The sequence below is a fragment of the Pseudomonas sp. Irchel s3a18 genome, from assembly GCF_900187535.1.
Lineage (GTDB): Bacteria > Pseudomonadota > Gammaproteobacteria > Pseudomonadales > Pseudomonadaceae > Aquipseudomonas.
In genome coordinates this window covers 142,391-253,120 of sequence record NZ_FYDV01000007.1, presented here as the reverse complement: position 1 = coordinate 253,120, position 110,730 = coordinate 142,391, and the positions used below count along the sequence as shown (strand labels likewise).

General features: G+C 61.1%; 105 protein-coding genes, 1 tRNA gene, 1 rRNA gene and 2 pseudogenes. 59 read left to right on the top strand and 50 right to left on the bottom strand.

Going from position 1 to position 110,730, the window contains the following annotated elements; translation table 11 throughout:
- Positions 1 to 103, top strand: a 5S ribosomal RNA gene (rrf, locus tag CKW29_RS13000); the annotation flags it as partial.
- Positions 104 to 234: 131 nt separating this feature from the next.
- Here rrf and CKW29_RS12995 read toward each other — a convergent pair.
- From CKW29_RS12995 to potE, 4 genes are all read right to left on the bottom strand, one after another.
- The gene (locus tag CKW29_RS12995; protein ID WP_095145536.1) at positions 235 to 723 is read right to left on the bottom strand and encodes a copper chaperone PCu(A)C; all 489 of its coding nucleotides are present in this window, start codon (positions 721 to 723) and stop codon (positions 235 to 237) included.
- The gene (locus CKW29_RS12990) at positions 723 to 1,328 is read right to left on the bottom strand and encodes an SCO family protein (protein WP_095145537.1); all 606 of its coding nucleotides are present in this window, start codon (positions 1,326 to 1,328) and stop codon (positions 723 to 725) included. The genes CKW29_RS12995 and CKW29_RS12990 overlap by 1 nt, the downstream gene beginning before the upstream one ends.
- Before the next feature lie 140 nt (positions 1,329 to 1,468).
- Positions 1,469 to 2,374 (bottom strand): amino acid ABC transporter substrate-binding protein, encoded by a 906-nt coding sequence (locus tag CKW29_RS12985; protein WP_095145538.1) that lies wholly within the window; start codon positions 2,372 to 2,374, stop codon positions 1,469 to 1,471.
- Between the two features lie 43 nt (positions 2,375 to 2,417).
- Positions 2,418 to 3,758 carry a putrescine-ornithine antiporter gene (potE, locus tag CKW29_RS12980; protein WP_095145539.1) on the bottom strand — a complete coding sequence of 447 codons (1,341 nt, stop codon included), beginning with the start codon at positions 3,756 to 3,758 and terminating at the stop codon, positions 2,418 to 2,420.
- A gap of 313 nt (positions 3,759 to 4,071) precedes the next feature.
- On the opposite strand from potE, the gene CKW29_RS12975 reads away from it, so the two are divergent.
- The 4 genes from CKW29_RS12975 to CKW29_RS12960 all read left to right on the top strand — a co-directional run bounded on the left by CKW29_RS12975 (position 4,072) and on the right by CKW29_RS12960 (position 9,263).
- The gene (locus CKW29_RS12975) at positions 4,072 to 5,676 is read left to right on the top strand and encodes a tetratricopeptide repeat-containing response regulator (protein ID WP_095145540.1); all 1,605 of its coding nucleotides are present in this window, start codon (positions 4,072 to 4,074) and stop codon (positions 5,674 to 5,676) included.
- Entirely contained in the window at positions 5,673 to 6,365 is a 693-nt protein-coding gene (locus tag CKW29_RS12970) for a sensor histidine kinase KdpD (RefSeq protein WP_095148625.1), read from the top strand. Before CKW29_RS12975 ends, CKW29_RS12970 begins: the two co-directional genes overlap by 4 nt.
- Before the next feature lie 199 nt (positions 6,366 to 6,564).
- Positions 6,565 to 7,806, top strand: coding sequence for a glutamine synthetase family protein (locus CKW29_RS12965; protein ID WP_176465328.1), 1,242 nt, complete (start codon positions 6,565 to 6,567; stop codon positions 7,804 to 7,806).
- Positions 7,807 to 7,877: 71 nt separating this feature from the next.
- Positions 7,878 to 9,263, top strand: coding sequence for an MFS transporter (locus tag CKW29_RS12960; protein ID WP_095145543.1), 1,386 nt, complete (start codon positions 7,878 to 7,880; stop codon positions 9,261 to 9,263).
- 57 nt (positions 9,264 to 9,320) lie between these two features.
- On the opposite strand, the gene CKW29_RS12955 is transcribed toward CKW29_RS12960, so the two are convergent.
- The 4 genes from CKW29_RS12955 to flgA all read right to left on the bottom strand — a co-directional run bounded on the left by CKW29_RS12955 (position 9,321) and on the right by flgA (position 11,918).
- Complete coding sequence (locus CKW29_RS12955; protein ID WP_095145544.1) at positions 9,321 to 10,067, bottom strand: flagellar brake protein; 747 nt, start codon at positions 10,065 to 10,067, stop codon at positions 9,321 to 9,323.
- A gap of 94 nt (positions 10,068 to 10,161) precedes the next feature.
- Positions 10,162 to 10,629 carry a flagella synthesis protein FlgN gene (locus tag CKW29_RS12950; RefSeq protein ID WP_095145545.1) on the bottom strand — a complete coding sequence of 156 codons (468 nt, stop codon included), beginning with the start codon at positions 10,627 to 10,629 and terminating at the stop codon, positions 10,162 to 10,164.
- A gap of 49 nt (positions 10,630 to 10,678) precedes the next feature.
- Positions 10,679 to 11,005, bottom strand: a complete 327-nt coding sequence (gene flgM, locus CKW29_RS12945; protein ID WP_095145546.1) for a flagellar biosynthesis anti-sigma factor FlgM — start codon at positions 11,003 to 11,005, stop codon at positions 10,679 to 10,681.
- A 151-nt stretch (positions 11,006 to 11,156) separates the two neighbouring features.
- Positions 11,157 to 11,918 (bottom strand): flagellar basal body P-ring formation chaperone FlgA, encoded by a 762-nt coding sequence (flgA, locus tag CKW29_RS12940; protein ID WP_095145547.1) that lies wholly within the window; start codon positions 11,916 to 11,918, stop codon positions 11,157 to 11,159.
- A gap of 81 nt (positions 11,919 to 11,999) precedes the next feature.
- Between flgA and CKW29_RS12935 the strand changes: the two genes are divergently transcribed.
- The 6 genes from CKW29_RS12935 to flgE all read left to right on the top strand — a co-directional run bounded on the left by CKW29_RS12935 (position 12,000) and on the right by flgE (position 17,229).
- Positions 12,000 to 12,932, top strand: coding sequence for a chemotaxis protein CheV (locus CKW29_RS12935; RefSeq protein WP_095145548.1), 933 nt, complete (start codon positions 12,000 to 12,002; stop codon positions 12,930 to 12,932).
- A gap of 45 nt (positions 12,933 to 12,977) precedes the next feature.
- Positions 12,978 to 13,805, top strand: a complete 828-nt coding sequence (gene cheR, locus CKW29_RS12930; RefSeq protein ID WP_095148624.1) for a protein-glutamate O-methyltransferase CheR — start codon at positions 12,978 to 12,980, stop codon at positions 13,803 to 13,805.
- A gap of 445 nt (positions 13,806 to 14,250) precedes the next feature.
- Positions 14,251 to 14,658: a flagellar basal body rod protein FlgB gene (flgB, locus tag CKW29_RS12925; RefSeq protein WP_095145550.1), complete on the top strand. Its 408-nt coding sequence runs from the start codon at positions 14,251 to 14,253 to the stop codon at positions 14,656 to 14,658.
- A 3-nt stretch (positions 14,659 to 14,661) separates the two neighbouring features.
- Entirely contained in the window at positions 14,662 to 15,105 is a 444-nt protein-coding gene (flgC, locus tag CKW29_RS12920) for a flagellar basal body rod protein FlgC (protein WP_095145551.1), read from the top strand.
- Between the two features lie 15 nt (positions 15,106 to 15,120).
- The gene (gene flgD / locus CKW29_RS12915) at positions 15,121 to 15,846 is read left to right on the top strand and encodes a flagellar hook assembly protein FlgD (RefSeq protein WP_095145552.1); all 726 of its coding nucleotides are present in this window, start codon (positions 15,121 to 15,123) and stop codon (positions 15,844 to 15,846) included.
- 30 nt (positions 15,847 to 15,876) lie between these two features.
- Positions 15,877 to 17,229, top strand: a complete 1,353-nt coding sequence (gene flgE, locus CKW29_RS12910; RefSeq protein ID WP_095145553.1) for a flagellar hook protein FlgE — start codon at positions 15,877 to 15,879, stop codon at positions 17,227 to 17,229.
- Between the two features lie 70 nt (positions 17,230 to 17,299).
- Here flgE and CKW29_RS12905 read toward each other — a convergent pair whose 3' ends face one another.
- A complete protein-coding gene (locus tag CKW29_RS12905; protein ID WP_095145554.1) occupies positions 17,300 to 18,733 on the bottom strand; it encodes a M48 family metalloprotease in 1,434 nt (477 codons plus the stop codon).
- A gap of 97 nt (positions 18,734 to 18,830) precedes the next feature.
- Here CKW29_RS12905 and CKW29_RS12900 point away from each other — a divergent pair, with 97 nt between their 5' ends.
- Both CKW29_RS12900 and CKW29_RS12895 read left to right on the top strand, forming a co-directional pair.
- Positions 18,831 to 19,070 (top strand): sulfurtransferase TusA family protein, encoded by a 240-nt coding sequence (locus CKW29_RS12900; RefSeq protein WP_095080359.1) that lies wholly within the window; start codon positions 18,831 to 18,833, stop codon positions 19,068 to 19,070.
- 32 nt (positions 19,071 to 19,102) lie between these two features.
- The gene (locus CKW29_RS12895) at positions 19,103 to 20,173 is read left to right on the top strand and encodes an AI-2E family transporter (protein ID WP_095145555.1); all 1,071 of its coding nucleotides are present in this window, start codon (positions 19,103 to 19,105) and stop codon (positions 20,171 to 20,173) included.
- Between the two features lie 74 nt (positions 20,174 to 20,247).
- On the opposite strand, the gene CKW29_RS12890 is transcribed toward CKW29_RS12895, so the two are convergent.
- Together CKW29_RS12890 and CKW29_RS12885 are read right to left on the bottom strand one after the other, a co-directional pair.
- Positions 20,248 to 20,721, bottom strand: a complete 474-nt coding sequence (locus tag CKW29_RS12890) for a peroxiredoxin (protein WP_095145556.1) — start codon at positions 20,719 to 20,721, stop codon at positions 20,248 to 20,250.
- 11 nt (positions 20,722 to 20,732) lie between these two features.
- Positions 20,733 to 21,293, bottom strand: a complete 561-nt coding sequence (locus tag CKW29_RS12885) for a glycine cleavage system protein R (RefSeq protein WP_095080353.1) — start codon at positions 21,291 to 21,293, stop codon at positions 20,733 to 20,735.
- 328 nt (positions 21,294 to 21,621) lie between these two features.
- Here CKW29_RS12885 and dapA point away from each other — a divergent pair, with 328 nt between their 5' ends.
- From dapA to CKW29_RS12855, 5 genes are all read left to right on the top strand, one after another.
- Positions 21,622 to 22,500 (top strand): 4-hydroxy-tetrahydrodipicolinate synthase, encoded by an 879-nt coding sequence (gene dapA / locus CKW29_RS12875; RefSeq protein WP_095080349.1) that lies wholly within the window; start codon positions 21,622 to 21,624, stop codon positions 22,498 to 22,500.
- Positions 22,501 to 22,517: 17 nt separating this feature from the next.
- A complete protein-coding gene (gene bamC / locus CKW29_RS12870; protein ID WP_095145558.1) occupies positions 22,518 to 23,630 on the top strand; it encodes an outer membrane protein assembly factor BamC in 1,113 nt (370 codons plus the stop codon).
- Positions 23,631 to 23,634: 4 nt separating this feature from the next.
- The gene (locus tag CKW29_RS12865) at positions 23,635 to 24,393 is read left to right on the top strand and encodes an MBL fold metallo-hydrolase (protein ID WP_095080341.1); all 759 of its coding nucleotides are present in this window, start codon (positions 23,635 to 23,637) and stop codon (positions 24,391 to 24,393) included.
- A 28-nt stretch (positions 24,394 to 24,421) separates the two neighbouring features.
- Entirely contained in the window at positions 24,422 to 25,135 is a 714-nt protein-coding gene (purC, locus tag CKW29_RS12860) for a phosphoribosylaminoimidazolesuccinocarboxamide synthase (protein ID WP_047526793.1), read from the top strand.
- Positions 25,136 to 25,218: 83 nt separating this feature from the next.
- A tRNA-Ser gene (locus CKW29_RS12855) sits at positions 25,219 to 25,308 on the top strand.
- Positions 25,309 to 25,491: 183 nt separating this feature from the next.
- Here the strand turns inward: CKW29_RS12855 and nadS are convergent.
- On the bottom strand, positions 25,492 to 25,779 hold the full coding sequence (gene nadS, locus CKW29_RS12850; protein ID WP_095145559.1) for a NadS family protein: 288 nt from the start codon (positions 25,777 to 25,779) through the stop codon (positions 25,492 to 25,494).
- Positions 25,780 to 26,042: 263 nt separating this feature from the next.
- Here nadS and CKW29_RS12845 point away from each other — a divergent pair.
- The 4 genes and pseudogenes from CKW29_RS12845 to CKW29_RS12830 all read left to right on the top strand — a co-directional run.
- Positions 26,043 to 26,294 (top strand): annotated as a pseudogene (locus CKW29_RS12845) (nickel permease); the annotation flags it as partial.
- 210 nt (positions 26,295 to 26,504) lie between these two features.
- Positions 26,505 to 27,686, top strand: a complete 1,182-nt coding sequence (locus CKW29_RS12840; RefSeq protein WP_095145560.1) for a pyridoxal phosphate-dependent aminotransferase — start codon at positions 26,505 to 26,507, stop codon at positions 27,684 to 27,686.
- 100 nt (positions 27,687 to 27,786) lie between these two features.
- Positions 27,787 to 28,707 carry a LysR family transcriptional regulator gene (locus CKW29_RS12835; RefSeq protein ID WP_095145561.1) on the top strand — a complete coding sequence of 307 codons (921 nt, stop codon included), beginning with the start codon at positions 27,787 to 27,789 and terminating at the stop codon, positions 28,705 to 28,707.
- A gap of 78 nt (positions 28,708 to 28,785) precedes the next feature.
- On the top strand, positions 28,786 to 29,151 hold the full coding sequence (locus CKW29_RS12830; protein ID WP_095145562.1) for a 5-carboxymethyl-2-hydroxymuconate Delta-isomerase: 366 nt from the start codon (positions 28,786 to 28,788) through the stop codon (positions 29,149 to 29,151).
- Positions 29,152 to 29,167: 16 nt separating this feature from the next.
- Here CKW29_RS12830 and CKW29_RS12825 read toward each other — a convergent pair whose 3' ends face one another.
- The 5 genes from CKW29_RS12825 to CKW29_RS12805 form a co-directional block, all read right to left on the bottom strand.
- On the bottom strand, positions 29,168 to 30,103 hold the full coding sequence (locus CKW29_RS12825; protein WP_095145563.1) for a LysR family transcriptional regulator: 936 nt from the start codon (positions 30,101 to 30,103) through the stop codon (positions 29,168 to 29,170).
- Positions 30,104 to 30,247: 144 nt separating this feature from the next.
- Positions 30,248 to 31,165: a DMT family transporter gene (locus CKW29_RS12820; RefSeq protein ID WP_095145564.1), complete on the bottom strand. Its 918-nt coding sequence runs from the start codon at positions 31,163 to 31,165 to the stop codon at positions 30,248 to 30,250.
- On the bottom strand, positions 31,162 to 32,376 hold the full coding sequence (locus CKW29_RS12815; protein WP_095145565.1) for a cyanate transporter: 1,215 nt from the start codon (positions 32,374 to 32,376) through the stop codon (positions 31,162 to 31,164). The genes CKW29_RS12820 and CKW29_RS12815 overlap by 4 nt, the downstream gene beginning before the upstream one ends.
- Before the next feature lie 593 nt (positions 32,377 to 32,969).
- Positions 32,970 to 33,440 (bottom strand): cyanase, encoded by a 471-nt coding sequence (cynS, locus tag CKW29_RS12810; protein WP_095145566.1) that lies wholly within the window; start codon positions 33,438 to 33,440, stop codon positions 32,970 to 32,972.
- Positions 33,441 to 33,477: 37 nt separating this feature from the next.
- Positions 33,478 to 34,137: a carbonic anhydrase gene (locus tag CKW29_RS12805; RefSeq protein WP_095145567.1), complete on the bottom strand. Its 660-nt coding sequence runs from the start codon at positions 34,135 to 34,137 to the stop codon at positions 33,478 to 33,480.
- Between the two features lie 108 nt (positions 34,138 to 34,245).
- On the opposite strand from CKW29_RS12805, the gene cynR reads away from it, so the two are divergent.
- From cynR to CKW29_RS12770, 7 genes are all read left to right on the top strand, one after another.
- Positions 34,246 to 35,127 carry a transcriptional regulator CynR gene (gene cynR, locus CKW29_RS12800; protein WP_095145568.1) on the top strand — a complete coding sequence of 294 codons (882 nt, stop codon included), beginning with the start codon at positions 34,246 to 34,248 and terminating at the stop codon, positions 35,125 to 35,127.
- A 365-nt stretch (positions 35,128 to 35,492) separates the two neighbouring features.
- Positions 35,493 to 36,875, top strand: coding sequence for a glutamine synthetase family protein (locus tag CKW29_RS12795; RefSeq protein ID WP_095145569.1), 1,383 nt, complete (start codon positions 35,493 to 35,495; stop codon positions 36,873 to 36,875).
- Positions 36,876 to 37,043: 168 nt separating this feature from the next.
- On the top strand, positions 37,044 to 38,693 hold the full coding sequence (locus tag CKW29_RS12790) for a phosphoethanolamine transferase (RefSeq protein ID WP_095148622.1): 1,650 nt from the start codon (positions 37,044 to 37,046) through the stop codon (positions 38,691 to 38,693).
- Between the two features lie 143 nt (positions 38,694 to 38,836).
- Complete coding sequence (locus CKW29_RS12785) at positions 38,837 to 39,142, top strand: hypothetical protein (protein WP_095145571.1); 306 nt, start codon at positions 38,837 to 38,839, stop codon at positions 39,140 to 39,142.
- A gap of 118 nt (positions 39,143 to 39,260) precedes the next feature.
- The gene (gene rnd / locus CKW29_RS12780) at positions 39,261 to 40,394 is read left to right on the top strand and encodes a ribonuclease D (RefSeq protein WP_095145572.1); all 1,134 of its coding nucleotides are present in this window, start codon (positions 39,261 to 39,263) and stop codon (positions 40,392 to 40,394) included.
- Positions 40,391 to 40,684: a YcgL domain-containing protein gene (locus tag CKW29_RS12775; protein ID WP_095145573.1), complete on the top strand. Its 294-nt coding sequence runs from the start codon at positions 40,391 to 40,393 to the stop codon at positions 40,682 to 40,684. The genes rnd and CKW29_RS12775 overlap by 4 nt, the downstream gene beginning before the upstream one ends.
- Before the next feature lie 123 nt (positions 40,685 to 40,807).
- Entirely contained in the window at positions 40,808 to 41,740 is a 933-nt protein-coding gene (locus tag CKW29_RS12770) for a D-2-hydroxyacid dehydrogenase (protein ID WP_095145574.1), read from the top strand.
- A 69-nt stretch (positions 41,741 to 41,809) separates the two neighbouring features.
- On the opposite strand, the gene CKW29_RS12765 is transcribed toward CKW29_RS12770, so the two are convergent.
- Positions 41,810 to 42,403, bottom strand: coding sequence for a nitroreductase family protein (locus CKW29_RS12765; protein ID WP_095148621.1), 594 nt, complete (start codon positions 42,401 to 42,403; stop codon positions 41,810 to 41,812).
- A 279-nt stretch (positions 42,404 to 42,682) separates the two neighbouring features.
- Here CKW29_RS12765 and CKW29_RS12760 point away from each other — a divergent pair, with 279 nt between their 5' ends.
- On the top strand, positions 42,683 to 43,132 hold the full coding sequence (locus tag CKW29_RS12760; protein ID WP_095145576.1) for a YcgN family cysteine cluster protein: 450 nt from the start codon (positions 42,683 to 42,685) through the stop codon (positions 43,130 to 43,132).
- Positions 43,133 to 43,171: 39 nt separating this feature from the next.
- A complete protein-coding gene (locus CKW29_RS12755; RefSeq protein WP_095148620.1) occupies positions 43,172 to 44,401 on the top strand; it encodes a hypothetical protein in 1,230 nt (409 codons plus the stop codon).
- A gap of 32 nt (positions 44,402 to 44,433) precedes the next feature.
- Here CKW29_RS12755 and CKW29_RS12750 read toward each other — a convergent pair whose 3' ends face one another.
- The 4 genes from CKW29_RS12750 to CKW29_RS12735 form a co-directional block, all read right to left on the bottom strand.
- A complete protein-coding gene (locus tag CKW29_RS12750; RefSeq protein WP_095145578.1) occupies positions 44,434 to 44,799 on the bottom strand; it encodes a DUF2892 domain-containing protein in 366 nt (121 codons plus the stop codon).
- Positions 44,800 to 44,877: 78 nt separating this feature from the next.
- Positions 44,878 to 45,348 carry an RNA methyltransferase gene (locus tag CKW29_RS12745; RefSeq protein ID WP_095080264.1) on the bottom strand — a complete coding sequence of 157 codons (471 nt, stop codon included), beginning with the start codon at positions 45,346 to 45,348 and terminating at the stop codon, positions 44,878 to 44,880.
- Positions 45,349 to 45,530: 182 nt separating this feature from the next.
- Entirely contained in the window at positions 45,531 to 45,908 is a 378-nt protein-coding gene (locus CKW29_RS12740; protein ID WP_095080263.1) for a YajD family HNH nuclease, read from the bottom strand.
- 48 nt (positions 45,909 to 45,956) lie between these two features.
- Complete coding sequence (locus tag CKW29_RS12735; protein WP_095148619.1) at positions 45,957 to 46,643, bottom strand: spermidine synthase; 687 nt, start codon at positions 46,641 to 46,643, stop codon at positions 45,957 to 45,959.
- A gap of 99 nt (positions 46,644 to 46,742) precedes the next feature.
- On the opposite strand from CKW29_RS12735, the gene CKW29_RS12730 reads away from it, so the two are divergent.
- Positions 46,743 to 47,033, top strand: a complete 291-nt coding sequence (locus CKW29_RS12730) for a hypothetical protein (protein ID WP_095145580.1) — start codon at positions 46,743 to 46,745, stop codon at positions 47,031 to 47,033.
- Here the strand turns inward: CKW29_RS12730 and CKW29_RS12725 are convergent.
- Positions 47,030 to 47,503 carry a cyclic nucleotide-binding domain-containing protein gene (locus CKW29_RS12725; RefSeq protein ID WP_095080260.1) on the bottom strand — a complete coding sequence of 158 codons (474 nt, stop codon included), beginning with the start codon at positions 47,501 to 47,503 and terminating at the stop codon, positions 47,030 to 47,032. The genes CKW29_RS12730 and CKW29_RS12725 overlap by 4 nt on opposite strands.
- 134 nt (positions 47,504 to 47,637) lie before the next feature.
- Positions 47,638 to 49,692: a S9 family peptidase gene (locus CKW29_RS12720; protein WP_095148618.1), complete on the bottom strand. Its 2,055-nt coding sequence runs from the start codon at positions 49,690 to 49,692 to the stop codon at positions 47,638 to 47,640.
- Positions 49,693 to 49,792: 100 nt separating this feature from the next.
- Between CKW29_RS12720 and CKW29_RS12715 the strand changes: the two genes are divergently transcribed.
- The 3 genes from CKW29_RS12715 to CKW29_RS12705 are packed head-to-tail and all read left to right on the top strand — an operon-like array spanning position 49,793 to position 51,652.
- Positions 49,793 to 50,290, top strand: a complete 498-nt coding sequence (locus CKW29_RS12715) for an MFS transporter (protein WP_095145583.1) — start codon at positions 49,793 to 49,795, stop codon at positions 50,288 to 50,290.
- Positions 50,291 to 50,320: 30 nt separating this feature from the next.
- A complete protein-coding gene (locus CKW29_RS12710) occupies positions 50,321 to 51,097 on the top strand; it encodes a class II glutamine amidotransferase (RefSeq protein WP_095148617.1) in 777 nt (258 codons plus the stop codon).
- Positions 51,098 to 51,109: 12 nt separating this feature from the next.
- A complete protein-coding gene (locus tag CKW29_RS12705) occupies positions 51,110 to 51,652 on the top strand; it encodes a DUF2937 family protein (RefSeq protein WP_095145585.1) in 543 nt (180 codons plus the stop codon).
- A gap of 55 nt (positions 51,653 to 51,707) precedes the next feature.
- On the opposite strand, the gene CKW29_RS12700 is transcribed toward CKW29_RS12705, so the two are convergent.
- The 4 genes from CKW29_RS12700 to CKW29_RS12685 form a co-directional block, all read right to left on the bottom strand.
- Positions 51,708 to 53,819 (bottom strand): TonB-dependent receptor, encoded by a 2,112-nt coding sequence (locus CKW29_RS12700; protein WP_095145586.1) that lies wholly within the window; start codon positions 53,817 to 53,819, stop codon positions 51,708 to 51,710.
- A gap of 14 nt (positions 53,820 to 53,833) precedes the next feature.
- Positions 53,834 to 55,045 (bottom strand): MFS transporter, encoded by a 1,212-nt coding sequence (locus CKW29_RS12695; protein ID WP_095145587.1) that lies wholly within the window; start codon positions 55,043 to 55,045, stop codon positions 53,834 to 53,836.
- Positions 55,035 to 56,957 carry an IucA/IucC family siderophore biosynthesis protein gene (locus CKW29_RS12690; protein WP_095148616.1) on the bottom strand — a complete coding sequence of 641 codons (1,923 nt, stop codon included), beginning with the start codon at positions 56,955 to 56,957 and terminating at the stop codon, positions 55,035 to 55,037. The genes CKW29_RS12695 and CKW29_RS12690 overlap by 11 nt, the downstream gene beginning before the upstream one ends.
- Positions 56,958 to 57,065: 108 nt before the next feature.
- Complete coding sequence (locus CKW29_RS12685; protein ID WP_095148615.1) at positions 57,066 to 57,995, bottom strand: LysR family transcriptional regulator; 930 nt, start codon at positions 57,993 to 57,995, stop codon at positions 57,066 to 57,068.
- Positions 57,996 to 58,136: 141 nt separating this feature from the next.
- Here CKW29_RS12685 and CKW29_RS12680 point away from each other — a divergent pair, with 141 nt between their 5' ends.
- From CKW29_RS12680 to CKW29_RS12665, 4 genes are all read left to right on the top strand, one after another.
- Positions 58,137 to 59,429, top strand: a complete 1,293-nt coding sequence (locus CKW29_RS12680) for an MFS transporter (protein WP_095148614.1) — start codon at positions 58,137 to 58,139, stop codon at positions 59,427 to 59,429.
- Positions 59,430 to 59,500: 71 nt separating this feature from the next.
- A complete protein-coding gene (locus tag CKW29_RS12675) occupies positions 59,501 to 60,253 on the top strand; it encodes a 5-oxoprolinase subunit PxpA (protein ID WP_095148613.1) in 753 nt (250 codons plus the stop codon).
- Positions 60,250 to 60,954 carry a 5-oxoprolinase subunit PxpB gene (gene pxpB, locus CKW29_RS12670; protein WP_095148612.1) on the top strand — a complete coding sequence of 235 codons (705 nt, stop codon included), beginning with the start codon at positions 60,250 to 60,252 and terminating at the stop codon, positions 60,952 to 60,954. The genes CKW29_RS12675 and pxpB overlap by 4 nt, the downstream gene beginning before the upstream one ends.
- Entirely contained in the window at positions 60,951 to 61,868 is a 918-nt protein-coding gene (locus CKW29_RS12665) for a biotin-dependent carboxyltransferase family protein (protein WP_095148611.1), read from the top strand. The genes pxpB and CKW29_RS12665 overlap by 4 nt, the downstream gene beginning before the upstream one ends.
- A 75-nt stretch (positions 61,869 to 61,943) precedes the next feature.
- On the opposite strand, the gene CKW29_RS12660 is transcribed toward CKW29_RS12665, so the two are convergent.
- Both CKW29_RS12660 and CKW29_RS12655 read right to left on the bottom strand, forming a co-directional pair.
- A complete protein-coding gene (locus tag CKW29_RS12660) occupies positions 61,944 to 63,122 on the bottom strand; it encodes a VWA domain-containing protein (protein WP_095080245.1) in 1,179 nt (392 codons plus the stop codon).
- Between the two features lie 33 nt (positions 63,123 to 63,155).
- On the bottom strand, positions 63,156 to 64,001 hold the full coding sequence (locus tag CKW29_RS12655; protein ID WP_093413295.1) for a MoxR family ATPase: 846 nt from the start codon (positions 63,999 to 64,001) through the stop codon (positions 63,156 to 63,158).
- 371 nt (positions 64,002 to 64,372) lie between these two features.
- On the opposite strand from CKW29_RS12655, the gene cysK reads away from it, so the two are divergent.
- The 3 genes from cysK (at position 64,373) to CKW29_RS12640 (ending at position 66,864) form a co-directional block, all read left to right on the top strand.
- A complete protein-coding gene (gene cysK / locus CKW29_RS12650) occupies positions 64,373 to 65,347 on the top strand; it encodes a cysteine synthase A (protein ID WP_095145594.1) in 975 nt (324 codons plus the stop codon).
- A gap of 377 nt (positions 65,348 to 65,724) precedes the next feature.
- Positions 65,725 to 66,588, top strand: coding sequence for a DMT family transporter (locus tag CKW29_RS12645; RefSeq protein WP_095148610.1), 864 nt, complete (start codon positions 65,725 to 65,727; stop codon positions 66,586 to 66,588).
- A gap of 42 nt (positions 66,589 to 66,630) precedes the next feature.
- Positions 66,631 to 66,864, top strand: coding sequence for a hypothetical protein (locus CKW29_RS12640; protein WP_256584908.1), 234 nt, complete (start codon positions 66,631 to 66,633; stop codon positions 66,862 to 66,864).
- A gap of 65 nt (positions 66,865 to 66,929) precedes the next feature.
- Here the strand turns inward: CKW29_RS12640 and CKW29_RS12635 are convergent, their stop codons facing one another.
- Entirely contained in the window at positions 66,930 to 67,832 is a 903-nt protein-coding gene (locus tag CKW29_RS12635; protein ID WP_095148609.1) for a DMT family transporter, read from the bottom strand.
- A gap of 129 nt (positions 67,833 to 67,961) precedes the next feature.
- On the opposite strand from CKW29_RS12635, the gene aceK reads away from it, so the two are divergent.
- The 7 genes from aceK (at position 67,962) to CKW29_RS12600 (ending at position 78,735) form a co-directional block, all read left to right on the top strand.
- Complete coding sequence (gene aceK / locus CKW29_RS12630; protein WP_095148608.1) at positions 67,962 to 69,683, top strand: bifunctional isocitrate dehydrogenase kinase/phosphatase; 1,722 nt, start codon at positions 67,962 to 67,964, stop codon at positions 69,681 to 69,683.
- Between the two features lie 96 nt (positions 69,684 to 69,779).
- Positions 69,780 to 73,691, top strand: coding sequence for an ATP-dependent RNA helicase HrpA (hrpA, locus tag CKW29_RS12625; protein ID WP_095148607.1), 3,912 nt, complete (start codon positions 69,780 to 69,782; stop codon positions 73,689 to 73,691).
- A gap of 227 nt (positions 73,692 to 73,918) precedes the next feature.
- Complete coding sequence (locus tag CKW29_RS12620; protein ID WP_095148606.1) at positions 73,919 to 75,040, top strand: beta-ketoacyl-ACP synthase III; 1,122 nt, start codon at positions 73,919 to 73,921, stop codon at positions 75,038 to 75,040.
- Positions 75,040 to 75,648, top strand: a complete 609-nt coding sequence (locus CKW29_RS12615) for an RNA polymerase sigma factor (protein ID WP_095145600.1) — start codon at positions 75,040 to 75,042, stop codon at positions 75,646 to 75,648. The genes CKW29_RS12620 and CKW29_RS12615 overlap by 1 nt, the downstream gene beginning before the upstream one ends.
- Positions 75,642 to 75,884: an anti-sigma factor gene (locus tag CKW29_RS12610; RefSeq protein ID WP_095080234.1), complete on the top strand. Its 243-nt coding sequence runs from the start codon at positions 75,642 to 75,644 to the stop codon at positions 75,882 to 75,884. The genes CKW29_RS12615 and CKW29_RS12610 overlap by 7 nt, the downstream gene beginning before the upstream one ends.
- 236 nt (positions 75,885 to 76,120) lie before the next feature.
- The gene (locus CKW29_RS12605) at positions 76,121 to 77,464 is read left to right on the top strand and encodes an OprO/OprP family phosphate-selective porin (RefSeq protein WP_095145601.1); all 1,344 of its coding nucleotides are present in this window, start codon (positions 76,121 to 76,123) and stop codon (positions 77,462 to 77,464) included.
- Between the two features lie 146 nt (positions 77,465 to 77,610).
- A complete protein-coding gene (locus CKW29_RS12600; protein ID WP_095145602.1) occupies positions 77,611 to 78,735 on the top strand; it encodes a GNAT family N-acetyltransferase in 1,125 nt (374 codons plus the stop codon).
- A gap of 20 nt (positions 78,736 to 78,755) precedes the next feature.
- Here CKW29_RS12600 and aqpZ read toward each other — a convergent pair whose 3' ends face one another.
- The 5 genes from aqpZ to CKW29_RS12575 all read right to left on the bottom strand — a co-directional run bounded on the left by aqpZ (position 78,756) and on the right by CKW29_RS12575 (position 83,933).
- On the bottom strand, positions 78,756 to 79,454 hold the full coding sequence (gene aqpZ, locus CKW29_RS12595; RefSeq protein WP_095148605.1) for an aquaporin Z: 699 nt from the start codon (positions 79,452 to 79,454) through the stop codon (positions 78,756 to 78,758).
- A gap of 249 nt (positions 79,455 to 79,703) precedes the next feature.
- The gene (locus tag CKW29_RS12590; RefSeq protein ID WP_095145604.1) at positions 79,704 to 81,536 is read right to left on the bottom strand and encodes an ABC transporter ATP-binding protein; all 1,833 of its coding nucleotides are present in this window, start codon (positions 81,534 to 81,536) and stop codon (positions 79,704 to 79,706) included.
- Positions 81,537 to 81,624: 88 nt separating this feature from the next.
- On the bottom strand, positions 81,625 to 82,188 hold the full coding sequence (locus tag CKW29_RS12585; protein WP_095148604.1) for a peptidylprolyl isomerase: 564 nt from the start codon (positions 82,186 to 82,188) through the stop codon (positions 81,625 to 81,627).
- Positions 82,189 to 82,191: 3 nt separating this feature from the next.
- The gene (locus CKW29_RS12580) at positions 82,192 to 82,995 is read right to left on the bottom strand and encodes an alpha/beta fold hydrolase (protein WP_095148603.1); all 804 of its coding nucleotides are present in this window, start codon (positions 82,993 to 82,995) and stop codon (positions 82,192 to 82,194) included.
- A gap of 14 nt (positions 82,996 to 83,009) precedes the next feature.
- Complete coding sequence (locus tag CKW29_RS12575; RefSeq protein WP_095080403.1) at positions 83,010 to 83,933, bottom strand: LysR family transcriptional regulator; 924 nt, start codon at positions 83,931 to 83,933, stop codon at positions 83,010 to 83,012.
- 49 nt (positions 83,934 to 83,982) lie between these two features.
- On the opposite strand from CKW29_RS12575, the gene CKW29_RS12570 reads away from it, so the two are divergent.
- The 3 genes from CKW29_RS12570 to CKW29_RS12560 all read left to right on the top strand — a co-directional run bounded on the left by CKW29_RS12570 (position 83,983) and on the right by CKW29_RS12560 (position 86,137).
- Positions 83,983 to 84,300, top strand: a complete 318-nt coding sequence (locus CKW29_RS12570; RefSeq protein WP_095145607.1) for a 3-phosphoglycerate kinase — start codon at positions 83,983 to 83,985, stop codon at positions 84,298 to 84,300.
- 152 nt (positions 84,301 to 84,452) lie between these two features.
- Positions 84,453 to 85,052: an FMN-dependent NADH-azoreductase gene (locus CKW29_RS12565; RefSeq protein ID WP_095148602.1), complete on the top strand. Its 600-nt coding sequence runs from the start codon at positions 84,453 to 84,455 to the stop codon at positions 85,050 to 85,052.
- A gap of 218 nt (positions 85,053 to 85,270) precedes the next feature.
- Positions 85,271 to 86,137, top strand: a complete 867-nt coding sequence (locus CKW29_RS12560) for a carboxylate/amino acid/amine transporter (protein WP_095145609.1) — start codon at positions 85,271 to 85,273, stop codon at positions 86,135 to 86,137.
- A gap of 68 nt (positions 86,138 to 86,205) precedes the next feature.
- Here CKW29_RS12560 and CKW29_RS12555 read toward each other — a convergent pair whose 3' ends face one another.
- Positions 86,206 to 87,504: a mechanosensitive ion channel family protein gene (locus tag CKW29_RS12555; RefSeq protein ID WP_095148601.1), complete on the bottom strand. Its 1,299-nt coding sequence runs from the start codon at positions 87,502 to 87,504 to the stop codon at positions 86,206 to 86,208.
- Between the two features lie 193 nt (positions 87,505 to 87,697).
- Between CKW29_RS12555 and CKW29_RS12550 the strand changes: the two genes are divergently transcribed.
- On the top strand, positions 87,698 to 89,044 hold the full coding sequence (locus CKW29_RS12550) for a DEAD/DEAH box helicase (protein ID WP_095145611.1): 1,347 nt from the start codon (positions 87,698 to 87,700) through the stop codon (positions 89,042 to 89,044).
- Positions 89,045 to 89,168: 124 nt separating this feature from the next.
- On the opposite strand, the gene CKW29_RS12545 is transcribed toward CKW29_RS12550, so the two are convergent.
- The 4 genes from CKW29_RS12545 to CKW29_RS12530 all read right to left on the bottom strand — a co-directional run bounded on the left by CKW29_RS12545 (position 89,169) and on the right by CKW29_RS12530 (position 92,192).
- On the bottom strand, positions 89,169 to 89,900 hold the full coding sequence (locus CKW29_RS12545) for a thioredoxin family protein (protein ID WP_095148600.1): 732 nt from the start codon (positions 89,898 to 89,900) through the stop codon (positions 89,169 to 89,171).
- Positions 89,901 to 90,084: 184 nt separating this feature from the next.
- Positions 90,085 to 90,954: a DUF6279 family lipoprotein gene (locus CKW29_RS12540; protein ID WP_095148599.1), complete on the bottom strand. Its 870-nt coding sequence runs from the start codon at positions 90,952 to 90,954 to the stop codon at positions 90,085 to 90,087.
- Between the two features lie 66 nt (positions 90,955 to 91,020).
- Positions 91,021 to 91,737, bottom strand: a complete 717-nt coding sequence (locus tag CKW29_RS12535) for a TorF family putative porin (RefSeq protein ID WP_095148598.1) — start codon at positions 91,735 to 91,737, stop codon at positions 91,021 to 91,023.
- A gap of 266 nt (positions 91,738 to 92,003) precedes the next feature.
- Entirely contained in the window at positions 92,004 to 92,192 is a 189-nt protein-coding gene (locus CKW29_RS12530) for a hypothetical protein (RefSeq protein WP_030131898.1), read from the bottom strand.
- 351 nt (positions 92,193 to 92,543) lie between these two features.
- Here CKW29_RS12530 and CKW29_RS12525 point away from each other — a divergent pair, with 351 nt between their 5' ends.
- From CKW29_RS12525 to CKW29_RS26055, 3 genes are all read left to right on the top strand, one after another.
- A complete protein-coding gene (locus CKW29_RS12525) occupies positions 92,544 to 93,380 on the top strand; it encodes a S1 RNA-binding domain-containing protein (protein ID WP_095145615.1) in 837 nt (278 codons plus the stop codon).
- 208 nt (positions 93,381 to 93,588) lie between these two features.
- Positions 93,589 to 94,521 (top strand): DMT family transporter, encoded by a 933-nt coding sequence (locus tag CKW29_RS12520; protein ID WP_095145616.1) that lies wholly within the window; start codon positions 93,589 to 93,591, stop codon positions 94,519 to 94,521.
- 167 nt (positions 94,522 to 94,688) lie between these two features.
- Positions 94,689 to 94,817, top strand: coding sequence for a PA1414 family protein (locus tag CKW29_RS26055; RefSeq protein WP_256577055.1), 129 nt, complete (start codon positions 94,689 to 94,691; stop codon positions 94,815 to 94,817).
- Positions 94,818 to 94,911: 94 nt separating this feature from the next.
- Here CKW29_RS26055 and CKW29_RS26050 read toward each other — a convergent pair.
- The 6 genes and pseudogenes from CKW29_RS26050 to speB all read right to left on the bottom strand — a co-directional run bounded on the left by CKW29_RS26050 (position 94,912) and on the right by speB (position 100,477).
- A pseudogene (locus CKW29_RS26050) lies at positions 94,912 to 95,163 on the bottom strand (acyl carrier protein).
- A gap of 70 nt (positions 95,164 to 95,233) precedes the next feature.
- Complete coding sequence (locus tag CKW29_RS12510) at positions 95,234 to 95,959, bottom strand: MBL fold metallo-hydrolase (protein WP_095148597.1); 726 nt, start codon at positions 95,957 to 95,959, stop codon at positions 95,234 to 95,236.
- Between the two features lie 88 nt (positions 95,960 to 96,047).
- The gene (locus tag CKW29_RS12505; protein WP_095148596.1) at positions 96,048 to 97,427 is read right to left on the bottom strand and encodes a sodium:solute symporter; all 1,380 of its coding nucleotides are present in this window, start codon (positions 97,425 to 97,427) and stop codon (positions 96,048 to 96,050) included.
- Between the two features lie 115 nt (positions 97,428 to 97,542).
- Positions 97,543 to 99,054: a cytosine permease gene (locus CKW29_RS12500; protein WP_095145619.1), complete on the bottom strand. Its 1,512-nt coding sequence runs from the start codon at positions 99,052 to 99,054 to the stop codon at positions 97,543 to 97,545.
- 55 nt (positions 99,055 to 99,109) lie between these two features.
- A complete protein-coding gene (locus tag CKW29_RS12495; RefSeq protein ID WP_095145620.1) occupies positions 99,110 to 99,517 on the bottom strand; it encodes a nuclear transport factor 2 family protein in 408 nt (135 codons plus the stop codon).
- A gap of 9 nt (positions 99,518 to 99,526) precedes the next feature.
- Positions 99,527 to 100,477, bottom strand: a complete 951-nt coding sequence (speB, locus tag CKW29_RS12490) for an agmatinase (protein WP_095148595.1) — start codon at positions 100,475 to 100,477, stop codon at positions 99,527 to 99,529.
- A 216-nt stretch (positions 100,478 to 100,693) separates the two neighbouring features.
- Here speB and CKW29_RS12485 point away from each other — a divergent pair, with 216 nt between their 5' ends.
- Entirely contained in the window at positions 100,694 to 101,587 is an 894-nt protein-coding gene (locus tag CKW29_RS12485; protein WP_095145622.1) for a LysR family transcriptional regulator, read from the top strand.
- Positions 101,588 to 101,600: 13 nt separating this feature from the next.
- On the top strand, positions 101,601 to 102,194 hold the full coding sequence (locus CKW29_RS12480; protein WP_095145623.1) for a tRNA-uridine aminocarboxypropyltransferase: 594 nt from the start codon (positions 101,601 to 101,603) through the stop codon (positions 102,192 to 102,194).
- Positions 102,195 to 102,368: 174 nt separating this feature from the next.
- Here CKW29_RS12480 and CKW29_RS12475 read toward each other — a convergent pair whose 3' ends face one another.
- Genes CKW29_RS12475 through CKW29_RS12465 form a run of 3 tightly spaced genes read right to left on the bottom strand, consistent with a single transcriptional unit; the run spans position 102,369 to position 107,300 of the window.
- Positions 102,369 to 103,748: an HlyD family type I secretion periplasmic adaptor subunit gene (locus tag CKW29_RS12475; RefSeq protein WP_095145624.1), complete on the bottom strand. Its 1,380-nt coding sequence runs from the start codon at positions 103,746 to 103,748 to the stop codon at positions 102,369 to 102,371.
- A 9-nt stretch (positions 103,749 to 103,757) separates the two neighbouring features.
- Positions 103,758 to 105,917, bottom strand: coding sequence for a type I secretion system permease/ATPase (locus tag CKW29_RS12470; RefSeq protein ID WP_095148594.1), 2,160 nt, complete (start codon positions 105,915 to 105,917; stop codon positions 103,758 to 103,760).
- 18 nt (positions 105,918 to 105,935) lie between these two features.
- Positions 105,936 to 107,300, bottom strand: a complete 1,365-nt coding sequence (locus CKW29_RS12465; protein WP_095145626.1) for a TolC family outer membrane protein — start codon at positions 107,298 to 107,300, stop codon at positions 105,936 to 105,938.
- Between the two features lie 583 nt (positions 107,301 to 107,883).
- On the opposite strand from CKW29_RS12465, the gene CKW29_RS26045 reads away from it, so the two are divergent.
- The coding region (locus CKW29_RS26045; protein WP_256584906.1) for a retention module-containing protein at positions 107,884 to 110,730 on the top strand (2,847 nt) is incomplete at its 3' end.

The following is a 110,730-nucleotide window of genomic DNA, read 5'->3' as shown; positions in this document are numbered from 1 at the left end:
GAGCATTGGAACCACCTGATCCCATCCCGAACTCAGCAGTGAAACGATGCATCGCCGATGGTAGTGTGGGGTTTCCCCATGTGAGAGTAGGTCATCGTCAAGATTAAATTCCGAAACCCCTATCTGCATCTGCAGGTAGGGGTTTTGTTTTTGTGCGCGAAAAAGTTTCAGCCAAAACAAAGGGCCCTATGAGGGCCCTTGTTTGTACCAAGGTTGTGTTCGAGCCTTGAGCAATCAATGCATCATGCTGTGATCTGCCATGTTCAGTGCCCGCGCCTGGGCCTCGACCGTGATCGACTCTTTCTCGCCTTTGGCATTCTCGACCGTCAGGGTCAGCGGCACCTTGTCGCCTTCTTTGACCTGGGCAACCAGATCGATAAGCATCACGTGATAGCCGTGCGGGTCCAGCGAGACGGCTTTGCCGGCAGGCAATGCCACGAACGCCACCGGTTGCATTCTCATCACGTCGTTCTTCATGGTCGACTGGTGGATCTGCACGGTTTTAGCCACCGGCGACGCGACACTCAGCAGCTTGCTGTCGTCGCTTGCGGTGATGGTCATAAAGGCTCCGCTCGCTTGTTGTCCCGCGACGGTTGCGCGAACCCAGGCGTCGTCAACCTGGGTCTGGGCCGAAACCTGGCAGGCCAGCCCCAGCAGGGAAAGCCCGAGCAGGGCATGTTTGACGCGCTGGGTGATGCCGGTTTTATTGGCCGTTGAGTTCATTAGCAAACCTCCATGACGGTGAGCAAATCTTCCGCGCACTCTTGCGCGGTAAGTGAGTGGGACAAGCCAAGGCGCAACGTTCCCCTGGAGTCATAGACATAACTCGTGGCGGTGTGCGAAAGGGTATAGGTGGACCCACTGGGTATTTTTTCGTAGAACACATCGAACTCTTTGGCGGTGGCGGCCGTTTCCTCCAGCGTCCCGTAAAGCGCGACAAATGAAGGGTCGAAGGTTTTGACGTAGGCATCCAGTACGTCCGGCGTATCACGCTCGGGGTCCAGGGTGATGAAGATCACCTGCAGGCGGTCGCCATCCTTGCCCATCAACTTCTTGGCCTGTACTGCGCGAGCCAGGGTCGTGGGGCAGATTGCCGGGCATTGGGTGAAGCCGAAGAACACCATCGGCATCAGGCCGCGAAAGCTGGAGAGCGTTCTTGTGTTGCCCTCGGTATCTTTCAACTTGAAGGTACGCCCAAGGATCTTGTCGCTCAGGTCCTTGCCGTACTTGTAGGACAGCTGGCCTCGACTGTCGCAACCGCTGAGGAGGCCAAGGCCCAGCAGACCCATACCTGCAATCACCTTTCGGCGAGTCAAATCAACACTCATCTAGTACCGCCCTTTGAATGGCCCGACGGTCCTGAGATCTGTCGAGGCGTGTCATCTTCAAATTGCGACATGGTATCAAAATGACGGTGATCAATAGCTTGCTAATGGACGATAGGTCACACGTTTACCGTCGACGGGTACTAAGGCAATGCATAAATTTTGAACAGCTTCTTCACCGTATCGCTGGCTCCCCCCAAGTACTTGGCATACGCCTGTTCCATCGCTCCCGAGCGGTAGGCTTCGCTGAGTGCGGTATCGACCAGCAGGCGCAGGTCCTCATTACCGCGCTCCATGACCATCGAGGCCGGTGCGTATTCGTAGATGCGGTCAAGCACCATCAGGTTGCCGTCGGGATAGTCTGCCGCCAGCTGGTTCTTGAGCAGCATACGCTCGGCGAAGAAAGCGGCAACCTTGCCATCGGCCACTTGCTTGAGCCCTTCGTGGCTGTTCTCGACCGTGACCAGGGTGGTAATGACACCCAGGGTGCGCATCTGCCCACGAATCCACTGTTCGGTGACACCGCCTGCCGGTGCGGCAAAGGTCTGGTTGGACAGGCCGCGGTTGAGGGTTGCGCGCCAGGTCGGGCCGGTATGGGCCTCTTGGCCGTTGAGCACATTGAGCAACGCAGGCGGCGCGTCCTGGCGGACCACGGCCGAGAGACCGGCGGTGTAGATCGGCACGGAAAAACTCACGCTTTTGCGTCGTTCGAGACTTTGCGGGGTGGGTGTGCAGAGGATGTCGATCTTTCCTGAGCGCACGGCACTGATTTCATCGGCCTGCCTGACCGCCTGATAGCGCACCTGCAGCGCGGGCAGCGCCAGTTCGGCCTTGAATTTGTCGACGACGGTCTGGCACAGGTCGATGGCAAAGCCTTTGGCCTTGTCACCGTCCTGGGTGCTGAAGGGCGCAAAGTCATTCAGGTAACCGAGGGTGAGGCTGTTGCTGGCCCGCACCCGCTCCAGGGTATCGGCCCGGGTCGTGATGGGCAGCAGCACGAGCATGCAGGCAAGCAGCATGGGGGTAAGGGGTGGCCTCTTCATGTTCATGTTTTTCCCGTGATCAGTTGTCGTGCCGTCCTGATGGGCGCCACTAAGCGTCCCCAACCTCGCTCAGGGGCGGCGGCGGGGTGCCGACAAAGCGCTTGGCAATGGAGGCATAGAGCAGGTAGCCGATCACCAACACCAGGGTGCCGCCGAACACGGCCTCCATGCCACAAGAGTAAAGGGCATAAAACGAGTACGTCAGCGCCACCAGCAACACCAGGCTGTTGCGTACATACACCGAGGCACTGACCTTGGCCTTGTACATGATCACCAGCAGGCCTGTCAGGGCGGTGACGTAGGGCACCAGGTTGGTCACTGCGGCCAGGCTCACCAGTTTGCTGAACTGGGCACTGGCATTGGGTGAAATGGTCGAGAGTGCCATCAGCGTCTGCAGTACGGCGCACACCGCCATGCCGATGATCGGTGCGTTCATTGCCGTGACCTTGCTGAAAAAGTTGGGGAACATGCCCTGGTCGGCGGCCATCTTTGCCGTTTGTGCCAGGGTGAACTGCCAGCCCAGCAGTGAGCCGATGCAGGCCATGACGGCCAGCACCATGATGATGTTGCCGATCATGGGGGTGAACATCCGGGCATAGACGAGGGCGAAGGGCGCGGAGGAGTTGGCCAGCTCCGCATTGGGAATGATGCCCTGGATGACGGTGGTCGACAGCACATAGATCACGGCGGCACCCAGTGTCCCGAACAGGCAGGCCAGGGGCACCGTGCGCTTGGGGTTTTCCACCGCATCGATGGCTTGAGCGGCGGATTCCATGCCCAGGAACGCCCACAGGGTCAAGGGAATGGTCCTGCTGACGGCCTCGGAGATCGGCAAGTTGTTCGGGTTCCAGGCGGCCGTCAGTACCTCGGGCTTGAACCAGAACCAACCGATGATACACAGGCCCGCCACTGGAATGATCACCCCCCAGACCGTGATCGCGCCGATCCTGCCGGTAATGCCGGGGCCGCCAAAGTTGGCCAGGGTGGTTACCCAGATCAGGCCGATCGTGCCGATGAACAATGGGATGGCACCGCTGCCCAGCCATGGCAGGAACTCCGTCATGTAGCCCACGGCGGAAATCGCCACCGCCACGTTGGCGATGGCCAGCGACAGGAAGTAGAGGTAGGAGCACAGAAAGAAGCCCGACTTGCCATGGGCCTGTTCGGTGTACGCCGACATCCCGCCCGAACGAGGGCAAAATATCCCGCATTGGGCAAAGCAATAGGCGATGGCCATTGAGCCTATTGCGGTGAATACCCAGGACAGCAACGAGACGGCCCCAAGCTGGGCCATGTTGGTGGGCAGCATGATGATGCCCGAGCCCATCATGTTCACCGCCACCAGTGTGGTCAGCCCCGTGAGGCTCATTTTCTTGCCTGACTCAGCCATTGCTGACTCCTTGCCCGGTTCAAGGCATTGACCATGAGTCCGGCGCAATACGACGGGCCATTGGCAGTCTGCGATCGAGGGGGGATCAACACCCGCAGTACTGGGTATAGATCAAATTGGCCCGTCGTCATGCCATCGGCCATGGGATTTCCCGACAAATTCGTGATTGTTTGCCGACGCCTTCAAGGGAATGCCCATTGCGGCCGATAACCCGACGGGTCGTTGTCCTGCGCTGCGCCAAACCGGGCCGCGACATTGAGCTGGCTGTTGCATGTGTCTTTGGGTTCATCTTCTTAATTGCCTGGAATCTTCGATGCTGGCGTACCACCAAAAAAGTTTTTTGATCGTCGATGATTTCTCGGATTTCCGCAGTTCCGTCAGGTCGATGTTGCGTGAGCTGGGGGTCAAGGATGTCGACACGGCCGACACCGGCGAGGCCGCGCTGCGCATGTGTTCGCAAAAGCGCTACGACTTCATCCTGCAGGACTACCACCTGGGCGATGGCAAGAAAAACGGTCAGCAGGTACTCGAAGACCTGATGGTCGATAAGCTGATCAGCCACGAAAGTGTGTTCCTCATGGTCACCGCCGAGAGTAGCCAGGCGATGGTGCTCAGCGCCCTTGAACATGAGCCGGATGCCTACCTGACCAAGCCGTTCAACCGCGCCGGGCTTGCCCAGCGGCTGGAGCGGCTGGAGCAGCGCAAGACCTTGCTCAAGCCGATCATGCAGGCGCTGGATCGGGGCAAGCCGGTCGAGGTGCTGAACGCCTGCATTGCCCTGTGCAAGCAGGACCCGCGCTATTCGCCGCTGTGCCTGCGCTATCGTGCCGATGCGCTGCGCGACATGAACCAGAACGAGGCACTGGAGCGGCTGTACAACAGCATTCTGGCGGACCGCCCGCTGCCTTGGGCCTATGCCGGTCTGGGGCGATTACTGTTCAAGCGTGGTCAGCCCGGTCAGGCCAAGGCGCTGTACGAAAAGGCGCTGAAGGTGTTCCCGATGATGCCCGGGTTGTACGACGGACTGGCCGATGTGCTGGTGGCCCAGGGCGACACCAGGACGGCACAACGCGTACTGGAGGAGGCGGTTCGCCTTTCCCCCCTGGCGGTACGTCGACAGGCCCTGCTGGGCAAGCTGGCGATGACCAATGAAGACTTCGACACCTCCGCGCGCGCCTATCGCCAGGCGGTATCCCAAGGTGCGCAGTCGCGCTTCAAGGACCCGGAGAGCAACCTCGGCCTGGCGCACGCGCTGATCAGCAAGGGCAGCGAAAGAGGCCTGGATACCCGCACGCGGCTTGAGATCAACCAGACGTTGAGCGCGGTCGCCAAGGACAATCCCAATGACCCGGGCTTGCAGATCCGGGCCCGCCTGATGAAGGCCACCAGTCTGCTGATCAATGATGCCGAAACCGCGGACAAGCTCACCGAGCAAGCGATGATCCGCCTCGATGGCATGGAGCAGTTCATGAGCGCCGAAGCGGCGTTGCTGGTGGCCAAGCAGTTGAAGATGCTGGGGCAGGCTGAAGCCGGTAATTCGATGTTGAAAAACTGCGCGGAAATCTACGGTGACGACCCGGTGGTGATGCAGGGCATTGCCAAGCAGACCGACGACCCTGCGATTCTCAATTCCGGTACCGCGGCGGCCGACCTCAACCGGCAGGGCGTTCGCAGCTACAAGGCCGGTGCGCTGACCGAGGCCCGGGAATTGTTTCGCGGTGCGCTGCTGCTGCAACCGAAGAACATCAGCATCGCCCTCAACATGGCGCAGTCGCTGCTGCACGGGAGCACGGCCAGCCTTGACGCGACGCTACTGGACGAATGCCGTCGCTGCTTGAAGATGGTCGGCCTGATGCCCGAGAGTGACCTGCGGTATCCGCGTTATCAAAAGTTGCGAGACAAGGCGTTTGGCGAATGAATGAGAGTGAACCGGGGCTCGATTTTTCCACGGTGATTGCCTCCACCGTACACGACATGAAGAACTCCCTGGCCGTGCTGATGCAGGCGCATGGTCAGTGGCTGGCTCGCTTGCCAGAAGCGCAGCAGCAAAGCTGTGAGCAGGGCGTGATCGACTTCGAGTTCGCCCATCTCAACGGCATGCTGGTGCAGTTGCTGGGGCTCTACAAACTGGGCGTCAACCAGTTGCCATTGCGCCCGGACTACCATGAACTGGACGATTTCATCGAAGCGCAATTGGCCGCGCATCAAGAGGTGTTCAAGAGTCGCGGCATTCTGGTGACGTACGAGGTCGACCCCTTGAGCCCGCTCGGGTTCTTTGATCGTGAGTTGATCGGCACGGTACTGGCCAACGGCATCAACAATGCCGTCCGCTATGCCCGCAGTTCGCTGCTGATCAGTGTGGGCGAGGAAACCGGGCAGTTGGTGCTGACGATCAATGACGATGGCGAGGGCTACCCGATCCGGATGATCGAGCGTCAGGCTGACTATGTGCAGGGCATCAATCCGGCCAGTGGCAGTACCGGGCTGGGTCTGTATTTCGCCGCACGCATTGCCCGGCTGCACCAGCGCAATGGCGTGCAGGGGCGCACCGAGATCAGCAATGGCGGACCGCTGGGCGGCGGTCTGTTCAGCCTTTACCTGCCGTAGGCGCTTTATTCGTTGGGCCTGCTTGATATTCCGAACGGCTGAAGCCTATTTTGTACATGTCGCCGTTCGCGGCCCGCATTACAACAAGGATTGAGTCATGACGACCGATGGCCAGAGCTCACTCGCGCAGCGATTGACCGGCATTGATGAGATTGAGTGTGTCACGCCGGACCTCAATGGCGTGCCGCGCGGCAAGGTAATGACCGCTGAGGGCTTCCTCGAGGGGCGACGTTTGCAGATGGCGCGGGGCGTGCTGCTGCAATGCATCATGGGCGGTTACCCGCCCGCACGCTTTTACGGCAGTGACGACGGCGACCTGGCGCTCAACGCTGACCCGCAACAGATCCATCGTTTGCCCTGGAGCCAGCCGCCTCGTGCATTGGCCATCTGTGACGCCGACGAGTTGAGCGGTACAAGCTCGCAACTGTCCACTCGCGGCCAGTTGAAAGCAGTGATCGCCCGTTATGCTGCGCTCGGCCTGGCACCGGTGGTGGCGACCGAGATGGAGTTCTTCGTGTTTGCCCCCAACACTGACCCGACCCAGGCCTTCCAGCCGCCTGTCGGCCTGGATGGGCGCCGGGAGAACGGTCAGTCGGCCTTCAGCGTCTGTTCCAACAACGGCTTGCGGCCGTTTTTCACTGAAGTCTACGAATGCATGGCGGCGCTGGGGTTGCCGCGCGACACCTTTATGCACGAGATGGGCGTCAGCCAGTTCGAGATCAACCTGTTGCACGGCGATCCCTTGCTGCTGGCCGACCAGACCTTCCTGTTCAAGCACCTGCTCAAGGAAGTGGCGCTCAAGCACGGCTTGACCGTGGTGTGCATGGCCAAGCCGCTGCCGCATACGCCGGGCAGTTCGATGCACATTCACCAGAGCGTGGTCGAGATCGGGACCGGGCGCAACGTGTTCAGCGATGAGGCCGGGCAACCGACGGCCCGGTTCCGGCACTTCATTGGTGGCCAGCAGGCGGCCATGGCGGATTTCACGGCGCTGTTCGCGCCGAACGTGAACTCTTATCAGCGGCTGTGCCATCCTTACGCATCACCGAACAACGCCTGCTGGTCTCACGACAACCGGGCGGCCGGCTTGCGGATTCCGGCCAGCGCAGCGGTTGCACGACGGGTCGAGAACCGCCTGCCGGGTGCTGACGCCAACCCGTACCTGGCCATTGCCGCCAGTCTTGCGGCGGGCCTGCACGGTATTGAGAACCAGCTGGAGCCAACAGCGCCCATCCAGGGCGAATTTGAAGTGCCAGAAAGTTTGTCGCTGCCATGTACCTTGCATGCGGCTCTTGAGCGTCTGAAACGTAGCCAGTTGGCGAAGGAACTGTTCGGCAAGGAGTTCATCGAAGGCTACATCGCTTCGAAGACCATGGAGTTGACCAGCTTCCTTGATGAAATCACTCCCTGGGAGCGGCGCGTTTTAGCAGCCCAGGCATAACCGACCCGTCGCCGTCGGGCTATCGTTGACGGTAGCCCGACACTCACTGCAAGGAGCCGCCCGGAACGCCGATGCGCCAAATCTGGAAATCCTTTCGAGCGCTTTATTTCGCCTCGCTGATGATGTTGATCGGTTCGGGCTTACTCAGTACCTACCTGGCGCTGCGCCTCGCTGCGGACCATGTCGACGGTCTGTGGGTTGGTGCATTGATGGCCGCCAACTATTTCGGCCTGGTGCTGGGCGGAAAAATCGGTCACCGGCTGATTGCCCGGGTCGGGCACATACGGGCTTATTCGGCCTGTGCGGGGATCGTCGGCGCGGCGGTACTCGGTCACGGGTTGGTCGACTGGCTCCCGGCCTGGCTGATGCTGCGGGTGGTCGTGGGGCTGGGCATGATGTGCCAGTACATGGTCATCGAGAGCTGGCTGAACGAGCAGGCCGACGCCAAGCAGCGTGGCGTGGTGTTCAGCGGCTATATGATCGCCTCTTACCTGGGCCTGGTGTTGGGCCAGCTGATTCTGGTCATGCACCCGGCCCTGGGGCCGGAGTTGCTGATGCTGGTGGCGCTGTGTTTTGCCCTGTGCCTGGTGCCGGTGACCCTGACCCGGCGCATTCACCCGGCGCCCTTGCACCCAGCCCCCATGGAGCCACGCTTCTTCATGAAGCGGGTGCCGCAGTCGCTCAGCACGGTACTGGGGGCAGGGCTGATTGTCGGCTCGTTCTATGGTCTGGCACCGCTCTATGCCTCGCAGCAGGGCTTGTCCACCGAGCAGGTGGGTCTGTTCATGGGCAGCTGCATCTTTGCCGGCCTGGTGGTGCAGTGGCCGTTGGGCTGGTTGTCGGACCGCTATGATCGGGCACTGCTGATTCGCAGCTTTGCGATTTGCCTGGCGCTGGCGGCCTTGCCTCTGGCGATCATGCCGCAGGTGCCGCTTGAGGTGCTGTTCATCGCCGGCTTCGCCTGCTCGCTCGTGCAGTTCTGCTTGTATCCGCTGGCGGTGGCGTTTTCCAACGACCACGTCGAGGGCGATCGCCGGGTGTCGCTGACGGCCATGCTGTTGATGACTTACGGCGTAGGCGCGAGTATCGGGCCGCTGGTGGCCGGTGTGCTGATGAAGTATTTCGGCAGCCAGATGCTTTATGCGTTTTTCAGTTTCTTTGCCCTGGTCCTGGTGTGGCGAATTCGCCCGAAAGCGGTGACCAACCTGCATCAGGTCGATGATGCGCCGCTGCATCACGTTGCGATGCCCGATAACATGACCAGCTCACCCTTGGTGGCGGCGCTCGACCCGCGGGTGGATGAGCAGGTGGTGCAGGATCAGATGCAAAACGGTGCCAGCCCTGAGCCGGACCCTGAGTCCGGGGTACAACCGGATAGCCAGGCCGATGAGTCCGGCACCGACCCCGAGGATCCGCCGCCGGAGTATCCGTCAGGCCTGAGCGGGGCCAGGCCCTGAGGGCAAAAAAAACGGGCAGTCACCGTCAGGGACTGCCCGTTTTTTGATGCCGTCGGATCAGAAGTCGTCTTTGTCGAAGCGACGTGCCTCGCGCTGCAACTGATAGACAAAACGCTCGACCTGGCGCTGCACCAGACCGCTCATGTTGTGAAAACGCACGCCGGCGAAGGTGGTGTCGATTTTTTCTTCGTGATGCAGGTAACGCAGTTCTACCGGGGCCGTCATGCTGCCGAAGGGCAGGGCGGCGACAAAGCGCTCGTAGACCTGGCCCAGTTGCAGGCCGTTGGTGATGTTACCGTCAAAACGCAGCTTGCAGCCGGTTGCCGAAATGTCCAGCAACTTGCCGTTCAAGGGCGTCTTGAGTTTTTCGCCAGCCAGTTCGATGTTGACCAGTTGCGCCAGTTTCAAGGCGGCACGAAAGGCATTGCGACGCTGGTGGTACACCACCTCATCGGGCAGCGTGCCACGGTAACAGCGACCACCCGTGGATTCGTCGATGGTCAACGGGCCGTTGCTTTCCCAGGCAATACGTACGCCTTCGTGAAAGCCTTCGATGCGGAAAGGTTCGCCTGCCAGCAGGAAGCGCTCGCCATCGCGGGGGATCATTTCGTCCAGCGCGAGCATGTTGTTCTCGCGATCCACTTCGACCAGATAGCTCTGGAAACGCTGGCTGCGTTCATGGAACGTAATGATCAGGGGATCGTGGCTCTCTTGCAGCATTCGCAGATGACTGGCGATTTCCAAAGGGGTCGCGAGCACCTTTGGTGGCTGCGGAGCATCTTCCGCGTTTGAGGCGTTGAACACGGCTTTTCAATCTCCAGGCAGGATACGGTCACACGCAAGGCTAGCATTCTGCCAGCATGTTTGGCGCCTTCATAGGGCGCACTGAATGATGGGGTCAGGCCTGGCTGAGTGGGCGAGGCTTCACCAGCATGGCGGTTGATCCGCGAGCGTCGTAAAGGGTTGGAGACTCGCCTCCGTTGAGGATTTTCAACTGATGGGCGGTGCTGGCTTGTTGCACCTGGATCGAGCGGCCATTGCGCTCATTGGCGGCCTGGCAGTCTTTGAGCAGTTGATTGAGCACATCGCTTTGCGCCAACAGTTCCTGGCCAATGCGGGAGTGGGCGGCGAGTTGCTCCAGGCCGCTGCGGTCAGTCGGCAGGTTGAGGCTGGCCAGCACTTCGCTGCGCCGGCGGCCATGCTGCTCCAGCAGAATGATCAGGCCTTGCTTGCTGGCCAGAATGGTCTCCAGCAGCGGCATGTCGCGACCGTGCAGGGCAAGGGATTCTTGCTGCAGCAAATCCAGCAACTGTTGCGCTGGAGCAAAATCGTCGGTGATCAGTTGCAGTAAATTAGTATCGTGCATGGCTGGCCTTGGGTTTTTAGCGTCCAAAAGCCCTGGCGCCGGCCGTCGGCTAGCGCTGGGCTTCGAAGTTGAGCAGTTTGCTGGCGACGCGGTTGCTGTCGACTTTATAACTGCCATCGGCAATGGCGGCTTTCAACTCGGCCACGCGGGCCTTGTCGACGGCAGGCTCTTCGCGCAGCGTGTCCGTGATCTTCTGCAACTGCTGAGCCTCGTTGCTGAGGTGTACCGATTCCCCGCTCTGGCTGGCCCCGACCTGTTCGGTCTGGGTCGACAGCGGCGCGGTTCTGGCGGCTTCACCGGTTTCCTGGGGGGCGCCGGTACGCGAACTGCTCGTGAGCGTGGGTGCGCTGTTTATGCGGCTGAAATCAATGACCATGGTAAAAAAACCTCTGGGAATTTGGACGCTTGCCATGTTTTCGGCCAATCCCGAAAAAACTTTAGGCTCATTTATCCATGAGCGCGGGCGCGTCGGTATTTGCCCTGCGTGAGGCACAGTTTAGGGAATGGGTCGATTACGCGCCAGTGCTCTACATGGCGACTTCAACCTGGCCGGGCGCGGTCACTTGCGCTTTGATGACCCGTTGAGAGTTCAGGTTCTTGACCCGGATCTGCTCGTTCAAACCGCCATTGGCCAGTGCTTCGCCCGGCATCCGTACGCTGAGGGTTCCGCTGCGGGCGGTGATCACGACCTGGTCGCCCTTGCGCACGACTTCTGCCTGTTCCATGTGAACCAGGGTAATGACCTGGTCATTGACCATGGAACGGACAAGTTTTTGCCCGATCGCCTGATCCACGTTCGTCAGGTACCCCTGGTTGATCAGGCTGATGTCGCGCTCGCGCAGCATCACGTCGAAAGGCTCGATGATTCCAGCGCGCTTGAGGGGCCGGGTGGTGGTCACGACCTCGCGGAACAGGCGGACCTGGGCGGGGACGAAGACTGTCCAGGGGGAGGCGCCGTCACATCGCACCCGCACCGTGACGCGTCCCAACGGCTTGGCGGGGCTTTCCAGCGTCGCTGTCAATTCCTTGTCGCACATGGGCATGCGCAAGCGCGGGTCGAGTTGATTGACCTCGATTTCATAGCGGCCTTCGGTTTGACTGGTGGCCAGATAGTCTTCTACGGTGAATTCAAGAAAGCCCTGAGTGACGCCGATAAGTAGATCAGGCAAGGTAACCGGGTCGGCAAGGGCAGTGCTGCCAGCGTTGAAAACACACGCCGCCGCAACCATGCAGCGCCATCGGCGGCAGGTTGAGGTCAGGCGTCGGAATAATGTCGTGTTCACGTTCATGGCAGTTCAAAAGCAAGCGCCGTGCCGTTTAGTGATGAATGTGCGTCGCAACACACTTAGCGTTGGTGTAGGAGTCTGGGCATGGCTGGTGTAATGGATGCAGTAAACCAGCGCACGCAACTGGTAGGGCAGAATCGCCTGGAGCTGTTGTTGTTCCGTCTCGACGGCCCACAGCTCTACGGGATTAACGTTTTCAAGGTCCGGGAGGTGCTGCAATGCCCGAAACTGACCGTGATGCCCAAATCCAACCCTGTCGTGTGCGGTGTCGCCAATATTCGGGGGGCGACCATTCCGATTCTGGATCTGGCCATGGCCACCGGGTCGGGCGGGTTGAAGGATCAAAGTAATCCCTTTGTGATCATCACGGAGTACAACACCAAGACCCAGGGCTTCCTGGTGCGCTCGGTGGAGCGCATCGTCAACATGAACTGGGAGGAGATCCATCCGCCACCCAAGGGCACGGGGCGCGATCACTACCTGACCGCTGTGACTCGAGTCGACAATCAGTTAGTCGAAATCATCGACGTGGAGAAGGTGCTGGCGGAAGTGGCGCCCACACCGGAGGCGATTTCCGTCGGCGTGGTGGATGTCGAGACTCAGCACAAGGCGTTGTCCTTGCGAGTGCTGACGGTCGATGACTCGTCGGTGGCGCGCAAGCAGGTCTCGCGTTGCCTGCAGACGGTGGGTGTCGAGGTGGTCGCGTTGAACGACGGTCGCCAGGCGCTGGATTACCTGCGCAAGCTGGTCGAGGAAGGCAAGAAGCCGGAAGAAGAGTTTCTGATGATGATTTCCGACATCGAAATGCCTGAGATGGACGGCTACACCCTCACGGCCGAGATACGCAACGACCCTCGCATGCAAAAGCTTCATATCATCCTGCATACTTCGTTGTCGGGTGTGTTCAATCAGGCGATGGTCAAGAAAGTCGGTGCCGATGACTTCCTGGCCAAGTTTCGTCCTGATGACCTGGCATCCCGGGTAGTCGACCGGATCAAAGCAGCAGACATCAGCTAGGGGGCTTTGCCCCTGGCGGTCAACACGATTTAAGAGGCAGCATCATTGTCTACGGGTAATTTGGATTTTGAACAGTTCCGGGTCTTCCTGGAAAAAGCCTGTGGCATTTTGCTCGGTGAGAACAAGCAGTACCTGGTGTCGAGCCGTCTTAACAAGCTGATGGAACAGCAAGGCATCAAGTCCCTGGGGGAGCTGGTCCAGCGTATCCAGGGCCAGCCACGCAGTGGCCTGCGCGAAATGGTCGTGGACGCGATGACCACCAACGAAACCCTCTGGTTTCGTGACACCTACCCGTTTGAAGTCTTGAAGAACAAAGTCCTGCCCGAGGCCATCAAGGCCAGTCCCGGCCAGCGTCTGCGGATCTGGTCGGCCGCTTGTTCGTCGGGGCAGGAGCCGTACTCGTTGTCGATGTCGATCGATGAGTTCGAGCGCGTCAACATGGGCCAGTTGCGGATGGGGGTGCAGATTGTTGCCACCGATCTGTCCGGCACCATGCTGAACAACTGCAAGACCGGCGAGTACGACAGCCTGGCCATTGGCCGTGGGCTGTCGCCCGAGCGCCTGCAGCGCTACTTCGATCCGAAAGGGCCGGGGCGCTGGGCGGTCAAGGCGCCGATCAAGAGCCGGGTGGAGTTTCGCTCGTTCAACCTGCTCGACAGCTACGCCAGCCTGGGCAAGTTCGACATCGTGTTCTGCCGCAACGTGTTGATCTACTTCTCCGCCGAAGTGAAGAAGGACATCCTGTTGCGCATTCACAGCACGCTCAAGCCGGGGGGCTACCTGTTCCTGGGGGCCTCCGAGGCACTGAACGGTTTGCCGGATCACTACCAGATGGTCCAGTGCAGTCCGGGAATCATCTACCAGGCCAAGTGATGGTCGGGTGACAAAAGCGGGAGTCCTCAGGGGCCAATGCCAGTCAGTTAAGCGAACGTCGACCTTTGTAGGAGCGAGCGTGCTCGCGATGGACATTAACGATAACGCGTGTTTTCTGATTAAACGCGTTGCTCTTGAGTTCATCGCGAGCCCGCTCGCTCCTACACATTCGACCTCATCTTCTTAACTGATCGGCATTAGTCAGGGACTCCCTTTTTTTGCCCGATACAGGCTTCTGGACGGTCGCGCACACCGGGTGTGCTGTTGAGGCGGTGCGCTGTTCAGGGCGGCAGAAAAGCGGCAGGTGACGGAAATCGATTGCCGCTTTTCTGGCATTGCCGCGTTGCCGCCGCTGGCAAAGCCCCTATTTACGGGGTTTTACCAGCTGGCACGGGGCTTGCTAAGTACCTGGTACGAAAAATCAGGTCACCCAAAGGTTTCCGACATGAGCATCAGCTTCGATAAAGCGCTCGGTATCCACCAGCAAGCCCTGGGCTTCCGCGCCCAGCGTGCCGAAGTGCTGGCCAACAACATTGCCAACGCCGACACCCCGAACTACAAGGCTCGGGACCTGGACTTCTCGGCCGTCCTGGCCGCCGAGAACGACAAGCACAAGAACGGCACCTTTGCCTTGAACATGACCAACAGCCGTCATATCGAAGCGCAAGGCCTGAGCAGTGGTGACGAGACGTTGCTCTATCGCACACCGATGCAACCGTCGATTGACCAGAACACCGTGGATGCGCAGCTGGAACAATCCAACTACGCCGAAAACTCGGTGAACTTCCAGGCCAGCTTCACGCTGCTCAACAGCAAATTCAAAGGGCTGATCTCGGCCCTGCGCGGAGAGTAATCCATGTCCCTATCCAGTGTTTTCAATATTGCCGGTAGTGGCATGAGTGCCCAGACCACTCGCTTGAACACCGTGGCCAGTAACATCGCCAACGCCGAGACCGTCTCCTCGAGCATCGACCAGACCTACCGTGCCCGGCATCCGGTGTTCGCCACCATGTTCCAGGGCGGCCAGTCGGGCGGCAGCGACTCGTTGTTCCAGAGCCAGGAGGCCGCGGGCCAGGGCGTTCAGGTGCTGGGTGTGGTCGAAGACCAAAGCAACCTGGAAGCCCGCTACGAGCCGAACCATCCGGCGGCTGACGCCAAGGGTTATGTGTTCTACCCCAACGTCAACGTGGTCGAAGAAATGGCCGACATGATTTCCGCCAGCCGTTCGTTCCAGACCAACGCGGAAATGATGAACACCGCCAAAACCATGATGCAGAAGGTCCTGACCCTCGGTCAGTGATAAGGGGCAACTCAGATGAGTGTTACCGATACCACAAGCGGCCTGAGCCTCAAGGACATTCTTGCCAATTCCTCGAAGAAGACGTCCACCACCAACAATGATGGCCTGGCGGCCGCCACCAACAGCAAGACCGGCAAAAACGAACTGGGCAAGGATGCGTTCCTGCAATTGCTGGTGACCCAGCTCAAGAACCAGAATCCGCTGGATCCGCAGGACAACAGCGCATTCGTGGCGCAGTTGGCCCAGTTCAGCAGCCTGGAAGGCATCACCACGTTGAACACCTCGGTGAACAACATTTCCAGTGCGTTCGGTTCCTCGCAAGCCTTGCAGGCCTCATCGCTGGTGGGGCGCTCGGTCATCGTTCAAACCGGCTCGGCCTATGTCGACACCAGCAAGAGCATGACCGGCTCGGTGGTCGTGCCGGCTTCGGTGGCCTCGTCCACGGTGACCATCACCGACAAGGACGGCAAGGCGGTGAAAACCATCGACCTGGGTAGCCAGCCGCAGGGTAATGCCAGCTTCGTCTGGGACGGTACCAATGCGGCGGGCGAAAAAGTCGAGCCGGGTACCTACAGCTTCAAGGCCAGTGCACCGATCGACGACAAGCCTGTCGACCTGATCACTTACCTGCCTGCGACAGTCAACAGCGTGACCGTGAGCCAGACCGGCGGCGAGATGATGTTGAACCTCGCCAACATGGGCACCATCGCACTGTCCAAAGTACAAACTATCGGTCTATAGCGCCGGCTAACGCGGCACAAGGAGTGGAATATGGGTTTTAACGTCGGCCTCAGCGGCCTCTCTGCAGCCAACAAGCAGCTGGACGTTACCGGCAACAACATCGCCAACGTCGGCACCACCGGTTTCAAATCCTCGCGTGCGGAATTCGAAGACGTCTACTCGGCGACCAAGTTGGGTACCGGCAGCAAGAGCATTGGCAATGGCGTGCGCCTGGGCAACGTTTCCCAGCAATTCAGCCAGGGGGACGTGAGCAACACCGGCAACGTGCTGGACATGGCCATCCAGGGTTCGGGGTTCTTCGTGCTCAACGACAGCGGCTCGCTGACCTACACCCGTGCCGGTACCTTCAGGGTCGACAAGGACGGCTTCGTCACCAACAGCGCCGGTACCGCGCGCCTGCAAGGCTATGGCGTCGATGCCAATGGCAAGATCATCAACGGTGTGCTCAGCGACCTGAAAATCGACCAGTCGAACCTGGCGCCGAAAACCACCAGCACCATTTCTTCGAGCATCAACCTGAACTCGAGCAAGCCGAACATCGATCCGGCCGTGACGCCGTTCGACCCGAACAAGCTCGAGACCTACACCGAGATGTTCAGCACGCCGATCTATGACAGCCAGGGCAACCAGCACACCATGGACCAGTATGTGGTCAAGACCGGTGCCAATACCTGGCAGACCTACACCCTGGTGGACGGTCGTAATCCTGACGGCGGCGCCTACGTACCCGCCGGTACTGGTACACCGCCCGTGACGCCGAGTAATCAGGAACCGATGACAATGAACTTCGGTTCGGACGGCAAGCTGCTGAGTATCGTGCCGCCAGCCTCTGGCAGCCCGTACACGGTGAGCGGCACCTCGGTCGTCATGGGTGCGGGTGTCTGGACCCCCGGCACCGTCACCGACGGTGTGTGGGCGGCGAACGGGGCGGTGGGTAACGCCACCGGTATCAGCAACGACCTGACCAAGACCACCCAGTTCAACTCCGAGACGGTACGCAACCTGCCAACCCAGGACGGCTACGCCACGGGCCAGATCACCAACCTGAGCATCGACGGCACCGGCACGCTGTTCGCCAACTTCAGCAACAGCAAGTCCAAGGCCATCGGTCAGATCTCCCTGGCCAGCTTCAACAACGAGCAGGGCCTGCAGCCGGTAGGCGGTTCGGGCTGGAAGGAAACCTACGCGTCTGGTTTCGCCGCCTACGATACCGCTGAAACCGGTACCTTGGGCTCGGTGGTGTCCAACTCGCTGGAAGAGTCCAACGTCAACCTGACCAATGAGCTGGTGGACCTGATCAAGGGCCAGAGCAACTACCAGGCGAACGCCAAGACCATCTCGACCCAGAGCACCATCATGCAGACCATCATTCAGATGGCCTGATGCCGCCGGGCTGACCGCGCAACAGAAAAAGCCCCTCGTCGAGGGGCTTTTTCATTGGGGTCGCGAAGGGTCAGCCCATCATGTCCTTGATCAAGCGCTCTTGCTCCATCAGCTCGCGCTGACGGGCATCGATACGTGACGACAGCGGGAAGTTGTTGCCAGCCTTGCGCTTGGCGAAGTCCAGTTGCTGGATGGCCTGGCGGTAGTCGCCCACCAGTGCGAAGTACTCGGCGCGCGCCTGGTGCAGGCCGATGATGTTGCCGGACTGGCCACGGGTTTCGGCCACCATGTACCAGATGTCCGGATCGTCCGGCCGGGTCTTGAGCAGGGCTTCCAGGGCTTTTTCGGCGTCGGCGGGGCGGTTCTGCTTGAGCAGCAGGTCGACACGTACCTGGTTCAGCGGATAGTTGCCGGGGAATTGCGCCAGCATCCGGTCGACCCGCGCCTGCGCATCTGCCAGGCGATTGTTGGTCATGTCGAGATCGATCTGGGCCAGGTTGTAGATGATTTCGTTGGGGGCCTTGGCCAGCAACGGCTTGAGACTCTCACGTGCGTCGCTCAGCTGTCCTCCCTTGATCTGGGCGATCGCCAGGCCGTAGCGCGCCACGTCGTTTTTAGGGTTGTCATCGAGCTGGGCGCGAAAGCGCTTGGCGCCAAGGCCTGGGGTTTCCTCGTAAATCAGCTGCACGCGTGCGCGAATCAGTTGGTACGTCAGGCTGTTTTCCTTGCCGCCCGGTGGCGCCTGGTCTGCGCGGTTGCGGGTGTCGGCGATCCGCGATTCGGTCACCGGGTGAGTCAGCAGGAATTCCGGCGGCCTGGCATCGAAGCGGTACTGACGCATCAAGCGCTCGAACATGGTGGGCATCGAACGTGGGTCGTAACCGGCTTTTTCCAGGTTGATGATGCCGATGCGGTCGGCCTCCTGCTCATTCTGCCGGGAGAAGCGTCGTTGTTCCTGGATGGCGGCGGCCTGGGTGCCGGCAATCGCGGCGATACCGGCGTCACCGCCACCGGCTGCGGCGACGATGATCCCGGCGAGCAGGGCGGCCATCATCGGCACTTGCATGCGCTGCTGGGCTTCAACGCCGCGGGCAAAGTGGCGTTGCGACAAGTGAGCCAATTCGTGGGCCATGACCGAGGCGTATTCGCCTTCGGTCTGGGCGTTGAGAAACAGACCGCCATTGACCCCGACAATCCCGCCGGGAGCGGCGAAGGCGTTGAGCTGCGGGCTGTTGATCAGAATGAATTCCAGCCTCCGGTCGTTGAGCTGGCTGGTTTCCACCAGGCGGTAGACACTGGTTTCAACGTAGTTTTTCAGCTGTGGATCGTTGAGTTGCGAAACCTGGCTGCGCAACATGGCCAGCCAGGCACGACCCAGATCGTGCTCTTGCTGTGGCGATACGATGGCAGAACTGGCGTCGCCAAGTGACGGCAAGTCGTCGGCGAAGCCTGGCGAGGCGAGCAGGCAAGCGAGCGTCAGCAGCGTGGGGCGCAGAAAAGTCATGCACAAAGCCTTAGTCGACAAAGACCTTACTGTAGCCGGACACTTGCGCTGCGACCAGATATTCTAGGTAACTCAATCACCTATCCGGAGTGAAGCAATGACCGACGCTGTAGAGCATGATGCCGAGCTGGACGCCAGCGGACTCAATTGCCCGTTGCCGTTGCTCAAGGCCAAGATGGCGCTCAACGGGCTGGCCAGCGGTGCGGTGCTCAAGGTGATTGCCACCGACGCCGGCTCGCAGCGGGACTTTCGCACCTTTGCCCGTTTGGCCGGTCATACGCTGCTGCATGAAGAAGACGAGGCCGGGGTTTATCGCTACTGGCTGAAAAAAGCCTGATGATTCAGGGCGCTGACTGATAGGGATCATTAATGTTCAAAGTGCTTCGCGACTGGGTCCAGCGCTACTTCTCCGATGAAGAAGCGGTGGTGCTCGCCGTTCTGCTGGTCCTGGCCTTCACCGCCGTCCTGACCCTGGGCGGCATGCTGGCCCCGGTACTGGCGGGGATGGTGCTGGCCTACCTGATGCAGGGGCTGGTGAGCACCCTTGAGCGTCTGCGCCTGCCGGGTGGCGTGGCGGTGGGGCTGGTGTTCGCGTTGTTCATGGGGCTGTTGCTGGTGTTCATGGTTGTGGCGGTGCCGCTGCTCTGGCATCAACTCATTACCTTGTTCAACGAACTGCCCGGCATGCTCGTCAAATGGCAGTCGCTGCTGCTGTTGCTGCCCGAGCGCTATCCACACCTGGTGTCGGATGAGCAGGTGTTGCGCGCTATCGAGGTGGCCCGCAGCGAGATCGGCAAGTTCGGTCAGTGGGCATTGACGTTCTCGCTGTCCAGCCTGCCACTGCTGGTCAACATCATGATCTACCTGGTGCTGGTGCCGATCCTGGTGTTCTTCTTCCTCAAGGACCGGGTGATGATCGGGCAGTGGGTGCGCGGTTATCTGCCGCGAGAGCGTGCGCTGATTACCCGGGTCGGCCAGGAAATGAACCGGCAGATCGCCAACTACATTCGCGGCAAGGTCATGGAAATGGCCATCTGCGGCGGGGTGACCTACATCGGTTTCATCGCGCTGGGCCTCAACTATTCCGCCTTGTTGGCGTTGCTGGTCGGCGTTTCGGTGGTGGTGCCCTATGTCGGCGCGGTGGTGGTGACGGTGCCGGTCATGCTGATTGCCTTGTTCCAGTGGGGCTGGAGCGATCAGTTCATCTACCTGATGGCGGTCTACGGGATCATCCAGACCCTGGATGGCAACGTGCTGGTGCCGTTGCTGTTCTCGGAGGCGGTGAACCTGCACCCGGTGGCGATCATTTGCGCGGTGCTGCTGTTTGGCGGGCTGTGGGGATTCTGGGGGGTGTTCTTCGCGATCCCGCTGGCGACCCTGTTCAAGGCCGTGCTGGATGCGTGGCCCCGCAAGGAACCGGTGGTGTCGCCGCTGTTGTAACGCGAGAACGCTGTCCCCGTGGCGAGCAAGCTCGCTCGCCACGGTGTGGGAGGGGCTGAACAGGCGTTAACGCATCAGGCCTTGTTCAGCGCCTGGGCCGCGGCCAATACCGCATCCACATGCCCCGGTACCTTCACGCCGCGCCATTCCTGGTGCAGCACCCCGTTCTTGTCGATCAGGAAGGTGCTGCGGTCTACGCCCATGTATTCCTTGCCATACAGCTTCTTGAGCTTGATCACGTCGAACAGCTGGCAGAGGGCTTCGTCCTTGTCGCTGATCAGCTCGAAGGGGAACGCCTGCTTGCACTTGAAGTTCTCGTGAGACTTCAGGCTGTCGCGGGAGACGCCGAACACTTCGGTATTGGCGGCCTGGAACTGCGCGTACTGATCGCGAAAGCCCTGGCCCTCGGTGGTGCAGCCCGGGGTGCTGTCCTTGGGGTAGAAGTAGATCACCGCCTGCTTGCCCTTGAGGGCGGCCAGGCTAATGGTCTGCCCGCTGGTGGCGGGCACTTCGAAGTCGGTGACCGGTTGGTCGAGTGTGACGGCCATGAGCTAGGTCCTTACATCGGGTTCTGTGGGCGCCAAGGTTCGATCAGCGCGTCGAGGTTCAGCGCGTCGGCGAAATCCAGGAACTGATCGCGCAGCCAGCTGATTTGCACGCCGGCCGGCAAGGTCACGGTGAACGTGGCGTTGAGCATGGTGCCGCCGGTTTGCGGGGCCTGGTAGGTGTCACAGGTCAGGTTTTCCAGCTCGACGTTATGGTCGATGAAGAACTGGCACAGCTCATTGACGATGTCCGAGCGGTAGGCGGAGCTGACATAGGCCACATACGGCAGGGCTTGCGGGCGGTTTTCCAGCGCGGCGCTGCGCACCACGTTGACGGTGAAGGCGTGTTTCTTGGCCAGGCTCGGCAAGCCGGCTTCAAGGCGCGCCAGGGCGTCCCAGGAACCGGAAATCTCCAGGATGAGCGCGCTGCACTCGCCATGGCGAGTCAGGCGGGAGGTGACCACGGCGCAGCGATTTTCATGGCTGGCGCGGCACAGGACGTTAGTCAGCTCCATGGGGTTGGCGCCGAGGGCACTGATGACAAGGAATTGTTCGCGAACTGTGGGGGTGGACATGCAGCCTTCCTAAAGCGATGAGCGGTCGGTACGTCCATGGACTGATGTGTCGGGCGTGCGTCCATATGCGAAATCAACAAAGCCCGGTCCAGACGGTTGCTTCGAGCTCAAACAGGGCGAGTTCGGGGAGTTGGCAACGCAGGAACGGGGCTTGTGGGGCCGAAAATGGAGGCTTGCACCCGGCGCTCGGGCCTGTCGGTACGGATCAAAGTCTGAAGGGTAGCGAAAACCGGCGCCAAGGGGAATGGCACGAGCGCAGTACTTCGCTTGTGCAAGCATCTTGGCGCCAGTACCATTACGGCTCTCTTTTTCCGGCAGGAGCGGTTGCATGATTGCGGGCAGTATGGTGGCACTGGTCACACCCATGGATGCACAGGGTCGTCTGGACTGGGACAGCCTGAGCAAACTGGTGGACTTTCACCTGCAAAACGGCACCCACGCCATCGTGGCGGTCGGTACTACAGGCGAGTCGGCAACCCTGGACGTCAACGAACACATCGAAGTGATTCGTCGCGTGGTCAAGCAGGTCAACGGTCGCATTCCGGTGATCGCCGGCACGGGCGCCAACTCGACGCGCGAGGCGATCGAGTTGACCACCAATGCGAAGACTGCCGGCGCCGATGCGTGCCTGCTGGTAACGCCGTACTACAACAAGCCGACGCAAGAAGGCCTGTACCTGCACTTCAAGACCATCGCCGAAGCCGTCGACATCCCGCAGATCCTCTACAACGTGCCGGGTCGTACCGCGTGCGACATGCTGCCGGAGACGGTCATCCGCCTGTCGACCGTGAAGAACATCATCGGCATCAAGGAAGCCACCGGCGACCTGTCCCGCGCCAAGGCCATCATCGATGGCGTGAGCGAGGACTTCCTGGTGATTTCCGGTGACGACGCCACGGCGGTCGAACTGATCCTGATGGGCGGCAAAGGCAATATCTCGGTCACCGCCAACGTTGCCCCTCGCGAGATGGCCGATCTGTGCGACGCTGCCCTCAAGGGCGACGCCGAGACCGCGCGCGCTATCCACGAAAAACTGATGCCACTCAATAAAACCCTGTTTATCGAGTCCAACCCTATTCCCGTGAAATGGGCGCTGCATGAGATGGGCTTGATGCCGGACGGTATCCGTCTGCCGCTCACCTGGCTCAGCGAAGCCTGTCACGAACCGCTGCGACAGGCCATGCGCCAGTCCGGCGTACTGGTTTAATTGAGGAAGTACTACGCATGAAGCGAATGGCCGGACTTTCCGCACTTGCCTTGATCATCTCCAGCACCAGTGGCTGCGGATGGCTGTGGGGCCCGGAAGGTTATTTCCGTGACCGTGGTAGCGATTACCTGAACGCGCAACAGACTGCGCCGATGCAACTGCCGCCGGACGTCCAGACCGCCAAGCGCCTGGACCCTTTGCTGCCGATTCCGCGCAACGTAGCCGACGACAGCGTCAAGGGTGAGTACATCGTTCCTCGTCCGCAGCCCTTGTCGGGCATTGCCGAGGCCAGCGATTACAGCCTGCAGAAAAGCGGCGACTCGCGTTGGGTAATGGCCCAGCGTCCACCGGCTGAAGTCTGGCCAGTGGCGGTGCAGTTCTTCCAGGACAACGGTTTCCGCCTGGATGAACAGCGCCCGCAAACCGGCGAGTTCACCACGACCTGGCAGCGTTCCGACGACCTGTCGGCGACGATGGCCAAGCGCATGGCCAGTGCCGGTATCGCGTCCGACAGCGAAAGCCGTGTTCGGGTGCGTATCGAACCAGGCGTGCAGCGCAACACCAGTGAAGTCTACGTGGTCAGCGCCGAGCGTCCTGCCGGCAGCACCGAGGACGTCGCGTTCACCAATCGTTCGGTCAACACCAGCCTGGACGCCGCGCTGGTCGACGACATGCTGGTCAGCATGAGCCGCATCTCCGAGAAAGGCGGTTCGGTGTCGATGCTCGCTTCCCGTGACTTCGATACACCAAGCCGGATCAGCCTGACCGAAGACGGCAGCGGCAACCCGGTACTCAACCTGGGCAACGACCTCGATCGTGCCTGGTCGAGCGTGGGGCGTGCGCTGGAGCAGGGCGAATGGCGGGTTGAAGACATCAACCGCAGCCTGGGCCTGTACTACATCAACCTTGCCGAAAAAGCCGAGAGCAACGAGAAGCCTGGCTTCTTCGCCAGCCTGTTCGGCAGTTCGCCGGCCAAGGAAGAAGTCGAGGCACGTGCCGAGCGTTATCAGGTTCGCCTGAGCAAGGTGGGTGAGAACGTCCAGGTGACCGTCGAGAAAGACATCAACACCGTGGCGCCGGCTGATGTGGCGCGCAAAGTGTTGGGCATGATTCAGGACAACTTGGGCTGATCAGATGCGTTTCGCCGTTCTCGGCAGCGGTAGCCAAGGGAACGGCACGCTGATAGCCAGTGATGACACCTACATCCTGGTCGATTGTGGTTTCTCCCTGCGGGAAACCGAAAAACGCCTGCTGCGCCTGGGTGTAAGCCCGACGCAGCTGAGCGCGATACTGGTGACCCACGAACATGCCGACCACGTGCATGGCGTGGGTTTGTTGTCTCGGCGCTACACTATTCCTGTTTACCTCAGCCGTGGCACCTTGCGCGGGATGCGCAAGCCGGTTGAACCGGCAGGGTTCGTGGCCGGTGGTGAACAGCTGCAGATCGGCGGGTTGAGCATTGGCGTCATTGCCGTGGCCCACGATGCGCAGGAGCCGACGCAGTACGTCTTCAGTGACGGCACGCGGCGTTTCGGTCTGCTGACCGACCTGGGTTCGTATGGCTCCACCGTGCTGGACGGCTATCAGGACCTCGATGCATTGATGATCGAGTCCAACCACTGTCGCGACCGGTTGGCCCGTGGTCACTACCCGGTCTTTCTCAAGCAGCGGGTCGGTGGCGAACTGGGACATTTGAACAACCATCAGGCCGCAAGCCTGGTGGCGGAGTTGGGCTGGCAAAACCTGCAACATCTGGTACTGGCCCACTTGAGCAGCAAGAACAACCTGCCGCAGCTGGCCCGGCAATGTTTTGTCGACACCCTCGGGTGCGACCCGGACTGGCTGCAACTGGCCGATCAAGATTCAGGGCTCGACTGGCGACATATCGCCTAGCCCATCTACTTAGCAAGCGGAGCCCATCATGGAAAAACGTGAAGAACTCTACCGCGGCAAAGCCAAGTCGGTTTACAAGACCGACGACGCTAACCGTCTGATCCTGCTGTTTCGCAACGACACCTCGGCGTTCGACGGCAAGCGCATTGAGCAGCTCGACCGCAAAGGCATGGTGAACAACAAGTTCAACGCGTTCATCATGCAGAAACTCGAAGCCGCCGGCGTGCCGACCCAGTTCGACAAACTGCTGGGCGACAACGAGTGCCTGGTGAAGAAGCTGGACATGATCCCGGTCGAGTGCGTCGTGCGTAACTACGCCGCCGGCAGCCTGGTCAAGCGCCTGGGTGTTGAAGAGGGCATGAAGCTCAACCCTTACACCTTCGAGCTGTTCCTGAAAGACGACGCCAAGGGCGACCCGTTCATCAACGAATCCCACGTCGTGGCATTCGGTTGGGGCACCGCTGAGCAACTGGTTCGCATGAAAGAACTGTCGCTCAAGGTCAACGAAGTGCTGAGCAAGCTGTTCGACGACGCCGGCCTGCTGCTGGTCGACTTCAAGCTGGAATTCGGCGTGTTCCACGACGGCACCATCGTCCTGGGCGACGAATTCAGCCCGGACGGCTGCCGCCTGTGGGACAAGGCTACCGGCAAGAAGATGGACAAGGACCGCTTCCGCCAGGGCCTCGGTGACGTTATCGAAGCCTACGAAGAAGTTGCCAACCGCCTCGGCGTACCGCTGTAATCGACGCAAGCATCTGATAGCACGGAAAAAATTTCACTTGAGGGTTTGCTTTCGGTGACCGTGCTGTTATGATGCGCGCCGTTGGAGAGATGCCAGAGTGGCCGAATGGGACGGATTCGAAATCCGTTGTACCTTCACCGGTACCTAGGGTTCGAATCCCTATCTCTCCGCCATTACATAGAAAAAGCCCCCGTCGCTGAAAAGTGACGGGGGCTTTTTCGTTTCTGGCGTTTTTATTGGGCGTGATGGCGGATGTCGCGGGGGGAGATTGCCCCGGGAAGGTTCGGCGCGTCGCCGAACGACGTCCAGCTAAGGGGTAGCATCAGGGGAGAAGGCCGTTACCTGTGCTGCGCCGTTCAACCCGCCAACGCATTCAAGACATGCACAGGATCATTATGAATGGCCTTGAGCAATGCTTTAGCCGGCCCTGTCGGCTCGCGGCGACCTTGTTCCCAGTTGCGTAGCGTGCTGAGTTGTACGCCAATCAGCGCCGCGAACCTGGCCTGGGTCAGACCGGTTGCCTTGCGAATTGCTTTGACTTGCAGTGCGTCAACATGGAAATCACGCGAAGGCTGACGCTCCCCTCGTACGATTTCATCCATCTGTTGCACGCTTTCCATCAGCTCATCAAAAAATGTGCTCATGGTTATCTCCAGTATTCGATGACGGCCTTCAACGCTTTTCGCTCGTCGGCGGTCAGTACATGTACGCCATTGGCTTACTTTTTTGCCATGCTAATCCGGCCTGAATGGACTTTCATCTGCTCGGTTGTAACAGCGTTTTGAGTAGCGTTCGATCAACAGGCGAGCGGTAAACATGCGATCACGCCGTACCCACCACCCCACCCTTTAACACCGCCGCAACCCGGATCGCACTGCGCATAGTCATCACCTCCACCCACTGAACTACACACCACCTGCGTGGCACGCCCTTGCTGGTGCGGATCTACGTGCTTTACTTCGGCGTGGGCAGTCTGTTCGCGATACTCCCGCTGATTCGCGGCAGCCTGTCCTGGCCATACTTGCGTGGAGGTTTCTGGTACGTTGCGTTCGCCCTGACCCTGAGCGTTTCGGCTTAGGTGGGTGAAGTCTTGCGCGGTAGCCTGCGTGCGGTTCCGCGCGGCGAACTGGAAGCGGCGCGAGCCTATGGCATGCGGCCCTGGCCGTCACCGTCCCGCCGGGCGCAGCGAACCAGGCGTGAACCCACACAGTGCGGGTCCATGAGCCACTGCGGGTGGTGGCCGTCATCTACATCATTCTGGTGATCGTGATTGAACAGGGGTTTGCCTGCATCGGCAAAATGCCCCAACGACAGGCCTGATTTCAAGGTGTATGGAAACGTTGGCCTGCGGGCTGATAAGGAGTTTCAGATGAAATACTCATCGATGGTCAAGCGCATCAGCGGTGAAACCGTCACGGCCTGGGATATTCATTACGCGGCGTGTGAGGCACAGGAGCGGGGTGAAGATGCGATCGTGCTGAGCATCGGCGACCCGGACTTCGCCACCGCCGATGACATTTGCGCAGCGGCGGTCGAGGCTCTGACGCAAGGGGACACCCATTACACCCACGTGATCGGTCGCCCGGTATTGCGTGAAGCGATTGCCGCCAAGCAATCGGCCCTGCTGGGACAGCCGGTGTCGGCTGACAACGTCGCCCTGGTGGCCGGGGCGCAGAACGGTTTGTATGCCACCGCGATGTGCCTGTTCGAGCACGGTGATGAGGTGCTGGTGCCGGCGCCGATGTACCTGACCTACGCCGCGAGCATTCAGGCCTCGGGTGCGCGGTTGGTGCCGATTGCCCAGCCTGCGGAAAAAGATTTTCGCCTGACCCTGGCCGCGCTCGAAGTGCTGGTGACCGACAAGACGCGCGGCATTGCCCTGGCCACGCCGAACAACCCGACCGGCAACGTCTATACCCGTGAAGAGCTGGAGGCCGTGGCGCTGGTCGCCCAGCGCCACAACCTGTGGGTCATCAGTGACGAGGTCTATGGGCAATTGACCTATGATCGTCCGCACCTGAGCGTGGCGTCGTTCGAAGGCATGGCCGAGCGCACCATCGTGCTCAACAGCCTGTCCAAGTCCCACGCCATGACCGGTTGGCGGGTGGGCTGGGTGGTCGCACCGCTCGAGCTGATCGGCCATCTGGATAACCTGATGCTGTGCATGCTCTATGGCTTGCCGGGCTTTATCCAGGCGGCCGCGCTCAAGGCGCTGGAGCTGGATGAGCAGGTGGTCGGCGAGGGGCGGGCACTGTATCGCCGTCGCCGCGACCTGGTGGTCGAAGGGCTGCGCGATGTGCCGCTGCTCAAGTGCAAGGTGCCCGAGGCCGGCATGTTCATGTTGGTCGATGTGCGCGACAGTGGCCTGTCGAGTACTGATTTCGCCTGGCAACTGTTCCGTGAAACTGGGGTGGCGGTACTCGATGCCAGTGCGTTCGGTGCCAGCACCGCAGGTTTTGTGCGCATCTCCTTCACCGTGTCCGATGCCGCGCTGAGCGATGCCTGTGGTCGCATCGCCGGGTTCATCAAGCGGCTTCAGGCGCGCCACTGAGGACGGTGGCCACGCCGGCTCAATCAATCCGCGATGTGGATAGACGGCGCTCCCTGGCGCTTCATAAACTGTCGCCAGTCTTGAAGACCGGGGGCGGTAGATGAATCGCAATGAACTGCGCAAGGCCGACATCAACCTGATGGTGGTGTTTGAAACGCTGATGCTTGAACGCAACGTGACGCGGGCCGCTGAAAAACTGTTTCTCGGCCAGCCGACTATCAGTTCGGCGCTCAACCGTTTACGCGTGATGCTCAATGACCCGCTGTTCATCCGGGTCGGCCACCGCATGGAACCCACCGCACGGGCCGAAGAGCTGATCCAGCACCTCTCGCCGGCGCTGGACGCCTTGTCTTCGGCGCTGAGCCTGACCCGCGAGTTTGATCCTGCCACCAGCACCATGACCTTTCGCATCGGTCTGTCTGATGACGTTGAATTCGGCTTGCTGCCACCGCTGTTGCGCGCCTTGCGGCAGGAGGCGCCGCAGGTGGTGTTTGTGGTTCAGCATGTCGACTATTGGCGCATCCCCGATTTGCTGGCGTGCGGCGACATCACCGTCGGCATCAGCCAGACGCGTGGTTTGCCGGCCAACGCCAAGCGCAAATTGCTGCGGCACATCCAGCCCAGTGTGTTGCGCGCCGATGCCTGCGATACGCCACTGACCCTCGATGAATATTGCGCGCGCCCCCACGTGCTGGTTTCGCACACGGCCAATGTCAGTGGCTTTGCCGATGAGTGGCTGGCCGAGATCGGCCGTACGCGCCAGGTGGTGTTGTCGGTGCCGCAATACAGTTCGTTGCCGGCCTTGCTCGCCGGCACCGACATGATCGCCAGCCTGCCGGACTACGCGGCGACCGCGATGGCCGCGTCGGGCCAGTTGTTCAAGGAGCCGTTCCCGTTCAAGACGCCGACCCTGGACCTGTCCATGGTCTGGCTCAGTCACGTCGACACCGACCCTGCTGAACGCTGGCTGCGTTCGCGACTCGAAACCTTCATGAGTGAACATGGCGTACCAGAGCCATAGGACCTGTGTCGTATGCAGAGGCAGGACCGCGCTGTGATATAGGTAGGACCTTTCACCAAAACCCCAAGGAGCTTCACAATGCCTCACCTGCACATGGAATACACCGCCAACCTGCCTGAGCTCAATGCCGATGTGGCGTTGCTGCGCTTGAACCATGCGTTGGTCGCCTCCGGCCAGTTTTCCGCGGAGTTCGACATCAAGAGCCGTGCGGTGCAGGTGAGCCGGTTCCGGGTCGGCACCGGGCTGGGCGAGCGCGGCTTTGTCCATGTGCAACTGGCGATGTTGAGTGGCCGCTCGCCGGCGATCAAGAAGCAATTGTCCGAGAGCCTGTTGGCCGTGTTGCAGGAACTGTGCGCATGGCCGGCCGAAGTCGATGTGCAACTGTGCGTCGAGATTCTGGACATCGACCGCGAGTCCTACACCAAGACCGCCATCGGTCATTGATACCCGGTACGCGGTATCAGGACAGGTCTTGCCCGGTACAGGCCTGGATGACTTGCTCGCGTAGCCAGGTGTTGGCACTGTCCCGCTCGCTGGCCTGGCTCCACTGCATGTCGAGGGTGAAACCAGGCAGGCCGTTGGGGGCCTCGCGGGGGCTGAACAACGACCGGTCTGCCAGCGCTTGCTGGATGCGTCGGGGCAGGGTCAGCACGAAGTCGGTGCCGCGGATCAACTGGAGTGCCGCGCTGTAGCTGTTGGCGCGGGCCACGATCTGGCGCTTGTGCGCCTGTTGCGCGAGCCAGCCGTCGACCATGTTGGTGGTGGACGTCCAGGGGGTGGGGAACACGTGGCGGCGTTCGACGAAGGCTTTCAGGCTCAAGCGCGGTTCCAGTGGGGCGGCCGATTTGTCGACCACGCATACCAGATCGTCCTCGAGCAGCACCTGTGACCTGAAGTCGCCGTGGGCGCGATGGAAGTGGGGGCCGAAGCACACCACCAGGTCGATGGAACCCTCGCGCAGGTCCTCGGCCGGGATGTCGGTCTCCAGTTTCTGCACGTTGATGGTGACCGGCAGGTCGGCGTCATCGAACGCCTTCAACAGGCGCGGCAGGATCAGCTGTTCAAAATACTCCGGCGCACAGATGTTGAAGGTCACGGCCTGTCGGGTCGGGTCGAAGGCCTGGACCCCGGCATGGCACAGGTTGATGCTTTCGAGGATCTTCAGCACATGGGGGTACATGCTGCTGGCCTTGTAGGTCGCCCGCATGCCGGTGCGGGTACTGATGAACAATTCATCCTCGAAACTGGTGCGCAGTTTCTTCAGGCAATAACTCACCGTGGACTGGCTGACACAGAGTGAGTCGGACGCCCCGGTGACGTTGCGCTGTTCATACACGGCGATGAACACCATCAGGTCCTGCATGTCGAGCTTTCTAAGCGAGTTACTGTTGAGCATCCGTACCGTCTCGTTCTGCTCGTTGCGCAGGACCTGCGCAAACGTGTGCGAGCGATGCTAACGGAACGATGGTCCCAGGAGAATGGTCGGTAGGACGATTCACTGACAGGTGTGGGACAGAAACTGTAAACAACACGACGTCCGTCACAGTCCTACGGCAGCCGGGACTGCACGGCGACTGGACAGCACCAGCGCCAACATGCCGATGGCCACCAGCAGGGCCCCGAGGATTTCCGGCAGCAGGGGTGGTTGCCCGAGCCAGAACCAGTGGAACGCGGTCAGCAATAGCGTGCTGAGGTAGATGTAGGAAATCACTGTGGATGCTGCGATCACCCCGATTGCCCGGTGCAGCAACCAGAAGGTAGCCAGCGTGGCGAACAAGGCCAGATAGACCAGCCACAGCAGATCGCCGGCCGACAACAACGCCCCGGTTCGCCAGCCGCCACTGAGCAGGCAAAGCGCGAACAGAAACAGCGAACCAAAGAGCATGTTCCAGAATGTCATGGCCACCGGGCCGCAGTCTTTCAGGCTGTTGGCTTTCAAGCGCTGACTGAGGGGCGAGTACAGCGCCATCGCCAGGCAGCCGACGGCATAGACCGATACTGCGTACTGCGAGGGCCACTCGCCGGGGCCGGCGCCCCTGAGGATCAGCAACAAGGCACCGGCCGCTGCAATCAGCATCGGCAGCAAGCGGCGTCCGGTGCTATTGCCCGGGCTCAGGAAGGCTTCGAAAAACAGGGTCATCAGTGGCACCAGGGTGAACAGGGTGCCGGTGTTGACGGCCGAGGTGTGGCGCAAGGCTTCAAACAACGAGCCGAAGTACACCGCCAGCAACAAGCCGAGCCAGGCATGGCTGAGCAGTCCCTTGGCAGTGACAGTGGTGCGGCGGCCGAGCAGCAGCATCGGTAAAAACGCCAGTGCCGAAAACAGCAGGCGTAATGCGGTCAGCAGGATCGGGTCGATGGCGTGGCTGACTTGCGCCGCGGCGAAAAACGACGCGGCAATCAACACGGCCCACAGCAACATGCCAACGTTGGCGGAGGTAAAGCTGGTGGGTTTCATTGACAGGCTCCCGATCCATCCATGTGGTTGGCGTAGTGCCGTGGATCGAAGCGCAACACCATCAGCATCATCAGCACCATCACGGCGGCCAGGGACCACCAGGCCCATTCGAAACTGCCCAGTTGGTCGCGGATCAACCCGGCAAGCAGGGGCGAGACCCCGGCGATCAGGTAGCCGATGCCTTGCACGAAGGCGGTCAGACCACCGGCGCGCTGCGGGTTGTCCAGGTGATCGAGGGAAACGATCAGGCTCATGGGAAACAGGCCGCCGATGCCCAGCCCCAACAGGCACGGCCACAGCAGACTCAGGTGCTGCGGGCTGAGGACCAGGCCGCAGAAGCCGGCCGTGATCAACCCCAGCAACACCACCAGCACCAGGCGTTTATCGCGGCGGCGGTTGGCCAGGGCAGGGGCCAGCAAGCCAGACAGGACTTCCATCGCTGTCAAGAAGCCCAGCAACAGGCCGGCACTGTGTTCGCTCCAGCCTTTCTCGACGTAGTACGGCGCCAGCCAAGCCAGTACGCAGGTGTAGGACGCCGTACCCAGACCAAAGAAGATCGCCAGCAGCCAGGCGCGGGAATTGCCGGCGAACGATGCCTGGCGCGGGACGCTGATGGTCCGGGTGCTGATTACCGAGCGCTGCGCGCACCAGAACAGCAAAGCCAGCAGCGACAACACCGCCCAGATTGCCAGGCCCATGCGCCAGCTGCCGGTACGGGTCATCACCAAGGGGGCAAACGACGCAGCGATCGCCGCACCGCCCATGATCGAGGTGACGTAAAGCCCCATGAACAGTGAGACGTTATTGCTGAAGCGGGATTTGATCAGGGCCGGCATCAATGCCTGGATCAGCGCAATGCCGACACCGGCGAGCACCGCGCTGAGGATCAGTTCGGCTGCCGAGTCGAGGAACAGGCGTGAGGCGGTGGCCAGGCCGATGATCAGCAGTGACAGCACCACGGTGCGATGCTCGCCGAAGCGTTGGCTGATGTTCGTGCCCAAGAGCATCGCCAGTCCCATGGCCATCACTGGCAGCATGGTCAGGAGCGAGGCGAGGCTGAAGCTCAGCGGGATATCACTGCGAATGCCTGACAGTAGTGGGCCGACGGCGGCCATTGACGGGCGCAGGTTCAGTGCGACGAGGATCACGGCGATCATTAGCCAGAGGGCGGTGCGAGGGGTTGTGCGAGGGGTAGTGCGGACGTTTTCCATGACCAGACCTTGAAGAGCAAGGCAGGTATTAGGCGGCGGGGTGTCGGTGTGGGCAAATCAGAAAGTACTGGGTCGGATTTAGAAATTAAATAACTGTCGACCGTATTCATGGCCGGTGTATGCGGGTTTGCTTTTTTGTGGGAACGGGTTGGGCGGTGCTCCGCTTGCCTGCGAAGGCGGCCTGATAGCCGGCCTGTGTTTTGTGGGTGTACATATCCGTTGTTGTGGTCACGGCTGCTGGCGGTTTCGCCTGACGGCGACTCACTTTTTTTACAAGCGCCTAAAAAAAGTAAGCAAAAAAACGCTTCGCCCCGAGCGTCCGGCCCCTCGCCAAGGCTCGGGGTTCCCTCGACTCCGGCATTCCTCAGGGGGCATCGCTCTCCGGTCGGCTTCGCTCGACCTCCATGCGATGTCCTCGACGGCGTCGAGGGGCTCAGGGCGTGAAGGGGCGGGTGGATCAAGATCAAAAGCCGAATCAAAAGCAGAGCAAAGCAAAGCACAACACAGCAGCCCCGCCTTCGAGAGAAATGCGGGGGCTGTTCAGTGGGGGGGAGTTGACTCAGTGGTTGATTACGCTGGGGTAAACCCTGTGATCAGAACGGTTTGGTCGGCAGGTATTTGCCGTCCAGGGTGATCACGGCGCGGGATCCGCCATCCGGGTCTTCGACTTTCTTGATGTCGAGCTTGAAGTTGATGGCGCTGATGATGCCGTCGCCGAATTGTTCGTGAACCAGGGCTTTGAGGGTCGAGCCGTAGACCTGCAGCATTTCGTAGAAACGGTACATGGTCGGGTCGGTCGGGATGCCACCCTGGAAGCTGCCGCGCAGGGGCACGCTTTGCAGCAGGCGGCAGGCGTCCTGATCCAGTTCCAGCTTGGCGCAGACCACTTCGGCGGCGTCGGCGGGGAGCGGGTGCTGGCCGAGGAGGGCGGCGGTGACGAAGGCCAGGCTCAGGCCGGTGCCATCGGTGAGGTCCTGCCAGGACAGGTTTTTGCGGGCCTTGGTGTCGATGATGGTGTCGGCCAGGGCCAGACGAGGTGCTTGAGCGAATTGAGAGTGCAGCATGGTGATTTCCTATTTCGTTGCGTAAGAAAAACTCTGATCAGGCGGTGAGGACCTGTTTGCGCGTCAGGGCGCAGGTGGTTGGGTGTTCGGCCAGAGGGACAAAGCGTTGGGTGGTGCCATCCAGGGCGGCGATGCACCCGCTTTCGATGTCGTAGACCCAGCCGTGCAGGTTCAGGCGACCCTGTTCCAGGGCCAGTGCGACGCAGGGGTGGGTCTTCAGGTTGGCCAGTTGGGCCACCACGTTTTCCCGGACCAATGAATCCAGGCGGTCTTCGGCCGAAGCGTGAGTACGCGCCGCGTTGACCACCTTGGCCGACTCGGCATGGCGCAACCAGTTGGCGACGGCAGGTAGGTGATCCAGGCATTTGCAGGTGGAGATGGCGGTCATGGCGCCGCAGTCGGAGTGGCCGCAGATCACGATGTCGCTCACGCCCAATACGGCTACGGCGTATTCGACAGTGGCGGACACGCCTCCCGGCTCTGGTCCGTAGGACGGCACGATGTTGCCGGCGTTACGGATGACGAACAGGTCGCCGGGTTCTTGCTGGGTCAGCAGTTCCGGGACGACACGGCTGTCGGAGCAGGTAACAAACAGGGTGCCGGGGCTTTGGGTACTGGCGAGTTGCTTGAACAGTTCGCTGCGCTTGGGGAACGCCTCGCGTTGAAACTTCAGGAAGCCGTCGATGATGTCTTGCATGGCGTGTTTTCCTTGCGTCGTTGATGGGGCAAGGATGAAAGTTTTCGGCTATAGCGTCCAAGATTGGCTTATTATCAAGTCCATAAGTCAGGCCTATAGTTGGAAAGCATGCTGTTACGTCATGTTCGTTACCTGCTCGCCGTTGCCGAGCACTGCAACTTCACCCGGGCCGCCGAGGCGCTGCATGTGTCGCAGCCGACACTGTCCCAGCAGATCAAGCAACTGGAAGACTCCCTGGGGGCGCCTCTGCTCGATCGCTCCGGGCGCACGGTGCGCCTGACCGATGCCGGCGAGGCGTACGTGCGTTATGCACGTCTGGCCCTGCAGGATCTGCAAGCCGCCAAGCGGGCGATGCATGATGTACAGGACCTGACGCGAGGTTCGTTGCGCCTGGCCATGACCCCGACCTTTACCGCCTACCTGATCGGCCCCTTACTGTCGCGCTTCAACAGCCTGTACCCGGGGCTCAACCTGAGTGTCGAGGAAATGACCCAGGACCATATCGAGGCCGCGCTGGCCGAAGACCGGCTGGACATCGGCATCGCCTTCACCGGCCGTCACCTGGCGGACATCGACAGCCAGCCGTTGTTTGCCGAGAGCTTGAGCCTGGTGGTGAGCGAGACGCACCCGAGCCTGACAGGTCAGTTGGTACTGGATGCCCAGGCATTGGCCGAGCAGTCGTTGGTGTTGCTGAGCGGCGACTTTGCCACTCGACAGCACATTGATCTGTATTGCCGCCAGCAAGCCATCGCGCCACGCATTGCCATCGAAGCCAATTCCATCAGCGCGATTGTCGAGATCGTCCGTCGTGGCGCGTTGGCCACCATCCTTCCCCAGGCCATTGCCCATGAGTTGCCTGGCCTGCGACCGTTGGCCTTGCACCCGGCACTGCCCCCGCGCACTGTGGCGCTGCTCAGTCGCAAAGGGGCCTATCGCAGCGCCGCGTGCCGGGCATTTGTCGAGCACGTGGTGAAGGCGGCGAATGTTTAGCCGATCTGCAACCAAGGTTCTTCAAGTCTGGATTTAACGACTTATCGCCCCGTGTGACGCTGCTCAGCCTCTGTGTTCCGCGGTTTACGTTATGCACGGTTGTTCAGTCGACACCCACCCCGAAGCTTCGCCCGGCGCTCCTGCGTCAGGCCGACAGCATCCGTGTCGATTCATGTCCGCCACCGCACTGAACCTGTCTGCACTTCCCTCTGAACTGGCCTTTTGGGCGCTGTGGCACTGTCGCCATGCGCGCCCACCGGATTCGCGCATCCCCTGCTGATTTTTCAGACATATTCACGCCTATGGCGATGGATACACTCGGCAGCGCCTCTGCGCTTGCCTGACGCGGATATACGAGAGCCCTCATGAGTTCAGCCACGACCCCCTTTGCCAACCTGCAAGAAGCCAGGACCTTTCTTGAGCACAACCCGGATATCGAGATGTTCGAGTTGTTCATCCTCGACAACAACGGTGTGCCACGGGGCAAGTTGTTGCACCGCGATGAGTTGTTGGCGGTCTACGAAAGCGGTCGGCCGTTGCCGAGCACTATTCTCGGGCTGACCATCAATGGCGAGGACGTGGAAAACTCCGGGCTGGTCTGGGAAGTCGGCGACATCGACTGCCGTGCCTATCCGCTTAGCGGCAGCCTGCAACGCATGCCGTGGCGACAGATTCCGACCGCGGCGGTGCAGGTCAGCATGCACCCGCAGGAGGGGATGCCGGCCACCGTGGCCGACCCTCGGCATTTGTTGAGCAAGGTGATCGACGGGCTCAAGGCCGACGGCTATTACCCGGTGATGGCGGCGGAGCTGGAGTTCTACCTGCTCGACCAGCAGCGCGACAGTCACGGTCGCCCGCAACCGGCGCGGGACGTCGACGGTGGACGGCCGCGCTCGACCCAGGTCTATGGTTTACGCGAACTGGAACAGATCGAACCCTTCCTCGCCGATCTCTATGCGGCCTGCAAACTCCAGGGCATTCCAGCGCGCACAGCGATTTCCGAGTATGCCCCGGGGCAGGTGGAAATCACCCTTGAGCACCGTGACGACGCCCTGCAAGCCATGGACGAGGCGGTGCGCTACAAGCGCCTGGTCAAAGGCGTGGCGCACAAGCACGGCATGGCCGCGTGCTTCATGGCCAAGCCCTTTGACGACCTGGCCGGTACCGGTATGCACATGCACGTCAGCATTGCCGACAAGGACGGTAACAACCTGTTCGCCAGCGACGCGCCGGACGGCACACCGCTGCTCAGGCAAGCGGTGGGTGGCATGCTCAGCACCTTGCTCGACACCTTGCTGATGTTCTGCCCCAACGCCAACTCCTATCGACGCTTTCAGACCAACAGCTATGCGCCGCTGGCCGCCACCTGGGGGGTGGACAACCGTACCGTGAGCTTGAGAGTACCGGGTGGGCCGGCATTCTCCCGGCATATCGAGCACCGCATCTGTGGCGCGGACGCCAACCCCTATCTGGCCGCGGCAGCCATTCTGGCCGGCATTCATCGCGGCATTCGCGAGCAACGCGACCCTGGCGCACCGGTTGAAGGCAATGGTTATGCCCAGGCCAAGGAGTTGTTGCCCACGGACTGGCTGACCACCCTGCGTACGCTGGAAGGTTCTGCCTGGGCGCGTGACGCGTTTGGCAGTGAGTTCCTTGGGGTATACCTGGCGGTGAAACGCGCAGAGTACCGTCAGTTCATGGGCGAAGTCGGTGAGCAGGACTGGCGCTGGTACTTGCATCAGGCGTGAGAGGGGTTGAATAACTGTCACTGTTTTGAAAAAGCCATGAACCAACTATTTGTTGGCTTCTTTTTCACGAAAAATTGATAGGAGGCTGCTTAAAGTTTGTGCTGTCGTGAGGAACGAATAGTTCGTTCTTTCCTGGCGGCACTTACTTCAGGAATCAGCAGACCTCTCATGTTTAAAGTCAAAGCCGTGCGCCCCGAATGGGTGACGTTGATTGCCAGCGCGTTTTTTTTGGCAGGCTTCAACGCTGTACTCTGGCAACACCTGTTCCAGATTACTGCAAACGATGCCCAGGGCATCGGCATGCGTGTGGCATTTGGCGTGATGATCCTCTGCGGGTTCAACATAGTCCTGACCCTGCTGGCCTTTCGACCGGTGTTCAAACCCCTGTTGATGCTGATGTTCACGGTCAGTGCCAGTGTGGCGTATTTCATGAACCAGTACGGTGTGCTGATAGATGCTGGCATGTTGCGCAACTTGGCCGAGACCAATGCCACGGAAGTGCGTGACCTGCTGTCGCTGAAGTGGCTGGGGTATAACCTGCTGTTGGGTGTGTTGCCATCCTGGCTGTTGTGGAAAACCCCGGTTAGTTATCGTCGCTGGCACCGTGAGTTATTGGCTAAAGTTTTAGTGGGCGTGGCATCGGCTGCTGTTATTGGCGGTGTAGCACTGGTTAATTATCAGGGCTTGTCTTCGTTGTTTCGTAATCACCACGAATTGCGCTTGATGCTGGTGCCGAGCAATTACATTGGTGCATCCATGGGTTACTTGCGTGAGCAGGTGAAATCCGCCCATCAACCCTTCGCCAAGCTGGGTGAAGACGCGCAGCGTGACCCGGCCTGGCGCGGCCATGCGCGCAAGTCCTTGACGGTGCTGGTGGTGGGGGAGAGTGCGCGCGCGGAGAACTTTGGTGTTCTGGGCTATGAGCGCGATACCACGCCGAAACTGGCTCACGAGGCCGGGTTGATCGCCTTTACCGATGTGCATTCCTGCGGTACGGAGACAGCGGTTTCGGTGCCCTGCATGTTTTCCAACATGGGGCGCAAGGACTACGACGCCAGCAAGGCGAAGAATGAAGAGGGCTTGCTGGACGTGCTCAAGCATGCTGGGTTGGACGTGATCTGGCGTGATAACCAGTCTGGTTGCAAAGGCACTTGCGACCGGGTCACCGTGGACGATGTCAGCCATCTCAAGGACCCGGTGTTGTGCGCCAACAGCGAATGCCGCGATGAAATCCTCCTGCAAGGCTTGCAGCATTTCATCGACACCCTGGACAAGGACACGGTGCTGATACTGCACCAGATGGGCAGCCACGGTCCTGAGTACTTCAAACGCTATCCCAAGGAATACGAGCACTTCACCCCCGTGTGTGAAAGCAATGCCCTGAATAATTGCAGCCGCGAAAGTATCGTCAACGTTTACGACAACACACTGGTCTATACCGACTATGTGCTCTCGACCCTGATTGACCTGTTGCGCGGCAATCAGGACAAGGTCGATACCGCGATGCTCTATCTGTCGGACCATGGTGAATCGCTGGGTGAGTACAACCTGTTCCTGCATGGCACGCCGTACATGCTGGCACCCGAGCAACAGAAGCATGTCGCCATGCTTGCCTGGTTCTCCGACAGCTATCAGAAGTCGTTCTCGATCGACACCCATTGCCTGCAATTGAGCCGGGACAAACCCCTGAGCCAGGACAACCTGTTCCATTCAATGCTGGGTCTGCTGGAAGTCGACACCCGGGTCTACAACGCCGGCCTGGATATGTTCGCCGGTTGCCGGGGCGCGGTGGTCGATGGCGTATTGGCCAGGGATTGAGTGGGGTGCCCCTTATTTCATGCACCCGCCATCCGGCGGGCTTGCACCGTTAGCCAACAAGAGTCGCCCGTCATGGCAGCGCAGCTCCCATCCTCCCTCGAGCGTGAAATCGCCGGGCGTTACCGCCAGGCGCATGCCTGTGCGTGCGTAGCACCGCAACCGCCAAGTACCTGGACCGTGCCGACCACCACATGGCCCTGCTGCAAGAGTGCCAGCGAGTCAGTCGTGACACGGTGATTGTTTCGGTACGCCTCGATGGTGGGTTCATGCCGGGGCGCGATCAGGCTCAGGCGAAGCTGTCGCTGGTGCGGGCGCGTCCCCGGGTCAGGAAAAGCACGGTCGAGGCCGAGTTCAAGGCCGCTGGATTCGAGATCGTCAGGCATCGGGACTGGCTGGCGGGCTTTGCCGCGTCGCGTATTTACATGCTGCGCAAAGCCCCTCAGGACTGATGTGTCGAACGGCGTTTGCGCCACGGTGAGTGATTTCGCTCGTGCTCTTGCATCAGTGGAGGCGCGGAAACTGCCGACGGCGATATATACTGCGCGCCATTCTTCAAGGGAGAGCCGTGTGGCCATCGATATTCACTGGATTCGCGACAACGATAGCCTCGGTCAGTTTTGCGCCCAATGGCAGCAGTTGCCGTTCGTCGCCCTCGACACTGAATTCATGCGGGTCGACACCTTTTATCCGATTGCGGGCCTGCTGCAGATCGGTGATGGCGAGCGCGCTTACCTGATTGACCCTTTGACCATCGACAATTGGCAGCCACTGGCCGCATTGCTGGAAAACCCGGCAGTGGTCAAAGTGGTGCATGCCTGCAGCGAAGACCTCGAAGTCCTGCTGCGCTTGACCGGCAGCCTGCCAGAGCCCCTGTTCGATACCCAGTTGGCCGCCGCCTACCTGAACCTGGGGTTCTCCATGGGCTACTCGCGCCTGGTGTCGGAGGTGCTTGGCATCGACCTGCCCAAGGGCGAAACCCGTTCGGACTGGCTGCAACGCCCGCTCTCGGAGACCCAGATCAGCTACGCCGCCGAAGATGCCGTGCATCTGGCCGAGGTGTTCGTCCGTTTGCGCGCCAAGCTGGCGGACGACAAGTACGCCTGGGTGCTGGAAGATGGCGCGGAGCTGGTGGCCAACCTGCGCCGCGAAGTCGACCCGTATGAGGTGTACCGCGAGGCCAAGCTGGCCTGGAAACTGTCGCGCGCGCAACTCGCGGTCCTGCGCGAACTCTGCGCCTGGCGCGAGCGTGAAGCCCGTGCCCGCGACCTGCCGCGTAACCGTATCGTGCGCGAGCATTCGTTGTGGCCGCTGGCCCGTACCCAGCCGGACAACCTCGCGGCACTGGCTAAAATTGAAGACATGCATCCGCGCACCGTGCGTCAGGACGGTGAGTTTCTGCTGGACCTGATCAAACAGGCGGGCAGCGTCCCGCCTGAGCAATGGCCGCCAGCCGTGCCGGAGCCATTGCCAGTCGAAGCGGCAGCGCTGGTCAAGCGCCTGCGTGCGCTCGGTCAGGCAGAGGCGCAGCGGTTGAACATCGCCCCTGAACTGATGCTACGCAAGAAAACCATGGAAGCGCTGCTCAAGAGCGGCTTCCCGAACGGTCCTTACCAATTGCCTGACTCGCTGCGTGGCTGGCGCCGCGAGTTGATGGGCCAGGCCTTGCTCGACAGCCTGGCCACTGCCGGAGAACAGCCTTGAAACGTATTTGTTCCATCTACCGCAGCTCCAAGAAAAACGAAATGTACCTCTACGTGCTCAAGAGCGATGCACTGGAGCGTGTGCCGGACGCACTGATGGCGGCTTTCGGCAAGGCGATCCACGCCTTTGACCTGGTACTGAGCCCGGAGCGCAAGCTCTCGCGCGAAGACATCTCGCAGGTCCTGGAAAACCTCGAAACGCAGGGCTATCACCTGCAAATGCCGCCGGCCGAAGACGAGTACATCGAGCACTTGCCCGAAGAGTTGCTGCGCCGTAACGATCCGGTGTGATCGGCCGCTGTAGAGGCTCTGTCCAGGGCCTCTGGCAACAAGGGAATTGATTTTTCTGGCAAGGGCCGCCGAGGTGCTATACGCCCTCGGCGGCCCTGTGCACTGTTTTTGAAGGTTTGAACCATGCGCGTTCTGATTGCTGAACACGACCACGCTGTGTATGCCCAACTGCTGCGCGAGGCGGCTCCCGAGCTGCAGGTACTGACCAGCGGCGACTCTGCCGAGCTGGCCAGTCTGGCGGCCGACTGCCCGGTGTGGCTCGGTCAACCGGACCTGCTGGCGACCCTGTTGCGCCAGGGCCACCAGCCACAGTGGCTGCAGTCGACCTGGGCCGGGATCACGCCGCTGCTGGCGGAGGGCTTGCCACGTCACTACCGGCTGACCCGTGCCGTGGGCATTTTTGGCCAGGTCATGGCCGAATACGTACTGACCTACATGCTCGGCCACGAGCGTGAAGTACTGGCGCGGCTGGTCAGCCAGGTCGAGCGCAAGTGGGATAACCGTCTGGGCCAGAGCCTGGCCGGGCGCAAGGTGCTGATTGTCGGGACCGGTGACATCGGCCAGAGCGTGGCGCAGTTCCTGTTGCCGTTTGGCGTCAAGCTGTACGGTATCGCCAGTGCCCCGCGCGAGCAGGCACCGTTCATCGAAGTGGCGGGGCTGGAAGACCTGGGGCGCCTGGTGGGGGAAGTCGACTACGTGGTCAACCTGTTGCCCAACACCCCGAACACCCACGACCTGTATGACGCCGCGCTGTTCAAGCAGTTCAAGTCGACCGGCTTGTTCATCAACGTCGGACGCGGTGTGGCGGTGGTCGATGCGGATCTAGTGGAAGCCTTGAAAGAAGGGCATCTGGCGGGCGCGGTGATCGACGTCTGCCGTCAGGAGCCGCTGCCGCAGCGTCATCCGTTCTGGACCGCCTGGGGTCTTTTGCTGACCGGCCACAGTTCGGCGCCGACGTCACCGTCGATGATGGTGCAACTGTTCGTCGAGAATCTGCGGGCGTATCAGGCCGGTGAAGCGCTGCGCGGGGAAGTGGATTTCGCGCGGGGTTACTAGCTCCACGGCGCTCGAATGTGGCGAGGGGGCGTTCCGACAAGCCCTCTCGCCACAGGCTTACAGCGCGACTTACAGGGTGAAGTCGCCTTCAGCCGCCAGTTCGCTCAGCGGCACGCGCGGGCTTGGCACTTCACGGGCCTGCAGGTACTCGGCCAGGGTGGCCTTGTCACCCAGCTTGCCGATCGCGACGGCGGCGTGCAGCGCGTAGCCTTGCGGAATGTTCAGCTCCTTGCGGGTCAGCTCCTGGTCGAAACCGGCCATGCCGTGGGTGTGCCAGCCACTGAGGGTCGCTTGCAGGGCCAGGTGGCCCCAGGCCGAGCCCGTGTCGAAGGTGTGCCACAGGGCCGGGGTCTCTTCCTCGGCGCCCGGGGCGGTGAAGGTGGTTTTCGAGATCACGATCACCAGGGCCGAGGCGTGTTGCGCCCAGCCGCGGTTGAACTCGTTCAGCAGACCCAGGTAACGCTCCCAGTTCGGCGTATCACGGCGCGCGTACAGAAAACGCCACGGTTGCGAGTTGTAGGCCGACGGTGCCCAGCGCGCGGCTTCGAAGAAGCTCAGCAGGGTTTCTTCAGGGATGGTTTCGCCGGTAAAGGCGCGCGGTGACCAGCGGTCGGTGAACTGTGGGGCAATGGCGTATTCGGCAACGCGGGGATTGGCGCTCATCAAGAAGTTTCCTGGCAACGTTTATGAGTGGGCAGTTGAGTAGAACCGGTGCGCGCGGTGAGCGGGGCAGTGAGGTTTTCGGACCCTTGGCGATTCACCGTGATGCAACGCGTTAGCGCGTTAATGGCAGCCTGGCATGGGCCGCTGCGATCCGCCAAGCTACTGCGCCGGCTGAAAACTGACAAGTGCTCTTGTACCGACAGTCGCCAGCGCTTGGCCCAAGGGGCTGCGGGCACTAGACTGGCGGCCTTTTCTCCACCTGATGTAGATGCTTGAGCCATGGCCGCCAAAGTCGAACCTTTCTGGATACGCAAAACCCTCGAACAACTCGATCAGCAGGAGTGGGAGTCGTTGTGCGATGGCTGCGGCCTGTGCTGCCTGCAAAAACTCGAAGATGAAGACGACAACAGCGTCTACTACACACGCATCGCCTGCAAACTGCTGGACCTGAAAACCTGCCAGTGCACCGACTACCCGAATCGTCGCGATTCGGTGCCCGACTGCATCCAGCTCACGCCGGGCAAGGCCGATCAATTCAAGTGGTTGCCGCCGACCTGCGGCTACCGCCTGGTCAGTGAGGGCAAGGACCTGCCGCTCTGGCACCACTTGGTGTGTGGTGACCGCGACGCAGTGCACCACGAGCGAATCTCGCAGTCCGGGCGCATGCTCGCCGAGGGCAGCGTGCCGGAAGATGATTGGGAAGATCATCTGATTTTTCGCGCAGGTTGAGACCGGCGCGTTGTACGAATGAATCACGAGGGAGTGTGTATGGCGGTAGGGGTGCGATTGCCGACGGCATTGTCGCTGTTGGTGCTGGGGTCGCCAGCGTGGGCGGTCGAGAAAGTGAATCTGGATTACCACGTGCGCTTGCTGCCGCAAAGCGATCAGGCCGAAGTGCGCTTGACGCTGGCCCAGGGCTCGGCCGTGCGCAGCCTGGATTTCGACCTGGGTGATGGCAGCCATTACAGCGACTTCAAGGCCGATGGCCAGTGGCAGCTTGCGCCCGGCAAAGCCGCGCGCGGCGTCTGGCGTCCGGCGGCCGACAAGGCCAGCCTGACCTACCGCGTACGCATCAGCCATACACGCAAGAATGCGGCCTTCGAGACCCGCATGACGCCGGGTTGGGCGTTGATGCGCGGTGACGAGCTGGTGCCGGCTGCGCGCCTGGATCAGCGTGACGGTGTTGAACTGGTGGCGCGCCTGGAGTTCGAGTTGCCGTCCGGCTGGAAGAGTGTCGAGACCGCCTGGCCGCGCATCGGCAAGAACCGCTTTCGCATCGACAACGTTTCACGATTGTTTGACCGGCCCACGGGCTGGATGCTCGCCGGCAACCTGGGCAGCCGCCGAACGCGCCTGGGGGAGACCGACGTGACGGTGGCTTCGCCGCGCGGGCAGGGCATGCGTCGGATGGACGTACTGACGATGCTGACCTTTGTCTGGCCGCAAGTGCAGACGCTCTACCCCCGCCATCCCGGCAAGCTGTTGATCGTTGGCGCCTCGGACCGGATGTGGCGCGGTAGCATGGCCGGGTATGAGTCGATCTACCTGCACAGCCGCCTGCCGGTGATCAGCGAAAGTGGCAGCAGCCCTCTGATCCGCGAGTTGACCCAGACATTCGGGCGGATCAGCGACCAGGACCGCAGTGACTGGATCAGCGAAGGGTTTGCCGAGTACTACGCCATCGAGTTGTTGCGTCGTGCCGGTGGCATGAGCGATGAACGGTACCAGGTGTTGGAGAACTCGATGCATTCGCTCGGGCAGAAGGCCGGCACCTTGCGCGGGGAGCAGGCCAGCCCGGCGCAGGTCGCCAGGGCGGTGTTGCTGCTGCAGGAACTGGATCGCGAGATTCGCCTGAAAACCCGTAACAAGCGTTCGCTGGACGACATGCTCCGAGGTGCCATGCACCTGGAGCAGGTGAGTACCCAGGCGTTCGTGGCGCTCGCCGAAAGCGTGATCGGCGAGCCGTCGAAGGTGCTCGATACCGAGCTGCTCAGATAACCTGAGTCAAACACAGGGTGATGGGGTGTTGCTCAAGCCCCGGCTTCAGGCGGCTTCAATGGATCATTGCCGGTGACCGTTGCGGTGTGGGTGGGCGCGTCTGCGTGGGGCTTCAGGGATTTCAGCTCGTCACCGGTGCGCTCGATTTTCGCCCGCGCCTTGTCCAGGTCCCGGCGGCCTTGTTCCAGGAAACTTTTCGCCGAACTGTGGCCGGTGATACCCCGTGCCAGTGCCACGCCGCCGAGTGCGACCTGGACCAGGCCGAACAGTCCACCACGGCGCAGGCCCTTGCCCACCATCACCACGCCACCGGCCAACGAGCCGATGCGCTCCCAGCCCTGGACATTCTGTGTGGCGGCTGCCTGGTCGATAGGTTCCACGCGTTTGAACTCGCTCATGATCTGTCTCCTCAGGGGGCACTGGATAGAGAGCTTACTGCGCAGGCAGTCGACTCGTTCCGTTGGCGGTGCAACCGGTCAGCGAAATTTCGGACCGGAGCGGGTGTTGTTGCCCTTGGCCAGGCGGTCGTAGAGCACCACATTGACGGTGGCGGCCAGGTTCATGCAGCCGGTGGTCGGGATGTAGACCACGTCTTCGCACCACTCGCGGATCTCTTTGTCGAGGGAGCCATCTTCCGGGCCGAAGATGTACAGCGCGCGATCCGGGTGGGTGTATTCCGGCAGGGAGCGGGCGCCCTCGACCAGTTCGACCGCGACCGGGACGCAGCCCAGGGGCAGGATCTTTTTCAGGTCGTCGATGCCGATCAGCGGAATGTCGTAGTGGACTTTCTTGGTGTCGGTGACGAAATCGGCGGCGCGCTCATAACGTTTACCGGTGTAGAACACCGAGGCCACGCCATAACAGCCTGCGGCGCGCATCACCGAGCCAACGTTCTCCGGTGATTTGGGGTTATACAAACCAATGCAGCTGTACCGTTTGTCTGCCACGAGCGGGGTGCCTTCGGGAAAAAAACGTGATTATACGGGGATTGGGGGAGGGCGGTCAGATGATCGTTCCCGCGCTCTGCGTGGGAATGCTGCCAGGGACGCTCGGCGTTGCGCTTTGGATGTGACGCAGAGCGTCACGGGATGCATTCCCACGCGGGCGCGTGGGAACGATCAAATCAACGTTACTCGTCGTCTTTTTTCATCAACCCGGCCAGCGCGGCAAACGGGTTGTGGGTCGCCTTGGCGATTTTCGGGGTGCTCAGGGAGCCGTCGCCGAAGTATTGCTGGTCGGTGTAGCGCGAGTGTTCGTTGTCGTGGCAGTACAGGCACAGCAGCTCCCAGTTGGAGCCGTCCTGCGGGTTGTTGTCGTGGTTGTGGTCGCGGTGGTGCACGGTCAGCTCGCTCAGGCGTTTGCCGGAGAATTCACGGGCGCAGCGTCCACAGACGTGGGGGTACATCTTCAGGGCCTTGTCGCGGTAACCCATTTCCCGGTCGCGCTGGGCGTCGGCGAGGATGCGGTCCAGCTTGGCGGTATTGGACGGAGGTGTTGACGAACTCATGGGTTCACCTTTGTAAAAGACTAATGACGGTTATGACCCAAGTTTAGCTCAGCCCTTGAGCTTCTCGGCAATCCAGATGGTGTGACGGGTGCCCTTGTTGCCGTGGGCGAACACCTGCACTTCTTCGGCCTTGAAGCCGGCCTTTTTCAATTTGTCGGAAAACTGCCGGTCGGCGCCGGCCGACCATACCGCCAGTACGCCTTTAGGGCGCAGGGCTTTGGCGCAGGCGCTCAGGCCGCCCGCCGAGTACAGCCAGCTGTTGGCTTTCTGGGTCAGGCCTTCGGGGCCGTTGTCGACGTCGAGCATGATCGCGTCGAATCCCTGCGGCTCGGCTTGCAGCACCTTGGCCACGTCCTCCATGCGGATCACGGTGCGTGGGTCGAGCAGCGGGCGCCCGGACTTTTCTCCCAGTGGCCCGCGATTCCACTCCACCACGCCCGGCACCAATTCGGCGACCATCACTTCGGCGCTCTTGCCCAGGTGCTTGAGGGCCGAGGCCAGGGTAAAACCCATGCCCAGCCCGCCAATCAGCACCCGCGAGTTCGGCCGGCCGGCCACTTTGCGGCAGGGGATTTCGGCCAGGGCGTCTTCGGAACCGTGCATGCGGGTGTTCATCAACTGCCCGCCATCGCCGCCCTGGATCTTGATGACGAAATCTTCGCCGTACTCGAACAGGCACAAGGCACCGCCGTTTTCGGGGATCGGGGTGGTGTCGAGCAGAACGAAACGTTTCATGGGACTCTCATTGAGAAGGGAAAAGCTGTCATTGATCAGGGCAATCCTGCGCGCTTGGGAGTAGCCTTGAGGCCACAAGCCAGGGCAACGGAGCCATTGATGAAGCGCACCATTCTAACGGTCATTGTGTTGGCCGCGCTCTCGATAAGTGCGGCGCAGGTGCAAGCGATGCAAGCCGTCCCGGTGACACCCTCGGCGGCACCCGGTTCGCCGGGAACCGCAACACCCACCCCCTACCCGCAAATTACCCCGACCGCAGCGCCCAAGGCCGGTGGCGGCAGTGGTGGAGCTCCCTTTTTGCCGCCGATCAAGAACCCCGGCCCGCCCAAGGATCAACCCCTGCCGGGGCTTGAGCAGGTTGCGCCCAAACCCAAGACCCCAGGCGTCTAAATCTGCTGGGAAAGCAGCTGGCCGTCGGCCATGCGCAGGCGCCTGGACAATGACACGGCAATGGCGCGGATGATCTTGGCGGCAATCTTCGGCGCGTCGTTGAGCATCTTTTCCAGGGAATCCTTGCCCAGGTTGAGCAACTGGCAATGACTCGCCGCCACGCAACTGGCCGAGCGCCGTTCGCCGTCGAGCACGGCCATCTCGCCAAATGCCCGGCCGCTGCGCAGGGTCGCGATGGTGACCTGTTGGCCGTCATGGCCGGTTTTTTGCACGGCCACCTGGCCGGAGTGAATGATGCACATGAAGCTGCCGGCATCGCCCTCGTGGAAGATTTCTTCGCCCTGGGCAATGGTGCTGATGCTGAAGTAGCCGGCAGCGGCCGTGAAGTCGGCCAGTTGCAGTTGATCGAACAGGCCGCAGTCCATCAGCCAGTCGCGAATTTCGGTGTTCAGTGAGCGTGGTTCTGGCATGTCGTCAATGTCTTTTCTTGTGTCTGTTGCGGGGCTTGATCAGGGGATAACCCTCTATCGCCTGCAGGAGCGGGCTTTCCCGGCTCGCTCCACATTGGCAAATGTCTCGTATCAGCGCCAGCGGGCGGAGTTCCTCAGGCGATCCCCAGTACCTTGAAGACAAATGCGTATTCGAGGGCTACGTCACGTAATCCTTGATAGCGCCCGCTCATCCCGCCGTGGCCGGCACCCAGTTCGGTCTTGAGCAGGAGCAGGTTGTCGTCGGTTTTGCTGGCGCGCAATTTGGCCACCCACTTGGCGGCTTCCCAGTACTGCACGCGGCTGTCGTTGTAGCCGGCGATCACCAGCGTGGCCGGGTAGGCCTGGGCGCTGACGTTTTCGTAGGGCGCATAGGCCTTGATCCGCTCATACACATGCGGCTCCTGCGGGTTGCCCCACTCGTCGTACTCGGTGACGGTCAGTGGCAGGTCCGGGTCGAGCATGGTGTTGAGGGTATCGACGAAGGGCACTTCGGCAATGGCCGCCGCGAACAGCTCCGGGCGTTGGTTGAGCACCGTGCCGATCAACAGCCCGCCGGCACTGCCACCGCTGATCGCCAGTTGTGACGAGGTGGTGTAGCCGTTGGCAATCAAGTGTTCGGCACAGGCGATAAAGTCGCTGAAGGTGTTCTGCTTGTGCTCCTGCTTGCCGGCGCGGTACCAGGCTTCGCCCAGCTCACCACCGCCACGCACGTGGGCAATGGCAAAGGCCACGCCGCGATCGAGCAGGCTCAGGCGCGCATGGGAGAACCAGGGATCGAGGCTTTCACCGTAGGCGCCATAACCATAGAGGTAGAGGGGCGTCGGCTGGCCGAGCCGGTCACGCTTGACCACCAGGCTGATGGGAACCTGCGTGCCGTCGGGCGCGGTCGCCCACAGGCGCTGGCTGATGTAGGCATCGGCATCGAAAGGGCCAAGCACAGGCGTTTCCTTGAGGACTTTCTGCTCGCCGCTGGCCAGTTCCAGCTGACGCACCTGCGCCGGGCGATTCAACGCCTCGTAGCGCAGGCGGATCCGCTCGCTGGCAAATTCCAGGCTGTTGTGCACGTGCAGGCTGTAGGCAGCGTCCGGTAACTGCACCCGGTAGGTCGGCAGCCCCTGAGGGTGAACTTCGATGATCGGCAGCCCCCCTTCACGCAGGCTCAGGGTCATGGCCGTGGCGTTCAGGCTCATGCCGTCGAGCATCACCGTGTCGCTGTGGGGGATCAGGTTTTGCCAGTCGTCCTGGGTCGGCGCCACGCCGGTGTCGACGGCCTGGTACAGGGCAAAGTTGATGCCGTCGCGATTGCTGCGAATCAGCCAGGTCCACTGGTCGTCGAGCTTGCCGTGGTCGACGTCGTACTCGTGGTCTTCAATCCGCGGCGCCAGGCATGTGAAGGCCTGCTGCGGCTGTGTGGCATCCAGGGCCCAGACTTCACTGGTGGTCTTGCTGCCCAGGGACAGCAGTAACTGGCGCTCGGAGCTCGATCGATAGCAGTGCAGGAAAAACCGCCCGTCCGGTTCATGGAAGACTTCTTCGGCAGCCGTGCCGTCGAGGCGATAGCGAAACAGTTTGTGCGGGCGATGGGTCTCGTCCAGTTCAGCGAAGAACAGCGTCAGGCTGTCGTTGGCCCAGGTCATGCTGCCATCGCAGTCCTCGAACGCCAGCTCGCTGACCTTGCCGTTGGACAGCTCCTTGACGAACAAGGTGTAGGTCTCGTCGCCGATGGTGTCCAGGCTGTACGCCAGGCGCTGGTGGTCCGGGCTGATGCTGAAGGCGCCCAGCGAGAAGAAGCCGCCATTGGCCAGCTCGTTGGGGTCGAGCAGCAACTGCTCCCGGCTTTCATCGACCTGCAGGCTATCGTCGGCCGGGCGCGGGCAGCGGTAGTGCCGGGCATACTCGTCGCCGGCGATGGTACGGGTGTAGTACAGGTACGGCCCCCACGGAGACGGCAGCGACAGATCGGTTTCGAGAATCCGGCCCTTTATTTCATTGAACAGGGTTTCGCGCAGCCCGGCCTGATCGGCCAGTTGGGCTTCCTGGTAGTCGTTTTCGGCCTTGAGGTAGTCCAGCACGGGGGCTGTGTCCCGTTCCTGCAGCCAGGCGTATGGGTCATCACCGTCGGCCTTGCGGGCAATCGGGGCGCTGCAAACGTGGGCGGATCGGGGCATGTGGGGCTCTCGGACGGTGTGCAAAAGGGGCTTCACGGACAGCGGGGCAGCCTGATCCGCGAAAAGCCGTTATCATAAGCGCCTCTTTGCCTGCCATGCCATGGACACCATGACCGAGAACGACTATCTGATCGCTTGGGGCCTTTACGCCTTTGCCGCTTTGGGCTGCCTGTTGGTGTGGATGCGCATGACCCGCTGGATGTGGCGCTGGCTGCGCGAGCCGCTGCGCCTGATCGTGGCGGTGCTGTTGTTCAGCCCGACCATCATCGACCCGGTGAAGGAAAAGTTCGCACCGGCCATCGCCATCACCGCCCTGGACTTGTTGTTCAAGGTGGGGAACAACGCCTGGCGGGCCATTTCCGACCTGTTCATGTACGGCATGATCGCCCTGGGTATCTACCTGATATTCGTGTTCATCCGTTTCCCCATCGAGCGCGCCGCCAACGCGCGCAAAGAACAGGCCGCCGCCGCGAACGCCGCCGCCCGCGCCTCTGACCCCGACGATGACCAACCCTTCGGCGGTGCCGGCGATGATCGTTATGGTCGCCCCCCTGTGCCGAGCAACCCCCAGCGTTCGCGAGTCGAACCCCGCCTTTGATGGCCCCGGCATTGAAGCGAGAGTCCCGGCATGTGTGAATTATTGGGCATGAGCGCCAATGTACCGACCGATATCGTGTTCAGCTTCACCGGGCTGATGCAGCGTGGCGGTCGGACCGGCCCGCACCGGGACGGTTGGGGTATCGGCTTCTATGAAGGTCGTGGCCTGCGCGTGTTCCAGGACCCGGCCGCCAGTTGCGACTCGGAAGTGGCGCAGTTGGTGCAACGCTATCCGATCAAGAGCGAAGTGGTGATCGGGCATATCCGCCAGGCCAACGTCGGCAAGGTCTGCCTGTCCAACACCCACCCGTTCGTGCGCGAGCTATGGGGGCGCAACTGGTGTTTTGCCCACAACGGCCAGCTCGCCGATTTCCAGCCCGCAGTGAGTTTCTACCGGCCGATCGGCGACACCGACAGCGAAGCGGCGTTCTGCGACCTGCTCAACCGAGTGCGCGAAGCCTTCCCGGAGCCCGTGGAGGTCGAACAGTTGTTGCCGAGCCTGGTGGCGGCCTGCGCCGAGTACCGCAGCCAGGGCGTATTCAATTGCCTGTTGAGCGACGGCGACTGGCTGTTCTGCTATTGCTCGACCAAGCTGGCCCAGATCACCCGGCGCGCCCCCTTTGGTCCGGCACGCTTGAAGGACGTGGACGTGATCGTCGACTTCCAGGCCGAAACCACGCCCAACGACGTGGTAACGGTGATTGCCACCGAACCCTTGACCGAAAACGAAACCTGGACTCGCTACGAACCGGGCCAATGGAGCCTGTGGCGACGCGGTGAATGCGTCAGCCAGGGCAAGACCGAATAAGGAACAACCGATATGTTGCTCAGTTATTTGCGCCTGGTGTTGTTTGCCGTCGGCCTGTTGGTGGGGGTGCAGGTACCGGGGTTCATCAATGATTACGCCAAGCGGGTCGAGGCGCACCTGATCGAAGCGCAGACCGGCCTGCGGGGTTTTCAGGGCACGGCCGAGCAGTTTTTCAAGGGTGACCTGCAAGCATTGGTGGCCCATTACCGCGCCAGTGAAGACCCGGTATTTCGCAGCGATGCCGACAGCCTGAACACCCTGTTGACCCGGCAACTGGCGCTGGATAAACAGTTCCAGGCCATGCAGGGCCCGTGGTACATCCGCTTCCTGCAGGTGGTCCTGGCCGCCGACCCGGACATTCGCAAGGAAACCTGGAACGGCTACAGCTACCAGATCCTGCTGACCCCCGAAGCCATGGGCTGGGGGCTGGGTGGGGCGATGTTGCTGTCGTTCGGCCTGGAATGCCTGTTCCGCCTGATCGACTGGGTGGTGCTGGGCGGCAAGCGCCTGCGCCAGAGCCGGCCGATCGAAGAGCGGGATTTACGCGGCTTGTAATGCCGAAGAAAAGCCAGTCGCCCGCGCAGGAAGCAGTTCCTGCGCGGGCGAAGGTTTACCAGTCGAGCGAGTAGCTCATGCTGAACGTACGGCCTTCGGCGTTGGCATAGGGAGCCTTGGCGTTGGACTGGGCGTACAGGTTCTGGTAGTTGCGATCGGTCAGGTTGAATACCCCACCTTCCAGACGGCCGACCGGCAGTTCCACGGAGCCGAGCAGGTCCACCAGGGTGTAGCCATCGATGTCGCGTCCGTTGTCATCCTTGAGGGCTGCGTCGTAGCTGGCCAGCTGCATGCCTTGCAGGCGCAGGGTGTAATCGTCCTCGGTATAACCGACGAACAGCGTGGTCTTGGCGGGTGAGATACGCGTGGCCGGCAGGTCGATCCATTTGCCGTTCTGCTGGGTCTCGCCCTTGGCCCAGGCATAAGTGCCCCCCACCGACCAGCGATCGGTCGCGCGGTAGGTCAAGCTGTTTTCGATGCCGCGAACCCGTTCTTTCTGATCGATCAGGCGCAATACGCGCTCATTGGCATCGTAGAACTGGGTCACGTCCGAGGTGTTTTCATACACGGTGACGTCGGCTTGCCATTGGTCCCAGTCGCCACGCCAGCCCAGCTCGTAGCTGTCGACCTTGATGGCCTGGGCGTCGAGGGTCTGGATGTTAAAGGAGCTGTTCACGTCACGCAGGAAACGCTGGATATCCGGCAGCGAAAAACCCTGGCTGTAATTGACGAAAACGTCCTGGTTCTCACTCAGGTGATAGACCGCCCCCAGGTTGTACAGGGTAGCGTCGTACTTGAGGGTTTCGCCGGGCAGCGTCGCATAATTGCCGGTCTGGACGATCTCGCCATAGGCGATGCTGTCGGAGACGTCGCTTTCGATCCATTCACGGCGAATGCCGCCGCGCACGGTCCAGTCGGCGATGTCCCAGGACATTTGCCCGTAGATGGCCTTGGTGGTGGTCTCGGTATCCGGGCCCAGTTCAAAGGTGGTGCCGGTCTTGGTGTAGTCCAGGCCCTTGACACTGTACTGGTCACCCCGCTGGGTGGAGCGCTCGTTATCGTAGTCGGCACCCCAGACCAGATTGCCCGTGGCACTGCCAATGGCCGGCAGCGGTGTATCAATGGCGGCGCGCAGGCCGTAGACATTCTGCACGCTGTTGTTGTCGGAGACGCCAGCGTAGCCCCGCGACACGTCAGGGAAAAACAGTGCGTCAGCGCGGCGCCAGTAGCTTTCCAGTTGCAGGCCCTGACCGTGGAAGTCCTTGTCGGTGTAATTGAGATTGACGGCCTGGTTATGGGTATAGGGCTGGTCGTCGAGGTTCAGCCCTTTGATCGCGACGGCTTCCTGCTTGTTTTTCGGGTCCTTGGTGTAGCCGGTGTCCTGTTCGTCCTTGTAGTCCTGCAGCGACAGGCTGACTTTCTTGTTCTCGTCCAGCTCGTAACCGAAACGACCTTGCAGGTCATAGGTCTCGGTGTCCATGCTGCTGCCCTGGGAGGTGTCTTGAGGGATGCGGTCACCGTTGCCGTCGAACTGATCGTTGCGTTGCGTCAGGTCGGCGGACACATACCAGTCCAGGGCATCCTTGCGCCCGGTGGCACTCTGGAAGGCTTCGTAGGCGAAGCCTTTGCGGTTGAAGTTGTTGCCAGTGGTCATGCCCAGTTTGCTGCTGTAGGCAGCTTCCTGGCCCTGATTGCGCTTGGTGATGATGTTGATGATGCCGCCTGAAGCGCCGGCACCGTAGACACTGCTGGCACCGGAGACCACTTCGATGCGTTCGATGCTGGCCGGGGAGATGCTGTTGAGCTGGCGGAAATTGTCGCGCGTGGCGTTCTGCGACACACCGTCGATCAAGACCAGCACGCTGCGCCCGCGCAAGGTCTGGCCGTAGTTGCTCATCCCGCCGGTGGACGGTGCAAGGCCGGGAACCAATTGCCCAAGAATGTCGGAGACCCGACGACCCGCGCCGCTCTGCTCGCGGATTTGCTGTTCGTCGATCACCTGGACCGAGCCCGGGATCGAGGCAATGCTCGCTTCACTGCGGGTCGCGGAAACGACAGTGGCTTGCATGTTCAGGGCGCCGGACTGCTGTTCGGTGTCATCGGCCCAGCTGTGAGCACTGAAGCCACCGAGCAACGGAATCAGCAATGAGAGTTTGGTTCGGGTCATGAGGTCGTCTTTTTCTAGTTTTGATTAGCGTGGGTAGATAAAGGTGTGGGAGCGGGTGTCACGGTGAATGCCCGCACCCAACGGATTCCGAGGGCGGCCAGTGCGTAGGTCAGGGCCACCAGCCAGAAGCTGTGGGCCAGGCCGATCACGCCCATGCCGATTCCGCCGAGCACAGTGCCGAGCAAGGCACCGGCCTTGGCCGCGCTGTTGCCCAGGCCGAGGGCAAAACCCTGCTGGCTGGCGCAAACGGTATTGGCGATCAATGCATAGGCGACGGGAAGCAGGGCGCCTTGCCAGATGCCCCAGACCAGGCGGCTGGCGAGAAACCCCAGCCATTCGTTGGCCAGTGCCGTGGCGGCCAGCGTCAGGGCACACAGCCAGGCGACACCCTCGATGACGCGCAAGGTATAGGCCGGTTGCCAGCGGTCGAACAAACGCCCCCACAGCGGTGCGGAAATCGCCAGGGTGGCGGCACTTGCGGCGTAGGTGGCGCCGATCAGCCAGCCCGGTGCGTGCAGGATGTTGGCGACGTACAGGGCGTAGAAAGGCTGCGGGATCATCTTCGCGGCCTGGATCAACACGATCACCAACAAGATTGCACTCAGCCAGCCTTTGGGCAGGGCCACTGACGCAACGGTTTTTTTCTGCGAGGCCCGCGCCTTGTCGGCCGGCAGGAAAAAACTGCCCAGCGCGCATAACAGGCAAATCGCCGTTGCGCCGTAACAGAGCAAGGCGAAGCCCGAGACGTCCATCAGCCAGCCGCCCAGCACCGGGCCGATCAACGAGCCGACGGCGGTCGCCGATTGCAGGCGCGCCAGGGTATGGCCCCGCCGGGAGCTGTCGCAGCAGGCCAGGGCATAGGCTTGAGCCGCTGCGAGGAAGCCGGCCAGTGCGCCTTGCATCACGCGAATGGCCACCAGCAACCAGGGGTCGTGGGTGATGGCCGCGAGCCCTTGGCAGAGCGCCAGCGCCAGCAACGCACGAATGATCATCGGCTTGTGCCCGGTGCGGTCGCCCAGGCGACCCCACGCGGGTGTCAGGAGCATGGCCGCGAGCATCGGGCCGGCATAGACGAGTGCCGATAGCAGCGCGGTGTAGCCAGCACCCTCTGGCCCGAGCAGATGCTGGATCTGCAAGGGCCAGAACGGGCCGCTCATTTCCATGGCGCCCATGGAGACAAACTGGATGACGATCAGCAGTCTCAATGCACGCCCGTCAGCGAGCATCGGCGCTAGCTCGCAGTGGGTTGCTGAGGCGTCCGACAATGTCGGCATGACTGTCGAGCAAGCGCATGCGCATGAACGACTTTGCCGGCCAGTCCTGCTCCAGCAAGGCCTGGCGTTCGCTTTCCCAGCGTGCCGGTTCGACGCGCTCGCGCACGCTGTCGAAACACTGTGCAACCTGCGTTGCCAGGCGATCCCAAAGGATGCTTTGCGACACATTCCAGTGGCGGGCACAGAGCAATGTCAGTTCACCCAAGTGGCACATGAACGTGGTGTGCAGGAGCTTGTCGCGGACAAAACCTGCGTCGTCGTACAGGGTCATTTTCGGATCGTGCAACTGGATATCCAGGCCCTGGGCGTGCAGGGTCTTGCGATCGATGCGAATGTCACCGAAATCACGCAACAACAGACGATTCAACTGACCGTCAGCACCCATCACCATGAAGCTGTTTTGCTGGTGGGCTTCGAACGCCACGCCATACATCAGGTAGATGTCCAGCAGCGCCGGCACGGCAATCGACAGGTAATCATCGAAGAACGCCAGCATGGCCTCGCTGTCATCGCGACCCTGAGCCAGTTGGACCCAATCACGCAGCAGCGGTTGTTCGAATTCGTTGACGGCGAACAGGCTGCCGACCGGTACCGCCAACTCGCCTGCTTGCAGCAGCGTCAGAGGGTTGTCACGGTACAACACGCCGGCATGCCGGGAACGTTCCTCGTCTACCGGTTGTGCGGCGTAATGCACGCCGATGCGCTCCGGCACGATGTTCAGCAGGCGCTGAATCTGTGGCTCCTGGTCGAGAATCTGCAGCATCAACTGGCTGATGCGCGGCCCCATCCGGGCCGAGCGTGGCGACACCGTGCGTTGCACGCTGGTCAGGCGCAACGCCACGGGCAGCTTGACCATCGGCGCAACACGGCTGGCCTCGGGTACAACCGTGCGGAAGGACATGGTCGGGTGGCCGGTGAAGGCGACGATGTCAGTGATGATCAGCAGGTTGTCCGCGATCTCGTTGGCGAACGAGTGCGGCAGTTCCTCATGGGCTTGCCAGGGGTGCGACGGCAGCGGTAGGTAGTCCGCTACGTCCAGGCCCCGCTGGTGCAAGTGGTGCTGTAATTGTTCGGCGGCCTGGGGGAAGTGGCCTTGCCACCAGTCCCAGTAGTCGGCGGTGCCAGCCAGCGCTTCGACGTGGGCGTACTGGCGGTGCAGGGCGCACAACACGATCGGAAAACTCGCTTCGAACTCGGGCGAGAACGCGATGACCTGAGCGGCGCTCAAGCCCAGTTTGGTCTTGTAGTTCGGGTGCCACGGATGGCCGAGCGTGCCCCACTGTTCGAGCAGCGATGTCGGGTTCGGGTGCCCGGGACTGGCGTGGAGCCAAGCCAGCAGATTGTTGTCGTACCCGGCGCCGATTTGCTCTCTCAGGCGCTCGGTCCAGCCATGGTGGAACGCCAGGCACAGTGTGTCGTTGCTGAAGCTGTCATCCAGCTCCAGGGCCAGGCGTTCCAGGACCTGCGGGGAGGCGGACGGGGTGAGCAGCGTGCCGAGGAGAGCGAGCAGTTCGCTGGGCAACTGGATCTTGTGCGGTTGGCGGTCGGGGGTGTGCAGGACGATGCTGCCGCGCACGTCCCAACTGTTCATCCGTGTACCGGACAGGTGATCGAAGCAGAGTTGCGAACCGTCGCCAAGCGGCAGCCAGCAGCGGTTATTGTCGTCGAACCGGCAAACATCAGGGGTGATCAGGCCTTCGCGAAACAGCGCCTGGATCAGGCGTTGGAAGCTGCGTTGGGCGGCGGGATCCAGGGCATTGCACAAATGATCGAGGGTGATGCGGTGGGACTGGAACGCCTCGGTGCCGAGGGCTTCGCTCCAGCGAGAGAGCAACTGCTGTTGTTTTTGCGTATAGGCGCGCATCAGGCCCTGTTCCTTGAGGCTGTGGTTGACTGAAAGCGCGCTGAGAATACCGAATTAAAAAATTAATGCAAATGATATCAATTCCTAATTGTATGCAGGATGAGCCTCTCAGATTCTGTCCAGGGGTTTGCTCAATACCATGTATTGCTCACCCACCTCCTGCGCATAGCGCTCCACCACGTGCTGGCACAAAGTCACGATTTCCTCGACCCACTCCGCGCCAACCCGCCAGGACACGACCACCTGCAGATTCGGTGGCCGCTGCTCGATCGCCAGCAAGGTCAATTCGCTGCGGGCCAGTTCTTCTCTGACCAGTACCGGCGGCAGCGCGCCGATACCGAAGCCGTCTCGCAGCAATCGGGTGATCGCCGACACCGAGTTCACACAACTGAGTCGTGGGCTGGACACTCCGTTGGCCTGCATCAGGCTGAGCACGTCTTGATGGGGGTGGGAGTTTTTCGAGTAGGTGATGATGCGCTCGTGACCCAGTTCCGCCACGCTGGTGTAGTCGCGGTTGTAGATCGAGTGGCTGGCAACGATCCAGCCCATCGGGTGGCTGGCCAGGTCCAGGCTGCGCACACTTTCCTGGCGCAACAGGTCGGTTTGCAGGATCAGGTCCAGAAAGCCTTTTTGCAGCTGGTCGCAGAGGTTCAGTGACGTATCGGCGACCAGTTCGATTTCCAGCTGCGGGTAGTGATCGGTGATCTGCGCCACCAGCGGGCTGAGCCAGGTATGAATCACTGTGTCCATCACACCGATGCGCACCCGTCCGGCCTTGCTGGAGCGGGTTTCCAGGGACTGCTTGAGCGCTTGCATGGTGTCCATCATCTGCTCGGCGTAGTCGAGCACCTTCAAGCCTTCGGGCGTCAGCTTCACGCCCCGTGAGTCGCGCAGAAACAGCTTCACCCCCAGCTCGCTTTCCAGCACCGCGATGCGGCTGGAAATCGAGGCCTGGGTGGTGAAGAGTTTGTCGGCGGTCAGGCGAAAACTTTTCAGTCGGGCGACCCAGACAAAGGTTTCAAGGAATTTGAGGTTCATGGGATCAACTTTTTCTTATGCCTTGGCGGGGGTTTTATTAGTTGGACGGGCAGGGGGCTGTCGTCGAAAAATGCGCCAGACCCACGATATGCGTCGTTGGCGTTCATCACAATACCAATAAAAATCAGCTGGAGATTCGCCATGAGTGCGCCCGACACGACCTCTGTCGCCCAGGACAAGGCCTTGAGCCGCCCCGGTCCCTTTGACTGGTACCGCAATATCAACCAGCAGGAGCGGCGTACGTTCTGGAGCTGCAAGATCGGTTATGGCCTGGATGGCATGGACACCCAGATGCTCAGCTTCGTGGTACCGACGCTGATCGCCATGTGGGGGATCACCACGGGCGAAGCCGGGCTGATCCACACCAGTACGCTGATCGCCTCGGCCATTGGTGGTTGGGTGGCCGGGATTCTGTCCGACCGTATCGGTCGCGTGCGCACCCTGCAACTGACCGTGCTGTGGTTTGCCTTCTTCACCTTCCTCTGCGGCTTTGCGCAAAACTACGAACAACTGCTGATCGCCCGGACCCTGATGGGCTTCGGCTTTGGTGGTGAGTGGACGGCGGGCGCGGTGCTGATCGGCGAAGTGATCCGCGCCAAGGACCGCGGCAAGGCGGTGGGCATGGTGCAGTCAGGCTGGGCCCTGGGCTGGGGCCTGACGGCGATTCTCTACGCGATACTGTTTTCGATCCTGCCGCCGGAAGATGCCTGGCGCGCGCTGTTCCTGCTCGGCATTGTGCCAGCGGTGTTCGTGATCTTCGTTCGCCGCCTGGTCAAGGACCCGGAAATCTACCGCGAAGCCAAGGCCAGGCAGGAGCCGAGCAACCCGTCGAAGTTCTACGAGATCTTCGCCCCCGGCATGCTCAGCACCACCTTGCGTGCGTCCCTGCTGACCACCGGTGCCTTGGGCGGGTACTACGCGATTACCTCCTGGTTGCCGACCTTCCTGAAAAACGAACGTGGACTGAGCGTGCTGGGCACCGGCGGCTATCTGGCGATGGTGATTGTCGGGTCTTACGTCGGCTATGTGATCAGCGCCTACCTGACCGACATTCTCGGGCGCAAAAAGAACTTCATTTTGTTCGCCGTGGGCTCGTTCACCATTGTCCTGCTCTACACCCAGCTGCCAGTCAGCAACGGTGTCATGCTCTGGCTGGGCTTTCCGCTGGGGTTCTTTGCCTCCGGGATTTTCAGCGGCATGGGCGCATTCCTGACCGAGCTGTTCCCCACCCGGATTCGTGGTTCAGGCCAGGGCTTTTGCTACAACGTAGGGCGCGCACTGGCGGCACTGTTCCCGCTGCTGATCGGCCTGCTCAGCCAGACCGTGCCACTGAGTGTCGGTATCGGTGCGTTCGCGGCGGTGTCTTACGGCGTGGTGATCCTGGCGGCGTTGAGCCTGCCGGAAACCCGTGGCAAGCAACTCGAGGCGCAGTAACGGTCAATCGACGGGGGCTGCTGTAAAGCTCCCCTCGGTTAAAATGACAAAATTCCACAGGAGCACTCACTGTGAGCCGCCTGTTATTGAACTGCGACATCGGCGAAAGCTTTGGCAGCTGGACCATGGGTCTGGACGCAGAAGTGATGCCATTCATTGATTGCGCCAACATTGCCTGCGGTTTCCACGCCGGTGACCCAAGCATCATGCGCAAGACCGTCAGCCTGGCATTGAGCCATGGCGTACAAATCGGTGCCCATCCGGCCTATCAGGACCTGGTGGGGTTTGGCCGGCGTTCGATGGCGTACAGCGCGCAAGAACTGCAGGACCTGCTGCATTACCAGATCGGCGCACTGGACGGCATTTGCCGTGCCCAGGGCGCTCGCGTCAGCTACGTCAAACCCCACGGAGCGATGTACAACGACATGATGGCCAACCCCGCACAGTTGCGGGCAGTGATTCAGGCGGTCGCCGCGTATGACCGGCAACTGCCGTTGATGTTGATGGCGACCCGCGACAACAGCGCGGCACAGTTGATCGGTGACGAGTATGGCGTGACGCTGTGGTTCGAAGCGTTCGCCGATCGGGCCTATGACAGCGCCGGACGCCTGGTGTCGCGGCAACAGCCAGGCGCGGTGCATCACGACCCTGCGGTCATCATCGAGCAGGCGCTGACCATCGCCCGCGGTGGCAACCTTGTCGCCAGCGACGGAAGTGCCTTGCGGCTGCAGGCCAACACCTTGTGCGTGCACGGTGACAACGCCAGTTCCGTGGCGGCCGTGCAGCGTATCCGCGAGGCATTGAATCAGCAGGACGCGCTATGAAGCCACGGGTTGAAGTGGTGGCGATCGATTGCTTGATGGTGCGTTTGTTCGATGAAATTGCCGAAACCAACATGCCCTGGATGCTCGCGGCCTGTGCGCGATTGCGCGAAGGTTTTGGCGCGCATTTGATCGATCTGGTGCCGTCCTACACGACGCTGATGGTGCATTACGATCTGCTGGCGTTGAGCCCCGCCCAGGCGCGTGAGCTCATCGCCCAAGCGTTGATCGAGCTCAAGCCCGATACGCAGGCGGGCGGCCAGTGTCATGTGTTGCCGGTCTGGTATGACCCCAGTGTCGGGCCTGAGCTGAGTCTGCTGGCGCAACGCAGCGGCCTGGCGGTGGAGGAGGTGATTCGCCGCCACAGCGGGCGTGAGTATCAGGTGTTCGCCTTGGGGTTTGCCCCAGGCTTTGCCTTTATGGGGTTGGTCGAAGAGGCGTTGGCCGCGCCGCGTCTGAGTACGCCGCGCAAGCGTGTGGCAGCCGGGAGTGTGGGGATCGCCGAGCGGCAGACCGCCGCCTATCCGGTGGAGTCCCCCGGTGGCTGGAACCTGATCGGTCGTACCCCGGCCAGGCTGTTCGACCGTGGGCGTGATGGCTACAGCCTGATGCAACCGGGAGACCGGGTGCGCTTCGAAGCGGTCAGCCATGCAGAGTTCGTCAATCTGGGCGGCGACGATACGCCGCTGGAGGTGGTGGCATGAGCCGCTTGACCGTTGAGGCCAGCACCCCGCTGTGCCTGTTGCAGGATGCTGGCCGCTTCGGCGTGCGGCACCTGGGCGTTACTCAGGGTGGGGCGGCGGACTGGCTGTCGATGTCCTGGGCCAACAACTTGCTGGGCAACGCCATGGACGCCGCGGTGATTGAAATCACCCTCGGCGGGCTGACACTGGAGGCGCAGGAGGATTGCTGCCTGGCGCTGGCAGGGGCAGATCTTGGGGCGCTGCTGGAGGGCCAGTCGCTGGCGCCATGGCGCAGTTTCCACCTGCGTAAAGGCCAGCGTTTGCAGTTCACGTCACCGTTGCTCGGTGCCCGTGCGTACCTGGCGGCACCTGGCGGTTTCAACGCCCCGGCGGTGCTGGGCAGTTGTGCAACGGTGGTGCGTGAGGAACTGGGTGGTCTGGATGGTTTTGGTCGTCCCCTGGCCAAGGGCGCAGAGCTGACTTACTCGGGGCAGGGGCAGACCTTGCGCGAGGTCCCGCGTGACCAGCGCCCCGACTTCACCCGGCAACAACCGCTGGATCTGGTGCTCGGTGCGCAACATGGCCAGTTCAGTGGCCAGAGCCTGTTTGATGCCTTCAACAGCGGCTGGATCCTGGACAGTCGCGGCGATCGCATGGGGATTCGTTTGCTGGGACCTGCGTTGCAGTATCAGGGCCAGCCGATGATCTCCGAAGGCATCCCGCTGGGGGCGGTCCAGGTCCCACCGGACGGGCAGCCGATCGTGCTGCTCAATGATCGGCAGACCATTGGCGGGTATCCACGGCTGGGGGCATTGACGCCACTGTCATTGGCGCGGCTGGCGCAGTGTTTGCCGGGGCAGCAGGTGCGCTTGGCGCCGGTGGTGCAGGAAACGGCGCACCGGCAGCATGTCGAGTATTTGCAGCGGTTTATCTAGACACCGCAGCCCACAATGATCGTTCCCGTGCTCTGCATGGGAACGATCAGTATCAGGTCAGGTGGTACGGCTGGTTTACTTGGAAAGAAACCGCATCCCTTCTTCCAGCCCGCGCAAGGTCAGCGGGTACATCTGGTCTTCGATCAGGTCGCGAACGATGTTGGTCGAACTGGTATAGCCCCAAGTGTCTTTCGGGTACGGGTTGATCCAGATGAGCTTCTTGTACTTTTCCATGAACCGCTGCATCCAGACGTAGCCGGCTTCTTCGTTCCAGTGTTCGACGCTGCCACCGGGCTGGGTGATTTCGTAAGGCGCCATCGCGGCGTCACCGACGAAAATCACTTTGTAGTCGGCGCCGTACTTGTGCAGCAAGTCCATGGTCGAGGTGCGCTCCGAGCCACGGCGCATGTTGTTCTTCCACACCGACTCGTAGACGAAGTTGTGGAAGTAGTAGTACTCCAGGTGCTTGAACTCGGTCTTGCAGGCCGAGAACAGCTCCTCGCAGATCTTCACATGGGCATCCATCGAGCCGCCGATGTCGAACAGCAGCAACAACTTGATGTTGTTGCGGCGTTCCGGACGCATCTGGATGTTCAGCAGGCCGGCATCGCGGGCGGTGTGGTCGATGGTGCCGTCGATGTCCAGTTCGTCCGCGGCGCCCTGGCGGGCAAACTTGCGCAGTCGGCGCAGGGCCACCTTGATGTTGCGCGTCCCCAGCTCGACCTGATCGTCGAGGTTCTTGTATTCGCGCTGATCCCAGACCTTGACCGCACGGCCCTGGCGCTTGCCGGCATCGCCCACCCGGATGCCTTCCGGGTTGAAGCCGCCGGAGCCGAACGGGCTGGTGCCGCCGGTGCCGATCCACTTGTTGCCACCGGCATGGCGTTCCTTCTGTTCTTCCAGGCGTTTCTTGAACTCTTCGATCAGCTTGTCCAGGCCGCCCAGGGACTGGATCTGCGCCCGTTCCTCATCGGTCAGCGAACGCTCGAATTCCTTGCGCAGCCAGTCCTCGGGGATCAGTGCCTGCAGGTGGTCGTCGAGTTTTTCCAGGCCATTGAAGTAGGCGCCGAAAGCCCGGTCGAACTTGTCGAAATGCCGCTCGTCCTTCACCAGAATCGCCCGCGACAAGTAATAGAACTCGTCCATGTCGGCGAAGGTCACGCGCTGTTTCAGCGCGTTGATCAGGTCCAGCAGCTCGCGCACCGACACCGGTACCTTGGCGGCGCGCATTTCATTGAACAGGTTAAGCAGCATGGCTATCGCCCTCGCTCTTGTTGAACCGAGGGCTTAACGCGTGCCGCGACGGCTCATGAACGCCAAGCGCTCAAGCAATTGCACGTCTTGTTCGTTCTTGACCAGGGCGCCGGCCAGCGGCGGGATGGCCTTGGTCGGATCGCGCTCGCGCAGCACCGCTTCACCGATGTTGTCGGCCATCAGCAGTTTCAGCCAGTCCACCAGTTCGGAGGTCGATGGCTTTTTCTTCAGGCCCGGCACTTTGCGCACGTCGAAGAACACGTCCAGCGCTTCGCTGACCAAGTCCTTCTTGATGTCCGGGTAGTGCACGTCGACGATCTTTTGCAGGGTGGTGCGGTCCGGGAAGGCGATGTAGTGGAAGAAGCAGCGGCGCAGGAAGGCGTCGGGCAGCTCTTTTTCATTGTTGGAGGTAATGATGATGATCGGGCGCTGCTTGGCCTTGATGGTCTCGTCGATCTCGTAAACGTAGAACTCCATCTTGTCGAGTTCTTGCAGCAGGTCGTTGGGGAACTCGATGTCGGCCTTGTCGATTTCGTCGATCAACAGGATCACGCGCTCATCCGACTCGAAGGCTTCCCACAGCTTGCCCTTTTTCAGGTAGTTGCGGATGTCGTGGACCTTCTCGTTACCCAGTTGCGAGTCGCGCAGGCGGCTGACCGCGTCGTACTCGTACAGACCCTGGTGGGCCTTGGTGGTGGACTTGATGTGCCAGGTAATCAGCTTGACGCCAAAGGACTCGGCCAGTTGCTCGGCGAGCATGGTCTTGCCGGTGCCCGGCTCGCCCTTGACCAGCAATGGCCGCTCCAGGGTGATGGCGGCGTTGACCGCCAGCTTCAGGTCATCGGTGGCGACGTATGCACGGGTGCCTTCGAACTTCATCGGTAATTCCTCGAACGGTGACGCCGACCAGCACCGGGCAGGGCGGGCGAAATAAAATGTAATGCCCGACTATAACGCGGTGCCCGGTCGACTGTGAACGCAGACGGCTTATTCAGTCTCTGAATGGGGCGTCACATGTTGACTCGGTCAGGGTTACTGGCTCGTATCAAGAGTCAGGTTGGCGCTGACTTCTATCGAAAATCAGCAACTGGCATCGAACAGGCCTGATGATTGGCATCGCTTTGCGCGGTTGCAATCGTTACAGGACGAGTGTGTGTTTGCCGATGTGCAGCCAGGCTACGACGGCTGGACGCACCGTGGCGTGAGGCATACCCTTGAAGGCTACTCCAACGCTGCACAAGGACCCAGCCATGAGCCGTATTTTTGCTGACAACGCCCATTCCATTGGCAATACGCCGCTGGTGCAGATCAACCGTATCGCGCCACGTGGCGTGACCATCCTGGCCAAGATCGAAGGGCGTAACCCGGGTTACTCGGTCAAGTGCCGTATTGGCGCGAACATGATCTGGGACGCTGAAAGCACTGGCAAACTCAAGCCGGGCATGACCATCGTCGAGCCGACTTCGGGTAATACCGGCATCGGCCTGGCCTTCGTGGCGGCCGCTCGCGGCTACAAGCTGATGCTGACCATGCCGGCGTCCATGAGCATCGAACGTCGCAAGGTGCTCAAGGCCCTGGGCGCGGAGCTGGTGCTCACTGAACCCGCCAAAGGCATGAAGGGCGCCATTGAAAAGGCGGCAGACATCATGGCCAGCGACCCGGCCCGCTACTTCATGCCGCAACAGTTCGATAACCCGGCCAACCCGGCGATTCATGAAAAGACCACCGGCCCGGAAATCTGGAGCGACACCGACGGCGCGATCGATGTGCTGGTCGCCGGCGTGGGCACCGGCGGCACCATTACCGGTGTTTCGCGTTATATCAAGAATACCCAGGGCAAGCCGATCCTGTCGGTGGCGGTGGAACCCGTGGTTTCGCCTGTGATCACCCAGGCCCTGGCCGGCGATGAAATCAAGCCAAGCCCGCACAAGATCCAGGGCATCGGTGCTGGATTTGTGCCGAAAAACCTGGATCTGTCGATGGTCGACCGGGTTGAGCTGGTCAGTGATGAAGAGTCCAAGGCCATGGCCCTGCGCCTGATGCAGGAAGAAGGCATTCTGTGTGGTATTTCCTGTGGTGCCGCGATGGCGGTTGCCGTGCGCCTGGCGGAAACCCCGGAGATGCAGGGCAAGACCATCGTGGTGATCCTGCCCGATTCCGGTGAGCGTTACCTGTCGAGCATGCTGTTCAGTGACTTGTTCACCGAGCAGGAAAACCAGCAGTAACCCGGGTTATTGGTTGTTTGGCTGAGTGGTTGCTAAACGTATCGAGCGCTGGTTATAGTCAGCGCTCGTCGAGCGTTGCGCCCGACGTTTCATTCTCTTCAAAAAAGATCAGCCCATGCCTGCATTCCACGTCAACGCGGTAGTCGATTCAGCGGTCAACGCTGGCGTCGTGCCGTGCGGGAAACAGCAGCCAGGGCAGATCAGTCATTACCCCCCTCCTGTCAGTCGCACGCCAGTGTGCGCGGTGGTCTCACCGCCAGGTGTCGGCATTTCGGGCTGATCGGCATTTCTGCTGCTCCCTGTGCCTGCCTGAACACAAAAAAAATGAATTTCGGCTTCGGCTGAGTTGGCTTATTGCCTGATGACAGGTGGTTTTCATGTTGCTCATTTCCAAAAAGACCGCACTGGCGGCGGCCTCCACGAGTCTGTTTGTTCTGCTCTGGAGCAGTGGGGCGATTTTCTCCAAGTGGGGACTGGCCCATGCCTCGCCCTTTGCGTTCCTGTTGATCCGTTTTGCCATTGCCCTGTGCGGGCTGGTGCTGTTGGTCCCGTTGTTCAATCTCCAACGGCCCCGTGGCGGCCGGTCGCTGTGCTATGCGGCGGCCACCGGTCTGGTGCTGTTGGGCGCCTATCAGATTTTCTATCTGTTGGCGCTGGACCTCAACGTCACGCCGGGGGTCATGGCGACCATCATGGGGGTGCAGCCGATACTCACGGTGGTGTTGATGGAGCGTCAGCGTTCCTGGAGCCGGATATTCGGCCTGACGCTAGGCCTGGCGGGATTGATCATGGTGGTGTACCAGGGCATCGGTCTGGCCGGGATGTCGCTGGCCGGGATGCTCTATGGCCTGATGGCGCTGCTGAGCATGACCGTAGGCTCCATCATGCAAAAGCGCATCACTGACAATCCATTGGGTACGCTGCCGGTGCAATACCTGGCCGGGCTGTTGTTGTGCGGGGTGTTCGTGCCTTTTCAGCCGTTCCACTTTGAACACAGTGTCGGCTTCATCGTACCGGTGTTGTGGATGGGGCTGGTGGTGTCGCTGTTGGCCACCTTGCTGCTGTATCGCCTGATTGCCCGTGGCAACCTGGTGAACGTCACCAGCCTGTTCTACCTGGTGCCCGCAGTGACCGCGGTGATGGACTACCTGATCTTCGGCAACCGGCTGGCGACGTTGAGCCTGCTGGGGATGGTGCTGATTATCGTAGGGCTGGTGTTTGTGTTCCGCAAGTCAGGCTGATGCGGGCGCGACCTTCGTGATGGACGAAGGTCGCGTTTTTTCATGGCGGGCATTGCGGATCCGGCCAGCCGGAGTTCACGTCATGTCTGCGTCAGTGTGCAGAGCGTCGAGCCAGTTCGCTCGGTCAGCGCGCTCGATCATTCCCGTGTGGATGTGAAGCGGGTGGTCGGCAGGACCCAGGATGGCCGTTACTACGACCAGCATTACGCCTTGGTGGACGGTGCCGGCAAGCCGGTGACGTCAGGGGCTTACCTGATTACGCTGGCATATCCTTGAGCTGAGGTGCAGGCCGTCCGGGCAGCGCATTGAGCGTGTCGATGCGCCGCCATCCCGGAGGGTTGTCAGGCCTGCCTGGAGGCTTTCGCCGCCACGGGTTTGAGCACCAGCCACAGCGCCGCCGCAATCAAAACCCCGCCATATACATGGACCATCGACAACGGCTCATCGAGAAACAATGCCCCCCACAACACCCCGAATGGCGGGATCATGAAGGTCACGGTCATGGATTTGATCGGGCCGATCGAGGTGAGCAAGCGGAAGTACAGGATGTAGGCCAGCGCGGTGCACCCCAGGCCCAGCCCCAGCAGCGACAACCAGACGCTCCAGCCGCCCCAGCTCACGGGTGGCTGACTGATCACGCTGTAGCCGAACAGGGGAAGCAGGAACAGGGTGGCGCCGAGCATGCTGCCCAGTGCCGAGAGCCGACTGTCGAGGCCGCCTTGATGGTCGAGCCAGCGTCGCGCCAGGAACCCGGCGAAGCCGTAGCAGGTGGTCGCCAGCAGGCAGGCGAGGGCGCCCAGTAACAGTTCCATATCAAAGGCCATGGGGCCGGCGCGGGTCAGTACGGCGACACCCAGCAGGCCGAGGGCGACGCCCGCAATCTTCGACAGGCTGAGTCTTTCGCTGAAGAACAGCCCGCCGATCAATACGCCCATCAGCGGGGTGGTGGCATTGAAAATCGCCGAGTAACCCGCAGGCAGCACTTGGGCGGCCACCGAGTACAGGGTCGCCGGAATCCCGGAGTTGATCACCCCGAGCAACAGCACCGTCTTGAACTTGCCGCGAAAGTCCCAGCTGACGCGCATCAGCGCCAGGATCACCAGCAAGCCGGTGGCAGCGATGGACACCCGGAAAAAGGCAGTGGGGATTGTGCCAATCTCTGGGGCAATGATGCGCATGAACAGAAAGCTCGCTCCCCAAATGGCGGCAAGTGACAACAAACGCAGAATATCGACGGGGTTCACGGCTCGTTCCTTCCTTATCGGGGCGCAAGTGTCGCTGCCGCACGGGGCCAAGGCAATGGTTGCGTTGCCTGACAATTGACCTCTAAGCTCAGCCTCCAACGATAAGAACCACCCCTCAGAGGTCTCCACATGCCGCAGCCATGGCCCGCCGCCGATATCGCCCAGATGATCCTCGACGGCTTCGATGATTATCGCGAGCATTTCCGCCAGATCACCGATGGCGCCCGGGCCCGCTTCGAACAGGCGCAGTGGCAGGAGGCGCAGGTGGCGTCGGCGGCGCGGATCAACCTCTACGAAGAGAAGGTCGGCGAAGTGGTGGGCCGCCTGCACGCGGCCTTTGCCGCCGAGACGCTGCTGGATGTCAGCAGTTGGCCGCTGGTCAAAAGTGCCTATATCAGCCTGATCGACCTGCGTTTCGACGATGAGTTGTCCGAGACCTGGTACAACTCGACCTTCTGCGGGTTGTTCAGCCACGACCTGATCAGCGACGGCAGCATGTTCATTCACACCACCCGGCCGAGCCTGCGTCGGGCCCGTGCCGCACAAACCCGCACCTACAAGCCCCACGGCCAGCTAACGGGGATGCTGGCGAGTATCTTTGCCGACTACCGCTTCAGCGAGGACTACGCCGACCTCGCGGGTGACCTGCGCCGGCTCGAATCGCAACTGCGCGAGAACCTGCCCGATTGGGTGTGCAAAGACCCGGAGTTGAGCGTCGAGCTGTTTTCTTCGGTGCTCTATCGCAACAAGGGCGCCTACCTGGTGGGGCGCATCTTTACCGCGGACGAACAATGGCCGCTGGTGATTCCATTCCTGCACCGCGAGGGTCGGGGCATCCAGATCGATGCGTTGATCACCGATGAAGCCGACGTGTCGATCATTTTCTCGTTCACCCGCTCGTATTTCATGGTCGATGTGCCGGTGCCGGCGGAGTTCATCGGCTTCCTCAGGCGCATCCTGCCGGGCAAGCACATCGCCGAGCTGTACACCTCGATCGGCTTCTACAAACACGGTAAGTCGGAGTTCTACCGGGCGCTGATCAACCACCTGGCCAACACCGATGACCCGTTCATCATGGCGCCGGGTGTGCGTGGCATGGTCATGAGCGTGTTTACCCTGCCGGGGTTCAACACCGTGTTCAAGATCATCAAGGACCGGTTCTCGCCGTCGAAAAACGTCGATCGTGCGACGGTCATCGAGAAGTACCGGCTGGTGAAAAGTGTCGACCGGGTCGGGCGCATGGCCGATACCCAGGAGTTCGCCGACTTCCGCTTTCCGTTGAGCAAGTTTGACCCGGCGTGCCTGGCCGAGTTGCTGGAAGTCGCCGCCTCCACGGTGCAAGTGGAGGGCGATACGGTGTTGATCCGTCACTGCTGGACCGAGCGCCGGATGACCCCGCTGAACCTGTACCTGGAGAACGCCAACCCCGCCCAGGTGCGCGAGGCGCTGGAGGACTACGGGCTGGCGATCAAACAGTTGGCGGCGGCCAATATCTTCCCCGGCGACATGCTGTTGAAGAACTTTGGCGTCACCCGGCACGGACGCGTGGTGTTTTATGACTACGACGAGATCTGCTTTCTCACCGAAGCCAACTTCCGCCACATTCCACAACCGCGTACCCCGGAAGACGAAATGGCCTCCGAGCCCTGGTATTCCATCGGCCCGCTGGACGTGTTCCCGGAGGAGTTCCCGCCGTTCCTGTTTGCCGATGCCGGCCAGCGCCGGCTGTTCAACCAGTTGCACGGTGAGCTGTACAACGCCGACTACTGGAAAAGCCTGCAAGAGGCGATTCGGGCCGGCAAGGTGATCGACGTGTTTCCGTATCGGCGTAAAGGGGGAGAGCAGCTATAAGCTGCAAGCGACAAGCTTCAAGTTAAAAGCGAATCAGCTTGCGGCCGCATCTCTGTTACTCTTGCCGCTTTTGGCTTAAAGCTTGCCGCTGCTTCTATGACTGACGAATCGCCCTCCATCGACAAACTGCTGAAAAACCTCGATCACGCCATGCTCGCCGACCGTCACCGGTTGCGGCGCCAGTTGCTCGAGCTGCGCAAGAAACCCGACGAAGCCAAGCTGGCCCAGTGGGTGGCGCGCATGCAGGCGTCCTGCGACCAGGTGCTGGCGCGACGTGCCAGCCTGCCGGTGATTCGTTACGACGACAGCCTGCCGATTGCCGCCAAGCGCGATGAAATCAAGGCGGCACTGCAACAGCATCAGGTGCTGATCATTGCCGGTGAAACCGGCTCGGGCAAGACCACCCAGTTGCCGAAGATCTGCCTGGAAATCGGGCGCGGCCAGCACGGCCTGATCGGTCATACCCAGCCGCGCCGGATCGCTGCCCGCAGCGTCGCCAGCCGGGTGGCCGAAGAACTGGCCACGCCGCTTGGCGCCCTGGTCGGTTATCAGGTGCGGTTCGAGGACCAGAGCGATGCCAACACCCTGATCAAGCTGATGACCGACGGCATCCTGCTGGCGGAAACCCAGAACGACCGCTACCTCGAACGCTACGACACGATCATCGTCGACGAAGCCCACGAACGCAGCCTGAACATCGACTTTTTGCTCGGTTACCTGAAAACCCTGCTGCCCCGTCGCCCGGACCTGAAAGTCATCATCACCTCGGCGACCATCGATCTGGAGCGCTTCTCCAAGCACTTCGACGATGCACCGATTGTCGAGGTCTCCGGCCGCACCTTCCCGGTAGACACCTGGTACCGGCCGTTGACGCTGGAGCAGGACGAAGAAGGTAACCGGGTCGAGGACGACCTGACGGTGGATCAGGCGATCCTCGCCACCCTTGACGAAATCGCCGCCCATGAGCGCAGCGAGCGCCGCAGCCCGGGGGATGTGCTGGTGTTCCTGCCGGGTGAGCGCGAGATTCGTGACGCCGCCGACATGCTGCGCAAGGCCCAGCTCAAGCACACCGAGATTCTGCCGCTCTATGCACGGTTGTCGCCGGCCGAGCAGCAGCGAATCTTCCAGTCCCATCCGGGCCGTCGCGTGGTCCTGGCGACCAACGTCGCGGAAACTTCGCTGACCGTGCCGGGCATTCGCTACGTGATCGACAGCGGTACGGCGCGCATTAGCCGCTACAGCTACCGCGCCAAGGTTCAACGCTTGCCGATCGAGGCCATTTCCCAGGCCAGTGCCAACCAGCGCAAGGGTCGCTGCGGGCGGGTCGAGCCGGGCATTTGCGTGCGCCTGTACAGCGAAGAGGACTTTATCGGCCGTCCGGAATTTACCGACCCGGAAATCCTGCGCACCAACCTCGCGGCGGTGATTTTGCAGATGCTCCATCTGCGCCTGGGCGAGATCACCGATTTCCCGTTTATCGAACCGCCGGATGGCAAGGCCATCAGCGACGGCTTCAACTTGCTGCAAGAACTCTCGGCGGTGGACCGCAACAGCCAGTTGACCCCGTTGGGCCGTCAGCTGGCGCGCTTGCCGGTGGACCCGCGCATGGGTCGCATGCTGCTGGAAGCCGCGAAACTCGGCAGCTTGCAGGAAGTGCTGATCGTTGCCAGCGCCATGTCGATCCAGGACCCGCGCGAGCGGCCACCGGAGCGGCAACAGGCCGCCGACCAGGCCCACGCACAATGGAAGGATGTGGATTCGGACTTCGCCGGGCTGGTCAATCTGTGGCGCGGTTTTGAAGAGCAGCGCCAGGCCCTGACGGCCAGTCCGTTGCGCAACTGGTGCCGCAAGAATTTCCTGAACTACCTGCGCTTGCGCGAGTGGCGCGACTCCCATCGTCAGTTGAGCCTGATCTGCCGCGACATGCAGCTGTCCCTCAATAAAGAGCCGGCGGATTATCCGAAGCTGCACAAGGCTGTGTTGTCCGGCTTGCTCAGCCAGATCGGCCAGAAGACTGACGAGGGCGATTATCTCGGTGCGCGTCAGCGACGCTTCTGGATTCATCCGTCCTCGGGGCTGGGCAAGAAGCGTCCGCAATGGTTGATGACCGCCGAACTGGTGGAAACCACCAAGCTCTATGCGCGCATGGTGGCCAAGATCGATGCCGACTGGATCGAACCCCTGGCCGGGCACCTGATCAAGAAAAATCACTTCGAACCCCATTGGGAGAAGAAGCGCGGACAAGTGGTGGCTTACGAACAGATCACCTTGTTCGGGCTGATCATCGTCGGTCGCCGGCCGGTGCACTATGGGCCGATCGACCCTGGGGTTTCCCGCGAACTGTTTATCCGCGAAGCCTTGGTACGTGGTGAAATCCAGTCCAGGGCCAAGTGCCTGTCGGCCAATGCGCAACTGCTCGAACAGCTCGATGAGCTGGAAGCCAAGGCCCGGCGCCGCGACATTCTGGCGGACGAGGAAACCTTGTTTGCCTTCTACGAAGCACGCCTGCCCGCCGAGATTCATCAGACCGCGACCTTCGACAGCTGGTATCGGGTCAACAGCCAGAAAGACCCGCAGCTGCTGATTATGCGTGAAGAGGACGTGCTGGCCCGCGAAGCCAACGAAATCACCGCCGCGCATTATCCGGACACCCTGCGCCTGGGGGACCTGACGCTGCCGTTGAGTTATCACTTCGAGCCCAACCACCCGCGTGATGGCGTGACCCTGCGGGTGCCGGCACCGTTACTGCCGATGCTGCCGCCGGAGCGCCTGGAGTGGCTGGTGCCGGGGGTGATCGAGGCCAAGTGCATCGCCTTGGTGCGCAACCTGCCCAAGGCCTTGCGCAAGAACTTTGTGCCGGTGCCCGACTTCATCAAGGCCGCGTTGCAACGCATCACCTTCGCTGAAGGTTCGCTGCCGCAAGCGCTGGGTCGCGAGCTGTTGCGCATGACCGGTGCGCGGGTCAGCGATGAAGCCTGGGCCGAGGCGGCGCAGCAGGTGGAAAGCCATTTGCGGATGAACCTGGAAATCGTCGATGGCCAGGGCAAGTTCCTCGGCGAGGGCCGCGACCTGGCCGAGCTGACGGCACGTTTCGCCGAGGCCAGCCAGGCGGCGTTGGCCGTGCCGCAAACTGCTAAAAGCCAGCAGCCGGTGGAGGCGAAAGTCTTTGCCGCCGTGGCTGAGAAAACCCAACAGAAGATCGCCGGGTTGTCGATGACGGTCTATCCGGCGCTGGTGGAGGAGGCGGGCACGGTCAAGGAAGGGCGTTTCTCCACCCCGGCCGAAGCCGAATTCCAGCACCGTCGCGCCTTGCAGCGCCTGCTCATGCAGCAACTGGCCGAACCGGCGAAGTTCCTGCGCGGCAAACTGCCGGGGCTCACTGAACTGGGGTTGATGTACCGCGAACTGGGGCGCATCGACAGTCTGGTGGAAGATATCCTGCTGGCGAGCCTGGACAGCTGCATTCTTGATGGCGAAGCCAGTTTGCCGCGGGACGGCGCCGGCCTGGCCTCGCTGGCCGAACGCAAGCGTGGCGCCTGGACCGAACACGCCGAGCGCCTGGCCCGATTGACGCTGGAGATTCTCAAGCACTGGCACGCGCTGCAGAAGCGCTTCAAGGGCAAGATTGACCTGGCCCAGGCTGTGGCCTTGAACGATATCAAGCAGCAGTTGAGTCATCTGGTGTACCCGGGCTTTGTCCGTGAAACCCCTATGCAATGGCTCAAGGAGCTGCCGCGCTACCTCAAGGCAGTCGAGCAGCGCTTCGAGAAACTCGGCGCGCAGGTGCAAAAGGATCGGGTCTGGAGTGGCGAACTGAGCGGGCTCTGGGCGCAATACCAGGCTCGCGCCAGCAAACACGCTCAGGAAGGCAAGCGTGATCCTGCGCTCGAGTTGTACCGTTGGTGGCTGGAGGAGTACCGGGTTTCGCTGTTTGCCCAGCAGTTGGGGACCAAGGTGCCGATCTCCGACAAGCGCCTGAACAAACAGTGGACGCAAGTCGAGCCTTAAACCTGAGGGAGAGGGCTTGCCGTTGCTCATGCAGAAGGGGCCAAACGCCCGCGTTTATGGCAAACTTCGCGCCTATAAACGCCGGCCCCGCGGTTTTGAGCCTTCGACGGCAAGGGTGGATCGGAATAAAGCGACGCCAGGTTGATTCCCGCTGACGGGATAAGCCCCTTTATGTGTTGGTACGTCGGTGCCAACGTTTTCTGCCTGACCAGATTAGAGAAACGACCATGCATAACGTCGTCATCAGCGGCACCGGCCTGTACACCCCGGCCAACAGCATCTCCAACGAAGAGCTGGTGCAGTCTTTCAATACCTATGTCGCCCGGTTCAATGCCGACAACGCCGATGCCATTGCGCGCGGCGAGGTCGAGGCGCTGACCGAGTCCAGCGCGGCCTTTATCGAAAAGGCTTCCGGGATCAAGAGCCGCTTTGTCATGGACAAGGAAGGCATCCTTGATCCGGCACGCATGGCTCCTCGCCTGCCTGAACGTTCCAACGACGAGTGGTCGGTGCTGTGCCAGATGGCCATTGGCGCTGCCGAACAGGCCCTGCAACGCGCCGGTAAAACCGCGGCGGACATCGACGGTGTGATCGTTGCGTGCTCCAACCTGCAACGCGCCTACCCGGCCATTGCCATCGAAGTCCAGGAAGCCCTGGGTATCGAAGGCTTCGGGTTCGACATGAACGTAGCCTGCTCCTCGGCCACCTTCGGTATTCAGGCTGCCGCCAACAGCGTACAGCTGGGCCAGGCCCGGGCGATCCTGATGGTCAACCCGGAAGTCTGCACCGGTCACTTGAACTTCCGCGACCGCGACAGCCACTTCATCTTCGGTGACGCCGCCACGGCCGTGATCATCGAGCGCGCCGATCTGGCTACCTCTGCGCACCAGTTCGACGTGGTCAGCACCAAGCTGCTGACCAAGTTCTCCAACAACATCCGCAACAACTTCGGTTTCCTCAACCGCGCCGCGGAAGAGGGCATCGGTGCCCGTGACAAGCTGTTCGTGCAAGAAGGCCGCAAGGTGTTCCGTGACGTCTGCCCGATGGTCGCTGAGCTGATCGCCACCCACCTGGAAGAGAACGCCCTGAACGTCAGCGACGTGAAGCGTTTCTGGCTGCACCAGGCCAACCTCAGCATGAACCACCTGATCGTCCGGAAGCTGCTGGGCCGTGAAGCCACCGAAGAAGAAGCACCGGTGATTCTCGATACCTACGCCAACACCAGTTCGGCCGGTTCCGTGATTGCCTTCCACAAGCATCAGGACGACTTGCCCGCAGGTTCCCTGGCGGTGCTCAGCTCCTTTGGCGCCGGTTACTCCATCGGCAGCGTGATTCTGCGCAAACGTTGATGACTGACGACAACCAACTGCTCGAGCGCCTGCTGGCGGGCGAGCAGAGGGCTTACAAGGAACTGGTCGGCACCTATCAAAGTGCGATGCGGGCGGTGGCGTATGCCATCGTCGGCGCGCGCCATGCCGATGAAGTGGTGCAGGATGCCTGGCTGTCGGTGGTGCGTAACCTGGCGGGGTTTCAAGGCCGTTCGAGTCTCAAGACCTGGTTGTTGACCATCACCGCGAACGCCGCGAAAAGCCGCTACAAGCAAAACCGTCGGGAAGTGTTGCTGGACGACTTGCCGTCGCCCCATGGCACCCTCGGGGACGATCGGTTTTCAGCCGCCGACGGTCACTGGCTGGTGGCGCCCTTTGCCTGGCACCAGGACACGCCCGAGGCCTTACTCACCGAAGACGAACTGCGCGAGTGCATGGAGAAGACCTTGCTCAGCCTGCCTGAATTGCAGAGCAGCGTTCTGCTGCTGCGCGACCGGCAAGGGCTCGAGTTGGAGGAAATCTGTAATCTTCTGGAGATCTCGCTCTCCAATGTCCGGGTGCTGTTGCACAGGGCACGCCTGAAGGTCTTCGCGACCGTTGAGCATTTTGAGGAAACCGGCCAATGCTGACGTGTAAGGAACAGGTGGCACGCTCCAGTGATTATCTCGATGGCCAATTGAGCTTTCGCGAGCGCTTGATGGTCCGCCATCACCTGATGTTTTGCCCCAATTGCCGACGCTTCGTGCGGCAAATGCGCTTGATGCAGGCGACCTTGCGCGCCATGCCTGAAGAACCGGTACCGGGTGTCGACGACCTGGCTGGACGTCTGGCGGCCGAACGCCAGAAGCACAATACACAGCCCTAGGTTCCACTGAAGGCTGTTGCTTCCTCCCCCGTACCCCCTCTATCTCGCGGCTTTCAGCCCGCTTTTCAACGCGTAGCAGATTTATTTCGATTCGGAGTAAAAAAGTTCCGTTGTCATCAAATCTTTATCTAATGGCAACTTGCCTGCAATGAGCCGTCGCCAAGATCCCCTCCCAACACCAGCGGGCCTGAACCGCGTGTAACCAAGCTTTGACCACCAATTAGGGGAACTTTTCGATGATCCGTAAGCACTTCGCCGGTTTTGCTGCCAGCGTACTGGCCATGGCAGTGACCGCCCAGGCTTTCGCTGGCACCGTGACCACTGACGGCGCCGATATCGTAGTCAAGACCAAGGGCGGCCTTGAGGTCGCAACCACCGACAAAGAATTCAGCTTCAAACTGGGCGGCCGCTTGCAGGCTGACTACAGCCAGTTCGACGGGATCTACACCAAGAACGGTGATACCGCGGATGCGGCCTACTTCCGTCGCGCATTCCTGGAACTGTCCGGCGTGCTGTATACCGATTGGGCTTACACCATCAACTACGACTTCTCCCACAACACCGGTGACTCCGAGAACGGTTACTTCGACGAGGGGTCGCTGGCCTACAACGGCTTCAAGCCGGTCTCGATCAAGGTCGGTCGTTTCGACCCGGACTTCGGCCTGGAAAAAGCCACCAGTTCCAAATGGGTCACCGCACCAGAGCGCAACATGGCCTACGACATGGTCGACTGGGCAAACACCCACCAGAACGGTATGGGCCTGCAAACCTCCGGCGTATTCGCTGATTCGTTCTATGCCTCCGCCGGTGTGTTCAGCAAGGACACCGACGACACCGATGGCAACAGCGTCAAGCAGGTCAACGGTCGCTTTGTCTTCGCGCCCATGCATGAAGGCGGCAATGTGCTGCACTTCGGTGTGAACGTCGCCTCCCGAGATGTCTCCGACACGGCCTTCGATTCCCGTTATCGCACCCGAATGGGCATGCGCGGTGTTGAAACCCAAGGCGGTAACGATGCCGGTTCCAACGGCAACCGTCCGGTGCTGGGCGGCAGTTCCTCGTCGCCGGCCGGCTCCTACTCCCGTGACGATGCATTCGGCCTGGAAGCGGCATTCGCCATGGGCCCGGCCTCGATCCAGGGTGAGTACATCACCCGTAAGACCAAGGCCGACGACAACGCTTATGAAGACATCAAGGGTGATGGCTTCTACGTTCAGGGCGCCTACACCCTGACAGGCGAATCCCGCGGCTACAAAATCGGTAAATTCGATGCGATCAAGCCAGACAACAAATCCATCGGTGCCTGGGAACTGTACTACCGTTACGACAGCATGATCGTCGATGACGACAACGTCACCACCGCCACCCTGACCCGTGACGTTGGCGATGCCGAAGCCCGGGTTCATACCGTCGGCGTCAACTGGTACGCCAACGAAGCGGTGAAAATCTCCGCGGCCTACCTCATGGCCGACACTGACAATGTGACCAACGCCACGGCGGCCAGCGGGACTACCCCGGCAGAGCGTACGGGCGATGACAGCGGCGATGGCTTCGTGCTTCGTGCTCAATACGTGTTCTAAATTGCGGTAACGGCAGCACGAGCTCTTTCTTCATCCGTTAAAGCTCCTTTCGTTTCACCCCGCCTCGGCGGGGTTTTTTTATGACGGCCAATGCCACGGATGGGCGATACTCGGAGGGTCTTGAGGCTGCACCTGCGGGGAACAGAATGCCGTTACACGTTTTGGACAGTTTGTCCGCCATTGCGCCTCAGGAATGGGATGCCCTGGTGCCGGACACCCAGCCGTTCCTGCGCCATGCATTTCTGGGGGCGCTGGAAGACAGTGGCAGTCTCGGCCCCCATTCCGGCTGGCAACCGGAGCACTTGCTGCACATCGAAGACGGCCATCTGCTGGCAGCGCTGCCCAGTTACCGCAAATGGCACTCTTATGGCGAATACGTGTTCGACCATGGCTGGGCCGATGCCTGTGAAAAGGCCGGGATCGCGTACTACCCCAAGCTGTTGACGGCCGTGCCGTTCAGCCCGGTCAGCGGGCCGCGCTTGTTGGCCGCCAAGGTGCAGGATGGCTTCGAACTGCTCAAGAGCCTGCCTGGGTACCTGGAGATCGAGGAACTTTCCAGCGCCCATATCAACTTCACCGATGCCTTTACCGATGCTGCCCTGGCCGAGCAGCCGGGTTGGCTGCAACGTGTCGGCTGCCAATACCACTGGCAGAATCGCGGGTATCGGGACTTCCAGGATTTCCTCGATGCGCTGAGTTCACGCAAGCGCAAGCAAATGCGCAAGGAGCGCGAGCAAGTGGCGGGGCAGGGCATTGAGTTTGAATGGCTAGAAGGGCACCAACTCGACCAGGCACAGTGGGATTTCGTCTATGCCTGCTACGCCAACACCTATGCGGTGCGTCGGCAGTCACCTTACCTGACCCGGGAATTCTTCAGCCTGCTGGCCGAGCGCATGCCCGAAGCGATACGGGTGGTGTTGGCCAAACAAGGGGCGCGGCCCGTGGCCATGGCCTTCAGCCTGGTGGGGGGCGACAGTTTTTATGGGCGCTACTGGGGCTGCCTGGCGGAGTTCGACCGCCTGCACTTCGAGACCTGTTTCTATCAAGGCATGGACTACGCCATCGCCAACGGTTTCCAGCGATTTGATGCCGGCGCCCAGGGTGAGCATAAGTTGATTCGTGGGTTTGAACCGGTGATCACCCATTCCTGGCACTACCTGCGTCACGCGGGATTGAAGGCGGCGGTCCAGGATTTTCTCGAGCGCGAGCGCATCGGGGTGATGGGGTATGCGCAAGAAGCGAGGACAGCCTTGCCATATCGACAGGGCTGACCCTCGCGCCTAGGCGTCGCTTAACTGTCTTCCTTGCCCAGCCAGCGGTACATGACGCCGCCAATCACCGCGCCCAACAGCGGCGCCAGCCAGAACAGCCAGAGCTGTTGAATCGCCCAGCCGCCGACAATCAATGCTGGGCCGGTACTGCGCGCGGGGTTGACCGAGGTGTTGGTGACTGGAATCGAGATCAGGTGAATCAGGGTCAACCCCAGGCCGATGGCGATTGGCGCCATTCCGGTCGGGGCGCGCTTGTCGGTGGCGCCAAGGATGATCAGGATGAACATCGCCGTCATCACCAGTTCGCTGACAAAGCCCGCAGCCATTGAGTAGCCGCCTGGTGAATGTTCACCGTAGCCGTTGGAGGCCAGGCCGCTGGCCAGTTCGAAGCCCGGCTTGCCGCTGGCGATGAAGTACAGCAGGGCGGCGGCAATGATCGCGCCGATCACCTGGGCGATGATATAGGCCGGCAGTTCCTTGGCCGGGAATCGCCCGCCGACCACCAGCCCCAGCGACACCGCCGGGTTGAGGTGGCAGCCAGAGATGTGGCCGATGGCAAACGCCATGGTAAGCACCGTCAGGCCAAATGCCAGGGAAACCCCCAGCAGGCCGATCCCGACCTCAGGAAAGGCCGCCGCCAACACTGCACTGCCACAACCACCCAACACCAGCCAGAACGTACCTACCAACTCTGTAGCCGAACGTTTTAACAGAGACATAAGAGAGAGCCCTTTGGAGTTATCGCGACCGTTTGCCTCCAGCAGATGGACGACAGCACCATCTCCCGAACCTGCCCTGAGTACAGCAGGAATTTTCTGGAATTCCAGTGATCATAAAAACGCCGATGCCCGTGCTTGAGGGGTTGTGATGGTTATCGCAGATCGGGTGTGGGAAGGCGCGGGGATAGCGGACACATGCCTTGTGGCGAGCAAGCTCGCTCGCCACAGGGGGGAGCGTATGGGCTCGACTCAATCGATGCCGACAAACCCTCCGGTCTGGTGTTGCCACAGCCGGGCATACAACCCGCCATGGGCCAACAGTTCGGCGTGGGTGCCGCTTTCGGCGATCCGGCCGTTTTCCAGCACCACCAGGCGATCCATCCGGGCGATGGTGGAAAGCCGGTGCGCGATGGCGATCACGGTCTTGCCCTGCATCAGGGTTTCGAGGCTTTCCTGGATCGCTGCCTCTACCTCCGAGTCCAGTGCCGAGGTGGCTTCATCCATGATCAGGATCGGCGCGTCCTTGAGCAGCACCCGGGCGATGGCGATGCGTTGCCGTTGACCGCCGGAGAGTTTGACCCCGCGCTCACCGACGTGGGCGTCGAAGCCCGTGCGGCCTTCAGCGTCCGACAGCAACGGGATGAACTCGTCGGCACGGGCTTTGTGCGCGGCCTCCCAGAGTTCGGCGTCGGTGGCATCGGGTTTGCCGTACAGCAGGTTGTCACGGATAGAGCGGTGCAGCAGCGAAGTGTCCTGGGTGATCATGCCGATCCGTTCGCGCAGGCTTTCCTGGGCCACATGGGCGATGTTCTGGCCGTCGATCAGGATCTGTCCGTCCTGCAGGTCGTACAGGCGCAGCAGCAGGTTGACCAGGGTCGACTTGCCGGCGCCGGAAGGACCGATCAAGCCGATTTTCTCGCCGGGCCGAATGGTCAGGTTCAGGTCGCCGATGATTCCGCTTTTCTTGCCATAGTGAAACGCCACGTGTTCGAAACGCACTTCGCCACGGTCCACTTGCAGGCGGGGAGCCGGTTCACGGTCAGTGACGCTGATCGGTTGCGCGATGGTTTGCAGGCCGTCCTGGACCATCCCGATATTTTCAAAGATGCCGTTGACCACCCACATGATCCAGCCAGACATGTTGACGATGCGGATCACCAGGCCAGTGGCCAGGGCAATGGCACCGACCGAGATCAGCGACTGGGTCCACAGCCACAACGCCAGGCCCGTGGTGCCGACAATCAGCAGGCCGTTCATGCTGGTGATGACCACGTCCATGCTGGTGACGACGCGTCCGGCCAGCTGGGATTTTTCGGTTTGTTCGGCAATGGCTTCACGGGCGTACTGCTGTTCGAAGTTGGTGTGGGCGAACAGCTTGAGCGTGGTGATGTTGGTGTAGCCGTCGACAATCCGGCCCATCAGTTTGGAACGGGCGTCGGAGGACACCACCGAGCGTTCCTTGACTCGAGGCACGAAGTAGTAGAGCGCGCCGAGGTAGGCGGCGATCCAGGTCAGCAACGGAATCATCAGGCGCCAGTCGGCCTCGGCGAACAGCACCAGTGAGCTGATCGCGTAGATCAGCACATGCCACAACGCATCCACCGCTTGCACCGCGGAGTCGCGCAGGGAGTTGCCGGTTTGCATGATCCGTTGGGCGATGCGCCCGGCGAAGTCGTTCTGGAAGAAATTCAGGCTCTGCTTGAGCACGTAGCTGTGGTTCTGCCAGCGAATCAGGCTGGTCATGCCGGGGCTCAGGGTCTGGTGCACCAGCAGGTCGTGCAGGCCGACGAACACCGGGCGCAGGACCAGCGCGACCACCGCCATCCAGGCCAGTTCAACACCGTGGACCTTGAAGAAGTCGGCGTTCGGTGTGCCCTGGGCCAGGTCGATGATCCGGCTCAGGTAACTGAACAGCGCCACTTCGATCAGCGCACCGAACAGGCCGATGATCAACAGCGCGGCGAAGCTCGGCCAGACCTGGCGCAAGTAATAGGTATAGAAGGGCAGGACTCGATCAGGCGGGGCCGCCGTCGGGGCGTCACGGAATATGTCGATCAGTTTTTCGAAGCGGCGATAAAGCATCAGTCAAACGCCCGCGTGCGGGCTCTCCTTTTTTCGATGCGAGCGGCACGCCGTTCCTTGCGCGGCCGCTCGGGACGCCCTGTACAGCTTAGTCGATGCGCTTGGCCGACTTGATCAGCACCGGGTCGATAGGCACGTTCTGCATGCCTTGTTTAGTGGTGGTCTGTGAGTTGACGATGATGTCTACCACGTCCATCCCCTTGACCACTTTGGCGAACACGGCATAACCGGCATCGCGTCCTGGGTTCAGGAAGTCATTGTCGGCGACGTTGATAAAGAACTGGCTGGTGGCCGAATCCGGATTCGAGGTGCGGGCCATCGACAGCGTGCCGCGTACGTTATGCAGGCCATTGCTGGCTTCGTTCTTGATCGGCTCCTTGGTGTCTTTCTGCGCCATTTGCGGGGTGAAGCCACCCCCCTGGACCATGAAGCCCGGAATCACACGGTGGAAAATGGTGTTGGTGTAGAAGCCGCTGTCGACGTAGGCCAGAAAGTTCTTGGTGCTGACCGGCGCCTTGACCGGGTCCAGTTCGATTTCGATCGAGCCGTTGGTGGTCTCGAGCAATACGTGGGGTGCCTTGGCTGCTTCGGCAGCCATCAGGTTGGCGGCGAACAGGACGGCGCCGGTGGCGAGGGCGATTTTTTTCAGCATGGGTCAGTGATCCTGGGTAGTAGTGTCGACTGTGGTTAGAAAATCAAGCAGGGTCTGGTTGAAACGCTGCGGCTGGTCCAGCGGCGTGGCATGGCGCGAATCCTCGATCACCACCAGCCGCGCATCGGGCAACAGTTTTACATAGGCTTGTTTCAGCGCCACTGGTGTGTAGTCATGGTCGGCGCTGATGACCAGGGTTGGACAGGTGACTTTCGCCAGTCGTTCCTGAACCCCCCAGCCAACAATGGCATTGAAGCTGGCGAGATAAGCACGTTTGTCGTTTTTTGCCCAGCGCTCGGCCATCTTTTGCCGCAGGTCGGCCTGTTCGGGTTTGGGGAACAGTTTGGCGCCCAGGGCCTTGCCAATACTGCCAAGGCTCAGCAGGTGCATCAGGCCCCAGCGCTTGAACCATTGCCAGTAATCGTCTGCGGTGCGGACTTTGACTTGCGGCGCGCTGTTGACGATGGACAGGCTTTTGAGCAACCCCGGCTGGTCCACCGCCAGTTGAAAACCGATCATACCGCCCATGGACAGCCCCACCAGGTGGGCCGGCCCCAGGTTCAGGTGTTCGATCAGCGCGACCAGGTCGGCGCTGAAGCCGGCAATGCTGTAGCGCTCCCGGGGTTTGTCGGAACGGCCATGGCCGCGCACATCGGGAATGATCAGGCGGTAGCGAGCCGAGAGCTCAGGGATCTGCTTCTCCCAGTCCAGCGTGCTCGAGCCCAGCCCGTGAACCAGCAGCAGCGGCGTGCCGTGGCCATATTCCTCGTAGTGCAGCGTGCAACCTTCGTGTTCGAAATAGGCCATGGTGCAACTCCTTGTCAGGCTTGTTCCGGGGCGGCGAAAGGGGCATCCAGCGGCGCGGTATCGAAGGTGCGCAGCAACTCGATGAGAATCTGCGTGGCAGGGCCCAGGGGTTTGTCTTTGTTCGAGTACAGGTAAAAGCTGGGGTTACGGCTGCCGCCCTGGTCCAACGGTAGCAGCTTGAGCAGGCCTTCCTTGAGTTCCCGTTCGATCATGTGCCGTGGTAGCCAGGCAAAACCCAGGCCGCTGCCGACGAAGGTCGCCGCGGTGGCCAGGCTGCCGACGGTCCAGCGCTGTTCGGCACCGAGCCAGCCGACGTCGCGCGGCTGTTGCCGACCGGAGTCACGGATCACCACTTGCAGCTGGCTTTCGAGATCCTGGAAATTCAGCTCGCGGTTCAGGCGATGCAAGGAATGCTCGGGATGGGCGACGGCGACGAACTCGACATGGCTCAGCTCCGCACCCAGGTAACCGGGAATGCTGAATCCGCTGATGGCCAGGTCGGCCACGCCTTCGAGCAGGACTTCCTCGACCCCGGACAACACTTCTTCGCGCAAGCGAACCCGGCAACCTCGGCTCTGCGGCATGAAGGCGGTCAGGGCGCGCACGAGGCGGGCGCTCGGGTAGGCGGCGTCGACCACCAGGCGTACTTCGGCTTCCCAGCCTTGCTCCATGTGGTGGGCCAGGTCTTCCAGTTGACTGGCCTGTTTGACCAGCTGTCGCGAGCGCCGCAGCAGCACACCACCGGCTTCGGTCAACACGGCTTTACGCCCGTCGATGCGCAGCAGCGGCACGCCGAGCTGGTCCTGCATGCGCGCCACGGTGTAGCTGACGGACGATTGCGAGCGGTGCAGCGCTTCGGCCGCTTGGGCAAATCCGCCGTGGTCGACCACGGCTTGCAGCGTGCGCCATTGATCCAGGGTCACGCGGGGCGCTTTCATCATGGGCTCCTCTTGTCCTAAGCTGGCAGCTTCCTTTGGAGGCTGTCGAATGAAAAAAGTCTGTTGTGCGGTGCTGGCGATGTTGCCGTTGAGTGCGTTTGCCTATCCCATCGATGTACAAAAAGAACTCAATGGCCTGGGGGTCGACTACACCACCTACGCGACCGACTACGATATGGGTTCCATCACGCTGAACAACTACGGCAAGACCGACGCCGATTGCACGGTGGTGTTCGCCAACGGCCCGGAATCGCCTCGCACGCGGCGTGTCAGCCTGGTCGCGGGGAAAAGCACCGATGTCACGGCCAAATTCAGCCGCAAGATCATCAAATTGCGCATCGGCCTGACCTGCATCGAGAAGCAATAAGCACTCAAGCGAAGCAGATGCCCATGGCATGCTTCGCTTATAAACGAATTTATTGATGGGTTGTAGCAGTTATTTGCGCTTTTTCATCGATATGACTCTGTTTAATCTCCACTCCATCGACTTACAGCATTCACCGATGGAGGCTACATCCCATGTCCCGCGTTCTGATCATCGAAAGCAGCGCCCGCCAGCAAGACTCGGTTTCCCGTCAACTGACGCAAACCTTCATCAATCAGTGGAAAGCCGCGCACCCGGCCGACCAGATCACCGTCCGTGACCTGGCGAGCCACCCGGTCCCCCATCTGGACGTGAGCCTGCTGGGTGGCTGGATGAAGCCTGCCGAGCAGCGCAACGCAATCGAACAGGCAGCGCTTGAGCGCTCCAACCTGCTGACCGACGAGTTGCTGGCCGCCGATGTACTGGTGATGGCCGCGCCGATGTACAACTTCGCGATCCCAAGCACCCTCAAGGCCTGGCTCGATCATGTGTTGCGTGCCGGGGTGACCTTCAAGTACACCGAGACCGGTCCCCAGGGCCTGCTCAGCGGCAAGCGTGCCTATGTGTTGACCGCTCGCGGCGGCATCTACGCCGGCAGCACCGCCGATCACCAGGAACCGTACCTGCGTCAGGTCATGGGTTTCATCGGTATTCATGACGTCAGCTTCATTCATGCCGAAGGGATGAACCTGGGCGGTGACTTCCAGGAAAAAGGACTGAACCAGGCCAACGCCAAACTGGCCCAGGTCGCCTGATAGGTTAATCGCCCGTTAATCGCTGGATGGTCTAGTGATCTGGCGCAACCCTTCAAGGCTCCACGCGCATCGAACCTCCCTTTGCACTTATTGCTCCTGAGTGCCCTGGCCCGATTGAACGCTTTAGCGAGATCGGGCTTTTTTTTGCCTGGTGTTACCCGGCCTTCACTGTCCGTGGCAAAACCGCTATCGTCGCCGCCACTTTGGACGAGGCGCGTATGGGCTATCTGCTATTTGTCACGCTGATTCAGGCGTTTTCCTTCAGTCTGATCGGCGAGTACCTGGCCGGTCATGTCGACAGTTACTTCGCGGTGCTGGTGCGGGTACTGCTGGCCGGGCTGGTATTCATCCCGCTGACCCGCTGGCGTTCGGTGGAGCCTGCGTTCATGCGCGGGATGCTACTGATCGGCGCCTTGCAGTTCGGGGTGACCTACGTCTGCCTGTACCTGAGCTTCCGGGTGCTGACGGTGCCGGAAGTCCTGCTGTTCACCATTCTCACGCCCTTGCACGTGACCTTGATCGAGGATGCGCTCAACCGCCGCTTCAACCCTTGGGCGCTGGTGGCGGCATTGGTTGCTGTGCTGGGGGCGGCGGTGATTCGCTACGACCGGATCAGTCCGGACTTCCTCATGGGCTTCTTGCTGCTGCAACTGGCCAACTTCACCTACGCCGCGGGGCAGGTGCTGTACAAGCACCTGGTGGCACGCCATCCAAGCGACCTGCCGCATTATCGACGCTTCGGTTACTTCTACCTGGGCGCGCTGGCGGTGGTGCTGCCGGCCTTTGTGCTGTTCGGCAAAAGCGACTTCCTGCCTGAAGCGCCGCTGCAGTGGGGCGTGTTGCTGTTCCTCGGGCTGGTGTCCACCGCACTGGGCCTGTACTGGTGGAACAAGGGCGCCTGCCTGGTCAACGGCGGGACCCTGGCGGTGATGAACAACCTGCATGTACCCGTGGGGCTGCTGATCAATTTGCTGATCTGGAACCAGCATGAAGAGCTGGGGCGGCTGATGTTTGGCGGGTTGGTGATACTGGCGGCGGTGTGGATCAGCCGGTTGGGTGTGCGTCAGACGGCAAGCGCGTCCTGACTTTATACGTGAGCCCTGTGCAGATCGTTCCCGTGTAGCAGGAACGATCTGAGCAAGGAAAAACGGTGTTACCGCATGGACGTTTCCAGCAGCGGGAGATGGCTGGCGCCCAGCACGGCCGGCAGCACCCCGGCGCGCAGGTCATTGCCGCTCGGTTGCTGATACAGGCTCAAGCCAAACTCCGGCAGTACCGCCAGCAGGTAATCGAAGATATCGCCCTGGATGCGCTCGTAGTCGGCCCACGCGGTGGTGCGGGTGAAGCAGTAGATCTCCAGCGGCACGCCCTGGGCGGTGGTCTGCATCTGGCGGACCATGCAGGTCATGTTCGGCTGGATCTCCGGGTGGCCCTTCAAATACGCCAGCGCATAGGCACGGAAGGTGCCGATGTTGGTCATGCGCCTGCGGTTGGCCGACATTGCCGCGACATTGCCCTGGGCTTCGTTCCAGGCCTTGAGCTCAGCCTGTTTGCGGCCCATGTAGTCGGTCAGCAGGCGAACCTGGGTCAGCCTCTGTTCCTCTTCGTCGGTGATGAAGCGTACGCCGCTGGCATCGATGAACAGGCTGCGTTTGATCCGACGACCACCGGAGGCCTGCATGCCGCGCCAGTTCTTGAACGACTCGGACATCAGGCGCCAGGTCGGGATCGAGACGATGGTCTTATCGAAGTTCTGCACCTTGACCGTGTGCAAGGTGATGTCCACCACATCGCCGTCGGCACCGACTTGCGGCATTTCGATCCAGTCACCAACCCGCAGCATGTCGTTGCTGGTCAGTTGCACGCTGGCGACGAACGACAGCAGGGTGTCCTTGTAGACCAGGATGATGACGGCCGACATCGCACCCAGGCCGGACAGCAGCAAGAGCGGTGATCGGTCGATCAGGGTGGCGACGATGATGATCGCGCCGAACACATACAAGACCATTTTCGCCAGTTGCACGTAACCTTTGATCGAACGGGTGCGGGCGTGTTCGGTACGGGCGTAGATGTCCAGCAGGGCATTGAGCAGGGCGCTGATGGCCAGCATCAGGAACAGGATGGTGAAGGCCAGGGCAACGTTGCCGAGAAAGTGCTGGGTGACCTTGTTCATCTCGGGGATCAGGCCCAGGCCGAACTGGATCACCAGCGAGGGCACGATCTGCGCGAGACGATGGAACACTTTGTTTTTGAGAAAGTCGTTGAGCCAGTACATCGCCGGCTGGCGACCGAGCAATTCCACGCCACGCAGGATGAGGTAGCGCGCCGCTCGTCCGACGACCAGCGCGGCGAACAAGAGCAGCAGGAACGCCAGGGCGGAGTAAATCCGCGGGTGTTGTCCGAGGGCATTCCAGAGATCCTGGGTATTGAGCCAGAGCTGTTTGAGATCCATAGGCGAAAACGATTCTTCTGTAGGATGAGACCGGTCGATTAGAGCACTTTAGAAGCATCGAGTTACGGTCTGGGACAAATCAACTGACAAAAAAGCCACTGTTTGCGTTCGATTGCATAAAGAAACTCGGCCTACGCGCTCGAAACCGTTACCCTATGCAGCTGATTTTTTGTATTTCTTCGAGGTAGCACCCGTGTTTTCCCAATTCGCCCTGCACGAACGCCTGCTCAAAGCCGTGGCCGAGCTTAAATTTGTCGAGCCAACGCCTGTGCAGGCAGCGGCTATCCCGCTCGCGCTGCAAGGGCGTGACCTGCGGGTGACGGCACAAACCGGTAGCGGCAAGACCGCTGCATTCGTTCTGCCAATCCTCAACCGTTTGATCGGCCCGGCGAAAGTCCGTGTCAGCATCAAGACCCTGATCCTGCTGCCAACCCGCGAGCTGGCCCAGCAGACCCTGAAGGAAGTGGAGCGTTTTTCCCAGTTCACCTTCATCAAGTCCGGCCTGATCACCGGCGGTGAAGACTTCAAGGTCCAGGCCGCGATGCTGCGCAAGGTGCCGGACATCCTGATCGGTACCCCGGGCCGGATGATCGAGCAACTGAACGCTGGCAACCTCGACTTGAAAGAAGTTGAAGTGTTGGTGCTCGACGAAGCCGACCGCATGCTCGACATGGGCTTTGCCGAAGACGTGCAGCGTCTGGTGGACGAGTGCACCAACCGTCAGCAGACCATGCTGTTCTCCGCCACCACCGGCGGTTCGGGCCTGCGCGAGATGATCGCCAAGGTGCTGAACAACCCTGAGCACTTGCAGCTCAATGCGGTCAGCCAGCTGAATGCGACCACTCGCCAGCAAATCATCACCGCTGACCACAACCAGCACAAAGAGCAGATCGTCAACTGGCTGCTGGCCAACGAGACCTACCAGAAGGCCATCGTCTTCACCAACACCCGGGCCATGGCCGACCGTATCTACGGCCGCCTGGTGGCACAGGAGTACAAGGCGTTTGTCTTGCACGGTGAGAAAGACCAGAAGGACCGCAAGCTGGCGATCGACCGTCTGAAGCAGGGCGGGGTGAAGATCCTGGTGGCCACCGACGTAGCCGCTCGCGGCCTGGACGTGGACGGCCTGGACCTGGTGATCAACTTCGACATGCCACGCAGCGGCGACGAATACGTGCACCGTATCGGCCGTACCGGGCGTGCCGGTAACGATGGCCTGGCGATCTCGCTGATCTGCCACGGCGACTGGAACCTGATGTCGAGCATCGAGCGCTACCTCAAGCAGAGCTTCGAGCGCCGCACCATCAAGGAAGTCAAAGGCACCTACGGCGGACCGAAAAAGGTCAAGGCGTCGGGCAAGGCCGTTGGCGTGAAGAAGAAAAAAACCGACGCCAAGGGTGACAAGAAGAAGTCAGCCGCCAAGGCACCGACCAAGCGCAAGATCGCCAACCGGCCGAAGACCGACGCCCTGTCGCTGGTCAGCAAGGACGGCATGGCCCCGCTCAAGCGCCGCAAGCCGGAAGCTCCGGCCGCTGAGTAACGCGCCATCGCTCGCTGACAACATGTAGCTTGCTGTCAAAAACCCGGACCCTGTCCGGGTTTTTGTTTTTCAGCGATCGGCTTTTTCTCTGCGGTGCCGACCAGCCTCGCGCCTGTCGATCAGATCATGAGTGGCAGCAACTGGTCGGCGCCTGGTCATCGTAGCGATCGTGATGGCGCACCCAATCCATGATTTCGTCCTCGTTACGGCCCTTGGGTGTCAGGTCGAGGTAGTTGTAGGCACCCACCAGCAAGTCCAGGCCCCGGGCGTAGGTGGAGTAGGTGTGGAATATTTCGCCGGCGTCGTTGCGATAAAACACGCTGAGACCGGGGAGTTCCTCTTCGCTGCTGTCGGTTTTTTCGTAGTTATAGGTGGCGGTGCCGGCCGTGACTGCTTCTGCTCGAAGCGAGACGCCGAAGTCGTAGTTGAAGTCGCAGCCTTCGGACGACACCCAGTCGAACTTCCAGCCCATACGTTGTTTGAATGGCTGGAACTCGGCGAAGGGGGCGTGGGACACAGCCACCAGTGCTACGTCATGGTGGGCCAGGTGCTGGTTGGCGCCGTCAATGTGATCGGACAGAAAGGAGCATCCCGGGCAACCCTCGTCCCAACCGGCGCCGAACATGAAGTGGTAGATGACCAATTGGCTGCGACCGCCGAACAGGTCGGCTAGTTTCAGTTCGCCGTGAGCGCCCTGAAACCGGTAGTCCTTGTCGATTTTCACCCAGGGCAGGGCCCGGCGTTCAGCGCTGAGTTTGTCCCGTTCCCGGGTGAAGGCTTTTTCGTGGACCAGGTGTTCGCGGCGCGCGGTGAGCCACTCTTCCCGGGACACGACGGGATGATTCTGGATGTTCATGGTGTTTTCTCCTGCCAGCGGTGGCGAAAATCGACCCGTGCTGTGGGGTTAGACCCTCTTGCACAGAGTAGTCGTCGGGCGCTGGGGGAATTCGACATACCGTCGGTCGGTACAGGGGAGCACTCGGTGCGATACGCCGGATCCGTTCACGTTGGCTGATGGGGGGCTCCAGGGCGCAGACCGCTCAGGAGGCGCCCGCCGCCCTCAAGCACTTCAGTGCGTTGAACTGATCGCGCACCTTGTCGATCCGGTTCTGCAAATGCTGGCGCTGCTCGTCGTTGCTGTCGGCCATCAAGTCGACCAGCAGGGTGCGGGCCTGGACTTCGGCGTTGGCGTAGGCCTGGCGGTAGGCCGGGGTCCATAACGATTCGCGATCCACCAGCAGGGTTTCGATGCGTTGGGCAAAGTCGCTGGTGTGGCGCTGGTCCATCGCCTGGCTGAACAGCGCCTGCCAATGGGCCCGGTTGGCGATCCATAGCCGATTCTGATCGCCCAGGGCGGTGGACCAGGCGAGCACTCGCTGTTGTTGAGCCTTATTGAGTGGGCCGAGCCAGTCGGTCAGGCGCTTGTCCATGCGTTGGCTGCGTCGCTGGATTTGTCGGGCCAGAGGCGGTTTGACGTATTTTTCCTGACGCTCGCGCACATCCTTGGCGAAGGCCTGCTTCATCTCATTGACCTGTTGATCGTTCATCCCGCGCAACAACTCGACCGCCGACGGCGTGATTTGCCGGGCGGTCCGGGCGATGGCTTGCTTGGCTTCCAGGGTACGGGCTTGCAGGGCGGTATCGGTGACCTGACGGGTGCTGACCATTTGTCGGGTGCGGGTGAGCCAGTCCAGGTAGTCGGGCAACTGCGTTGCACAGTGCCATTGCAGGTGCTCTTCGAGACGTTCTTCGAGCCAGTCCTTTTGCTCGCGATCCATGTTCAGGTAATCGTTGAGCGTCCAGGGAATGATCGTGTCGAGGTTGCGGTAGGCCAGGTCCACGCGGTTGCAGGCCGTCAGGGCAAGGCACAGGGGCAGTAGCAGACTCAGGTGTTTCAACCAGCGCGTCATGGGCCAATCCTTGCGCAAGCGTTGTTCTGGTATTTGAACGCAGGATGGACCCGGGCGTTCAGCCAATCAATAGAACCTGTGTTCGGCCTTGAAGGTGAACAAACCATCGCATTGGCTGTTGTGCCCGGAATAGGCACTGCAATCACTGCCATTAAGGCTTGAGTCGCTGTAGATCAGGTTCAGGTCGATGCCCATCCAGGGCCGGGAGAGCTTGACCGACCAATCGTTGAAACCGCTGACATAACCGCCGTCGGCAATCGAAGTCGGGGTAAAGAACCGGTGGGTGGTGTACTTGACGCTGAGCCCTACGCCGAACGGCTGGGTGCCGCTGAGGTCGGCGAACAGGGTGCTGTTGCGCTTGTCCGGATCGTTGCTGAACGCTGCACCGAAGCGGCTGCCCAGCAAGGTAAGGCCGCCGAAAAACTCCTGGCTGTCGAGGGTGTCCAGTTGCGGGTAGCTGTAGTGGATCATGCCCACTTCATAACCCAGGGTCCGGTCGAAAGGGCGCTTGAATCCCACGTACGAGTCGACTTCCAGGTTGCTGGCGGGCGACAGGCCCATGCTCGGGGCCCATTGACCCACATACCAGCCACTGTCATGACTCAGGTCCAGGCCACCATGGAATGAGCCGGTGCTGGACGGCTTGACCAGGCCCTGGGCCATGCTGCGACTAGGGCTTGTGCCTAGTTTGAGGTCATAGTCACCGAGTTCGCGCTGGAAGATCTGTGCATCGGCACTCATGCACACCAGCAGGCCGATCAGTAACGTCGTCAGTTTGAGCATGCTTCACTCTTGAAGGTGCGGCAGGCCTGGCGGTTCATGATGGCGGCCTCTCTACTGGAGTCGGCCTATGTCTGGAAACGCCCGGTCTAGAGCGTTAAAAGCATACCGGCGAATGTCGACGGCTGGCTACCGTTCGTCGATTGACGGGCCAAAAGTCATGGGCTTGTCGATTCGGCGGGCTGACAGGGGGAGGGAGCGGGGAGGGTTCCAGTCCTAGCGCTTCGATGTTCAAAGCGCTTAGGGACCAGGGTGACGCGAGGGGGGTATTACTTTTTGCCCAGGGTAATCTGCTTGGACGGGCCGAATGTCTGGCCACTGACGCCTTTGGCAATTTGCTGGATCTCGCCACCGGATTTGAGGAAAGCAGCAATCTGGTCGTTGATCGATTCGCTGGTTTCAACGGCTGGAGCTGGCTTTGCTTTGCTGTTGGATGCTTTTACACGCATGGCGGCCATTAACCTGTAGAAAATTAACTTGGCCAGCCATCATACAGGAAATGCTTGACAATTGCTTGGTAAATATCTTCCTGGAATAACCGGTGGCGTTCATCGACCAAGCAGAAGTTGCTCTTTGGAATATCACCCTAAGCTACTGTTTTAAATAAGAACCTTGCTCTGAAATATCGCCTGCGCGGGGCAACGATTTCGGTGGCTGCGGCCGCGACGGGCTGACGAGCGGGCCGCGAGCTGACACAAAACCCAGGAAAATAGAGCCTTGCGGCGGTTTTTTCTGCGCAGGCCCTGCGCTCACCCAACGGCGCGAGCAAAAACGGGTAGAATGCCGCCCAAGCAATGAGGGTATTGGAAATGGCTTTAGTCGGGCGTTACAACAGTTTGCAAGTGGTTAAACACACTAACTTCGGTTTATATCTGGACGGTGGCGCGGATGGCGAAATCCTTTTGCCCAATCGTTATATTCCCAAAGATATTCCCAGCGAAGATGAAGACTGGCTGAACGTTTTTGTTTATCTGGACAGCGATGACAAACTCATCGCCACCACAGAAAAACCAAAAGTTCAGGTCGGTGAATTTGCCAGCCTCAAAGTTGTTGAAGTCAACAGCATCGGTGTGTTTCTCGACTGGGGCCTGCCCAAGGACCTGCTGCTGCCGTACTCCGAGGAAAAGCGTCAGATGACCGCGGGTGAATACTGCGTGGTGCATGTCTACCTCGACAAGCACACCCGTCGTATCACCGCGACCGCGCGCCTGGATCGCTATCTGGACAAAACCCCGGCCAACTACACGGCTGGCCAGGAAGTCGACCTGCTGGTGGCCGAAGCGACCGACATGGGCTTCAAGGCGATCATCAACAACAAGCACTGGGGTCTGATCCACAAGAACGAAATCTTCAAGTTCATGCGTGCCGGCAAGGAAGAGAAGGGCTTTATCAAGGAAGTGCGTGCCGACGGCAAGATCAGCCTGAGCCTGCAGCCTGTGGGTGTCGAGGCCGCCACCAGCTTGAACTCGAAGATCCTCGCCAAGTTGCGCGACAATAACGGCACCTTGCCGGTCAGCGACAAGAGCGACCCGGCACTGATCAGCAGCTTGTTTGGTGTCAGCAAGGGCAACTTCAAGAAGGCCATTGGCGCGCTCTACAAGAACGGCCAGATCGTTATTCACGCCGACCGTATCGAGCTCAGCTAAGTTCGATAATCCGGCCGTAGGGCAGGGTGAACCTGACCGACGGCCGGAATGCGTGCCGCACCTGATCATGTGAAGGTCTTGTTCAGGCCTGTCCTTTGGCCAGTCTGGTTAATACTTCACCGCGTCAACCGCCGCCCTGGTCAAGTACCGGGGCTTTTGTTTTCTGTCGAGCCACCGCCATGTCATTAACCGTTCGCGAGGTTTCGTGATGATTGCCACTCGGCGCAGCGCCGATGCGTTTGCCCTGCAAGTAATGGTGGGGCTGTGCCTGGTGTGGGGCATCCAGCAGGTGATGATCAAGTGGGCCGCCGCGGACATCGCCCCTGTGATGCAGGCCGCTGGACGTTCGGGAATCTCCGCGTTGCTGGTGGGCCTGTTGATCTGCTGGAAGGGCGGTTGGGACCAGGTCGGCAGCACCTGGCGTGGCGGTCTGCTGGCCGGCAGCCTGTTTGGCCTCGAGTTCCTGTTCATCTCCGAAGGCCTGCAACTGACCACAGCGGCCCATATGTCGGTGTTCCTCTACACCGCGCCGATTTTTACCGCGCTGGGCGTGCATTGGTTGCTGCCGAGCGAGCGCTTGCGCCCGGTGCAATGGCTGGGGATTCTGCTGGCCTTTATCGGCATTGGCATTGCGTTTGCCGGTGGCGTGTCCTGGGACAATCTGGACCGGCGCATGTTGCTGGGCGACGCGCTCGGTGTACTGGCCGGAGCGGCCTGGGGTGCAACCACCGTGGTGGTACGCGCCTCTCGGTTGTCGGAAGCACCGGTGACCCTGACCTTGTTCTATCAACTGATCGTCGGTTTCGTCGGCCTGTTGCTGATCGCGGTGGCCAGCGGCCAGGTGACCCATGTCCAATTGACGGCCGTGGCGGTTACCAGCGTGCTGTTTCAGGGGCTGGTGGTGTCATTCTTCAGTTACCTGATCTGGTTCTGGTTGCTGCGCCGTTATCTGGCGGCGAACCTGGCGGTGTTTTCGTTCATGACCCCGCTGTTCGGTGTCACGTTCGGGGTGCTGTTGCTGGGGGAGAAATTGACCCTCAACTTCGTCATGGGTGCTGTGCTGGTGCTGCTGGGGATCACCTTTGTCAGCGCCGAACAGTGGGTCCGTCGCCGTTTGCGCAAGGCGCTGGGGCAATATTGACTGGTGGCCGCGATGGGCCGCGAGCAAGGCCTGTTGCAGATGATTCAGATCAATTAAGTAACAGATCTTTGCGTTCTTGGGCGAGCATTGCGTAGGAGTTAAGGCTACTATCTGTATGAAGCGTCTACAGAACCCGGTCGCTCGGCATTACCCTGAAGGGGGGCACCATGAAAGAGAAACTGCAAAACTGGCTCCATGACCTCGGTGTCGCGCTTGGTTTGATCGAACCGCCTCTGCAACCTGTGCCTATCCGCACCGACGACGATCAACGTCGACGTCAACAACGCCGCCGGTAACACGCAACACATCAGCAGGTCGCAGCCGCCCGCATCGCCAAGGTGCCGCGTGTGGCTGCGACATCGCACCCGCCCATTTCCACTGAGCACACACTCACTGTTGGCCGATCTGCTCCAGAAACCGGATCAGGTCCTCGGCGGTGGTGGCTGACTTGAGTAGTTGATCTTCTTCATGAGTGAAGGCGGTCAGCTTCAGCTCATCTTCCAGATAAAAAATCAGCTCCTCGATGTCCTGCTTGTCCAGCCCCAGTTGCGACAGGCTGGCGTTGTCCGCGAAATCCTCACGACCCTAGAGCAAGCGGCTGATGAAGCGATGCACGGCTTTGCGAATGGCCTCTGTGTTCATGATCTTGCCTGGCTGAAGAGGTGCGTCTCCTGCAAAAGTATTAATCCTTTGGTGTGAGTACAGCACAGCCTCAGCGGTGTTGACGTTGCCATTGGTCAATCATGTCGCGCAGCTTGTCCCCGGAGAAGCTTGGGAAGTGGCCGCCATGCACCGTACGGATCGGTAGCGTGCGCAGGCGTTGCAGGCTGCTGGCGTAATCCTCGAGGTTGGAGTGGTAGGCGTCTTCAACCAAGGGGCCGTCGTAGATGATGTCGCCACTGAACAGTGTGCCGGTGGCGGCTTCGAACAGGCTGATGCCACCAGGTGAGTGGCCGGGCGTGTGAAGCACCTGCAGGGTGCGGTTGCCCAGGTCGAGCACATCACCGTCCTCAACGAAACCGGTCGCGGGTGCGGCTTTGACCCGGTATTCGGCGTAACACAGCGGGCAGTCGGGGTGCGCCTCGAACATGTCGTCGCCGACGCAGGCCCTGGACAGGGTGTTGTCGCCATCCGGTGCCGCGAGGATCCGTGCCTCGGCCGGGTGTACCAGGCGCTCGGGAAATTCGTGATGACCGGCGATATGGTCGAAGTGGCAATGGCTGGCCACGGCGACCAGCGGGCGTTCGGTCAGCCACGGAAATTGCTCGCGCAGGCTGACCAGGCCTGAGCCGGTGTCGAGCAGCAAGTCCTTGTCGCGCCCCTGGATATGCCACAGGTTGCAGCGGTAGAACGGCCGGATATACGGCTCGTGGATCAGGCGGATAGCGTCGTTCAGTTGTTTGACTTCGAACCATTGATTGCGACTGACGATGAGCATGGTGTTTTTCTCCAGGCGAAAAAAAACGGGTGCAGCAACCGACGCTGCACCCGCCGAAGAAAAGGTTCAAGCCGTTGTTGGTTTCAGCTTATATCGCGTTCGCCACGGTTGCCGGGCGACGGGATGCCAGGCTGACCACGACGAAGCTCACCAGGCCGACTGCCAGGCTGTAGTAGATCGGCGTATTGGCATCCAGGCCATCCGTGACCATGAACACCAGGGCCGTGGCGAAGCCCAGGCCCATGCTGGCGATGGCGCCGGCGGTGGTGGCACGTTTCCAGAAGATGGCGCCGATCAGCGGGATCAGCATGCCGCCCACCAACAGGTTGTAGGCCAGGGTCAGGGCGCTGATCACGTCGTTGACGACCAGGGCGATACCCAGCACCACGATACCGGTCAACAGGGTGACCAGGCGGTTGACCGCCAGGCTCGACTGTTTTCCACCGCGCAGTTTCGGCAGCAGGTCTTCGGTCAGGGTGGTGGCCGCGGCGAGCAGGCCGGCGCTGGCGGTGGACATCATGGCGGCCAGTGCCGCGGCGATCACCAGGCCACGAATACCGTCCGGCAGGGACAGTTTGACGATGGCGGCGAAGGCGTTGTTGACGTTGTCCAGGTCCGGAATCAGCACGTGGGCCGCCATGCCGATCAGGGCACAGGCCAGGCCGTAGAGGATGCAGTAGACCCCGGCGAAGGTACCGGCGTATTGCGCGACCTTGGCGGTCTTGACGGTGAACACCCGTTGCCAGATGTCCTGGCCGATCAGGATGCCGAAGAAGTAGATCATGAAGTAGGTGATGATGGTGTCCCAGCCGATGGTGGTGAAGCTGAAGGCGGCTGCCGGCAGTTTCATCACCAACTCATCCCAGCCGCCGACGCGGTACAGGCAGATTGGCAGCAGGATGAACATCAGGCCCACGGTCTTGATCACGAACTGGACGATGTCGGTCAGGGTCAGGGACCACATGCCGCCGATGGCCGAGTAGATCACCACCACGCCACCACCGAGCAGCACCGAGATCCAGAACGGCAGGCCAAACAGCACTTGCAGCACGGTGCCGATGGCCAGGATCGAGGTCACGCCGATCATCAGCGCGTAGGCCAGCATGATCACCGCGCTCGCGGAGCGGGCCATCGGGTTGTAGCGTTTTTCCAGGACCTGGGTAACGGTGTAGATTTTCAGTTTCAGCAGCGGTTTGGCGAGGAACAGGTTCAGCGCCACGATCCCGCAGCCCAATGCGGCGCAGAGCCAGAAACCGGAAATGCCATGCACATAACCCAGGCGCACTGTGCCCACGGTGGACGCGCCACCCAGGACGGTGGCGGCCATGGTGCCCATGTACAGGCTCGGGCCGAGGTTGCGACCGGCGACCAAAAAGTCTTCGTTGGTCTTGGCCTTGCGCATGCCGTAGTAGCCCAGTATCAGCATCGCGGCGGCGTAGATGAGTACGACGAATAAATCCAAAGCCATGATGGCGTGTCTCCGATTGTCTTTTTTATGTGGAACGCGGGATCAGGTTTTCTCTGTGGCGAGGGAGTAAGCTCCCTCGCCACAAAAGCTCAAAACCTTCCTGTTTTCTTTTGAGTCAGGCGGCTTGCCGCAACGCCGCTTTACCGGGCGACTCCGCGCCCTGGCTCCGTGCATCCTTCGGGCCGTACATCAGCGCCGACTCCGGGAACAGGCTCAGCAGGGCCAGGTACACCAGCGAGGCCAGGCCCAGGGTTACCGGCAAACTGATATCGATGCCGCCCGCCAGTTCGCCCAGCACACCGACAAACTGCCCGGGCAGGTTGACGAAACACAGGCCGACCAGTGCGCTGGGGATCCAGGCACCCAGGCCGCGCCAGTTCCAGCCATGGCTGAACCAGTAGCGGCCACCTTGCTCGCCACGGGTGAACACTTGCAGGTCATCCGGGCAGTAGAAGCCGCGACGCTTCACCAGGCCGATGATCATGATCACCATCCACGGAGTGGTGCAGGTGATGATCAGCACGGCGAAGGTCGACACGCTCTGCACCAGGTTCGCCGCAAAGCGCCCGATGAAAATGAAGGCAATCGACATCACCCCGATCAGTAGTGTGGCCTTGACCCGCGACAGCACCCGCGGGAACACGCTGGACATATCCAGCCCGGTGCCATACAGCGACGTGGTGCCCGTGGACATGCCACCAATCACCGCAATCAGGCACACCGGCAGGAAGAACCAGCTCGGCGAGACGGCCAGCAGGCCACCGACATAGTTGTTCGCGGCAATGTAGTCCGGTGCCTTGATTGCCACGATGGTCGCCGTCGCCAGGCCGAACAGGAACGGGATCAAAGTGGCGATCTGCGCACCGATCACCGCCAGCATGATCCGGCCCTTGGGGGTTTCGCGCGGGATGTAGCGCGACCAGTCGCCGAGGAACGCGCCGAAGGAGATCGGGTTGCTCATGGCCACCAGCGCTGCGCCAATGAAGGCCGCCCAGAACCCGGCCTGGCCGAGGGCCACGCTGCCGGCGTACTGGCTGTCGAACGCCGGGGCGAAGGCAAAGATTCCCAACAGGAACAACAGGCTCGCGGCCCATACGGCAATGCGGTTGACCCACAGCATGAAGCGGAAGCCGTAGATGCACACCGTCAACACCAGGATCGCGAACACCCCGTAGGCCAGGCCCAGGGTCAGGTCGGTTTCCGGCAGGTCGATCAGGCGTTTGGCCCCACCGATCAGCGCATCCCCCGAGCTCCACACCGAGAGCGAGAAGAAGGCGATGGCAGTCAGCAACGACAGGAACGAACCGACGATCCGTCCGTGGACGCCAAAGTGTGCACCGGACGACACGGCATTGTTGGTACCGTTGATCGGACCGAACAGGCCCATGGGGGCGAGGATCAGGGCGCCCAGCAATACGCCCAGCACAATCGCCCAGACGCCCGCCTGGAACGACAGGCCGAACAGCACCGGGAAACTGCCGAGCACGGCAGTGGCAAAGGTGTTGGCGCCGCCGAAGATCAAGCGAAACAGGTCGCTGGGTCGGGCGTCGCGTTCGTGGTCGGGGATCTGTTCGACCCCGTTTGTTTCGATGCTGCTAAGGCGGTGTTCTTTGTTGTTGTTATTCATGATCTGCTCCGATCATCAAGGCGCGCTCATCGTGTGTGAGCGTCACCTGTCTTGGCTAAGGGGGTGGCAGCCCTTCCGGCATGGCGGACAAATGTTCGTGGCAGGCCAGCCAATGGCCTTCTGGTTGTTTGCGAAACACAATGGTTTCGCGTTCCTGGCTGAAGTGTTGCTCCCCTTGCATGCGCAGCTTCGTGGCCACGTCATGGACAAACACCGCCACGTCACCCTGCAGGCTGACGAAGGCGTTGCTTGAGGTGCATGCCAGCACCTCGAAGCCTTCCTCGATGCGCCAGTTGTCCCACAACACCTGATAGGCATCGCGCGACAGCAGTGGCTTTTCGAGGGTGTGGAACACGAAGCTGGCGTCCGCGCTGAACGCGCCGAAGTAAGCTTCGCGATCATTTCGGGCGAACGCCGACACCAGTTCGGCGGCCGCGTTGAGAACCTGATCATGTGCGTTCATGGTCAGGCCTCAGCGGTGCGCCACGCCCGGCAGTACGCAGAGCATTTCGTACAGCAGGTTGGCGCCCAGCAGCGAGGTGTTGCCGGTGGTGTCGTAAGGCGGCGAGACTTCTACCAGATCGCAACCGACCAGGTCGAGACCCTGGCAACCACGGACGATTTCGATGGCCTGAATGGTGGTCAGACCACCGATTTCCGGGGTGCCGGTGCCCGGGGCCCAGGCCGGATCGATGCCGTCGATGTCGAAGCTCAGGTACACCGGGCCGTTGCCGACTTTTTCCCGCACTTCAGCCATCAATGGTGCCAGCGACTGGTGCCAGCACTCTTCGGCCTGCACCACACGGAAGCCCTGTTTACGGCTCCAGTTGAAGTCTTCAGCGGTGTAGCCCTGGGCGCGCAGACCGATTTGCACCACACGGTCGCAGTCCAGCAGGCCTTCTTCGACGGCGCGACGGAAGGTGGTGCCGTGGGCGATTTTCTCGCCGAACATGTGATCGTTCACATCGGCGTGAGCATCGATGTGCACCAGGCCGACCTTGCCGTGCTTTTTGTGGATCGCACGTAGGATTGGCAGGGTGATGGTGTGGTCGCCACCGAGGGTCAGCGGGATCACGTCGTGCTCGAGGATCTCGTCGTAGGACTCTTCGATGATGCGCACGGCGTCCAGCAGGTTGAACGTGTTGATCGCCACGTCACCGATATCGGCAACGGACAGCGAATCGAATGGTGCGGCGCCGGTGGCCATGTTGTACGGACGGATCATCACCGACTCGGCACGAATTTCCCGTGGCCCGAAACGGGTGCCGGCGCGTAGCGAAGTCCCGATGTCCAGCGGCACGCCTACGAAGGCAGCGTCCAGGCCGGCAGCGGTTTTCAGGTGGGGGAGTCGCATCATGGTGGCGATGCCGCCGAAGCGCGGCATTTCGTTGCCGCCCAGTGGTTGGTGAAGAACTTTGTCCACGGGTATGGCCTCATCGTCATTGTTTTATTCATGGGGTTGCTCGGTGCATAGGGCATGCACAGGCACCTGTTGGGCGGATTCTGCGAAATGGAGTGCCGCAGAAGAATCGCTACCGGCAAATACTTAGTTCAGATTTTTCTAAACTAATGCTGCTGGCGGCTATAGACTTGGTTCCGATCGTTCCCACGATCTATGGTCTTGCAATCGGAGCCCTCCATGGCCAACGCTTTACCCGACCTGAAGCTATTGCGCATCTTCGTCAGCGTGGTGCGTCATCAGGGGTTTGCCAACGCCCAGCATGAGCTCAACCTGTCGACGTCGGCCATCAGCACCTACATGAGCCAGCTCGAAGGGGCGTTGGGGCTGGTGCTGTGTCATCGAGGCCGGGGCGGCTTCAGCTTGACCAGCAAGGGCGAGCTGTTCCATCAGGAGACCTTGCGCCTGCTGGGGGAACTCGAAGGTTTCGAACAATACGCGGCGGCCCTCAAGGGCGAGCTGCGCGGCACGCTCAACCTTGGGGTGATCGACTCCACCGTCAGCGACAAGGCCTTGCCCTTCGCCGAAGCCATTGGCGCCTACAGCCAGGAACACCCGGCGGTGCACCTGCACCTGTCGGTGATGAGCCCCTACGAACTGCAACTGGGGGTGCAGGACAACCGCCTGGACCTGGCCATCGGTGCGTTCTCCACACGCATGAGCGGCCTGGTCTACATGCCGCTCTACCGCGAGCAGCACTGGTTATATTGCAGCAATCGCCATCCATTGTTCACCGAGCGACGGATTCCCGAGCAACTGATCACCCAGCAACGCATGGTCGGTCGCGGTTACTGGAGCCAGGCGGAACTGGCGCGCCACGGCTTCAAGCACAGCGCGGCGACGGTGGACAGTATGGAAGCTCAGTTGATTCTGGTGCTGTCCGGTGCCTACATCGGTTACTTGCCGGAACACTACGCCCAGGCCTGGGCTGACAAGGGCGACCTGCGCGTGTTGCTGCCGGCCACCTTCGGCTACCAGGCACCGTTCTCGATGATCGTGCGCCGGGGACGTAGCCGCGAGCCACTGATCCAGACTTTCCGTGACTTGCTCAAAGCACAACTCAATCAGGCCTGATCGGGAGAGCCCCATGTCCAGAAAACAATGCGCCCGTTGCCTGCGCCCGCAAACCCATTGCCTGTGCCCGCTGATCCCGAGCCTGGACAGCCGCACCCGGGTGCTGTTGTTGCAGCATCCCAGTGAAGTGAGCCATGCGCTGAACACCGCGCGCCTGGCGGCGTTGGGCCTGAACAATGCCGAGTTGATCGTCGGTGAGGTATTCGAGGACTTGTCGACGCTGCTCAACCCGCCCGGTTATCAGGCCCGCCTGCTGTTTCCAGCGGACGATGCGCAGCCGATGCAGGCGTATACCGCGACGGATGAGCCGCTGCTACTGGTGGTGCCGGATGGCACCTGGCGCAAGGCGCGCAAGATGTTGCACCTCAATCCGCTGCTGGCCGCGTTGCCAAGGGTGACCCTGGCCGATGGCGGTGTGTCGCGCTATCGCTTGCGCAAGGCGCCGGGGCCTGGTGCGTTGTCGACGGTGGAAGCGATCGTGCAGGCGTTGCAAGTGCTCGAAGCGCCGACTTCGTTCGATGCGTTGCTCAAACCGTTTGAGGCATTGATCGAGGGACAGATCGCGGCGATGGGTGAAGAGACTTACCGCAAGAATCATGGGCAATGAAGTCTTCTGTGGCGAGCGAGCTTGCTCGCGCTGGGCGGCGTAGCGGCCCCAAGAGCGGCCGCCAAAGTCTTGCTGAAAGACCGCGGTAGCTTTTTTTGGGGGGGGGCGCTCCACACCCCAGCGCGAGCAAGCTCGCTCGCCACGGAGATGGTGTGCACATTAAACGATACAGGCCTACCGCTCGCGCATCGCCTCGGTCCTGGCCTTGAGTACGGGTTTGAGCAGGTAATCGAGCACGCTTTTCTCGCCGGTAATGATGTCCACCGTGGCGACCATGCCGGGGATGATCAGCAGGGGTTTGACGTCGCCCCCCAAGTGGTTTTTGTCGGTGCGCACCTGGATCAGATAGAAGCTGTTGCCCTTGTCGTCGGTGATGGTGTCGGCGCCGATCAGTTCGAGTTTGGCCGACAGGCCGCCGTAGATCGTGTAGTCATAGGCGCTGAACTTGACCATGGCTTTCTGACCCGGATGCAGGAAGGCCACGTCCTGCGGGCGGACCTTGGCTTCGATCAGCAGGTTGTCCTCCAGGGGCACGATTTCCACCATGTCGCTGCCCGGTTGAACCACGCCGCCGATGGTGTTGACCTTGAGCACCTTGATGATCCCGTGAACCGGCGAAACCACAGTGGTGCGGGTCACCCGGTCGTCGATGGCAATGCTGGTGGCGGTGATTTTCGACAGGTCGGTGCGTTTCTCGTTGAGTTCCTTGGCGGCGTCCGAGCGGAAGCCCTGCACCGACTCATCGAGTTTGCTCCTGATCTCGTCAATCGCCGATTCGGCCCGTGGGATCGCCAGGGTGGTGGCATTCAGCGAGCCACGGATTTCCACGGCGCTGCGCTTGAGCCGCAGGATCTCCACCTGTGACACCGCCCCGGTACCCACCAGCGGCGCGGACATGTTCATTTCCTGGTTCAGCAGCGCCAGGCTTGAACTGTATTGCCCTTGTTTGGAGCGAAACTCCGCCAGTTCCTGGGTTTTCTGCCGAAGTTGTTCGGTCAGCGTGCGCTGTTCGCTGGCCAGTCGGCGTTGCCGTTGGTCATACAGGGCGCGCTCGTCTTCGGCCACTTGCGGGGCCTTGGACACGACCTCGTCCGACAGCTTGAGCGGCCGGCCCTCGGCTTCGGCAGACAGGCGTTCGACCTGGGCCATCAGGGCATAACGATCGGCCTCGCTTTCCCCCTTGTTTGACAGGAAGCGTGTGTCATCGAGGCGGATCAGGGTGTCGCCCTTGTTCACCATCTGCCCTTCGCGCACGAAAATCTCAGTGACGATCCCGCCTTCAAGGTTCTGGATGACTTGAACCTTGCTCGACGGAATGGCCTTGCCTTCACCCATGGTGACTTCCTGCAAGACCGCCAGCTTGGCCCACACCAGGGCGGTGATGATCAGCGCGGCGGTCAGCCACACGGTGATCCGCGACCTGCGGGGCGAATCCTGCAGCGAGGCGTCGGCGGTTTCGTGCATGAACTCGCGTTCTGCGCTTTTGCGGAAACTGCCAAAGTAGCCGCGCGGCTCAGGTGAAGAGGGCAATGATCCAGGGGGGGACTCAGGCATAAGCGACTCCTAGACGGCCGCAGAGCCGACACGGCCCTTGCGCAGTGCATCGATAACCGCTTCTTTCGGGCCGTCCGCGACGATCCGCCCGTTGTCCAGCACCACCAGCCGATCCACCAGGCTGAGCATCGAGGTGCGGTGGGTGACCAGCAGCAGGGTCTTGCCTTTTACCCAGGGGTGCAGTTTCTGGCGCAGGATGTCTTCACTGCTGTTGTCCATGGCACTGGTGGGTTCGTCGAGGACCATGATCGGTGGGTCCAACAGCAATGCGCGGGCCAGCAACACCGCTTGACGCTGACCGCCGGACAGCAGTTGGCCGCGCTCGCCCACTGGCCGGTCGAAGCCGTGCGGGTGTTGGCGGGCCAGTTCGGTGACACCGGTCAACTCGGCGACTTCGAGCATCCGTGAGTCGCTGATGTAGCGCGCGCCGAGCGTCAGGTTGTCGCGCAGGCTGCCGGCCAGCAGCGGCAGGTCGTGGGCCACATAGCCGATCTGTTGGCGCAGGTCGGCGACGTCCAGTTGCCGCAGGTCCAGGCCGTCGAGCAACAGCTGGCCTTCATCCGGGGCGTAGAACCCCATCACCAGGCGGGCCAGGGTGCTTTTGCCTGATCCGCTGCGGCCGATGATGCCGATACGTTCGCCGGGTTTGACACTGAAACTGACGCCAGACAATGCCGGGGCATTTTGCCCGTTGTAGTGGAAGGTCACGCCACTGACGTCCAGTGCGCCTTGCAGTTGGGTACGCTCCAGTGGGCGTTGCCGGGTGTCGCGCTCCTGGGGTAGCGCCATCAATGCATCGGTGCTGCGCATGGTCAACCGGGCTTGCTGGTAGCGGGTGATCAACCCGGCGATCTGTCCCAGTGGCGCGAGGACGCGGCTGCCAAGCATGTAGGTTGCCACCAGCGCGCCCACGCTGAGGTTGCCGGCGATGATGCTGTAGACCCCGGCGACGATGGTCGCCATGCCGCAGAACTGCTGGATGAACAGGGTGCCGTTGGTGGCCAGCGCCGAGAGGTTGCGCGCATGGCTGTCGAGGCGGGTGAGGGCGCCGTGGGTGCTTTCCCATTTGTGCTGGCGTTCGCTCTCGGCGCTACAGGCCTTGAGGGTTTCCAGGCCGCCCAGGGTTTCAATCAGCACGGCCTGGCGTTCGGCCCCCAGTGCCAGGCTTTTCTGGACGGTGTCGCGCAGACGTACCTGAATCATCATCGCGAAGAGGATGGTGAGCGGGAAGGCCATCAGCGGGATGACCACCAGCCAGCCGCCGAGCAGGCCGATTACCACCAGCATCAGTACGGCAAAGGGCAGGTCGATCAGGCTGGTCAGGGTCACGGCGGTGAGAAACTCGCGCAGGCCCTGGAAGTCATGGATGCTCTGGGCAAACCCGCCAATGGTGGCGGGACGTGCTTTCATCGACATGCCGGTGATGCGTTCGAACAGGGTGGCGGACAGGATTACGTCGGTTTTCTTGCCGGCCGTGTCCAGCAAGTGCGCACGTACGATCCGCAGCACCAGCTCGAATCCGGTGCCGATCAACAAGCCGATAGCCAGCACCCACAAGGTTGAGGTGGCCTGGTTCGGTACCACCCGATCGTAGGTCTGCATCACGAACAGCGGGACCATCAGGCCCAGCAGGTTGATCAGGAAACTCGCCAGAATTGCGTCGCTGTAGAGCCAGCGCGACAGCTTGAGCGTGTCGCGAAACCACGCCTCGACCCGAGGTACCAACGGTGAGCGCAGGTCCTCGAGCTCATGCCGTGGCCGGGCGAACAGCGCCTGGCCACTGTATTCCTCGGCCAGCTCCTCACGGCTGACCCATTGTTCTCCGCCCTCAGCCTCACTGGGCAGAATCAGCGCCTTGCCGTTTGCCCCCCAACGCCGCAAGACCGCGCAGCGACCATTCCGGAGCAGCAACATGACCGGCAGGTTGAGCGCTGAAATCGACTCCAGTTCACGCCTCAATACACGTGCCTGCAGGCCGGCACGGGCTGCCGCGCGAGGGAGTAGATCCTGGCTCAGGCGCTGTTTGGCCAGTGGCAGGCCAGCACTGAGGCTGGCCCGGCTGACGGTGCAGTCATGTAGCTTGCACAGGATCAGCAACCCATCCAACAGCGGATCATCAAAGCTCAGGCGCGGGTCAACGCCAGTGTTGCCGGATTCCATGCTGGTCACATCAGGCCCCCCAGTGAACTAGCGTATTTCGGGTAGGCGGGCTTCGCTTTTCACGTCGGTTTGCGCAATCGCTTCGGCCGGAACCACCACCTTGGCTTTCGTCAGCAGTTCGCCCATGTTCGCCAGGACGCGGTACATGGAGAACTCCTCGGTGTAGCGCACTTCGGTGTAGCGCCGGCTGGAGTTGTACAGCTCGTTTTCACTGTCGAGCAGGTCGAGCAGGGTCCGCTGGCCGAGGCCGAACTGATCCTGGTAGGCCGCCCGTACGCGCACCGAGGTCTCGGCGTATTCGCGGGCGGTCGGGAGTTGTTTCTTGGCGTTGACCATGGCGTTCCAGGCCAGGGTGATGTTCTCGTTGAGCATGCGCAAGGCGTTGTTGCGGATGTCCATGGCCTGGTTGATCTTGTGTGCGTCCGATTGCAGGCGGGCCTTGTCGCTGCCGCCGCGGAACAGGTTGTAGTTCATGATCACGCCCACGCGCCACTCGTTGTCGTGGCCCAGGTCGCCCTGGAGGTTGTCGTCGGCACCGACCGCCGCCTCTGCATCGAAGCGTGGATAGAACGGCGACTTGGCGACCTCGTACTGGCTTTCGGCGGCGTTCACGTCGGCCTGGGCGGATTTGAGGTACGGGTTGTTATCCATCATGGCCTGGCGAGCGTCCGGCAGGGTTTGGGGAACCTCGCCGCGAATCGACGGCAGGGTTTCCAGCTCATCGGGCATGCGCCCCACGGCACTGAAGAAGTTGGCTTCGGCATCGGCGAGATCGACCTGGGCGGTGTCGAGGTTGTTTTGCGCCAGGGCCAGGCGCGCTTTCGATTGGTCAAGGTCGGCGGTGCTGCCGATGCCGCGATCGGTGCGCAGGCCGATCTGGTCGTTGACCCGCAAGTGCGCTTGCAGGTTGTTGGTGGCCAGGGTCACCAGTTCGCGGCGCTTGAGTACTTCGAGGTACACCTCGATGGTGCGCAGGGACAGGCTTTCGGCGGTACCACGGGTGAAGTAGGCGCGGGAGTTGACGACCGACCGGGTGCGTCCGACTTCATTAGCGGTGTTGAAACCGTCGAACAGCATTTGCCGCAGGCGCAGTTCGGATTGGGTGTACCACTCGGTTTCAGTGTTATGGCCACCGGGCGTCAGGCCGCGGGTCGTGGAGTTGTCGCTGTAGCCGCGGCCGTAGCCGGCATTCAGGTCCAGTGACGGATAGAAACCCCCTTTGGCGACCTTCACGTCTTCATCGGCGGACAGGCGGTTGTTCTCGCTGGCATGCAGTTCCGGATGGTTGTCCAGCGTGCTTTGAATTGCGTCGGTCAGTGACATGGCCTGGGCCTGATGAGTGCAGGCCATGGCCAACAGAATCGCGCTGCAGAGGGGCGTGAAAACGCGCATGGGGTACTTCTCCCTGTGTCCTAATAGTGCTTTGTTGTCGCCAAAAAAATGACGCGACTTATAGTTCAAACCGTTCCAAGCTTGTAACAACAGAGCTAAGAACATCCTAGGGAGAAGCTAAGAAGCATTTCTCATAAGAACTATGTCGAAAAAAACTTATGCGCCCTGAAAAATCCAGCACATTGTTCACACCGTAAGTCCCGTGTTTACGAGCTTTATGGCGCTTTTCGGGACTGAAAAAGTTCAACCCATTTTGCAACATAGGGTGGAGAAGTGTTGGAGGGGATGGAGGCTGCACGGTTTTAGGGGCGACAAAATATTGTCACTTTTCCGGTAGGATACCGTGGGGTCACCCTCGTAGAACGGCTGGCGGCGCTGAGTGGATGATTCCATTGAGTTTTGTTCTGCTCAAATCCAGGCCATCTGCGTAGGGCAAGCGAGGCGAGATCGTCGTCAGGCAAGGGCTTTTACCTTGGGGTGGAAGTGCTGCCGGGCGCCAGGTCCGCCAAGCCACCCGTTAGTGCCATGCGTACTTCTCTGCACAACCCAGATGCCGATGGATGTCGGCAGCGGAGGACGTCACATGGCAACGCTCATCGGTACCGTCAGCAAGGTTGTGGGTCAGGTTTTCGCACAGGCAGCGGATGGCACCAGGCGTCCCCTGATCGAGGGGGATCGGCTGTTTGCCGGCGAGCAACTGATTACCGGTGCCGCGGGCGCGGTGGCCGTGCACCTGAGCAACGGTCAGGAGTTGACCCTTGGGCGTGACAGCAGCCTGTCAATGACGGCGCAACTGCTGGCCAATCAGGCCGGGCACGTGAGCACGCCCGAAGTGGTGGCGCCGAGTGCCGCGCAATTGACCGATGTCGAACAACTGCAAAAAGCCATTGCGGCCGGTGCCGACCCGACCCAGACCGCTGAAGCCACGGCTGCCGGGCCTGGCAGCGGTGCAGGTGCAGGCGGGACTGGCGCGGCGGGAGGCGGGCACACCTTTGTACTGCTGGAAGAGGTGGCCGGGCGGGTTGAGCCGATCATTGGCTTTCCCACCGCCGGTTTCAACGGTATCCCTGAATTCGTCCCGGAGCGCATTGCACCCGTGCCAGAAGAGGACGGCGATGATGGATTTGTTCCGCCACCGGTGAACAACGGGGTGAGCCTGTCCGGCCTGTCGGTAGAAGGCGGCGAGTTGACCCTCAGTGAAGCCAACCTGGCCCAGGGTTCGGCCAGCAATCCTTCGGCGCTGACCCAAAGCGGTACCTTCAGTGTTTCGGCGCCAGATGGCCTGTCGAGCCTGAACGTGGGCGGGATCAGCGTCGTCAGTGGTGGCGTGGTCGCGGGTTTCCCGCAATCGATGATCTCTGCCGCGGGCAACACCCTGACCATCACCGGTTTTGACCCGGCCACAGGCGTGGTCAGTTACAGCTACACCCTGGTGTCCAACGAAGCCCATTCGGCAAGTGATGGCGCCAACAACCTGAGCGAGCATTTCAGCGTCATTGCCACGGACGTCAACGGCGACACGGCGACCAACTCGCTAGACATCAACATCACCGACGACGTGCCGACGGTGGTGAATGACAGCAATGCGGGAGCCGCCAGCGAAATACAGACCATCCTCAGCGGCAACGTGCTGAGCAATGATGTGCAAGGCGCCGACCGTGTACCGACCGGGCCGGTCACCGCGCAGACGGTCAATGGCACCTACGGCAAACTGGTGCTGGCCGCCGATGGCGCTTACACCTACACCGTCGACACCAGCAATCCGGCATTTTTGGCGCTGAAAGCCGACGGCAGCGAAACCTTCACCTACACCCTTACCGACGTGGACGGCGATACCAGCACCGCGACCCTGGTGCTCAATGTCCACAACAACGACGATCCGGTGACGATCACCGGGCTCAAGGTTGAAGGTGGCGAACTGACGGTCTACGAAAAAGCCCTCAGCGACGGTTCCACCCCTGGCACTCCTTTATTGACCCAAAGCGGCACCTTCACCGTCACGGCGCTGGACGGTGTGCAAACCCTGAGCGTCGGTGGGATCAACGTGGTCACCAATGGCGTGAACGCCGGCTTCCCGCAGGCCGTCACCACCGGCCTGGGCAACACCCTGACCATCACCGGCTACGACTCGGCGAGCGGGCTGGTGAGCTACAGCTACACCCTCAACGACAACGAAAACCACCCGACCGCCAGCGGCACCAACAGCCTCAGCGAATCTTTCAGCGTCACGGTCACCGACAGCAACGGCACTACCGCCAGCGATTCGCTGGACGTAAACATCGTCGACGATGTGCCGACGGCAGTGAACGACAGTAACGCCGGAGCCGCCAGCGAAATACAGACCATCCTCAGCGGTAACGTACTGAGCAACGACACCCAGGGCGCCGACCGCGTGCCGACCGGACCCGGTGTTGGACCGGTCACCGCGCAGACCATCAACGGTACCTATGGCCAACTGGTGCTGGCCGCCGATGGCACCTACACCTACACCCTCGACACCGGCAACCCGGCGTTCCTGGCGCTGCAAACCAACGCCACTGAGACCTTCACCTACACCCTTACCGACGCGGACGGCGATACCAGCACCGCGACGCTGACCCTGGCTGTCGACAACGACGACGATCCGGTGACCATCACCGGGCTCAAGGTCGAAGGCGGCGAACTGACGGTCTACGAAAAAGCCCTCGGCGACGGCTCGGCACCGGGCAGTTCAAACCTGACTCAGAGCGGTACCTTCACCGTCACGGCACTGGACGGCGTACAGACCCTGAGCGTCGGTGGCATCAACGTGGTGACTAACGGCGTGAACGCCGGCTTCCCGCAAACCTTCACCACCGGCCTGGGCAACACCCTGACCATCACCGGCTACGACTCGGCGAGCGGGCTGGTGAGCTACAGCTACACCCTCAACGACAACGAAAACCACCCGACCGCCAGCGGCACCAACAGCCTCAGCGAGTCGTTTGCCGTGAGCGTTACCGACAGCAACGGCACCACCGCGACTGACTCACTGGACGTGAGCATCGTCGACGATGTGCCGGCGGCGGTGAGCGACAGCAACGCGGGAACTGCCAGTGAAGCGCAAACCATCCTTAGCGGTAATGTGCTGAGCAACGACACCCAGGGCGCGGATCGGGTACCGACCGGGCCGATCACCGCGCAGACCGTCAACGGCACCTACGGCCAATTGGTGCTGGCGGCCAACGGCACCTACACCTACACCGTCGACCCCGGCAATCCGGCGTTCCTGGCGCTGACAACCAATGGCACTGAGACCTTCACCTACACCCTTACCGACGCCGACGGCGATACCAGCACCGCGACCCTGGTGCTCAATGTCCACAACAACGACGATCCGGTGACCATCACCGGGCTCCAGGTCGAGGGCGGTGAACTGACGGTCTACGAAAAAAACCTCGGCGACGGCTCC

Bases quoted from the DNA above. Each gene is read 5' to 3' on its own strand.
- CKW29_RS12525 (WP_095145615.1), top strand. From the start codon at position 92,544: ATGGCTTTAGTCGGGCGTTACAACAGTTTGCAAGTGGTTAAACACACT.
- CKW29_RS12795 (WP_095145569.1), top strand. From the start codon at position 35,493: ATGAGTTCAGCCACGACCCCCTTTGCCAACCTGCAAGAAGCCAGGACC.
- CKW29_RS12865 (WP_095080341.1), top strand. From the start codon at position 23,635: ATGCGTTTCGCCGTTCTCGGCAGCGGTAGCCAAGGGAACGGCACGCTG.
- CKW29_RS12580 (WP_095148603.1), bottom strand. From the start codon at position 82,995: ATGGCCTATTTCGAACACGAAGGTTGCACGCTGCACTACGAGGAATAT.
- CKW29_RS12960 (WP_095145543.1), top strand. From the start codon at position 7,878: ATGCGCCAAATCTGGAAATCCTTTCGAGCGCTTTATTTCGCCTCGCTG.
- CKW29_RS12615 (WP_095145600.1), top strand. From the start codon at position 75,040: ATGACTGACGACAACCAACTGCTCGAGCGCCTGCTGGCGGGCGAGCAG.
- bamC (WP_095145558.1), top strand. From the start codon at position 22,518: ATGAAGCGAATGGCCGGACTTTCCGCACTTGCCTTGATCATCTCCAGC.
- CKW29_RS12890 (WP_095145556.1), bottom strand. From the start codon at position 20,721: ATGGCCGTCACACTCGACCAACCGGTCACCGACTTCGAAGTGCCCGCC.
- CKW29_RS12835 (WP_095145561.1), top strand. From the start codon at position 27,787: ATGAATCGCAATGAACTGCGCAAGGCCGACATCAACCTGATGGTGGTG.
- CKW29_RS12620 (WP_095148606.1), top strand. From the start codon at position 73,919: ATGCATAACGTCGTCATCAGCGGCACCGGCCTGTACACCCCGGCCAAC.
- CKW29_RS12505 (WP_095148596.1), bottom strand. From the start codon at position 97,427: ATGGCTTTGGATTTATTCGTCGTACTCATCTACGCCGCCGCGATGCTG.
- CKW29_RS12665 (WP_095148611.1), top strand. From the start codon at position 60,951: ATGAGCCGCTTGACCGTTGAGGCCAGCACCCCGCTGTGCCTGTTGCAG.
- CKW29_RS12790 (WP_095148622.1), top strand. From the start codon at position 37,044: ATGTTTAAAGTCAAAGCCGTGCGCCCCGAATGGGTGACGTTGATTGCC.
- pxpB (WP_095148612.1), top strand. From the start codon at position 60,250: ATGAAGCCACGGGTTGAAGTGGTGGCGATCGATTGCTTGATGGTGCGT.
- CKW29_RS12645 (WP_095148610.1), top strand. From the start codon at position 65,725: ATGTTGCTCATTTCCAAAAAGACCGCACTGGCGGCGGCCTCCACGAGT.
- CKW29_RS12660 (WP_095080245.1), bottom strand. From the start codon at position 63,122: ATGCTGCTTAACCTGTTCAATGAAATGCGCGCCGCCAAGGTACCGGTG.
- CKW29_RS12970 (WP_095148625.1), top strand. From the start codon at position 5,673: ATGAATGAGAGTGAACCGGGGCTCGATTTTTCCACGGTGATTGCCTCC.
- CKW29_RS12815 (WP_095145565.1), bottom strand. From the start codon at position 32,376: ATGGAAAACGTCCGCACTACCCCTCGCACAACCCCTCGCACCGCCCTC.
- CKW29_RS12710 (WP_095148617.1), top strand. From the start codon at position 50,321: ATGTGTGAATTATTGGGCATGAGCGCCAATGTACCGACCGATATCGTG.
- CKW29_RS12995 (WP_095145536.1), bottom strand. From the start codon at position 723: ATGAACTCAACGGCCAATAAAACCGGCATCACCCAGCGCGTCAAACAT.
- flgC (WP_095145551.1), top strand. From the start codon at position 14,662: ATGTCCCTATCCAGTGTTTTCAATATTGCCGGTAGTGGCATGAGTGCC.
- CKW29_RS12570 (WP_095145607.1), top strand. From the start codon at position 83,983: ATGAAAAAAGTCTGTTGTGCGGTGCTGGCGATGTTGCCGTTGAGTGCG.
- CKW29_RS12565 (WP_095148602.1), top strand. From the start codon at position 84,453: ATGTCCCGCGTTCTGATCATCGAAAGCAGCGCCCGCCAGCAAGACTCG.
- CKW29_RS12640 (WP_256584908.1), top strand. From the start codon at position 66,631: ATGGCGGGCATTGCGGATCCGGCCAGCCGGAGTTCACGTCATGTCTGC.
- CKW29_RS12950 (WP_095145545.1), bottom strand. From the start codon at position 10,629: ATGCACGATACTAATTTACTGCAACTGATCACCGACGATTTTGCTCCA.
- flgB (WP_095145550.1), top strand. From the start codon at position 14,251: ATGAGCATCAGCTTCGATAAAGCGCTCGGTATCCACCAGCAAGCCCTG.
- hrpA (WP_095148607.1), top strand. From the start codon at position 69,780: ATGACTGACGAATCGCCCTCCATCGACAAACTGCTGAAAAACCTCGAT.
- cynS (WP_095145566.1), bottom strand. From the start codon at position 33,440: ATGCTGCACTCTCAATTCGCTCAAGCACCTCGTCTGGCCCTGGCCGAC.
- CKW29_RS12765 (WP_095148621.1), bottom strand. From the start codon at position 42,403: ATGAGCGCCAATCCCCGCGTTGCCGAATACGCCATTGCCCCACAGTTC.
- CKW29_RS12685 (WP_095148615.1), bottom strand. From the start codon at position 57,995: ATGAACCTCAAATTCCTTGAAACCTTTGTCTGGGTCGCCCGACTGAAA.
- CKW29_RS12605 (WP_095145601.1), top strand. From the start codon at position 76,121: ATGATCCGTAAGCACTTCGCCGGTTTTGCTGCCAGCGTACTGGCCATG.
- cynR (WP_095145568.1), top strand. From the start codon at position 34,246: ATGCTGTTACGTCATGTTCGTTACCTGCTCGCCGTTGCCGAGCACTGC.
- purC (WP_047526793.1), top strand. From the start codon at position 24,422: ATGGAAAAACGTGAAGAACTCTACCGCGGCAAAGCCAAGTCGGTTTAC.
- CKW29_RS12530 (WP_030131898.1), bottom strand. From the start codon at position 92,192: ATGGCCGCCATGCGTGTAAAAGCATCCAACAGCAAAGCAAAGCCAGCT.
- CKW29_RS12540 (WP_095148599.1), bottom strand. From the start codon at position 90,954: ATGACGCGCTGGTTGAAACACCTGAGTCTGCTACTGCCCCTGTGCCTT.
- nadS (WP_095145559.1), bottom strand. From the start codon at position 25,779: ATGAGCACATTTTTTGATGAGCTGATGGAAAGCGTGCAACAGATGGAT.
- CKW29_RS12465 (WP_095145626.1), bottom strand. From the start codon at position 107,300: ATGCGCGTTTTCACGCCCCTCTGCAGCGCGATTCTGTTGGCCATGGCC.
- CKW29_RS12555 (WP_095148601.1), bottom strand. From the start codon at position 87,504: ATGGATCTCAAACAGCTCTGGCTCAATACCCAGGATCTCTGGAATGCC.
- flgM (WP_095145546.1), bottom strand. From the start codon at position 11,005: ATGGTCATTGATTTCAGCCGCATAAACAGCGCACCCACGCTCACGAGC.
- CKW29_RS12575 (WP_095080403.1), bottom strand. From the start codon at position 83,933: ATGAAAGCGCCCCGCGTGACCCTGGATCAATGGCGCACGCTGCAAGCC.
- CKW29_RS12830 (WP_095145562.1), top strand. From the start codon at position 28,786: ATGCCTCACCTGCACATGGAATACACCGCCAACCTGCCTGAGCTCAAT.
- CKW29_RS12475 (WP_095145624.1), bottom strand. From the start codon at position 103,748: ATGCCTGAGTCCCCCCCTGGATCATTGCCCTCTTCACCTGAGCCGCGC.
- CKW29_RS12730 (WP_095145580.1), top strand. From the start codon at position 46,743: ATGAAGCGCACCATTCTAACGGTCATTGTGTTGGCCGCGCTCTCGATA.
- CKW29_RS12740 (WP_095080263.1), bottom strand. From the start codon at position 45,908: ATGAGTTCGTCAACACCTCCGTCCAATACCGCCAAGCTGGACCGCATC.
- potE (WP_095145539.1), bottom strand. From the start codon at position 3,758: ATGGCTGAGTCAGGCAAGAAAATGAGCCTCACGGGGCTGACCACACTG.
- CKW29_RS12695 (WP_095145587.1), bottom strand. From the start codon at position 55,045: ATGCTCGCTGACGGGCGTGCATTGAGACTGCTGATCGTCATCCAGTTT.
- CKW29_RS12590 (WP_095145604.1), bottom strand. From the start codon at position 81,536: ATGCTTTATCGCCGCTTCGAAAAACTGATCGACATATTCCGTGACGCC.
- CKW29_RS12885 (WP_095080353.1), bottom strand. From the start codon at position 21,293: ATGTCCACCCCCACAGTTCGCGAACAATTCCTTGTCATCAGTGCCCTC.
- CKW29_RS12705 (WP_095145585.1), top strand. From the start codon at position 51,110: ATGTTGCTCAGTTATTTGCGCCTGGTGTTGTTTGCCGTCGGCCTGTTG.
- CKW29_RS12535 (WP_095148598.1), bottom strand. From the start codon at position 91,737: ATGCTCAAACTGACGACGTTACTGATCGGCCTGCTGGTGTGCATGAGT.
- CKW29_RS12600 (WP_095145602.1), top strand. From the start codon at position 77,611: ATGCCGTTACACGTTTTGGACAGTTTGTCCGCCATTGCGCCTCAGGAA.
- aceK (WP_095148608.1), top strand. From the start codon at position 67,962: ATGCCGCAGCCATGGCCCGCCGCCGATATCGCCCAGATGATCCTCGAC.
- CKW29_RS12750 (WP_095145578.1), bottom strand. From the start codon at position 44,799: ATGAGCGAGTTCAAACGCGTGGAACCTATCGACCAGGCAGCCGCCACA.
- CKW29_RS12900 (WP_095080359.1), top strand. From the start codon at position 18,831: ATGACCGACGCTGTAGAGCATGATGCCGAGCTGGACGCCAGCGGACTC.
- CKW29_RS12820 (WP_095145564.1), bottom strand. From the start codon at position 31,165: ATGAAACCCACCAGCTTTACCTCCGCCAACGTTGGCATGTTGCTGTGG.
- CKW29_RS12520 (WP_095145616.1), top strand. From the start codon at position 93,589: ATGATTGCCACTCGGCGCAGCGCCGATGCGTTTGCCCTGCAAGTAATG.
- CKW29_RS12500 (WP_095145619.1), bottom strand. From the start codon at position 99,054: ATGAATAACAACAACAAAGAACACCGCCTTAGCAGCATCGAAACAAAC.
- CKW29_RS12510 (WP_095148597.1), bottom strand. From the start codon at position 95,959: ATGCTCATCGTCAGTCGCAATCAATGGTTCGAAGTCAAACAACTGAAC.
- CKW29_RS12975 (WP_095145540.1), top strand. From the start codon at position 4,072: ATGCTGGCGTACCACCAAAAAAGTTTTTTGATCGTCGATGATTTCTCG.
- dapA (WP_095080349.1), top strand. From the start codon at position 21,622: ATGATTGCGGGCAGTATGGTGGCACTGGTCACACCCATGGATGCACAG.
- CKW29_RS12725 (WP_095080260.1), bottom strand. From the start codon at position 47,503: ATGCCAGAACCACGCTCACTGAACACCGAAATTCGCGACTGGCTGATG.
- CKW29_RS12965 (WP_176465328.1), top strand. From the start codon at position 6,565: ATGACCGCTGAGGGCTTCCTCGAGGGGCGACGTTTGCAGATGGCGCGG.
- CKW29_RS12985 (WP_095145538.1), bottom strand. From the start codon at position 2,374: ATGAACATGAAGAGGCCACCCCTTACCCCCATGCTGCTTGCCTGCATG.
- CKW29_RS12655 (WP_093413295.1), bottom strand. From the start codon at position 64,001: ATGAAGTTCGAAGGCACCCGTGCATACGTCGCCACCGATGACCTGAAG.
- aqpZ (WP_095148605.1), bottom strand. From the start codon at position 79,454: ATGTCTCTGTTAAAACGTTCGGCTACAGAGTTGGTAGGTACGTTCTGG.
- CKW29_RS12990 (WP_095145537.1), bottom strand. From the start codon at position 1,328: ATGAGTGTTGATTTGACTCGCCGAAAGGTGATTGCAGGTATGGGTCTG.
- CKW29_RS12680 (WP_095148614.1), top strand. From the start codon at position 58,137: ATGAGTGCGCCCGACACGACCTCTGTCGCCCAGGACAAGGCCTTGAGC.
- CKW29_RS12805 (WP_095145567.1), bottom strand. From the start codon at position 34,137: ATGCAAGACATCATCGACGGCTTCCTGAAGTTTCAACGCGAGGCGTTC.
- CKW29_RS12700 (WP_095145586.1), bottom strand. From the start codon at position 53,819: ATGACCCGAACCAAACTCTCATTGCTGATTCCGTTGCTCGGTGGCTTC.
- CKW29_RS12905 (WP_095145554.1), bottom strand. From the start codon at position 18,733: ATGACTTTTCTGCGCCCCACGCTGCTGACGCTCGCTTGCCTGCTCGCC.
- CKW29_RS12840 (WP_095145560.1), top strand. From the start codon at position 26,505: ATGAAATACTCATCGATGGTCAAGCGCATCAGCGGTGAAACCGTCACG.
- CKW29_RS12485 (WP_095145622.1), top strand. From the start codon at position 100,694: ATGGCCAACGCTTTACCCGACCTGAAGCTATTGCGCATCTTCGTCAGC.
- CKW29_RS12825 (WP_095145563.1), bottom strand. From the start codon at position 30,103: ATGCTCAACAGTAACTCGCTTAGAAAGCTCGACATGCAGGACCTGATG.
- CKW29_RS12480 (WP_095145623.1), top strand. From the start codon at position 101,601: ATGTCCAGAAAACAATGCGCCCGTTGCCTGCGCCCGCAAACCCATTGC.
- CKW29_RS26055 (WP_256577055.1), top strand. From the start codon at position 94,689: ATGAAAGAGAAACTGCAAAACTGGCTCCATGACCTCGGTGTCGCGCTT.
- CKW29_RS12610 (WP_095080234.1), top strand. From the start codon at position 75,642: ATGCTGACGTGTAAGGAACAGGTGGCACGCTCCAGTGATTATCTCGAT.
- CKW29_RS12715 (WP_095145583.1), top strand. From the start codon at position 49,793: ATGGACACCATGACCGAGAACGACTATCTGATCGCTTGGGGCCTTTAC.
- CKW29_RS12545 (WP_095148600.1), bottom strand. From the start codon at position 89,900: ATGAACATCCAGAATCATCCCGTCGTGTCCCGGGAAGAGTGGCTCACC.
- flgA (WP_095145547.1), bottom strand. From the start codon at position 11,918: ATGAACGTGAACACGACATTATTCCGACGCCTGACCTCAACCTGCCGC.
- CKW29_RS12585 (WP_095148604.1), bottom strand. From the start codon at position 82,188: ATGCTGAAAAAAATCGCCCTCGCCACCGGCGCCGTCCTGTTCGCCGCC.
- CKW29_RS12760 (WP_095145576.1), top strand. From the start codon at position 42,683: ATGGCCGCCAAAGTCGAACCTTTCTGGATACGCAAAACCCTCGAACAA.
- CKW29_RS12935 (WP_095145548.1), top strand. From the start codon at position 12,000: ATGGCTGGTGTAATGGATGCAGTAAACCAGCGCACGCAACTGGTAGGG.
- CKW29_RS12690 (WP_095148616.1), bottom strand. From the start codon at position 56,957: ATGCGCGCCTATACGCAAAAACAACAGCAGTTGCTCTCTCGCTGGAGC.
- CKW29_RS12720 (WP_095148618.1), bottom strand. From the start codon at position 49,692: ATGCCCCGATCCGCCCACGTTTGCAGCGCCCCGATTGCCCGCAAGGCC.
- cysK (WP_095145594.1), top strand. From the start codon at position 64,373: ATGAGCCGTATTTTTGCTGACAACGCCCATTCCATTGGCAATACGCCG.
- CKW29_RS12735 (WP_095148619.1), bottom strand. From the start codon at position 46,643: ATGAAACGTTTCGTTCTGCTCGACACCACCCCGATCCCCGAAAACGGC.
- CKW29_RS12495 (WP_095145620.1), bottom strand. From the start codon at position 99,517: ATGAACGCACATGATCAGGTTCTCAACGCGGCCGCCGAACTGGTGTCG.
- flgE (WP_095145553.1), top strand. From the start codon at position 15,877: ATGGGTTTTAACGTCGGCCTCAGCGGCCTCTCTGCAGCCAACAAGCAG.
- CKW29_RS12560 (WP_095145609.1), top strand. From the start codon at position 85,271: ATGGGCTATCTGCTATTTGTCACGCTGATTCAGGCGTTTTCCTTCAGT.
- CKW29_RS12755 (WP_095148620.1), top strand. From the start codon at position 43,172: ATGGCGGTAGGGGTGCGATTGCCGACGGCATTGTCGCTGTTGGTGCTG.
- flgD (WP_095145552.1), top strand. From the start codon at position 15,121: ATGAGTGTTACCGATACCACAAGCGGCCTGAGCCTCAAGGACATTCTT.
- CKW29_RS12895 (WP_095145555.1), top strand. From the start codon at position 19,103: ATGTTCAAAGTGCTTCGCGACTGGGTCCAGCGCTACTTCTCCGATGAA.
- CKW29_RS12770 (WP_095145574.1), top strand. From the start codon at position 40,808: ATGCGCGTTCTGATTGCTGAACACGACCACGCTGTGTATGCCCAACTG.